Annotated in this window: 101 protein-coding genes, 1 other RNA gene and 1 pseudogene (2 of these 103 only partly in view); 46 read left to right on the forward strand and 57 right to left on the reverse strand. The window is 62.6% G+C overall.

The annotated features are described in order from the left end of the window. The 3 genes from AC1RGE_RS31150 to AC1RGE_RS31160 form a co-directional block, all read left to right on the forward strand. Positions 1–261, forward strand: partial view of a zinc-binding metallopeptidase family protein gene (locus tag AC1RGE_RS31150; protein ID WP_011060214.1) — the 3' end only. Its footprint begins 906 nt before the window's first position; only the last 261 of its 1167 coding nucleotides appear in the window; the start codon falls outside the window, past its left edge; it ends in the stop codon at positions 259–261. Positions 262–486: 225 nt separating this feature from the next. After that, positions 487–583: signal recognition particle sRNA small type (ffs, locus tag AC1RGE_RS31155), an RNA gene on the forward strand. A gap of 192 nt (positions 584–775) precedes the next feature. Further along, the gene (locus tag AC1RGE_RS31160) at positions 776–1279 is read left to right on the forward strand and encodes a GrpB family protein (protein WP_401026743.1); all 504 of its coding nucleotides are present in this window, start codon (positions 776–778) and stop codon (positions 1277–1279) included. Positions 1280–1333: 54 nt separating this feature from the next. On the opposite strand, the gene AC1RGE_RS31165 is transcribed toward AC1RGE_RS31160, so the two are convergent. Next, positions 1334–2200, reverse strand: a complete 867-nt coding sequence (locus AC1RGE_RS31165) for a LysR family transcriptional regulator (RefSeq protein ID WP_011060216.1) — start codon at positions 2198–2200, stop codon at positions 1334–1336. Positions 2201–2305: 105 nt separating this feature from the next. On the opposite strand from AC1RGE_RS31165, the gene AC1RGE_RS31170 reads away from it, so the two are divergent. After that, a complete protein-coding gene (locus AC1RGE_RS31170; protein ID WP_183000930.1) occupies positions 2306–3229 on the forward strand; it encodes a DMT family transporter in 924 nt (307 codons plus the stop codon). 55 nt (positions 3230–3284) lie between these two features. Here AC1RGE_RS31170 and AC1RGE_RS31175 read toward each other — a convergent pair whose 3' ends face one another. The 3 genes from AC1RGE_RS31175 to AC1RGE_RS31185 all read right to left on the reverse strand — a co-directional run bounded on the left by AC1RGE_RS31175 (position 3285) and on the right by AC1RGE_RS31185 (position 5142). After that, complete coding sequence (locus AC1RGE_RS31175) at positions 3285–4178, reverse strand: DUF2167 domain-containing protein (protein WP_065363450.1); 894 nt, start codon at positions 4176–4178, stop codon at positions 3285–3287. A gap of 131 nt (positions 4179–4309) precedes the next feature. Beyond that, entirely contained in the window at positions 4310–4681 is a 372-nt protein-coding gene (locus AC1RGE_RS31180) for a VOC family protein (protein WP_011060219.1), read from the reverse strand. 146 nt (positions 4682–4827) lie between these two features. Beyond that, the gene (locus AC1RGE_RS31185) at positions 4828–5142 is read right to left on the reverse strand and encodes a helix-turn-helix domain-containing protein (RefSeq protein ID WP_011060220.1); all 315 of its coding nucleotides are present in this window, start codon (positions 5140–5142) and stop codon (positions 4828–4830) included. Between the two features lie 444 nt (positions 5143–5586). On the opposite strand from AC1RGE_RS31185, the pseudogene AC1RGE_RS31190 reads away from it, so the two are divergent. From AC1RGE_RS31190 to AC1RGE_RS31200, 3 genes and pseudogenes are all read left to right on the forward strand, one after another. After that, positions 5587–5868 (forward strand): annotated as a pseudogene (locus AC1RGE_RS31190) (PAS domain-containing protein); the annotation flags it as partial. Positions 5869–6042: 174 nt separating this feature from the next. Next, the gene (locus AC1RGE_RS31195; protein WP_456301878.1) at positions 6043–7152 is read left to right on the forward strand and encodes a methyl-accepting chemotaxis protein; all 1110 of its coding nucleotides are present in this window, start codon (positions 6043–6045) and stop codon (positions 7150–7152) included. A gap of 18 nt (positions 7153–7170) precedes the next feature. Then, entirely contained in the window at positions 7171–8889 is a 1719-nt protein-coding gene (locus tag AC1RGE_RS31200) for a putative bifunctional diguanylate cyclase/phosphodiesterase (protein WP_011060222.1), read from the forward strand. Here AC1RGE_RS31200 and AC1RGE_RS31205 read toward each other — a convergent pair. Continuing rightward, positions 8862–9632, reverse strand: a complete 771-nt coding sequence (locus AC1RGE_RS31205) for a substrate-binding periplasmic protein (protein WP_019093852.1) — start codon at positions 9630–9632, stop codon at positions 8862–8864. The genes AC1RGE_RS31200 and AC1RGE_RS31205 overlap by 28 nt on opposite strands. Positions 9633–9771: 139 nt before the next feature. Here AC1RGE_RS31205 and dnaX point away from each other — a divergent pair, with 139 nt between their 5' ends. The 5 genes from dnaX (at position 9772) to AC1RGE_RS31230 (ending at position 15421) form a co-directional block, all read left to right on the forward strand. Further along, entirely contained in the window at positions 9772–11850 is a 2079-nt protein-coding gene (dnaX, locus tag AC1RGE_RS31210; RefSeq protein ID WP_492585669.1) for a DNA polymerase III subunit gamma/tau, read from the forward strand. Between the two features lie 66 nt (positions 11851–11916). Next, a complete protein-coding gene (locus AC1RGE_RS31215) occupies positions 11917–12255 on the forward strand; it encodes a YbaB/EbfC family nucleoid-associated protein (protein ID WP_015634779.1) in 339 nt (112 codons plus the stop codon). Between the two features lie 210 nt (positions 12256–12465). Then, a complete protein-coding gene (gene curA, locus AC1RGE_RS31220; RefSeq protein ID WP_011060226.1) occupies positions 12466–13509 on the forward strand; it encodes an NADPH-dependent curcumin/dihydrocurcumin reductase in 1044 nt (347 codons plus the stop codon). A gap of 58 nt (positions 13510–13567) precedes the next feature. Next, positions 13568–14170: a recombination mediator RecR gene (gene recR, locus AC1RGE_RS31225; RefSeq protein ID WP_011060227.1), complete on the forward strand. Its 603-nt coding sequence runs from the start codon at positions 13568–13570 to the stop codon at positions 14168–14170. 102 nt (positions 14171–14272) lie between these two features. Then, positions 14273–15421: an acyl-CoA dehydrogenase family protein gene (locus AC1RGE_RS31230; protein WP_011060228.1), complete on the forward strand. Its 1149-nt coding sequence runs from the start codon at positions 14273–14275 to the stop codon at positions 15419–15421. A gap of 7 nt (positions 15422–15428) precedes the next feature. On the opposite strand, the gene AC1RGE_RS31235 is transcribed toward AC1RGE_RS31230, so the two are convergent. After that, positions 15429–15977: an adenine phosphoribosyltransferase gene (locus AC1RGE_RS31235; protein WP_492585671.1), complete on the reverse strand. Its 549-nt coding sequence runs from the start codon at positions 15975–15977 to the stop codon at positions 15429–15431. An 81-nt stretch (positions 15978–16058) separates the two neighbouring features. Continuing rightward, positions 16059–16793, reverse strand: a complete 735-nt coding sequence (fnrA, locus tag AC1RGE_RS31240; RefSeq protein ID WP_011060230.1) for a Crp/Fnr family transcriptional regulator FnrA — start codon at positions 16791–16793, stop codon at positions 16059–16061. Positions 16794–16946: 153 nt separating this feature from the next. Between fnrA and AC1RGE_RS31245 the strand changes: the two genes are divergently transcribed. Beyond that, the gene (locus tag AC1RGE_RS31245; RefSeq protein WP_041774119.1) at positions 16947–17426 is read left to right on the forward strand and encodes a hypothetical protein; all 480 of its coding nucleotides are present in this window, start codon (positions 16947–16949) and stop codon (positions 17424–17426) included. Here the strand turns inward: AC1RGE_RS31245 and hemN are convergent. The 14 genes from hemN to ccoN (AC1RGE_RS31315) all read right to left on the reverse strand — a co-directional run bounded on the left by hemN (position 17423) and on the right by ccoN (AC1RGE_RS31315) (position 31718). Then, entirely contained in the window at positions 17423–18805 is a 1383-nt protein-coding gene (gene hemN / locus AC1RGE_RS31250; protein ID WP_011060232.1) for an oxygen-independent coproporphyrinogen III oxidase, read from the reverse strand. The two genes, AC1RGE_RS31245 and hemN, sit on opposite strands and share 4 nt — an antisense overlap. Positions 18806–18953: 148 nt before the next feature. Continuing rightward, entirely contained in the window at positions 18954–19637 is a 684-nt protein-coding gene (locus AC1RGE_RS31255; protein ID WP_011060233.1) for a sulfite exporter TauE/SafE family protein, read from the reverse strand. Next, on the reverse strand, positions 19630–19860 hold the full coding sequence (gene ccoS, locus AC1RGE_RS31260) for a cbb3-type cytochrome oxidase assembly protein CcoS (protein WP_041116903.1): 231 nt from the start codon (positions 19858–19860) through the stop codon (positions 19630–19632). Before ccoS ends, AC1RGE_RS31255 begins: the two co-directional genes overlap by 8 nt. Before the next feature lie 21 nt (positions 19861–19881). After that, positions 19882–22332 (reverse strand): heavy metal translocating P-type ATPase, encoded by a 2451-nt coding sequence (locus tag AC1RGE_RS31265; RefSeq protein WP_125062708.1) that lies wholly within the window; start codon positions 22330–22332, stop codon positions 19882–19884. Between the two features lie 99 nt (positions 22333–22431). Continuing rightward, positions 22432–22968, reverse strand: a complete 537-nt coding sequence (locus AC1RGE_RS31270) for a FixH family protein (RefSeq protein WP_011060236.1) — start codon at positions 22966–22968, stop codon at positions 22432–22434. A gap of 11 nt (positions 22969–22979) precedes the next feature. Then, on the reverse strand, positions 22980–24395 hold the full coding sequence (gene ccoG / locus AC1RGE_RS31275; RefSeq protein ID WP_019093855.1) for a cytochrome c oxidase accessory protein CcoG: 1416 nt from the start codon (positions 24393–24395) through the stop codon (positions 22980–22982). A 393-nt stretch (positions 24396–24788) separates the two neighbouring features. Continuing rightward, positions 24789–25766 carry a cytochrome-c oxidase, cbb3-type subunit III gene (gene ccoP, locus AC1RGE_RS31280; protein ID WP_011060238.1) on the reverse strand — a complete coding sequence of 326 codons (978 nt, stop codon included), beginning with the start codon at positions 25764–25766 and terminating at the stop codon, positions 24789–24791. Continuing rightward, a complete protein-coding gene (locus AC1RGE_RS31285) occupies positions 25763–25948 on the reverse strand; it encodes a CcoQ/FixQ family Cbb3-type cytochrome c oxidase assembly chaperone (RefSeq protein WP_011060239.1) in 186 nt (61 codons plus the stop codon). The genes ccoP (AC1RGE_RS31280) and AC1RGE_RS31285 overlap by 4 nt, the downstream gene beginning before the upstream one ends. Positions 25949–25953: 5 nt before the next feature. Continuing rightward, positions 25954–26562 (reverse strand): cytochrome-c oxidase, cbb3-type subunit II, encoded by a 609-nt coding sequence (gene ccoO, locus AC1RGE_RS31290; RefSeq protein WP_011060240.1) that lies wholly within the window; start codon positions 26560–26562, stop codon positions 25954–25956. Next, positions 26562–28004, reverse strand: a complete 1443-nt coding sequence (gene ccoN, locus AC1RGE_RS31295) for a cytochrome-c oxidase, cbb3-type subunit I (RefSeq protein ID WP_011060241.1) — start codon at positions 28002–28004, stop codon at positions 26562–26564. Before ccoN (AC1RGE_RS31295) ends, ccoO (AC1RGE_RS31290) begins: the two co-directional genes overlap by 1 nt. Before the next feature lie 498 nt (positions 28005–28502). Continuing rightward, positions 28503–29444: a cytochrome-c oxidase, cbb3-type subunit III gene (gene ccoP / locus AC1RGE_RS31300; RefSeq protein WP_011060242.1), complete on the reverse strand. Its 942-nt coding sequence runs from the start codon at positions 29442–29444 to the stop codon at positions 28503–28505. Further along, positions 29441–29671, reverse strand: a complete 231-nt coding sequence (locus AC1RGE_RS31305; RefSeq protein ID WP_492585673.1) for a cbb3-type cytochrome oxidase subunit 3 — start codon at positions 29669–29671, stop codon at positions 29441–29443. The genes ccoP (AC1RGE_RS31300) and AC1RGE_RS31305 overlap by 4 nt, the downstream gene beginning before the upstream one ends. A gap of 3 nt (positions 29672–29674) precedes the next feature. After that, positions 29675–30283 carry a cytochrome-c oxidase, cbb3-type subunit II gene (gene ccoO / locus AC1RGE_RS31310; RefSeq protein WP_011060244.1) on the reverse strand — a complete coding sequence of 203 codons (609 nt, stop codon included), beginning with the start codon at positions 30281–30283 and terminating at the stop codon, positions 29675–29677. A 10-nt stretch (positions 30284–30293) separates the two neighbouring features. Continuing rightward, positions 30294–31718, reverse strand: coding sequence for a cytochrome-c oxidase, cbb3-type subunit I (gene ccoN, locus AC1RGE_RS31315; RefSeq protein WP_011060245.1), 1425 nt, complete (start codon positions 31716–31718; stop codon positions 30294–30296). 99 nt (positions 31719–31817) lie between these two features. On the opposite strand from ccoN (AC1RGE_RS31315), the gene AC1RGE_RS31320 reads away from it, so the two are divergent. Continuing rightward, positions 31818–32513 carry an alpha/beta family hydrolase gene (locus tag AC1RGE_RS31320; RefSeq protein ID WP_492585675.1) on the forward strand — a complete coding sequence of 232 codons (696 nt, stop codon included), beginning with the start codon at positions 31818–31820 and terminating at the stop codon, positions 32511–32513. A 167-nt stretch (positions 32514–32680) separates the two neighbouring features. Here AC1RGE_RS31320 and AC1RGE_RS31325 read toward each other — a convergent pair whose 3' ends face one another. From AC1RGE_RS31325 to acnA, 3 genes are all read right to left on the reverse strand, one after another. Further along, on the reverse strand, positions 32681–34246 hold the full coding sequence (locus tag AC1RGE_RS31325; protein WP_053150094.1) for a methyl-accepting chemotaxis protein: 1566 nt from the start codon (positions 34244–34246) through the stop codon (positions 32681–32683). A gap of 217 nt (positions 34247–34463) precedes the next feature. Next, positions 34464–35255: a CPBP family intramembrane glutamic endopeptidase gene (locus AC1RGE_RS31330; RefSeq protein ID WP_019094612.1), complete on the reverse strand. Its 792-nt coding sequence runs from the start codon at positions 35253–35255 to the stop codon at positions 34464–34466. A 176-nt stretch (positions 35256–35431) separates the two neighbouring features. Continuing rightward, the gene (acnA, locus tag AC1RGE_RS31335) at positions 35432–38173 is read right to left on the reverse strand and encodes an aconitate hydratase AcnA (RefSeq protein WP_011060249.1); all 2742 of its coding nucleotides are present in this window, start codon (positions 38171–38173) and stop codon (positions 35432–35434) included. A gap of 208 nt (positions 38174–38381) precedes the next feature. Here acnA and rlmM point away from each other — a divergent pair, with 208 nt between their 5' ends. Both rlmM and tusA read left to right on the forward strand, forming a co-directional pair. Next, entirely contained in the window at positions 38382–39455 is a 1074-nt protein-coding gene (gene rlmM / locus AC1RGE_RS31340) for a 23S rRNA (cytidine(2498)-2'-O)-methyltransferase RlmM (protein ID WP_015634804.1), read from the forward strand. Between the two features lie 191 nt (positions 39456–39646). After that, entirely contained in the window at positions 39647–39898 is a 252-nt protein-coding gene (tusA, locus tag AC1RGE_RS31345; RefSeq protein WP_011060251.1) for a sulfurtransferase TusA, read from the forward strand. Here tusA and AC1RGE_RS31350 read toward each other — a convergent pair. Then, entirely contained in the window at positions 39895–41304 is a 1410-nt protein-coding gene (locus AC1RGE_RS31350; protein WP_492585677.1) for an MATE family efflux transporter, read from the reverse strand. The genes tusA and AC1RGE_RS31350 overlap by 4 nt on opposite strands. A gap of 190 nt (positions 41305–41494) precedes the next feature. On the opposite strand from AC1RGE_RS31350, the gene pdxB reads away from it, so the two are divergent. Then, on the forward strand, positions 41495–42637 hold the full coding sequence (pdxB, locus tag AC1RGE_RS31355) for a 4-phosphoerythronate dehydrogenase PdxB (protein ID WP_492585679.1): 1143 nt from the start codon (positions 41495–41497) through the stop codon (positions 42635–42637). 57 nt (positions 42638–42694) lie between these two features. Here pdxB and AC1RGE_RS31360 read toward each other — a convergent pair whose 3' ends face one another. After that, positions 42695–42874 (reverse strand): PA1571 family protein, encoded by a 180-nt coding sequence (locus AC1RGE_RS31360; protein ID WP_011060254.1) that lies wholly within the window; start codon positions 42872–42874, stop codon positions 42695–42697. A gap of 259 nt (positions 42875–43133) precedes the next feature. Between AC1RGE_RS31360 and AC1RGE_RS31365 the strand changes: the two genes are divergently transcribed. Then, a complete protein-coding gene (locus tag AC1RGE_RS31365; RefSeq protein WP_162470467.1) occupies positions 43134–44897 on the forward strand; it encodes an ABC transporter transmembrane domain-containing protein in 1764 nt (587 codons plus the stop codon). Between the two features lie 203 nt (positions 44898–45100). Here AC1RGE_RS31365 and AC1RGE_RS31370 read toward each other — a convergent pair whose 3' ends face one another. Beyond that, the gene (locus AC1RGE_RS31370) at positions 45101–47029 is read right to left on the reverse strand and encodes a transglycosylase SLT domain-containing protein (RefSeq protein ID WP_011060256.1); all 1929 of its coding nucleotides are present in this window, start codon (positions 47027–47029) and stop codon (positions 45101–45103) included. 213 nt (positions 47030–47242) lie between these two features. Between AC1RGE_RS31370 and AC1RGE_RS31375 the strand changes: the two genes are divergently transcribed. Continuing rightward, complete coding sequence (locus AC1RGE_RS31375) at positions 47243–49162, forward strand: ATP-binding cassette domain-containing protein (RefSeq protein ID WP_492585681.1); 1920 nt, start codon at positions 47243–47245, stop codon at positions 49160–49162. Positions 49163–49257: 95 nt separating this feature from the next. Here AC1RGE_RS31375 and AC1RGE_RS31380 read toward each other — a convergent pair whose 3' ends face one another. Then, the gene (locus AC1RGE_RS31380) at positions 49258–49695 is read right to left on the reverse strand and encodes a universal stress protein (RefSeq protein WP_011060258.1); all 438 of its coding nucleotides are present in this window, start codon (positions 49693–49695) and stop codon (positions 49258–49260) included. A 100-nt stretch (positions 49696–49795) separates the two neighbouring features. On the opposite strand from AC1RGE_RS31380, the gene AC1RGE_RS31385 reads away from it, so the two are divergent. From AC1RGE_RS31385 to AC1RGE_RS31430, 10 genes are all read left to right on the forward strand, one after another. Then, positions 49796–50233 (forward strand): hypothetical protein, encoded by a 438-nt coding sequence (locus AC1RGE_RS31385; RefSeq protein WP_015634809.1) that lies wholly within the window; start codon positions 49796–49798, stop codon positions 50231–50233. A 555-nt stretch (positions 50234–50788) separates the two neighbouring features. Then, complete coding sequence (gene fadB / locus AC1RGE_RS31390) at positions 50789–52936, forward strand: fatty acid oxidation complex subunit alpha FadB (RefSeq protein WP_492585683.1); 2148 nt, start codon at positions 50789–50791, stop codon at positions 52934–52936. Positions 52937–52964: 28 nt separating this feature from the next. After that, a complete protein-coding gene (fadA, locus tag AC1RGE_RS31395; protein ID WP_011060261.1) occupies positions 52965–54140 on the forward strand; it encodes an acetyl-CoA C-acyltransferase FadA in 1176 nt (391 codons plus the stop codon). A gap of 98 nt (positions 54141–54238) precedes the next feature. Beyond that, positions 54239–54475 carry a DUF1653 domain-containing protein gene (locus tag AC1RGE_RS31400; RefSeq protein ID WP_019093731.1) on the forward strand — a complete coding sequence of 79 codons (237 nt, stop codon included), beginning with the start codon at positions 54239–54241 and terminating at the stop codon, positions 54473–54475. 114 nt (positions 54476–54589) lie between these two features. After that, entirely contained in the window at positions 54590–57202 is a 2613-nt protein-coding gene (topA, locus tag AC1RGE_RS31405) for a type I DNA topoisomerase (protein WP_011060262.1), read from the forward strand. Between the two features lie 164 nt (positions 57203–57366). After that, on the forward strand, positions 57367–57891 hold the full coding sequence (locus AC1RGE_RS31410; protein WP_011060263.1) for a DUF6586 family protein: 525 nt from the start codon (positions 57367–57369) through the stop codon (positions 57889–57891). 50 nt (positions 57892–57941) lie between these two features. Next, positions 57942–58976, forward strand: a complete 1035-nt coding sequence (locus AC1RGE_RS31415; RefSeq protein WP_011060264.1) for a hypothetical protein — start codon at positions 57942–57944, stop codon at positions 58974–58976. Continuing rightward, positions 58976–59992 (forward strand): hypothetical protein, encoded by a 1017-nt coding sequence (locus tag AC1RGE_RS31420; RefSeq protein WP_041774121.1) that lies wholly within the window; start codon positions 58976–58978, stop codon positions 59990–59992. Before AC1RGE_RS31415 ends, AC1RGE_RS31420 begins: the two co-directional genes overlap by 1 nt. A 3-nt stretch (positions 59993–59995) precedes the next feature. Beyond that, the gene (locus tag AC1RGE_RS31425) at positions 59996–60553 is read left to right on the forward strand and encodes a LemA family protein (RefSeq protein ID WP_015634814.1); all 558 of its coding nucleotides are present in this window, start codon (positions 59996–59998) and stop codon (positions 60551–60553) included. Positions 60554–60711: 158 nt separating this feature from the next. Beyond that, on the forward strand, positions 60712–60945 hold the full coding sequence (locus AC1RGE_RS31430) for a hypothetical protein (protein WP_011060267.1): 234 nt from the start codon (positions 60712–60714) through the stop codon (positions 60943–60945). A 106-nt stretch (positions 60946–61051) separates the two neighbouring features. Here AC1RGE_RS31430 and sulA read toward each other — a convergent pair whose 3' ends face one another. Continuing rightward, positions 61052–61525, reverse strand: a complete 474-nt coding sequence (sulA, locus tag AC1RGE_RS31435; protein WP_011060268.1) for an SOS-induced cell division inhibitor SulA — start codon at positions 61523–61525, stop codon at positions 61052–61054. Between the two features lie 10 nt (positions 61526–61535). Further along, positions 61536–62141, reverse strand: coding sequence for a transcriptional repressor LexA (lexA, locus tag AC1RGE_RS31440; RefSeq protein WP_011060269.1), 606 nt, complete (start codon positions 62139–62141; stop codon positions 61536–61538). A 251-nt stretch (positions 62142–62392) separates the two neighbouring features. Here lexA and AC1RGE_RS31445 point away from each other — a divergent pair, with 251 nt between their 5' ends. Both AC1RGE_RS31445 and nagZ read left to right on the forward strand, forming a co-directional pair. After that, positions 62393–63100 (forward strand): TetR/AcrR family transcriptional regulator, encoded by a 708-nt coding sequence (locus tag AC1RGE_RS31445; protein ID WP_011060270.1) that lies wholly within the window; start codon positions 62393–62395, stop codon positions 63098–63100. A 181-nt stretch (positions 63101–63281) separates the two neighbouring features. Next, on the forward strand, positions 63282–64280 hold the full coding sequence (gene nagZ / locus AC1RGE_RS31450) for a beta-N-acetylhexosaminidase (protein WP_171053488.1): 999 nt from the start codon (positions 63282–63284) through the stop codon (positions 64278–64280). A gap of 54 nt (positions 64281–64334) precedes the next feature. Here the strand turns inward: nagZ and AC1RGE_RS31455 are convergent, their stop codons facing one another. The 3 genes from AC1RGE_RS31455 to mfd are packed head-to-tail and all read right to left on the reverse strand — an operon-like array spanning position 64335 to position 71063. Continuing rightward, positions 64335–67025, reverse strand: a complete 2691-nt coding sequence (locus tag AC1RGE_RS31455; RefSeq protein ID WP_011060272.1) for a DEAD/DEAH box helicase — start codon at positions 67023–67025, stop codon at positions 64335–64337. 11 nt (positions 67026–67036) lie between these two features. Beyond that, complete coding sequence (locus AC1RGE_RS31460; RefSeq protein WP_011060273.1) at positions 67037–67603, reverse strand: CsiV family protein; 567 nt, start codon at positions 67601–67603, stop codon at positions 67037–67039. A 10-nt stretch (positions 67604–67613) separates the two neighbouring features. Beyond that, complete coding sequence (mfd, locus tag AC1RGE_RS31465; protein WP_011060274.1) at positions 67614–71063, reverse strand: transcription-repair coupling factor; 3450 nt, start codon at positions 71061–71063, stop codon at positions 67614–67616. Between the two features lie 353 nt (positions 71064–71416). Between mfd and AC1RGE_RS31470 the strand changes: the two genes are divergently transcribed. Further along, positions 71417–72880, forward strand: coding sequence for a glyceraldehyde-3-phosphate dehydrogenase (locus AC1RGE_RS31470; RefSeq protein WP_011060275.1), 1464 nt, complete (start codon positions 71417–71419; stop codon positions 72878–72880). A 116-nt stretch (positions 72881–72996) separates the two neighbouring features. Here the strand turns inward: AC1RGE_RS31470 and AC1RGE_RS31475 are convergent, their stop codons facing one another. Then, positions 72997–74295 (reverse strand): MFS transporter, encoded by a 1299-nt coding sequence (locus AC1RGE_RS31475; protein ID WP_011060276.1) that lies wholly within the window; start codon positions 74293–74295, stop codon positions 72997–72999. A 328-nt stretch (positions 74296–74623) separates the two neighbouring features. Here AC1RGE_RS31475 and AC1RGE_RS31480 point away from each other — a divergent pair, with 328 nt between their 5' ends. Together AC1RGE_RS31480 and sthA are read left to right on the forward strand one after the other, a co-directional pair. Beyond that, the gene (locus AC1RGE_RS31480; protein ID WP_011060277.1) at positions 74624–75598 is read left to right on the forward strand and encodes an FAD:protein FMN transferase; all 975 of its coding nucleotides are present in this window, start codon (positions 74624–74626) and stop codon (positions 75596–75598) included. Positions 75599–75799: 201 nt separating this feature from the next. Next, positions 75800–77194 carry a Si-specific NAD(P)(+) transhydrogenase gene (gene sthA, locus AC1RGE_RS31485; protein ID WP_011060278.1) on the forward strand — a complete coding sequence of 465 codons (1395 nt, stop codon included), beginning with the start codon at positions 75800–75802 and terminating at the stop codon, positions 77192–77194. 42 nt (positions 77195–77236) lie between these two features. Here sthA and AC1RGE_RS31490 read toward each other — a convergent pair whose 3' ends face one another. Both AC1RGE_RS31490 and AC1RGE_RS31495 read right to left on the reverse strand, forming a co-directional pair. Beyond that, entirely contained in the window at positions 77237–77959 is a 723-nt protein-coding gene (locus AC1RGE_RS31490; RefSeq protein ID WP_015634820.1) for a glycerophosphodiester phosphodiesterase, read from the reverse strand. A 50-nt stretch (positions 77960–78009) separates the two neighbouring features. Beyond that, complete coding sequence (locus tag AC1RGE_RS31495) at positions 78010–78597, reverse strand: PilZ domain-containing protein (protein WP_011060280.1); 588 nt, start codon at positions 78595–78597, stop codon at positions 78010–78012. Between the two features lie 94 nt (positions 78598–78691). Here AC1RGE_RS31495 and AC1RGE_RS31500 point away from each other — a divergent pair, with 94 nt between their 5' ends. The 3 genes from AC1RGE_RS31500 to AC1RGE_RS31510 all read left to right on the forward strand — a co-directional run bounded on the left by AC1RGE_RS31500 (position 78692) and on the right by AC1RGE_RS31510 (position 81949). Next, positions 78692–79942: a lipoprotein-releasing ABC transporter permease subunit gene (locus tag AC1RGE_RS31500; protein WP_047336178.1), complete on the forward strand. Its 1251-nt coding sequence runs from the start codon at positions 78692–78694 to the stop codon at positions 79940–79942. Between the two features lie 7 nt (positions 79943–79949). Next, entirely contained in the window at positions 79950–80633 is a 684-nt protein-coding gene (lolD, locus tag AC1RGE_RS31505) for a lipoprotein-releasing ABC transporter ATP-binding protein LolD (protein WP_015634822.1), read from the forward strand. Between the two features lie 71 nt (positions 80634–80704). Next, positions 80705–81949 carry a lipoprotein-releasing ABC transporter permease subunit gene (locus AC1RGE_RS31510; protein WP_492585685.1) on the forward strand — a complete coding sequence of 415 codons (1245 nt, stop codon included), beginning with the start codon at positions 80705–80707 and terminating at the stop codon, positions 81947–81949. Positions 81950–82018: 69 nt separating this feature from the next. Here AC1RGE_RS31510 and AC1RGE_RS31515 read toward each other — a convergent pair whose 3' ends face one another. Continuing rightward, on the reverse strand, positions 82019–83380 hold the full coding sequence (locus tag AC1RGE_RS31515) for a heavy metal sensor histidine kinase (RefSeq protein WP_174395721.1): 1362 nt from the start codon (positions 83378–83380) through the stop codon (positions 82019–82021). Then, positions 83380–84060: a heavy metal response regulator transcription factor gene (locus AC1RGE_RS31520; protein ID WP_015634824.1), complete on the reverse strand. Its 681-nt coding sequence runs from the start codon at positions 84058–84060 to the stop codon at positions 83380–83382. Before AC1RGE_RS31520 ends, AC1RGE_RS31515 begins: the two co-directional genes overlap by 1 nt. Before the next feature lie 157 nt (positions 84061–84217). Here AC1RGE_RS31520 and copI point away from each other — a divergent pair, with 157 nt between their 5' ends. Both copI and queF read left to right on the forward strand, forming a co-directional pair. Beyond that, complete coding sequence (gene copI / locus AC1RGE_RS31525; protein ID WP_019093682.1) at positions 84218–84769, forward strand: copper-resistant cuproprotein CopI; 552 nt, start codon at positions 84218–84220, stop codon at positions 84767–84769. Positions 84770–84837: 68 nt separating this feature from the next. Continuing rightward, positions 84838–85668: an NADPH-dependent 7-cyano-7-deazaguanine reductase QueF gene (queF, locus tag AC1RGE_RS31530; RefSeq protein WP_011060287.1), complete on the forward strand. Its 831-nt coding sequence runs from the start codon at positions 84838–84840 to the stop codon at positions 85666–85668. A gap of 61 nt (positions 85669–85729) precedes the next feature. Here the strand turns inward: queF and AC1RGE_RS31535 are convergent, their stop codons facing one another. Then, positions 85730–85993, reverse strand: coding sequence for a DUF4404 family protein (locus tag AC1RGE_RS31535; RefSeq protein WP_011060288.1), 264 nt, complete (start codon positions 85991–85993; stop codon positions 85730–85732). Between the two features lie 122 nt (positions 85994–86115). Continuing rightward, complete coding sequence (pcrP, locus tag AC1RGE_RS31540; RefSeq protein WP_019093683.1) at positions 86116–86736, reverse strand: HAD superfamily inactivated hydrolase PcrP; 621 nt, start codon at positions 86734–86736, stop codon at positions 86116–86118. A 204-nt stretch (positions 86737–86940) separates the two neighbouring features. On the opposite strand from pcrP, the gene AC1RGE_RS31545 reads away from it, so the two are divergent. Further along, the gene (locus tag AC1RGE_RS31545; RefSeq protein WP_011060290.1) at positions 86941–87627 is read left to right on the forward strand and encodes an MlaA family lipoprotein; all 687 of its coding nucleotides are present in this window, start codon (positions 86941–86943) and stop codon (positions 87625–87627) included. Positions 87628–87692: 65 nt separating this feature from the next. Here the strand turns inward: AC1RGE_RS31545 and AC1RGE_RS31550 are convergent, their stop codons facing one another. Next, on the reverse strand, positions 87693–87992 hold the full coding sequence (locus AC1RGE_RS31550) for a PilZ domain-containing protein (protein ID WP_011060291.1): 300 nt from the start codon (positions 87990–87992) through the stop codon (positions 87693–87695). Between the two features lie 276 nt (positions 87993–88268). Here AC1RGE_RS31550 and rssB point away from each other — a divergent pair, with 276 nt between their 5' ends. Together rssB and rssC are read left to right on the forward strand one after the other, a co-directional pair. Then, complete coding sequence (gene rssB / locus AC1RGE_RS31555) at positions 88269–89453, forward strand: two-component system response regulator RssB (RefSeq protein ID WP_492585699.1); 1185 nt, start codon at positions 88269–88271, stop codon at positions 89451–89453. Then, positions 89450–89932, forward strand: a complete 483-nt coding sequence (gene rssC, locus AC1RGE_RS31560) for an anti-sigma factor antagonist RssC (RefSeq protein WP_003218919.1) — start codon at positions 89450–89452, stop codon at positions 89930–89932. Before rssB ends, rssC begins: the two co-directional genes overlap by 4 nt. Positions 89933–90005: 73 nt before the next feature. On the opposite strand, the gene tal is transcribed toward rssC, so the two are convergent. The 12 genes from tal to AC1RGE_RS31620 form a co-directional block, all read right to left on the reverse strand. After that, positions 90006–90932, reverse strand: coding sequence for a transaldolase (gene tal, locus AC1RGE_RS31565; RefSeq protein ID WP_011060293.1), 927 nt, complete (start codon positions 90930–90932; stop codon positions 90006–90008). A gap of 177 nt (positions 90933–91109) precedes the next feature. Beyond that, on the reverse strand, positions 91110–92111 hold the full coding sequence (dusA, locus tag AC1RGE_RS31570) for a tRNA dihydrouridine(20/20a) synthase DusA (RefSeq protein WP_047285009.1): 1002 nt from the start codon (positions 92109–92111) through the stop codon (positions 91110–91112). A gap of 118 nt (positions 92112–92229) precedes the next feature. Continuing rightward, entirely contained in the window at positions 92230–93129 is a 900-nt protein-coding gene (locus tag AC1RGE_RS31575) for a glycosyltransferase family 2 protein (protein ID WP_492585687.1), read from the reverse strand. Then, a complete protein-coding gene (locus AC1RGE_RS31580) occupies positions 93113–94216 on the reverse strand; it encodes a glycosyltransferase family protein (protein WP_194237328.1) in 1104 nt (367 codons plus the stop codon). Before AC1RGE_RS31580 ends, AC1RGE_RS31575 begins: the two co-directional genes overlap by 17 nt. Continuing rightward, positions 94213–96285 carry a glycosyltransferase gene (locus AC1RGE_RS31585; RefSeq protein WP_492585689.1) on the reverse strand — a complete coding sequence of 691 codons (2073 nt, stop codon included), beginning with the start codon at positions 96283–96285 and terminating at the stop codon, positions 94213–94215. The genes AC1RGE_RS31580 and AC1RGE_RS31585 overlap by 4 nt, the downstream gene beginning before the upstream one ends. Before the next feature lie 25 nt (positions 96286–96310). After that, positions 96311–97258 carry a class I SAM-dependent methyltransferase gene (locus tag AC1RGE_RS31590; protein ID WP_492585691.1) on the reverse strand — a complete coding sequence of 316 codons (948 nt, stop codon included), beginning with the start codon at positions 97256–97258 and terminating at the stop codon, positions 96311–96313. A 104-nt stretch (positions 97259–97362) separates the two neighbouring features. Next, positions 97363–99552, reverse strand: a complete 2190-nt coding sequence (locus tag AC1RGE_RS31595) for a glycosyltransferase (protein ID WP_492585693.1) — start codon at positions 99550–99552, stop codon at positions 97363–97365. Then, the gene (locus AC1RGE_RS31600; protein ID WP_053150206.1) at positions 99545–100237 is read right to left on the reverse strand and encodes a 2OG-Fe(II) oxygenase family protein; all 693 of its coding nucleotides are present in this window, start codon (positions 100235–100237) and stop codon (positions 99545–99547) included. Before AC1RGE_RS31600 ends, AC1RGE_RS31595 begins: the two co-directional genes overlap by 8 nt. 5 nt (positions 100238–100242) lie before the next feature. Beyond that, positions 100243–101619, reverse strand: coding sequence for a polysaccharide pyruvyl transferase family protein (locus tag AC1RGE_RS31605; RefSeq protein ID WP_492585695.1), 1377 nt, complete (start codon positions 101617–101619; stop codon positions 100243–100245). Continuing rightward, positions 101616–102890, reverse strand: a complete 1275-nt coding sequence (locus AC1RGE_RS31610; RefSeq protein ID WP_011060350.1) for an ABC transporter ATP-binding protein — start codon at positions 102888–102890, stop codon at positions 101616–101618. The genes AC1RGE_RS31605 and AC1RGE_RS31610 overlap by 4 nt, the downstream gene beginning before the upstream one ends. Next, positions 102880–103695, reverse strand: coding sequence for an ABC transporter permease (locus AC1RGE_RS31615; protein ID WP_019094064.1), 816 nt, complete (start codon positions 103693–103695; stop codon positions 102880–102882). The genes AC1RGE_RS31610 and AC1RGE_RS31615 overlap by 11 nt, the downstream gene beginning before the upstream one ends. Before the next feature lie 282 nt (positions 103696–103977). Beyond that, positions 103978–104628 carry an FMN-dependent NADH-azoreductase gene (locus AC1RGE_RS31620; RefSeq protein WP_258611681.1) on the reverse strand — a complete coding sequence of 217 codons (651 nt, stop codon included), beginning with the start codon at positions 104626–104628 and terminating at the stop codon, positions 103978–103980. Positions 104629–104725: 97 nt separating this feature from the next. On the opposite strand from AC1RGE_RS31620, the gene AC1RGE_RS31625 reads away from it, so the two are divergent. After that, positions 104726–105586 (forward strand): LysR family transcriptional regulator, encoded by an 861-nt coding sequence (locus AC1RGE_RS31625; protein ID WP_015634881.1) that lies wholly within the window; start codon positions 104726–104728, stop codon positions 105584–105586. Positions 105587–105771: 185 nt separating this feature from the next. Beyond that, positions 105772–107343: a sensor domain-containing diguanylate cyclase gene (locus tag AC1RGE_RS31630; RefSeq protein WP_011060354.1), complete on the forward strand. Its 1572-nt coding sequence runs from the start codon at positions 105772–105774 to the stop codon at positions 107341–107343. A gap of 3 nt (positions 107344–107346) precedes the next feature. Here the strand turns inward: AC1RGE_RS31630 and AC1RGE_RS31635 are convergent, their stop codons facing one another. Beyond that, positions 107347–107868, reverse strand: a complete 522-nt coding sequence (locus AC1RGE_RS31635) for a GNAT family N-acetyltransferase (RefSeq protein ID WP_011060355.1) — start codon at positions 107866–107868, stop codon at positions 107347–107349. A 35-nt stretch (positions 107869–107903) separates the two neighbouring features. Then, positions 107904–108479 (reverse strand): GNAT family N-acetyltransferase, encoded by a 576-nt coding sequence (locus tag AC1RGE_RS31640; protein WP_011060356.1) that lies wholly within the window; start codon positions 108477–108479, stop codon positions 107904–107906. Positions 108480–108681: 202 nt separating this feature from the next. On the opposite strand from AC1RGE_RS31640, the gene AC1RGE_RS31645 reads away from it, so the two are divergent. Next, on the forward strand, positions 108682–109506 hold the full coding sequence (locus AC1RGE_RS31645; protein WP_258611683.1) for an arylamine N-acetyltransferase family protein: 825 nt from the start codon (positions 108682–108684) through the stop codon (positions 109504–109506). Between the two features lie 468 nt (positions 109507–109974). Next, on the forward strand, positions 109975–111516 hold the full coding sequence (locus AC1RGE_RS31650) for a nucleobase:cation symporter-2 family protein (RefSeq protein ID WP_011060358.1): 1542 nt from the start codon (positions 109975–109977) through the stop codon (positions 111514–111516). Positions 111517–111579: 63 nt separating this feature from the next. On the opposite strand, the gene AC1RGE_RS31655 is transcribed toward AC1RGE_RS31650, so the two are convergent. Both AC1RGE_RS31655 and AC1RGE_RS31660 read right to left on the reverse strand, forming a co-directional pair. After that, positions 111580–112167: an SH3 domain-containing protein gene (locus AC1RGE_RS31655; protein WP_041752088.1), complete on the reverse strand. Its 588-nt coding sequence runs from the start codon at positions 112165–112167 to the stop codon at positions 111580–111582. Positions 112168–112260: 93 nt separating this feature from the next. Continuing rightward, positions 112261–112664, reverse strand: partial view of an MFS transporter gene (locus AC1RGE_RS31660; RefSeq protein WP_077934993.1) — the 3' end only. 754 nt of this gene lie beyond the right edge of the window; the window shows 404 of its 1158 coding nt (coding positions 755–1158); its start codon lies beyond the right edge, outside the window; it ends in the stop codon at positions 112261–112263.

Consider the following 112664-nt stretch of genomic DNA (forward strand, 5'->3'; position numbering starts at 1 on the left):
CGGGACGTCGACCTCGACTACCAGCCGTTTCCCTTGAGCAGCCTCTATGATCCGCAGCATCCAGGCGGGCCGGCGTTCCTGGCTTTCGTCAACGCCTGGATCGAACTGGCGGGCATGCTCAACGAACTGTCCCGCAGCATGGGCCAACCGGATTTCTACCCCTTCATCCTGCCGCCCGCGGTGATTGCCAAATTGCATTTCATCCACCTGGTGATCCAGCAGGAAGGCGGCCGCGCCGACGAAGTCCTGTCCCTGGACTGATCCTCACCGTCCTGTAGGAGCGAGCTTGCTCGCGAAGGCCCCTGCGCGATTTCCCTGATGCACCGCGATGCCTGTTTCGCCAGCAAGTTCGCCCCCACGGCAGGTGGGCCACGGCCAAGTGCTTGAAGCCCATCGAATTTTAATCTGCAGCCAGCGGTTGTAAGTTCGACTCAGATAGGTACAATGGCGCGGCTCGCCGTCAGGCGAGCGTCGTTATGGTGACCCCATCGGTCCCCCCGCAACGATTACCCGTGAACCTGGTCAGAGCCGGAAGGCAGCAGCCACAGCGGGAACATTGTGTGCCGGGGTGTGGCTGGTGGGGTTGCCTCCATAACGCTCCTCGTTGGTCCTCAACGAGATGAATCAAAATTCCTGCCAACCTTCGAGCTCGTGCAGCATTTCTGTTGACGTGCCGTTGTCGTGCGCCTTGTTTGTGGTTCGCCAATCCCTGTGTCCTGTTGGCCCGGGCGGCGGGCTCCTGGAATATCCAACGCTTTTGCATCAAGGAGTGGTCATGGCGCTAACCAGTAAGATCTCCCTCTATGACGATCGTTGGCCTGCGGCATTTGCAGGGGAGAAGGCGCGCATAGCCAAAGGCTTCGGTTGCGAGCTGATGGATATTCATCACGTGGGGAGCACTGCTGTTCCAGGATTGGCGGCCAAGCCGGAAATCGATCTGCTGGTGGTGGTCGCGGAGCAGGTGGATGAAGCCGCGCGCAATGCCTTCATGGCGACCCTGGGGTATGTCCGGGGTAGCAATCTGTCCCCCGGGCATCATTTTTACCGCCGCGATGTAGAGGGGGTGCGCACCCACAAGGTGCATGTCTGTGTCGCCGGTCATGAGCAGGTGGGGCGCATGCTGCGCTTTCGCGATTTGTTGCGTCAGGACAGCGGCATCCGCCAACAGTATCAGGATCTGAAGTTTCGGCTTGAGGCCAGCAATCGCGAGGGCATTGGCGAGTACCTTGCGCAGAAGGCCCCCTTTATCGACGCCCTGATGGGGGCTCGGTCTTCGTGACTGCCTCGTTGTGCCCAAATGCTCGGTGTTGCCTGCAAGGTTGCTGCGGGGCTGTCAGGCCCCCAGCTGCTCCCGCAGCAACTGGGCAAAGGCGTCCCTGGCGCCATGGTGTTGTACATCCTTGTGCCAGACAAAACGGTTATCCACCGGTAGCAGGTCGTCGAAGCGCTGCACGCTCAGGTTGGCCGATTGCGAATAGCGCTCCAGCACCCCTTCCGGTATCAGCGAGACCCCGGCCCCCACGCTGACGCAGCCGATGATGGTGCCCCAGCTGGCATAGCCGGTGATGGGCAGGTTCAGACCGTGCCTGCCCAGCCAGTTTTCCAGGGCGCGGCGATAGGGGCAGCCCGGCGGCCACATGAACAGGTTGTGGTGCTGCAAGTCGCTGGCGCTGCGGATAGGGGCGCTGTTTCCGCTGGAGATCAGCACCAGCGGTTCGTGGTAGAGCACGGTCTGTTGCAGTTTGGCCGGCAGGCTGTCGATGGCCACCAGGGCGCCGTCGATGCGTTGGTGCAGCAGCTCTTCAAAGAGTTGCGACCAGGTTCCGGTCACCAGCTCCACGCTCACCTTCGGATAGCGCTTGTGGTATTGCGCCAGCAGGGGAGGCAGGCGCCCACCGGCGCATGACTCGATCGAGCCCAGGCGCAACAGGCCGCTGGGTTCGGCCTGGTTGTCCACCGCACGTTTGGCTTCATCCACCAGGGCCAGGATGCGTTCACTGTAGCCGAGGAAGATTTCCCCGGCGGGGCTGATCCGCAGGCCGCGTCCGACCCGGGTAAACAGCTCGGTGCCCAGCTCGCCTTCCAGCTGCTTGAGGCGGTTGGTGATATTGGACGGCACGCAATGCAGTTGCTCGGCCGCTCGGGCAATGCTGCCGGTGCGGGCCACGGCCTTCACCATTTTCAGTTGGGTCAGTTCCATTGCTCATTTCCAGTGAGGAATAACCTCAGTATCGGTTAATTGTGGTGAGTTGTGCAGGGCGGGACACTGCAGGTCCTCTTCTTGCCTCTGGATATCTGTGTCGTGATGCTCTCGCCCCTGTTCAAGCTGGTGCTGGCCACCGCTGCGGTGATTCTGTGTTGGGCCTATTCGCCGGTGGGTATCCATATCGGCCTGGAGGGCTACAGCCCCGGGCACCTGGCCTTGCTGCGGTTCCTGATTGCCTCGCTGTTCATGGCGGCAATGGCGCTGGTGCTGAAGATCTCCCTGCCGCGCTGGCGCGACCTGCCCTGGTTGCTGGTACTGGGTTTCTTCGCCATCGCTTTTCATCACGTCAGCCTCAACTACGGCCAGCAAGGGCTGAGCGCCGGAGCATCCAGCGTGCTGGCGCAGTCCGCGCCGATCTTCAGCACGCTGATCGCGTTTTTCTGGCTCAGGGAGCCGGTCAGTGGCTGGCGCTGGCTTTGTGTGGTGATCGGGCTGTTGGGGGCGGTGCTGGTGGTGGCCGGTGACAAGGGCCTGGGGGCGATCGAGCCGCGAGGGCTGCTGGTGCTTCTGGCGGCGTTTTCCTGGGGGCTGTACTTCGTCTTGCAGCGGCGCTTTTCCGGGCGCTATGGGGTGTTGACCACTGTCTGCTACATGGTCTGGGGCGGTACGCTACTGCTCTTGGTGTATGCCCCCGGGCTGACGCAGGCGGTGGCCCAGGCATCACTACGGGTGAACCTGGCGGTGCTGTTGCTGGGGCTGTTTCCCAGTGCACTGGCTTACCTGGCCTGGGCCTATGTGCTGGCTCGGGTCGAGGTCAGCCGCGCGTCGATCGCCATGTACCTGATTCCGCCGGTGGCGATGCTGCTGGCCGCGACGGTGCTGGGCGAAACTCTGCAGTCCAGCGTGGTGCTGGGTGCGGCAGTGGTGCTGGGTAGCGTGATGGCGATGCAATTGGACGGGCGTTGGCGTCGGCGCTTGTCGGCGACACCTGCCAATGAGGTGCCTGCCGGGCAAGGCCGCTAGTACCGGCCTTGCAAGTGACAGCGCCGCGCAATGGCGGGGCGCTGCCGGGCGGGATTCAGCTCTTTTTCTTGAACAGGCGGCCGATGAAGGCGGCAAGGCCCAATACCCCCAGGACGATGAATTTCTTGCCGGCCAGGAGCAGTACGCCGAGCTTGGCGAAGAGCCCGGCCTTGCTGGCGAGGCCGCCGGCCACCAGGGCGGCGAGGCCGTAGGAAGCCAGTTTGTCGGTGCTTGGGTTGTAGTCGGCGTAGCGGTTGCCGTCGGTGAAGTTGGTAAAGGCCAGCACCTTGGGAATCTCGCGCTTGATGGTGTCCAGGTCGTCCATTGAAGCCACGGCATTGAGTTCCAGCACGCCTTCGCGGCCCAGCACGCGGATGCTGTAGTTCAGGGTGTGGCTCTGGGCGCCTTCGGCCTTGAGTTCACGGGCCCAGTACATCTTGTGCGACTGTGCGTCATAGCTTGGCTGCTCGGCCCAGCCCAACAGGTGAATGGCGCCGTAGCCCTGTTCCTGGCGCTGCTTGTTGTCTTCCTCGTCCGCTTCCTGCATCTGCTTGAGCAGGTCCTGGTAGTCGATCTTTGCGGCGTCGTCGTCGGAGATGTGCCCATCGTTCTTGTAGCTGATGATCACACCCCAGCCTTCGGCGGACAGCGGGCTGACGGCGCTGGGCACGATCATGCCCAGGGTGGTGAAGCCAGGTGGATTGCCCCAGCCCTCGGTGAGCAGCTTCTCGGTGTCCTTGGGGTTGAGGTAGTAGAACTCCTTGCTCAGATCGAGGCTGGCGATATCCCCGGGCAGCTTGACGTTGCCGTGGCGTGGGGAGAGCGAGGCGAGAAACTGTTCGGCTGTCTGGGGTTCGGCGTCCTTGCTCTCGGGCGCGGTGGCGGCGCTGGCAAGAAAGGGCATGGCGCAGAGGGCGGCCATGGCCATGAGGAGGCGCAGGTACTTCATCGTATTCCCTTACATTTTGTGACAAGTTGGCGGGGAGGATAACGATGAGTGCCGGGCGGCTCAATGTGGCGGCCGGTTTTATTTTGCTGCAGGGTCGGGCGCCGATACGGCGCCGTTTCAGGGCTGGCGACTCAGTCGATGGTCAGGTACAGCACCCGCAGGCGGTGGCCGTCCGGGTCGAGGGCCACCAGGGTGTAGCCGAAATCCATCTGGGTCGGCGGCTGGGCGATGGTCATGCCCAGGGCTTGCCAGTGCCGATGCAGTTCATCCACCGCTTCGCGGCTGTCCACGGCCCAGCCCAGTTCGCCGCCACCGCCGGCGGCCTGAGCGCTCGGCTGGACAGTGTGTCGGGACCAGAGGCCAAGCTTGATCCCCGAGTCGAGGATGAACAAGGCGAAAGTCGGGCCGGATTCCACCGGCGGTTTATCCAGCAAGCGGCTATAGAACTCTGCGCTGAGGGCAGGGCTGTCCACGTAGAGCAGGAAATAGGTGTTGGTGATCATGGCGACTCCAGAGGCCTTTGGATGGTGCATTGGGCGCAAGCTTAGGGGGCTGGCCTGTCAGTTCCTGTCAGGAGTCGTCGATTGAAAAAGAGGCCGGCTTATCGGTGTCGATAAACCTGCCTCTTGGAGTTGATTTGTTGCGGGGCTCAAGGCTTGGACAAGGCCTGGTCTACCGCTGCTATCAGCTTTCCCAGATCCTTCGGGGTGGCTTTGTGAATGACACCGAACAAATAAGCCCGCTGTTCCTCTTCGTCGCCCAGATCGGCGAAGAAGGCTTTCAGCTTCACTCCCAGTACTTCGGCTAATAGAAATAGAGCTTCAACGCTGGGGGTGTAGGTGCCGGTTTCGAAGCGGCTGATGGTTTTTGGGTCAAAACCGGTTTTTTCACCTAGTTCAGCCTGAGTAAGCCCCGCTACCTTTCGATAGCGCTTGATGGCTGCACCCAAACTTGAAATTTGCATCGCTCAATTCCCATTTAGAATCAAGAACTTAACGATAAATATTGGCATTAGACAACACCATGGTTCATCACCTTGCTTTGCAAAATGTGATGTATTTCGTAGAATCGGCGCTTCGGACAGGTATTTGGTGATCTAGTTTCAGAAGGCTGGTTTATGAAACAAGAAATCATTGCATTTCCCTTGTTCACCTAAACCAAGGACTTGGCAGAGGCTCGAACGTCTCGTAAATCCCGCCAACGCTCCGTCCGCCGTCCCCACCTGACGCCTCATCTGATCCTAGTTGATCTCCGTCGAATCGATGGTCAACTGCCGCGCAAACCGCTGTACGGCTGCAATCAGGGCGAACCTTCCGATTGAGCCGTACCGCCAGGAAAGTACATCGCGAATCAGCCTCTTGCCGGGTGCCGGTAACTGTTGATCGCAGGCTGTCTATGGAGTTCTAAAGTGCGTCTCAATTTGCCGGTCACCTCTGTCGAGCAGACCTTTCCCGACCAGCAGCGGCTCATATCCGCCACCGACATCAACAGTCACATCACGTACTGCAACGCCGAGTTCGCAGCGATGAGCGGTTTCAGCCAGGCCGAACTGATCGGCAGCACCCATAACCTGGTTCGCCACCCGGACATGCCGGCGGCGGTGTTCGAGTCGATGTGGGGTTACCTGAAGGCTGGCCAGAGCTGGATGGGTGTGGTGAAGAACCGTTGCAAGAACGGCAATTTCTATTGGGTCAGCGCCTATGTCACGCCGATCCTGGAGGACGGAAAACTGGTGGGCTACGAGTCGGTGCGGGTCAAGCCAAGCCGAGAGCAGGTCAGCCGCGCCGAAACCTTGTATGCGCGCCTGCGGGCCGACAAGGCGCCGGTTTGCGCCTGGCGCCGCATCGAGGCCGCAACCCGGCCCTTGCTGCTGCCGGTGTCGGTGGCGGTAGGCTGCCTGGCCGCCTTCCACTGGCTGCCGACGCTGGCCGCCCAGGGCTGTACGGTCGCGGGTTTCGTGGCTGTCGGGCTGCTGGCCCAGCGCCGCCTGGGGCAGCAGCTCAAGCAGATTGTCAGTAGCACACCGAATACCTTTGCCGATCCGATCTGCGCCCTGGCCTACAGCGAAGCACTGGGGCCGGCGGCGCAGTTGCAGATGATCCTGATCAGTGAGGAGGCGCGCCTAAAGACCGCCCTGACCCGCCTCAGCGATCTGGCCCGGCAGATGGCTACCGCAGCGGCCGATTCCAGCCAATTGTCCAGCCGCACCGAGTCGGCGCTGCTGGAGCAGCGGGCGGAAACCGACATGACCGCGGCCGCCATGACCCAGATGGCTGCTTCAATCACCGAGGTCGCTGAACACGTCCAGCACACCGCCAGCGAAGCCCACACCGCCAACCTGCTGGCCCGGCAGGGCAGTGAGGTGGCCGGCACCTCGCGGGATGCCATCCAGTTGCTGGCGCGCACCGTGACACAGATCAACCAGGCCGTGGGCGACCTGGCCGGGCAGACCCAGGAGATCATGGTGGCGGCGAGCATGATCCAGGCGATTGCCGACCAGACCAACCTGCTGGCCCTGAATGCGGCCATCGAGGCAGCCCGAGCTGGTGAGCAGGGCCGTGGTTTTGCCGTGGTCGCCGATGAGGTGCGGGCCCTGGCCGGCAAGACCCGCGAGTCGACCCAGCAGATCCAGGGCATCATCCAGAGCCTGCGCGCCGGGGCCGACGAAGCCGTGCAGATCGCCAGCCTGGGCATCGAGGAGGCGGAGCAGGGCGTGCAGCAGGTGGTCCAGGCCCAGCAGGCGCTGCAAGGCATCGGCGCGGCAGTGGAGCGCATTACCGATATGAGCCAGCAAATGGCCGCGGCATCCCAGGAGCAGTCCCATGTAGCCGAATCGGTCTCCGAACAGATCAACAGTGTCGCCGTCACTGTGCAGCGCACTGCCGAGAATGCCAGCGCCGGAGTGGTTCGCGGCGCCGAGCTGGAAAACATCTCTTCCGGGCTGCGTGCCCTGGTCGAGCGGTTCAACCGCTAGCGACAGTGAGTTCGACTCATGGATGAGAAATACCGCAGGGCCGTCGATGCCGCCGCCATCTTCTCCGAGACGGACCTGGGCGGCAGCATCACTTATGTCAACGATCTGTTCTGCCAGGTCTCGGGCTACAGCCGTGAAGAACTGATCGGCGCCAACCACCGCATGCTCAGTTCCGGGCTGCATCCGCCGGAGTTCTTTGCCGAGTTGTGGCAGACCATTACCCAGGGCCGGGTGTGGAAGGGCGAGATCTGCAACCGCGCCAAGGACGGCAGCCTGTACTGGGTCGACAGCACCATGGTGCCGCTGGTGGATCAGCGCTCCGGGCAGGTGGTGCGTTATGTGTCGATCCGCTTCGATGTCAGCGAAAAGCGTCAGCTGTTGCATTCGTTGCAATGGCGGGTCGGCCACGACGTGCTGACCGGGCTGCCCAACCGGGCCTTTCTCTCGGACCTGCTGCACCAGGCTCTGGATTTCTCCCGGGCGCAGGATATTCCCCTGGCGGTCTGCATGCTCGACCTGGATGGCTTCAAGGCGGTCAATGACGGCTATGGCCACGCCTGTGGCGACCTGCTGCTGGTGGAGGTGGCTGCGCGGCTGCGCTCGATCATCCGCGGCGAGGACGTGGTGGCTCGCCTGGCCGGCGACGAGTTCGTGCTGATTTTGCGTTACGTGCGCGACATGCTGGAGCTGCGCGCGGCGTTGCAAAGGGTATTGGCGACCATTTCCCAGCCGTACTCGATCCAGGGCAAGGACATCAATGTCTTCGCCAGCATCGGCGTGACCCTGTACCCCACCGACAACCACGACGCCGACACCTTGTTGCGCCACGCCGACCAGGCCATGTACGTGGCCAAGCAGAGTGGACGCAACCGCTTCCACCTGTTCGATGTGCTGCGCGACCGTGAAGTGATGGTCACCTACCAGACTGTCGAGCAGGTGCGCCAGGCCTTGCTCGCAGGCGAGTTGCGCCTGTACTTCCAGCCCAAGGTGAACATGCGTACCGGTGAGGTGGTGGGCTTCGAGGCGATGCTGCGCTGGCAGCACCCGCAGCGCGGCATGCTGGGGGCCCAGGAGTTTCTGCAGCAGGTGGAGGAGACCGACCTGATCGTCGAGATCGGCGAATGGGTCATGGACCAGGTGATGACCCGCCTGCAAGGCTGGCAGCAGGCGGGGCTGGGCTGGCCGGTGAGCCTGAACGTGGCGGCCCGGCATTTCCAGCGCCCGGACTTCGTCGAGCGGCTCAAGGACATGCTCGATCGCTATCCGGATGTGTTGCCGGCGTTGCTGGACCTGGAAATCGTCGAGTCGGTGGCCATCGACAATATCCAGCGGGTCAGCGATTGCCTCGATGCCTGCCAGGGATTTGGCGTGCAGTTCTCCCTGGGGGACTTCGGCACTGGCCATTCGTCCCTCAGCTACCTCAAGCGCCTGCGCACCCAGACCATCAAGATCGACCGGCTGTTCGTGCGCGACATGCTGCACGACGCGGACGATCAGGCGCTGATCCAGGCGTTGGTGGGGCTGGCCCAGGCCTTTGGCCGGCGCGTGGTGGCCGAGGGGCTGGAAAGCCTGGCGCATGGCGAGCGCTTGATGGCCCTTGGCTGCGACGTCGCCCAGGGGGATTTCATTGCGCCGCCAATGCCCGCCGAGGCGGTGCTGGATTGGGTGCGTAGCTTTGAGCCACCGCGGGCATGGCGAAGCGACGAGCTTCAGGGCGAGGCGATGTCGGGAGGCTGAGCGTCGTCCTGAGGGCCGACGTAACGTTGGATGATGGCGTCGATCTCGCCGGACATCTTCATTCGCAACAGGGTGCGCAGGATGCGCTGGGCCGGCACTCTCGGATCGTTGCGTACATAGCAGCCGACGGCCTGCTCCTGCAGCACCGCGACGCTGTACAGCGGGTTGCCGGTGGCCTGGGTCTTGTTGAACCAGTCCAGGGTCCACTGGCTGGCGATGGCGTAGCGGTAACGCCCGACCACCAGTTTCTGCAGCACCTGCTCCTCGTTGCGGGCGTCGTCGCGTATCAGCTGGTTGGTGTCGAACAGCGGCTGCAAGGGGGTGTAGGTATAGCTGAGGACGGTGCCGATATGCTGGCGCGACAGTTGCTGCAGGTTGACCACCGAGGGCTCCGGATGGGTGCTCACCAGCAGGTTGCGCTGGATGAACAGCGGCACGCTCCACAGGTAATCCCCAGAGAGGTTCGGCAGCCAGGCCTGGGCAGCGTAGCAGCGCACGTCGACTTCGCCCTGGGCCATGGCGTTCTGCACCCGGGCCCGGGCCAGGACATGAAACTGCGCCGGGGTACCCAGGTGCCGGGCCAGGCTGTTCATGGTGTCGAAAAGGATGCCATCGGTGGGCTGGTCGCCTTCGACCTCGATGGCCGGCATGGTCCAACTGTCGGCGATGGCAAAGCGCAGGGGCGGCTCTGCGGCTTCCAGGCTGGCGCTGAAGAGAAACAGGGCGCACCAGGTCAAACGCATACAGTCTCCAGGGTGTCGGCGGGCGAGCAATCCTTTGCAAAATGCAAGCTTAGACAGATTAGACGAGCGCGCCGGATGCAATTTCGCCCTTGCTCCGCTAGCATTACCGGCTTCCGCTTTCCAGTTGCGACGGTTTTCGATGAGTTATCAGGTTCTTGCACGTAAATGGCGTCCGCGCTCGTTCCGCGAAATGGTCGGCCAGACCCATGTGCTCAAGGCTCTGATCAATGCCTTGGACAGCCAGCGGCTGCACCACGCCTACCTGTTTACCGGCACTCGCGGGGTGGGCAAGACCACCATCGCGCGAATCATTGCCAAATGCCTGAACTGTGAAACAGGTATCACTTCCACGCCCTGTGGCACCTGTTCGGTGTGCTGCGAGATCGATGAGGGGCGCTTTGTCGACCTGATCGAGATCGACGCCGCGAGCCGGACCAAGGTCGAGGATACCCGTGAATTGCTGGATAACGTGCAATACGCACCGAGCCGCGGGCGCTTCAAGGTCTACCTGATCGACGAAGTGCACATGCTCTCCAGCCACTCGTTCAACGCCCTGCTCAAGACCCTCGAAGAGCCGCCGCCCTACGTCAAGTTCATCCTGGCGACCACTGATCCGCAGAAGCTGCCGGCGACCATCCTCTCGCGCTGCCTGCAGTTCTCCCTGAAGAACATGACCCCGGAACGGGTGGTGGAGCACTTGAGCCACGTCCTGGGCGTGGAGAACGTGCCGTTCGAGGATGACGCCCTGTGGCTGCTGGGCCGCGCCGCCGATGGCTCGATGCGCGATGCCATGAGCCTCACCGACCAGGCGATTGCCTTCGGTGAAGGCAAGGTTATGGCGGCCGATGTGCGGGCCATGCTCGGCACCCTCGATCACGGCCAGGTCTATGACGTGCTGCATGCGCTGATCAACGGCGACGCCAAGGCGTTGCTCGAGGCGGTGCGGCATTTGGCGGAGCAGGGGCCGGACTGGAACGGCGTGCTTTCGGAAATTCTCAACGTGCTGCACCGGGTGGCGATTGCCCAGGCATTGCCGGAAGGGGTCGACAACGGGCACGGCGATCGTGACCGGGTGCTGGCCTTGGCCCAGGCCCTGCCTGCCGAAGACGTGCAGTTCTATTACCAGATGGGCCTGATCGGTCGACGCGACCTGCCGTTGGCGCCGGACCCCCGCGGCGGCTTTGAAATGGTCCTGCTGCGAATGCTGGCCTTCCGCCCAGCCGATACCGCGGATGCACCGAGACAGCCGCTAAAGCCAGTGGGGATCAGCCAGGCCACAGTTGATTCCGCCCAAGCCGTGGCGGCGCCGGCACCTGCCGTGCCTGTAGCGACCGTTGCCCCGGCTCCGGTTGTGAGTGCTCCAGTGGCGCCAGCACCTGTTGCCGCGCCCGAACCTGTCGCGCCCCCTGTGGCCGAAGCGGTCGCTGTCGAACCCGAGCCGGTGGTTGCCGAAGCGGTGGTCGACCTGCCCTGGAACGATCCGGTGGAGCCACAGATCGAACAGCAGCCAGCGGTCGAGCCGATGCTGGAGGTGGCCGCCGAGCAGCCTGAGCTGACGCCGATGCCGACCCCGACGCCGGACAGCGTGGTGCCGGACGCGCCGGAGTGGGTCAGCGCCCCGGTGCCGGAACCCACGGTGGCGGAAGTCGACGCCGCCACCCCGGGTATCGACCTGGACGACGAGCCGCCGCTGGACGAGGACTATATCGAGCCGGACATGGATTCGGCCTACAGCTACCTGGACGAACTGGCCAGTGAGCACGCAGCCGATCCGGCGCCGGAACCCGAGCCCGAACCTGCTGCCAAGCCGGCCACTGGCCTGGCCCTGGAATGGCTGCAGCTGTTCCCGAAACTGCCGATCTCGGGCATGACCGGCAGCATCGCCGCCAACTGCACCCTGATGTCCGTGGACGGCGACCATTGGCTGCTGCACCTGGACCCGGCCCACAGCGCACTGTTCAACGCCACCCAGCAGCGTCGCCTCAACGACGCCCTGAACCAGTACCACGGGCGTACCCTGACCCTGGCGATCGAGCTGATCAAGCCAGAGCAGGAAACCCCGGCCCAGGCTGCATCACGGCGCCGTGCCGATCGTCAGCGCGAGGCCGAGGAGTCGATCCATGGTGATCCGTTCATCCAGCGGATGGTCCAGGAGTTCGGTGCAGTGGTGCGCCACGATACTATTGAACCTGTCGAGGCCCTGGCGGCTCAGGGTTGATCATTCAAAGGGCGCCGGGCCAGGGGCCGGGCGCCGTTTCCATCCCCGTACTTTGAGGTAATTCCCATGATGAAAGGTGGCATGGCCGGCCTGATGAAGCAGGCACAGCAGATGCAGGAAAAAATGGCCAAGATGCAGGAAGAACTGGCCAACGCCGAAGTCACCGGCAAGGCTGGCGGCGACATGGTCACCGTAGTCATGACCGGCCGTCATGACATCAAGCGCGTGAGCATCGACCCGAGCCTGCTGGAAGGTGTCAGCGAAGATGACCGTGAAGTGCTCGAAGACCTGTTTGCCGCTGCGGTGAACGACGCCGTGCGCAAGATCGAGTCCAACAGCCAGGAAAAGATGTCCGGCATGACCGCCGGCATGCAACTGCCTCCAGGCATGAAATTGCCGTTCTGATTCGCGCAAGCGCATCGGATGGACTACATAAAGCCAGGCCTTGAGCCTGGCTTTTTTTTGCCCTGGCGATCAGCACTGCGCTGTGGGTAGCAGCCGGCTGGCCGGCGAAGGCCACAGCAGATCCATCTGCAGAAACATCGAACGTGATGCTATTCACAGGGTCTGCAACCTATACCCTTTCATTCAACCTTCCCTAAAGGAGTGTCCATGATGCCGCAAACATTGACCCTCAATCAGCGTGTGGTGCTGGTCTCCCGGCCCGAGGGCGCGCCGGTCCCGGAGAATTTCCGCCTGGAACGGGTGGCCTTGCCGGAACTGGCTGATGGCCAGGTGCTGTTGAAGACCCTCTACCTGTCACTGGACCCCTACATGCGCGGGCGCATGAGCGATGCCCCGTCCTATGCGGCGCCGGTGGAAATAGACGAGGTCATGACCGGCGGTGCAGTGAGCCGGGTCGAGCGTTCGCTCAACCCCAAGTTCCAGGAGGGCGACCTGGTGGTGGGCGCCACTGGTTGGCAGAGCCACTGCATTTGCGATGGCCGCAACCTGATCCCGGTGCCCTCGGGCCTGCCCAGCCCTTCCATGGCCCTGGGTGTGCTCGGCATGCCCGGAATGACCGCCTACATGGGGCTGATGGACATCGGCCAGCCCAAGGCCGGAGAAACCCTGGTGGTGGGTGCTGCCTCCGGCGCCGTGGGGTCGGTGGTGGGGCAGGTGGCGAAGCTCAAGGGGCTGCGGGTGGTGGGCGTGGCCGGTGGCGCCGACAAATGCCGCTATGTGGTCGAGGAGCTGGGTTTTGATGCCTGCATCGATCACAAGAGCCCCGACTTTGCCGACGAACTGGCCCAGGCCTGCTTCAAGGGCGTGGACATCTATTTTGAAAACGTCGGTGGCAAGGTCTTCGACGGGGTACTGCCCCTGCTCAACCCCAGGGCGCGTATTCCCCTGTGCGGGCTGATCGCCCAGTACAACGCCCAGGCGCTGCCGCCGGGGCCGGATCGCCTGCCACTGCTGCAGCGCACCTTGCTCACCAAGCGGGTACGCATCCAGGGCTTTATTGTCTTCGACGACTATGGCGACCGCCATCCGGAGTTCATCAAGGCCATGGCGCCCTGGGTGCGCGAAGGCAAGGTCAAGTTCAAGGAGGACGTGGTCGAGGGACTGGAGCAGGCACCAGAAGCCTTCATTGGCCTGCTGGAGGGGCGCAACTTCGGCAAGCTGGTGGTCAAGGTCGCCCCGGACGCGAGCATTTGACGCTACCCCGAGGCGCGGGTATAAACCGCGTCTCGTTGTTTTTGTCGGACCTTTGCCCATGAGCTTCAGCCCCCTGATTCGCCAACTGATCGATGCCCTGCGCACCTTGCCGGGCGTGGGTCAGAAAACCGCCCAGCGCATGGCCCTGCAACTGCTCGAGCGTGATCGCAGTGGTGGCTTGCGCCTGGCGCAGGCCTTGAGCCAGGCCATGGAAGGCGTGGGGCATTGCCGCCAGTGCCGGACCCTGACCGAAGACGAGCTGTGCCCGCAGTGTGCCGATCCGCGTCGCGACGACACCCTGCTGTGCGTGGTGGAAGGGCCGATGGATGTGTACGCGGTGGAGCAGACCGGCTATCGCGGGCGCTACTTCGTGCTCAAAGGCCACCTGTCGCCTCTGGATGGCCTGGGCCCGGAGGCCATCGGCATTCCGCAGTTGCTGGCGCGTATCGAGGAGCAGGGCAGCTTCAGCGAAGTGATCCTGGCCACCAACCCGACTGTGGAAGGCGAAGCCACTGCGCACTACATCGCCCAACTGCTGACCAACAAGGGCCTGATCACCTCGCGCATCGCTCACGGCGTGCCTCTGGGCGGCGAGCTGGAACTGGTGGATGGCGGCACCCTGGCTCACTCCTTTGCCGGGCGCAAACCCATAGCGTTGTAAGACTGCGGAAGCCGGCTGACTGGCGAAGGATGCGCCACGCATTCTCTTGAAAACCAAGCAAGCGCTTGGTAAGTTCCTTCGACCCTTCAGAGGAGCTTGCCGATGTCTGCCTGCCAGGAATACTTCGACCCCAGCCACCAGTTGGTCCGCGACAGCGTGCGACGTTTCGTCGAGCGTGAAATCCTTCCCCAGATCGACGAGTGGGAGGAGGCGGGCAGTTTCCCCCGTGAGCTGTACCTCAAGGCCGGGGCCGCCGGGCTTCTGGGCATCGGTTACCCCGAGGCCCTGGGCGGCAGCCATGAGGGTGATCTGTTCGCCAAGATCGCCGCCAGCGAGGAGTTGATGCGCAGTGGCTCCGGCGGCCTGGTGGCGGGCCTCGGCTCCCTGGATATCGGCCTGCCGCCCATCGTCAAATGGGCTCGCCCCGAATTGCGTGAGCGGGTCGCACCGCTGGTGTTGTCGGGGGAGAAGATCAGCGCCCTGGCGGTCACCGAGCCCGGCGGCGGCTCGGACGTGGCCAACCTGCAGACCCGCGCCGTGCGCGATGGCGATCATTACCGGCTCAGTGGCAGCAAGACCTTCATCACCAGTGGCGTGCGCGCCGACTTCTACACCGTTGCGGTGCGCACCGGCGAACCTGGCTACGGCGGCATCAGCCTGTTGCTGGTCGAAAAGGGCACGCCGGGCTTCACTGTGGGTCGGCAGTTGAAAAAGATGGGCTGGTGGGCCTCGGATACCGCCGAGCTGTTCTTCGACGATTGCCGGGTGCCGGTGGGCAACCTGATCGGTGCCGAGAACATGGGCTTTGCCTGCATCATGGGCAACTTCCAGAGCGAACGCCTGGCCCTGGCCCTGATGGCCAACATGACCTCACAGATGGCCCTGGAGGAAAGCCTGAAGTGGGCGCGCGAGCGGGAGGCGTTCGGCAAGCCCATCGCCAAGTTCCAGGTGCTCAAGCACCGTCTGGCGGAGATGGCCACGGCCCTGGAGGTTTCCCGGGAGTTCACCTATCGCCAGGCGGCGAAGATGGCCGCCGGCAAGAGTGTGATCAAGGAAATTTCCATGGCCAAGAACTTCGCCACCGATACCGCCGACCGTATTACCCACGATGCGGTGCAGATCCTCGGTGGCATGGGCTACATGCGCGAAAGCCTGGTGGAGCGCCTGTATCGCGACAACCGCATTCTGTCGATCGGCGGCGGCACTCGCGAGGTGATGAACGAAATCATCAGCAAGCAGATGGGGCTGTAGGTGCAGGCTAGCGTTCGGTCAGGGAAAACTGGGTCAGGCAGAAGGTCGGGATCCCCATGTCCTGCAGCTTCTGCGAGCCGCCCAGTTCCGGCAGGTCGATGATCGCCGCGGCTTCATAGACCTTCGCCCCCATGCGCCGTACCAGATTGGCGGCTGCGATCAGGGTACCACCGGTGGCGATCAGGTCATCGATCAACAGCACCGAGTCGCCTTCACACAAGCTGTCGGCGTGGACTTCAATGAAGGCTTCGCCGTACTCGGTCCGGTAGCCCTCGGCCAGGATGTCGGCCGGCAGCTTGCCCTGTTTGCGGAACAGGATCAGCGGCTTGTTCAACTGGTAGGAGATGATCGAGCCGATCAGAAAACCCCGTGCGTCCATGGCGCCGATGTGGCTGAAGTCTTCTTCGACATAACGCTGGGCGAAGCTGTCCGCCACCAGGCGCAGGGCCCGGGGAGACTGGAACAGGGGGGTGATGTCGCGGAAGATCACGCCCTGTTTCGGGAAGTCGATGACGGGGCGGATCAGGGATTTGATGTCGAAGGAATCGAAGGCCATCTTCAGGTGTCCTGGCGGGCAAATAGGCCGCGCCAGTATACCCGCGACCGAGCCGCCTGGCTCAGCCGCACAGGCTGTGGATCAGCCCTCCACCGAGCCGCCGGCGAGGGCGCAGAGCTGGATCGGATCGAGGATGTGCACTTCCTTGCCTTCGGCGGCAATCAGTTCGTTCTGCTGGAAACGGGTGAACACCCGGGACACGGTTTCCACGGCCAGGCCCAGGTAGTTGCCGATTTCGTTGCGCGACATGCTCAGGCGGAACTGGTTGGCCGAGAAGCCCCGGGCGCGGAAGCGCGCGGACAGGTTGACCAGGAACGTGGCGATACGCTCGTCAGCGGTCTTTTTCGACAGCAGCAGCATCATTTGCTGGTCATCGCGGATTTCCCGGCTCATGACCCGCATCAGCTGGCGACGCAGCTGTGGCAGTTGCAGTGCCAGCTCATCGAGGCGCTCGAAGGGGATTTCACACACCGAGGTGGTTTCCAGCGCCTGGGCCGAGACGGGATGGCTTTCGGTGTCCATGCCTGACAGGCCTACCAGCTCGCTGGGGAGATGGAAGCCGGTGATCTGTTCTTCGCCGCTGTCGCTCAGGCTGAAGGTTTTCAGGGCGCCCGAACGCACGGCGTACACCGAGTCGAAGCCGTCACCCTGACGGAACAGGAATTCGCCTTTTTTCAATGGGCGGCCACGTTTGACGATTTCGTCCAGCGCGTCCATGTCTTCCAAATTCAGCGAAAGTGGCAGGCAGAGGGGTGCCAGGCTGCAATCCTTGCAATGGGCCTGGTTGTGAGCGCGCAGTTTAACTGGCTCGGACATTCTAGAATCCTTGTGGGAAAACACACATAAGCCGTAAGGGTAACTCACGGGAGGAGGTTCCGGCCAGTCCGTGCCGTATTGACTGTTAGTCGTAAAGCTATCCTTTTATGGGTCGATAACCTGTTAACGAAAGTAACTTGGAAGGCTGAAATTATGTCGTCCGTTGGCGCTATTACTAATGGCAGCAATAACTTGCAGTCACTTCAAGAGCCCTCGACAAGTCAGGTTGACGAGCAACTAAGAGTTTCTCCATTAGTTGCAGAGCCAGTGATCGGGGAGGGCGTCAAAGTGTCGCTGTCTGGCGCCGGCCTGAACAAATCCGCCGCCGCCAAAGGGCGTGACAGTGATATCGAGGAAAGCGGCCTGCCGGAAAACATTCAGCAGATCCTCAAGATGATCAGAAAATTGCAACAACAGATTGCCGAGACCCTCGTCCAGCTCCAGGCGGTCATGGCCGACAAGCACCTGAGCCCAGAAGAAACCAAGGTCCGGATCGGCAGCCTGCAATCTGCCCTGGCAATACTCAACGGCGGTTTGCTGACCGCCAATGCCTCCCTGGCCAAGGCAATGAAAGAAGCGGGCTTGAGCCCTGAGCAGGTGATGAAGGCTGCATCCTTGATCATGAAATCCTAGATCACCCGGGAAAACCGCTGGCGGTTCTGCTGGCCCAGGTATGCATCGAACACCATGCACACCGAGCGCACCAGTAGGCGACCGGCTGGCAGCACGATGATTGCTTCGCTGCCAAGTTCAATCAGGCCGTCGTCGGCCATCTCTTCCAGTTCCGGCCAGAGTTCATTGAAGTAGCCGCGAAAGTCGATATTGAAAGCCTGTTCGATCTCTTCGAACTTAAGACTAAAGTTGCAGATCAGTTGCTGAATAACTTCCCGGCGCAGACGGTCATCGGCGTTGCATACCAAGCCGCGACTGGTGGCCAGTTGTGCGCCAGCCAAGGCATTTTGATAGTGCGTCAGGTCGCTGCTGTTCTGGCAGTAGAGATCGCCGATCTGGCTGATGGCTGAAACACCGAGCCCAATAAGGTCGCAATGACCATGAGTGGTGTAGCCCTGGAAGTTGCGTTGCAGGGTGGACTCTTCCTGGGCAATGGCCAGTTCATCATCGGGCAGGGCGAAATGATCCATGCCGATGTAGCGATAGCCGGCAGCCGTCAGCTGTTCGATGGTGCGTTGCAGCATCTGCAGCTTTTCCGCCGGGGCAGGCAGTTCGCTGCCGTTGATCCGCCGCTGGGGCATGAAACGCTCCGGCAGGTGGGCGTAGTTGAACACCGAGAGCCGGTCCGGTTGCAGGCTGATGACTTCTTCCACGGTGCGGGCGAAGTTTTCCGGGGTCTGCTTGGGCAGGCCGTAGATCAGGTCGATGTTGATGGAACGGAACTGCAGGGTGCGGGCCGCTTCGATCACCGCCCGGGTTTCGTCCAGGCTTTGCAGGCGATTGACCGCGCGTTGCACTGCCGGGTCCAGGTCCTGCAGGCCGATGCTGACCCGATTGAAACCCAGCTCCCGCAACAGGCCCATGGTCGACCAGTCGGCTTCCCGGGGATCGATCTCGATGCCGTAGTCGCCGGAGTCGTCGTCCAGCAGGTTGAAGTGCTTGCGCAGCAGGGCCATCAGTTGGCGCAGTTCATCGTGGTTGAGAAAGGTCGGGGTGCCGCCGCCGAAATGCAGTTGTTCCACCCGCTGGTTGGGGGCCAGGTGGCAGGCGATCAGTTGCATCTCCTGTTCCAGGCGCTGCAGGTAGGGCAGGGCGCGGCTGCGATCCTTGGTGATGACCTTGTTGCAGGCGCAGTAGTAGCAGATGTTGGCGCAGAACGGGATGTGCACGTACAGCGACAGCGGGCGCTGCGCCTTGCGGCTGTCGCGCAGGGCGTGCAGCAGGTCGAAGGCGCCGACCTGGCTGTTGAACTGCACTGCGGTCGGGTATGAGGTGTAGCGCGGTCCCGCCAGGTCGTAGCGGCGGATCAGATCTGTGTCCCAACGAATGGCGTCGAGCATGCGGGAATTCCCCCGGATAGGCTGGCAGTGTTCGCGAGTCTAGGAGGTTCAGGCCAGGGCCATCTTGACTTGTATCAAGGGTGTTCGGGAGCCGCCGGAGCAGTGCCGACGAGGCGTGCAGGCCCGGTTGCCGGCCGCCTCCCCGGGGTCAGTGGCCCATCAGCCAGTGCTGGTGAGGGCCGGGCAGGGTCCAGATGCCGAAGAGAATGACCAGCACGCCGCCAGCCATGCGTACGCTGCGCCGACGCAGCAAGGCGGTGATCCGTTCGGCTGCCAGCCCGGTGGCCAGCAGCACGGGCCAGGTGCCCAGGCCGAAGGCCAGCATCAACAGCGCGCTGTCCAGGGCGCTGCCCTGGCTCGCCGACCACAGCAGGGTGCTGTACACCAGGCCGCACGGCAGCCAGCCCCACAGCGCCCCCAGGAGCAATGCACGGGGCAGGCTGGAAACCGGCAACAGGCGGCTGGCTAGCGGCTGGATATGCCGCCACAAGCCCTTGCCAAGGCCTTCGATGCGGGTCAGGCCACTCCACCAGCCGGCCAGGTACAGGCCCATGGCAATCAACAGCAACCCGGCCAGCACTCGCATGAACAGCGCCAGCGGACTGTTGGCCACAGCCCAGCCCGCCAGGCCCAGCAGCAGGCCGGCCAGGGCGTAGCTGAGGATGCGGCCCAGGTTGTAGGCCAGCAGCAGGCGCAGGCGTCGGCTGCGCTGTTCCGGGGGGATGGCCAGCGTCAGGGCGCCCATCAGGCCGCCGCACATGCCCAGGCAGTGGCCGCCACCCAGCAGGCCGAGGATCAGCGCAGAGACCAGCAGAGGGGCCAGTTCAAGCATGGGGCGGTTCCGATTTTCTACCGGGGTCGGCTTCGCTGCTCGGTTGGCCCTTGGCCTCATCCACCGCGGCGGTGTGGCTTGGGTCCTGGTCGTCGAACAGGATGCTGTGGGCCGGGCCGTCGAGATCGTCGTACTGGCCGCTGTCCACCGCCCAGAAGAAGATGTAGATGGCGATGGCCACGATCAGCAGGGCGGCCGGGATCATCACGTAAAGAGCTGGCATCTGGACTCCAGGCCCGGCGGCTCAGGCCGGCAACGGGCGGGTTTCGGGGGCGTCGGCGCTGTCGGCCGGCCGCGGCATGCGGGTCAGGCGCAGGGCGTTGAGCACCACGGTCAGGGAACTGATGGACATGCCGACCGCCGCCCACACCGGAGTGATCCAGCCGAGGGCGGCGAACGGCAGCATCAGGCCATTGTACAGCCCGGCCCAGAGCAGGTTCTCGATGATCACTCGGCGCGTGCGGCGGGCCAGGCTGAAGGCCTGCACCAGGGCGTCCAGGCGATTGGACAGAAGTACCGCATCGGCGCTGGTCTTGGCCAGGTCAGTGGCCGAGCCCATGGCGACGCTGATATCGGCGGCGGCCAGCACCGGCACATCGTTGACCCCATCGCCGAGCATCAGCACTTTGCGGCCCTGCTGGTGCAGCTGTTGCAGCACTTGCAGCTTGTCATCGGGGCGCAGGCCGCCCCGGGCTTCGTCGATCTGCAGTTCGGCAGCGACACTGGCGACCATCGGCGAACTGTCCCCGGACAGCAGCAGGGTGCGCCAGCCACGGGCCTTGCAGGCCGCCAGCAGGGCCGGAGCATCACTGCGCAGGCGGTCGTCCAGCACCAGCCAGGCGAGAGCCCCCTGGCTGTCACCGAGCAATAGCCATTGGCCGGCCTCATCGGGCATGGGCGGAACGGTACAGCCACTGAGCTGGCAAACGTAGGCTGGTTGCCCGATGCGCAGACGCTGATCGCCCACCAGGCCTTCCAGGCCCAGGCCGGGGCTGCTGGTAACTTCCTCGGCGGCCACTGGGGCACGGCCGAAAGCCCGGGCGATCGGGTGCTCGGAACGGTTTTCCAGGGCTGCGGCCAGGCTCAGGCAGTCATCGCTGGACAGGGCCCCCAATGGCCGGATGGAACGCAGCGCCAGCCGCCCTTCGGTGAGGGTGCCGGTCTTGTCGAAAATCACTGTGTCGATCTGGTTCAGGCCTTCCAGTACATGGCCGCGGGTCAGCAGCAGGCCGAGCTTGTGCAAGGTGCCGGTGGCGGCGGTGAGCGCTGTGGGCGTGGCCAGGGACAGCGCACAAGGGCAGGTCGCCACCAACATGGCCAGGACGATCCAGAACGCCCGTGAGGCGTCTAATTGCCACCACAGCAGCCCGATGGCGGCCGCGGCGATCAGCGAGAACAGCAGGAACCACTGGGCTGCACGATCGGCAACCTCCGCCAGCCGCGGTTTCTCTGCCTGGGCCCGGTCCAGCAGGCGCACGATGGCCGATAGCCGGGTGTCCTGGCCCAGGGCCTGGACCTGCACTGTCAACGCACCTTCGACGTTCAAGGTACCTGCGGTCACCCTATCGCCCAGGCCACGGGGCTGCGGCAGGTATTCACCGGTGAGCAGGGATTCGTCGATGCTCGATTGGCCGTCGAGGATCTTGCCGTCTGCCGGCAGTACTGCGCCGGGATGCACCAGCACCCGGTCGCCCAGGCGCAATTCGCTGAGCAGGATGCGTTCACTCTGGCCGTCTTCATCCAGGCGCAGGCAGGAAGCTGGCAGCAGATTGACCAGTTGCGCGGTAGCCGCCGCGGTGCGCTCCCGGGCCCGGCGTTCCAGGTAGCGGCCGGCGAGCAGGAACAGGGCGAACATGCCGACGGCATCGAAATACAACTCGCCAATGCCGCTGATGGAGGTCCAGATGCCGGCCAGGTAGGCCCCTCCGATGGCCAGGGACACCGAGACGTCCATGGTCAGGTGGCGGGTGCGCAAATCGCGCATGGCGCCCTTGAAGAACGGTGCGCAGCTGTAGAAGACGATGGGCGTGGTGAGAAACAGCGCGACCCAGCGCAGGATCGTATGCAGCTCGGGGCTCAGGTCGATGTTGAATTCCGGCCAGGTGGCCATGGTCGCCATCATGGCCTGGAACCACAGCAGGCCGGCGACGCCCAGCTGGCGCAAGGCCAGGCGGTTTTCGCTGGCCAGTTGCTCGGAGGCGCGATCCGGCTGATACGGGTGGGCGGCGTAGCCGATGTGGCGCAGCTCGCTGAGCACCTGGCTCAAGGGCAGTTGGCTGTCGGCCCAGCGCACGTGCAGGCGGTGGTTGGACAGGTTGAGCCGGGCTTCAGCCACCGCTGGCAGGCTGCGCAGGTGTTTTTCGATCAGCCAGCCGCAGGCGGCACAACTGATGCCCTCCATGAGCAGCGTGGTTTCCGCCAGCTCGCCTTCGTGCCGGACAAAGGGCTGCTGCACGTCGGCGCGGTCGTACAGCGCCAGTTCGTCCACCAGTTGCACGGGCAGAGCTTCAGGGTTGGCCGAGGCCTCGCTGCGATGGCTGTAGTAGTGCTCCAGACCGCCAGCGACTATGGCTTCGGCCACTGCCTGGCAGCCCGGGCAGCAGAACTCCCGGGGTTGGCCAAGCACGACGGCGGTGAACCGGCTACCGGCAGGAACCGGCAGGGCACAGTGGTAGCAAGGCAGTGGCGTGGTCATCGGCGGTCTTTGTTATGTGGGAAAAACTCATCGCCGGCGCACCGGTCCCGCTGCAAGGGCAGGGGAGGCGACGGGCCGGCGATGTACGGCAGGTACTGCTCAGTTCAGGTCTTCGGCACCTTGCAGGGGCTCGTCGCCCAGCAGCAGGTCCTTGTCATGGCTGACCTGTTCTTCTTCGAACATGCGCCAGGTCTTGTCGCCCTCGACCCCCAGCAGTTCGACGAAGCGCCGCCCTTCGACCTGGTCGGTCAACTGGCCGATGTAGCGCCCGTGTTCGGTTTCGCTGCGGGCCAGGGTGATCTTGCGGTCCTTTTCCGGCTGGGTCGGCGAGATCAGGTTCAGCTCCAGGGTCTTGGGCTGGCTGTCACCGCTCAGGCGCAGTTCGACTTCGCCGGTCAGCTCATCGAGGTGCACGTTGGCGCGCATCTTCAGGGTCTGGGCCAGCAGCTCGCGGTCCAGGGAGCGGTTGATGCCCTTGCCGGCCTCGTAGTAGTTGTCGTTGACCAGGTTGTCCGGGTTGTTCACGGCAATGGTCACCATGGACAGGGTCAGGGTCACGGAACAGGCGAGGATGCCGATGATGATCCAGGGCCAGAGGTGCTTGTACCAGGGGCTTGCGGCGGTGGCTGCGGGCATGATCACTTCTCTTAACGAATTTGTGGGCCGATGAACCGGCTCTTGGCTTCAACATGGACGCTGTCATCGTCGGCATCCTTGAGGATGAATTTCACCTCGTTGGTGGTCGATGGCAGCTGTTCGGGAGCAATCGACAGCTCCACCGGCATGCTGACGATATCGCCGGCCACCACGTGGATTTCGCGCTTGCCTTGCAGCTTCAGGTCCGGCAGGCCGGAGGCGTCCAGCACATAGGTGTGATCGCGCTGGTCCTTGTTCATGATCTTCAGGCTGTAGACGTTTTCGATCCGGCCTTCGGCGTTTTCGCGGTACAGCACCCGGTCCTTGCTGACATCGAAGCCCACCAGCGAACGCATGAAAAATGCCGCAACCAGCAGGCTGATCATGGCCAGCAGCACCAGGGCATAGCCGATCAGGCGCGGGCGCAGTTTATGGGTTTTCTGCCCCGAGAGGTTGTGTTCGGTGGTGTAGCTGATGAGCCCGCGGGGGTACTCCATCTTGTCCATGATGCTGTCGCAGGCGTCGATGCAGGCTGCGCAGCCGATGCATTCGATCTGCAGGCCGTCACGGATGTCGATGCCGGTGGGGCAGACCTGGACACACATGGTGCAGTCGATGCAGTCGCCCAGGCCCTGGGCCTTGTAGTCGGCGCCTTTCTTGCGCGGGCCACGGGCTTCGCCACGGCGTGGGTCGTAGGAAACGATCAGGGTGTCCTTGTCGAACATCACGCTCTGGAAGCGTGCATAGGGGCACATGTAGATGCACACCTGTTCCCGCAGCCAGCCGGCGTTGCCGTAGGTGGCCAGGGTGAAGAAGCCGACCCAGAAGTAGGACCAGCCATCGGCCTGGCCGGTGAAGAAGTCGATGACCAGTTCGCGGATCGGCGAGAAGTAGCCGACGAAGGTCATGCCGGTGACGAAGCCGATCAGCAGCCAGAGGCTGTGCTTGCTGAATTTGCGCAGGAACTTGTTGGCGCTCATGGGCGCCTTGTCCAGCTTGATGCGCTGGTTGCGATCGCCTTCGGTGACCTTTTCGCACCACATGAAGATCCAGGTCCAGACACTCTGCGGGCAGGTGTAGCCGCACCAGATGCGGCCGGCATAGACGGTGATGAAGAACAGGCCGAAAGCGGCGATGATCAGCAGGCCCGAGAGCAGGATGAAGTCCTGGGGCCAGAACGTGGCGCCAAAGATGAAGAATTTGCGCTCCGGCAGGTTCCACCAGACAGCCTGGTGGCCGCCCCAGTTGAGCCACACGGTACCGAAGTACAGAAGGAACAATCCGGCGCCGCCAAGCATGCGCAGATTGCGGAACAGGCCGGTGAAGGCGCGGGTGTAGATTTTTTCCCTGGAGGCGTAGAGATCGACGCTGTTGGTCGCGTTTTTGGCAGGCGGGGTAACGTCTTGTACGGGAATCTGGTTGCTCATCATTGCATCCCACGGCAGTGGAAAAATGCCTCGGTCGATGCGTGCCGACCGCGGTCAAAAGGGGTGTTGCAGTGGCGCAATGATACGCCTGTAGCTCTAGCGCAAGGGTGCGACCTTTGGTCGCGTTGGGAGAAATCAACTGATGGTGTAATGACTTGAATCAATTGACTTGTGGATTATGGACCCTTTTGCACGTCGCGCCGTTCAATTCTTCCAGGGAGTGAGCAGGCGTACGCCGCAGGTCTCGAAGTCCGCCATATTGTTGAATCCTGGCTACCGGGTTGCCGGAAAGGGTGATCCGCCGTCGAGCGTCAGCCGATGCCAGGCGCAAACAAAACGGCCCCGCCAATGTTGATTGGCGGGGCCGTCGGGTGTTGCTTTCAGGCGTCGGTCTTACTCGGCGTCGGCCTGCTTGTCACCGTGGGACAGGCTGTAGACATAAGCCGCCAGCAGGTGAACCTTGTCGTTGCCTTGCAGTTGTTCCTGCGCTGGCATCACGCCTTGACGGCCGTAACGAATGGTCTGCTGCAGTTGGGCGAAGCTCGAACCGTAGATGAAGGCTGCCGGGTGAGTCAGGTTAGGCGCGCCCATGGCTGGGGTGCCTTTGCCTTCCGGGCCGTGGCATACCGCACAGTTGGCGGCGAACAGCTTCTGGCCGTTGACCGGGTCGGCCTTCAGGCCTTCCGGCAACTTGCGGCCGTCGAGGTTGGTCAGGACATAGGCGGCAACGTCACTGACGCCTTGTTCCTTGATCACGTCCAGCCAGGCCGGCATCACTGCGTGGCGACCGCCCATGATGGTGGTCTTGATGGTTTCCGGCTCGCCGCCCCAGCGCCAGTCGGCGTCGGTCAGGTTGGGAAAGCCATAGGCGCCCTTGGCGTCGGAACCATGGCAGACCGAGCAGTTGGATGCGAACAGACGGCCACCCATTTTCAGGGCTTGCGGGTCCTTGGCCACTTCCTCGATAGGCATGGCCGCGTACTTGGCGAAGATCGGACCGAACTTGGCGTCCGACTTGGCCATTTCCTTTTCCCACTCGTGGACGCCGGTCCAGCCGGACTGGCCGTTGGCGAACGGGGTCTGCTTCTCGTTATCGAGGTAGTTGTAGCCCGGCAGAACGCCTTTCCAGTTGCCCAGGCCCGGGTACAGCACCAGGTAGCCCAGGGCGAAGACGATGGTGCCGACGAACAGCATGAACCACCATTTCGGCAGGGGGTTGTCGTACTCCTCGATCCCGTCGAAGGAGTGGCCGACCGTCTCGTCGGTCTGCTCGGCGCGCTGGCCCTTGCGGGTCGACAGCAGCAGCCAGGTCAGGGCGAAGATGGTACCCAGACTGAGGACTGTGACGTACAGACTCCAGAACGTAGTCATTCTTTGTTACTCCTAGAAGCTTGCTCGACGTGCTTGATGGCGTCGGGATCATCCGCGAACGGCAGCAAGGTTGCGTCTTCAAACTCGGACTTGCGCTTGGGGCTGAACACCCAGAGCGCCAAACCGATGAAGGCCACCATCACAACAAGGGTGCCCAGGCCACGAATCATCCCGATATCCATCTAGATCACCGTTTGCTTTTGATGATGGTGCCCAGGCCTTGCAGATAGGCCACCAGCGCGTCCATTTCGGTTTTGCCCTTCACGGCATCCTTGGCACCGGCGATGTCTTCGTCGGTGTAAGGGACGCCGAGCGTGCGCAAGACTTCCATTTTCTTCGCGGTGTCTTTGCCGTCGAGCTTGTTTTCTACGAGGAACGGATAAGCCGGCATCTTCGACTCGGGCACCACGTTGCGCGGGTTGTACAAGTGCGCACGCTGCCAGTCATCGGAGTAACGACCGCCCACTCGGGCCAGGTCCGGGCCGGTACGCTTGGAACCCCACAGGAACGGGTGGTCCCAGACGCTCTCACCAGCCACCGAGTAGTGACCATAGCGTTCGGTTTCAGCGCGGAACGGACGGATCATCTGCGAGTGGCAGCCGACACAGCCGTTGGCGATGTAGACGTCGCGGCCTTCCAGTTCCAGCGCGGTACGCGGCTTCATGCCTTCCACCGGCTTGTTGGTGACGTCCTGGAAGAACAGCGGGACGATCTGGGTCAGGCCGCCGATGCTGACGGCGATGACCATGAAGAAGGCCAGCAGGCCAATATTCTTCTCGACTACTTCGTGCTTCATCAGTGAGCTCCAACTACAGCGATCTGAGCAGCGGCTTCAGCTTCAGCCGGGTTCGAGGCGCGAACGGTACGGAACACGTTATACGCCATGATCAGCATGCCGGTGGCGAAGAACGCACCGCCCAGAGCACGGACGATAAAGCCCGGGTGGCTGGCTTGCAGCGCTTCGACGAAGGAGTAGGTGAGGGTGCCGTCATCGTTGATTGCACGCCACATCAGGCCCTGGGTGATGCCGTTGACCCACATCGAGGCGATGTAGAGCACGGTACCGATGGTAGCCAGCCAGAAGTGGGTGTTGATCAGGCCGATGCTGTGCATCTGCTGACGACCGAAGACTTTCGGAATCAGGTGGTACAGGGCGCCGATGGAGATCATCGCTACCCAGCCCAGAGCGCCGGCGTGTACGTGGCCGATGGTCCAGTCGGTGTAGTGCGAGAGCGAGTTGACGGTCTTGATCGCCATCATCGGACCTTCGAAGGTCGACATGCCGTAGAACGCCAGGGATACCACCAAAAAGCGCAGGATCGGGTCGGTGCGCAGCTTATGCCAGGCGCCCGAGAGGGTCATCATGCCGTTGATCATGCCGCCCCAGCTTGGCGCCAGCAGGATGATCGACATGGCCATGCCCAGGGACTGGGCCCAGTCCGGCAGCGCGGTGTAGTGCAGGTGGTGCGGACCGGCCCAGATGTACAGGGTGATCAGCGCCCAGAAGTGCACGATGGACAGGCGATAGGAATAGATCGGACGCTCGGCCTGCTTGGGTACGAAGTAGTACATCATCCCCAGGAAGCCGGTGGTCAGGAAGAAGCCCACGGCGTTGTGGCCGTACCACCACTGGATCATCGCATCAGTCGCACCGGCGTAGGCCGAGTAGGACTTGAAGAAGCTGACCGGCAGGGAAGCGTGGTTGACGATGTGCAGCATCGCGGTCACCACGATGAAGGCACCGTAGAACCAGTTGCCCACATAGATGTGCTTGGTCTTGCGCTTGGTGATGGTGCCGAAGAATACCAGGCCGTAGGTGACCCAGACGATCGCCAGCAGGATAGCCAGGGGCCATTCCAGTTCGGCGTATTCCTTGGTGGTGGTGTAACCCAGTGGCAGGGTCACGATCGCGCCGACGATCACCGCTTGCCAACCCCAGAAGGTGAAGGCCGCGAGGCTGTCGGAAATCAGTCGCGTCTGGCAGGTTCGCTGCACGACATAGTAAGAGGTGGCAAACAATGCACATCCACCGAAGGCGAAGATCACCAGGTTGGTGTGCAGCGGGCGCAGGCGTCCAAACGTCGTCCACGGCAGACCGAAGTTCAACTCCGGCCATACCAGTTGTGAGGCGATGAAGACACCGAGCCCCATGCCAAGGATCCCCCAGACCACCGTCATGATGGCGAACTGGCGGACTACCTTATAGTTATAAGCAGTCGGACTGATTGCTGTGCTCATTCTAAGGTTCCACGGTTTGGGTGTTTTATTAGGGATAAAAATCGGTCGCAAGTATGGAGAAAGCAGGGGGTCATTGCAACGCGCTATGACCTGGGTCAATGCGTTCCATGCCTGATTCTGCGGCCTTTCCCTATGCCGAGTAGGGACAAAAAATTGCCCTCGGACAAGCTGTCGCCATGGACAGGAAACGGGGGGTGTCAGGTCGGTTGTAACCGGGTGTGTGGAAGCTGATGGATCAGCTGACAGGCGGTAAGAGAGTCGACAGCCGGTATAAACCAGCCTTTGCGGCCTGTCATCGAGCAGAAGCTTCGAACGTCACGGATACCGTTGGCCTGTGACCAGCCCGTGCCAGTCCCCATCGGGGCAAGCTTAGACCTGAATCAGATGAGTGCAAACGCGCTTCGGGAGAGGGTGCGACACTTGGTCGCAAAGGAGCGGGAAGTTGAACCACGAGCGGCAAGCTGCAAGTCGGGAACCCGCAGCTTGCCGTGACTCGTCTTACTGGGTGTTTTCAGCCTGTGGCTTGTTGCCGTGGGAGAGGCTGTAAACGTAGGCGGCCAGTAGTTGTACCTTGTCATTGCCGAGCAGTTCGCTCTGCGCTGGCATGTGGCCCTGGCGACCATGGCGGATGGTCTGTTGCAGTTGGGCCAGGCTGGTGCCGTAGATGAAGCCGGCGGGCTGGGTCAGGTCGGGCGCGCCCATGATCTGGGTGCCTTTGCCGTCAGCGCCGTGGCAGGCTACGCAGGTGGTGCTGAACGCTTGCTGTCCGGCTACCAGGTCGGCATCGCTGTCGGCTGGCAGGGGCAGGCCGGCCAGGTCGTGGCGAACGTAAGCTGCCACGTTCTTCACGCCTGCTTCCTTGAGCACTTCGCCCCAGGCTGGCATGGCCGCCATGCGGCCGCCCATGATGGTGGCCTTGATGGTGTCGGCGCTGCCGCCCCACCGCCAGTTGTCGTCCGCCAGGTTCGGGAAGCCGAAGGCTCCCTTGGCGTCGGAACCGTGACAGACCGAGCAGTTGGAGGCGAACAGGCGTCCGCCCATTTTCAGCGCTTGCGGGTCCTTGGCCACTTCTTCCACCGGCATGGCCGCGAATTTGGCGAAGATCGGACCAAACTTCACGTCCGCCTTGGCCATCTCCTTTTCCCATTCCTTGGTCTGGGTCCAGCCGTCTTCATAGCCCGGCAGAATGCCTTTCCAGTTACCCAGACCCGGGTAGAGGATCAGGTAGCCAACGGAAAACACCAGGGTCCCGGCGAACAGCAGGAACCACCATTGCGGCAAGGGGTTGTCGTACTCCTCGATGCCATCGAAGGCGTGGCCCATGGTCTGGTCGACACTGCCCTTGGTCTCGCCCTTGCGGGTGCCGACCAGCAGCCAGGTCAGGCCGATCAGGCTGCCAATGGTCAGTACGCAGATCCACGTACTCCAGAAGGTGGTCATGGCCGAATGCTCCTTGTTGCAGGCTCTTGAGGTTGAGCGTCATCAGTTGTGTTAGCGGCCGGTGCCGTGCCCGGCATCGGGTCGTCGGCGAAGGGCAGCAGGCGGGCCTGGGCAAACTCGGGATTGCGCTTTGAGTTGAACACCCAGATCGACAGGCCGATGAAGGCGATCATCACTACCAGGGTCCCGAGGCCGCGGATCATGCCGCTATCGAGTTCAAAACCCATGGCTCACCTCTTGCTCTTGATCGAAGTGCCAAGCACTTGCAGGTAGGAGACCAGGGCGTCCATTTCGGTCTTGCCCTTGAGCGTGGCGGTGGCGCCGGCGATGTCTTCGTCGGTGTACGGCACGCCCAGGGTGCGCATGACCTTGAGCTTGGTTTCGGTGTGGCTGCTGTCCACCGGTGCGGTCACCAGCCATGGGTAGGCCGGCATCTTCGACTCGGGCACCACGTTGCGCGGGTTGTACAAGTGCGCACGGTGCCAGTCATCGGAGTAGCGACCGCCCACCCGGGCCAGGTCCGGACCGGTACGCTTGGAACCCCACAGGAACGGGTGGTCCCAGACGCTTTCACCGGCCACCGAGTAGTGACCATAACGCTCGGTCTCGGCGCGGAACGGACGGATCATCTGCGAGTGGCACTGTACGCAGCCTTCGCGGATGTAGATGTCGCGGCCTTCCAGCTGCAGGGCGGTGTAGGGCTTCATGCCTTCCACCGGCTTGTTGGTGACGTCCTGGAAGAACAGCGGGACGATCTGGGTCAGACCGCCGATGCTCACCGCGAAGACCATCAGCAGCATCAGCAGGCCGACGTTTTTCTCAATCGTTTCGTGTTTCATGGCGGACTCCTCAGGCCATCTGCGCAGCGGCGTTGACTTCGGCTGGCACTGCGGCACGCACGGTGCGCCAGGTGTTGTAAGCCATCAGGAACATGCCGCTGAGGAAGATCGCACCGCCCACCAGTCGCACGATGAAGCCTGGGTGGCTGGCCACCAGGGTTTCGACGAAGGAGTAGGTGAGAGTGCCGTCCTCGTTGACCGCACGCCACATCAGGCCCTGGGCGATACCGTTGACCCACATCGAAGCGATGTAGAGCACGGTGCCGATGGTAGCCAGCCAGAAGTGGGTGTTGATCAGGCCGGTGCTGTACATCTGCTCGCGGCCGAAGACTTTCGGGATCAGGTGGTACAGCGCGCCGATGGAGATCATCGCTACCCAGCCCAGGGCGCCGGCGTGTACGTGGCCGATGGTCCAGTCGGTGTAGTGGGAGAGGGCGTTGACGGTCTTGATCGCCATCATCGGACCTTCGAAGGTCGACATGCCGTAGAACGCCAGGGATACCACCAGGAACCGCAGGATCGGGTCGCTGCGCAGCTTATGCCAGGCGCCCGAGAGGGTCATCATGCCGTTGATCATGCCGCCCCAGCTTGGCGCCAGCAGAACCAGCGACATCACCATGCCTAGGGATTGAGCCCAGTCCGGCAGCGCGGTGTAGTGCAGGTGGTGCGGACCGGCCCAGATGTACAGGGTGATCAGTGCCCAGAAGTGCACGATCGACAGGCGATAGGAGTACACCGGGCGCTCGGCCTGCTTGGGTACGAAGTAGTACATCATCCCCAGGAAGCCCGCGGTCAGGAAGAAGCCCACGGCGTTGTGGCCGTACCACCATTGCACCATCGCATCGGTCGCACCGGCATACACCGAGTAGGACTTGGTGAAGCTGACCGGCAGTTCCAGGTTGTTGACGATGTGCAGGATGGCCACGGTGATGATGAACGCGCCGAAGAACCAGTTACCCACATAGATGTGCTTGGTCTTGCGCTGCATCAGGGTGCCGAAGAACACGATGGCGTAGGCCACCCAGACAATGGTGATCAGGATATCGATCGGCCATTCCAGTTCGGCGTATTCCTTGGAGCTGGTGTAGCCCAGTGGCAGGCTGATGGCCGCCAGGAGGATCACCAGTTGCCAGCCCCAGAAGCAGAACGCGGCGATTTTCGGCGCGAACAGCGTGGTCTGGCAGGTGCGTTGCACCGAGTAGAACGAGCTGGCAAACAGCGCACAGCCGCCGAAGGCGAAGATCACCGCGTTGGTGTGCAATGGCCGCAGACGGCCGAAGCTGGTCCACGGTAAGTCGAAGTTGAGTTCGGGCCAGACCAACTGGGCAGCGAGAAAAACCCCGAGCCCCATGCCGACGATGCCCCACACCACCGTCATAATGGCGAATTGGCGGACCACCTTGTAGTTGTAGGCGGTACTGATAGAAGTGTTCATGGTTCCCCATCCACGGTTCAGTTGAAGTGAAAGCGACTGCGCACGGCAAGGCGCGCTCACTTCGTCTGGAGTTATAGGCAGACTAAAAGCGAGGCAAGCATGAGCAATGAGCACAAGGCCAGTATTGACGGGGGTCAATGGGCGCAGTGTGTGCGGGAGCGGGGCTGGTTGTGGGATGTCGCGCAGGGCGTCGAGGTGCAGTCGGCGCCGACCCTGATCCTCGCCCATGGCGCCGGCGCGCCCATGGACAGTGGGTTCATGAACGATATTGCTGTACGCCTTGCGGGGCATGGGGTGAACGTCTTGCGCTTCGAGTTTCCCTACATGGCCCAGCGGCGCCTGGACGGCGGCAAACGCCCGCCCAACCCGGCGCCCAGGTTGCTGGAATGCTGGCGCGAGGTGCATGCCCTGGTGCGACCTTATGTCACTGGGGTGTTGGCGTTGGGCGGCAAGTCCATGGGCGGGCGCATGGCCAGTTTGCTGGCCGATGAACTGCAGGCCGATGCATTGGTGTGCCTGGGCTATCCGTTCTATGCCGCCGGCAAACCGGAAAAACCGCGGGTGGCGCATCTGGCCGATCTATCAGTGCCGAGCCTGATCGTGCAGGGCGAGCGTGACGCCCTGGGCAATCGCCAGGCGGTCGAGGCCTATACATTGGCACCCGGTATCGAGTTGTACTGGCTGGCGGCCGCTGATCACGATCTCAAGCCCCTGAAGGCCTCGGGTTTCAGCCATGAGCAGCATCTGGAATCTGCGGCGCTCAAGGTTGCTGCCTTCCTGAAAGCGTTGAGCTGATCCTGCAGGAGCGAGCTTGCTCGCGAAGCGTTCACCCGGCCTTCGAATTTGGAGCGCGGTGAAGATTTATCGCGAGCAAGCTCGCTCCTACGGTTGTCGGTTGGATTTGCGGGCATAAAAAAACCGGAAGCCTTGGCTTCCGGTTTTTTGTTGCCGGCCCTAGGGGCTTAGCGGTTGAAGCGCTCCACCAGCGAGTACTGGGTGTGTGCGGTGCGGGTCAGCGCTTCGCTGAGCTCGGCCGAATGCTGGGCCTGCTCCGAAGTCTGGTCCGCCAGTTGCGCGATGGTGCTGATGTTGCGGCTGATCTCTTCGGCCACCGAGCTTTGCTCTTCGGTGGCGGCAGCGATCTGGGTGGTCATGTCGGTGATGTTGGCCACCGCTTCGCTGATGCCCACCAGTGCCTGGTCGGCTTCCAGCACCCGGGCCACGCCTTCTTCGGCCTGACGATGACCGGCGTCCATGGTCTGCACGGCGGTGGCGGCTGTCTGCTGCAGCTTGGCGATCAGGGTATGGATCTGCCCGGTGGACTCACTGGTGCGCTGTGCCAACTGACGCACCTCGTCGGCCACCACGGCAAAGCCGCGGCCCATTTCACCGGCACGGGCGGCTTCGATGGCCGCGTTCAGGGCCAGCAGGTTGGTCTGGTCGGCAATGCCCTTGATCACGTCGACAACGCCGCCGATTTCGTCACTGTCCTTGGCCAGTTGGGTTACTGTCAGCCCGGTTTCGCCCACTACCACCGACAGGCGCTGGATGGCTTCGCGGGTTTCGCCGGCGATATCGCGGCCACGGCCGGTCAGGCGATTGGCTTCCTGGGTTGCGTCGGCGGTGCGTTGCACGTGGCTGGCCACTTCCTGGGTGGTGGCGGCCATCTGGTTGACCGCGGTGGCCACCTGTTCGGTCTCGACCCGTTGGCGCTCCAGGCCGCTGGAGCTGTTGTGGGCCAGGGTGTCGGACTGGCGGGCCTGCTCGTTGAGGTGCTCGGCCGTGTCCTGCAGGCGGGTCAGGCAGGTCTTCAGGCGCGCTTCCTGGCTCAGGATCGACATCTCCAGGCGGGCTTGGGCGCCGCGGCTGTCGGTGTACATCTGAGCGATCAGCGGGTCGGAGGTGGTCTGCTCGGCCAGGCGCAACAGGCGCTTGAGGCCGCGCTGCTGCCAGCTCAGGCCCAGCAGGCCCAGGGGCACCGAGAGCGCGGCGGCCAGGGCGAAGCCCCAGTGGGAGTTGAGCCAGGCACCGATCATGAAGCTCAGCTGGCTGACCAGGATGAACGGCAGCCAGTCCTGCAGCACAGGCAGCCACTTGTCACGCTTGGGAATGGCCGACTTGCCAGTGTTGATGCGCTGGTAGAGGGCTTCGGCGCGGCGCACCTGTTCGGCGGTGGGCTTGACCCGGACCGACTCGTAACCTACCACCTGGCTGCCTTCGAAAACCGGTGTCACATAGGCGTTGACCCAGTAGTGATCGCCGGTCTTGCAGCGGTTCTTGACGATGCCCATCCATGGCAAGCCTTGTTTCAAGGTGCCCCACATGTGCGCGAACACCGCCGCCGGCACATCAGGGTGACGTACCAGGTTGTGCGGTGCGCGAACCAGTTCTTCACGGGAGAACCCACTGATCTCGACAAAGGCGTCGTTGCAGTAGGTGATCACGCCTTTGGCGTCGGTGGTGGAAATCAACCGTTGTTGAGCCGGGAAGGTACGTTCGCGCTGAGTGACAGGCTGGTTATTACGCATGGTTTTTCAATCCGCAAGGCTTTGATAGGTTGTCGGCCGCTTCAACCGATTATTGAAATTATTTTTCAATAATCGGCTCTGGGTCTCATTGGCAGAATGTGTCGCTTGCAAAAAGCGCCGGCAGGTTTCAGCCGGCGTTGGCGAGGGGCTAATCATTGACCTTCTTCCTTGGCAGTCAATAGTCCTGAAGTACTGGTTTGGTAAAACAGCTGGCGGGTTATCCGGCCAGCATCGGGTAGGTGAACAGGCCGAAATGCAACAGGTTGAGACCGAAGTGAGTGGCTATCGCCGCCCCCAGGCCGCCAAAACGATAGGCCAGACCGTAGCCGACGCCGGCGATGCCTGCCAGTAGGGTCCATTGCCACCCCGCGCCCAGGTGCACCAGGCCGAACAGCAGCGCCGCGCACAGCAGCGCCAGGTTCTCGCCGTAGGGCAGGGCCTTGAAGCGCCGGCTCAGGCCACCCTGGATATAGCCGCGGAACAGCGCCTCTTCCACCAGGGTCACCAGCAGCAGGTTGTTCAGCACCCAGAGCCAGGCCTGCTCCGGCCATTTCGGCGCCCAATTGATCATGCCCAGCAGCAGTGCGCCGCCCAGTGCGGCTACCGCACACAGAGCCAGGGCCACGGCGGTGGCATACAGCGACAGGCGCAGTGAGCGCCGCCCGACTATCCACGGGCATACCAGCAGCAGCCAGAAGCCGATCAGCGGCTTGTCCTGATTCAGGTACAGGGAGAAGGGCACGGCATCGTCGGTGAAGCGTTGCGGGTCGATGGCCCGGCCATTGTAGAACCCGGGCAGCCAGTGCATGGCCAGGGCCAGGGCGAGCACCACGAACAGGCCGTGGCCCAGGTACTGGCCGACGCGGCTGCGTTGCTGGCGCACGGCAAAGCCGGCAGCCAACAGCAGCAAGATCGACAGGGCGGCCAGCAGGCCCAGTTGCCCGTAGCTCAGGGCCAGTGCGTAGCCAATGGAAAGAAGTGCCAGGTACATCCATGGCAGAGCGGTCATGGGGAATCCTTGTTGCGTAAGAATGGGTATTGCAGAGACGTAGTACTGCGCCGGATCTGTAGTCGCCATTGCGACCGGTGAGTCAGATTTGGCGGGCGCGCAGTATAACCACCTCGTCCTGGCACGGCAGCCCAATGCAAAACACCGCCCGAAGGCGGTGTTTTTTTCAGGCAGCGTCAGGAGGCAATCAGTTGCCGCAGAACGTAGTGCAGGATCCCGCCGGACTTGAAGTATTCCACTTCATTCAAGGTATCGATGCGGCACAGCACCTCGATCTTCTCCTGGCTGCCATCCTCACGGGTGATCACCAGGGTCAGGTTCATCCGCGGCGTCAGTTCCGTACCGCTGAGGCCGAGAATGTCCAGGGTTTCCTTGCCGGTCAGCTTCAGGCTCTTGCGGTTCTGGTCCAGCTTGAACTGCAAGGGCAGGACGCCCATGCCCACCAGGTTGGAGCGGTGGATACGTTCGAAGCTTTCGGCGATCACCGCCTTGACCCCCAGCAGGTTGGTGCCTTTGGCCGCCCAGTCGCGGCTCGAACCGGTGCCGTATTCCTGGCCGGCGATCACCACCAGCGGCGTGCCGTCGGCCTGGTAGCGCATGGCTGCGTCATAGATCGCCAACTTCTCGCCGGTGGGAATGTACAAGGTGTTGCCACCTTCCTCGCCGCCGAGCATTTCGTTGCGAATGCGGATGTTGGCGAAGGTACCGCGCATCATCACTTCGTGGTTGCCGCGCCGTGAGCCGTAGGAGTTGAAGTCCCGCGGTTCCACGCCCTTGTCCCGCAGGTAGCGGCCAGCCGGGCTGTCGGCCTTGATGTTGCCGGCCGGGGAGATGTGGTCGGTGGTCACCGAGTCCCCCAGCAGGGCCAGTACCCGGGCGCCGCTGACATCGGTGATCTGCGGCAGCGGGCCGGCGATGTCATCGAAGAACGGCGGGTGCTGGATATAGGTGGAGTCGTCCTGCCACACATAGGTGGCGGCCTGCGGCACTTCGATGGCTTGCCACTGTGCATCCCCGGCGAACACTTCGGCGTACTCCTTGTGGAACATCCGAGTGTTGACCTGGGCCACGGCGTCGGCGATCTCCTTGCTGCTGGGCCAGATGTCCCGCAGGTACACCGGCTGGCCGTCCTTGCCCTGGCCCAGAGGCTCGCTGCTGATGTCGATGCGCACCGTGCCCGCCAGGGCATAGGCCACGACCAGGGGGGGCGAGGCCAGCCAGTTGGTTTTCACCAGTGGATGCACCCGGCCCTCGAAGTTGCGGTTGCCCGACAGCACCGAGGCCACGCTGAGGTCGGCCTGCTGGATGGCTTTCTCGATCGGCTCCTGCAGCGGGCCGGAGTTGCCGATGCAGGTGGTGCAGCCGTATCCCACCAGATCGAAGCCCAGTTGGTCCAGGTAGGGCGTCAGGCCGGCAGCCTTGTAGTAGTCGGTCACCACCTTGGAACCTGGGGCCAGCGAGCTCTTGACCCAGGGTTTGCGTTGCAGGCCTTTTTCCACGGCCTTCTTCGCCACCAGGCCGGCGGCCATCATGACGCTGGGGTTGGAGGTGTTGGTGCAGGAGGTGATGGCCGCGATCACCACGGCACCGTTTTTCAGGCGATAGGTCTGGCCGTCGTACTGGTAGTCGGCTTCGCCCACCAGGTCCGCGTTGCCCACCGCCACACCACCGCCACCTTCGCTTTCCAGGCGGCCTTCTTCCTTGCTGGTGGGTTTGAACTGCAGGTCGAGGAAGTCAGTGAAAGCCTGGGCAACGTTGGGCAGTGCAACCCGGTCCTGCGGCCGTTTGGGGCCAGCGAGGCTGGCCTCCACGGTGCCCATGTCCAGCGCCAGGCTGTCGGTGAATACCGGCTCCTTGCCCGGCAGGCGCCACAAGCCCTGGGCCTTGCTGTAGGCCTCCACCAGTTTCACCAACTCGTCGGGGCGCCCGGACAGGCGCAGGTAGTCCAGGGTGATGTCATCCACCGGGAAGAAGCCGCAGGTGGCGCCGTACTCCGGCGCCATGTTGGCGATGGTGGCACGGTCCGCCAGGGGCAGGTCGGCCAGGCCGTCACCGTAGAACTCGACGAATTTGCCGACCACACCTTTCTTGCGCAGCATCTGGGTCACCGTCAGCACCAGGTCGGTGGCGGTGATACCTTCCTTGAGCTTGCCGGTGAGCTTGAAGCCGATGACTTCGGGAATCAGCATCGACACCGGCTGGCCGAGCATCGCCGCCTCGGCTTCGATCCCGCCCACGCCCCAGCCCAGTACGCCAAGGCCATTGATCATGGTGGTGTGGGAGTCGGTGCCCACCAGGGTATCGGGGAAGGCGTAGGTGCGGCCGTCCTCGTCCTTGGTCCAGACCGTGCGCCCCAGGTATTCCAGGTTGACCTGGTGGCAGATGCCGGTGCCCGGCGGTACCACGCTGAAGTTGTCGAAGGCGCTCTGGCCCCAGCGCAGGAAGGCATAGCGCTCGCCGTTGCGTTGCATCTCGATATCGACGTTCTGCTCGAAGGCGCTGCTGCTGGCGAACTTGTCCACCATCACCGAGTGGTCGATCACCAGGTCCACCGGTGACAGCGGGTTGATCCGCTGCGGATCGCCACCGGCCTTGGCCATGGCGGCGCGCATCGCGGCCAGGTCGACCACCGCCGGCACCCCGGTGAAGTCCTGCATCAGCACCCGTGCGGGGCGGTACTGGATCTCGCGGTCGGAGCGGCGCTCCTTGAGCCAGGCCGCGATGGCCTTGAGGTCGGCGCCGGTGACGGTCTTGTCGTCCTCCCAGCGCAACAGGTTTTCCAGCAGGACTTTCAGCGACATGGGCAGGGTGTCGATATCACCCAGGCTCCTGGCGGCGTCCGGCAGGCTGAAATAGTGATAAGTCTTGTCGTCGACTTTTAGGGTCTTAAGGGTTTTCAGGCTATCGAGGGATGGCATTGAATGACTCCTTGTGGCCCGCACGGCTACGGGCCTGTGATACGGACAGAGAGTTAACCTAGCTCTGTTTGGGGCTTATAGCTAATCACTGGACTGCTGGGCTCAGTCCAAGGTTCCGAACTCGGTTATCATGCGCCGGTTTTCGTGACAGGCTTTGCTACAGGGCAGGTTTGCGCATCGATTCATCGCCATTTGCCCAGGAGATTCAATGAACACCCTGTTTATCCATTGCCGGCCCGGCTTCGAGGGCGAAGTCTGCTCCGAGATCGCCGACCACGCGGCCCGGCTGAATGTCGCCGGTTATGCCAAGGCCAAGCCCAGCACCGCCTGCGCCGAGTTCATCTGCACCGAGGACGACGGGGCCCAGCGTCTGATGCAGGGCCTGCGCTTCCCGGAGCTGATCTTTCCCCGGCAGTGGGCCCGGGGCGGCTTCATCGACCTGCCGGAAACCGACCGCATCAGCGTGATCCTTGCCTACCTGGCCAACTTCCCGCAGTGCGGCAGCCTGTGGCTGGAAGTGGTGGACACCAACGATGGCAAGGAGCTGTCCAACTTCTGCAAGAAGTTCGAAGCCCCCCTGCGCAAGGCCCTGACCGCGGCCGGCAAGCTGGTGGACGACGCGACCAAGCCACGCTTGTTGCTGACCTTCAAGAGCGGTCGGGAAGTCTTCGTCGGCCTGGCTGATGCCGGCAACTCGGCCATGTGGCCCATGGGCATTCCACGGCTGAAATTCCCCCGGGAAGCGCCGAGCCGCTCGACCCTGAAGCTGGAAGAGGCCTGGCACCATTTCATTCCTCGGGACCAGTGGGACGAGCGTCTGCATGGCGACATGACCGGCGTCGACCTGGGGGCTGCCCCGGGCGGCTGGACCTGGCAACTGGTCAACCGCGGCATGCTGGTGACCGCCGTGGACAACGGCCCCATGGCTGAAAGCCTGATGGACACTGGCCTGGTGCAGCACCTGATGGCGGACGGCTTTACCTACAAGCCCAGGCAGCCGGTGGACTGGATGGTCTGCGACATCGTCGAGAAACCGGCGCGCAACGCCGCGCTGCTGGAGACCTGGATCGGCGAGGGGCACTGCCGCGAGGCGGTGGTCAACCTCAAGCTGCCGATGAAGCAGCGCTATGCCGAAGTGAAGCGCTTGCTGGAGCGCATCGAAGAAGGCTTCAAGGCCCGGGGCATTCGCGTGGCCATTGGCTGCAAGCAGCTGTACCACGACCGCGAGGAAGTCACCTGCCACCTGCGGCGCCTGGATCTGAAAAAGCCCAAATCGGCGTAGTGCCCGCAACACCGCCCGCTTCCTGGTCGGAGCCGGCTTGCCGGCGAAAAAGGCCCCGCACTTGTGCAAGGCGTGAGGATGCCTTCGCTGGCAGCCAGCTCCTACGGCAGGACCGGGGCCGTGGAACGACAGCAACAGATGAACCGATGGCGGTATTGCGCGACAATGCCGGCCAGTTTCAGGAGTGATTCATGAGCCAGATTATCGATACGCCGGTTGACGGCACCCTCGACGCCACCGGCCTCAACTGCCCGGAGCCGGTGATGATGCTGCACCAGCACATCCGCGACCTGCCGCCGGGCGGGCTGTTGAAGGTGATTGCCACCGATCCCTCCACCCGCCGCGACATTCCCAAGTTCTGCGTGTTTCTCGACCATGAACTGGTAGCGCAGCAGGAAGAGGCAGGTACCTACCTCTACTGGATCCGCAAGAAGCTCGATTAACCCGCCGAGCGGCTGATGCGGATCTGCTTGCGCGCGCTGCGGGTCAGGCGGATCGACAGCATCAGCGCCGCGCAGCTCAAGCCCACGATCAGGCCTTCCCACAGGCCACTCGGGCCCCGCGCCGGGCCGAACCAGTCGGTCAGGCCCAGGGCGTAGCCCACCGGCAAGCCAATCCCCCAGTAGGCGAACAGGGTCAGGATCATGGTCACCCGAGTGTCCTGGTAGCCGCGCAATGCGCCTGCCGCCGTGACCTGGATGCCATCGGAAAACTGGAACAGCGCCGCATACACAATCAGCATCGAAGCGACCTGAATCACCATCGGGTCGGTGGTGTAGATGGTGGCGATGGGCTCACGCAGGAAGAACATCAGGCTCGCCGAAAGGCAGGCGTAGGCCAGTGACGTGGCCATGCCGACGCCGGCGCTGAAGCGCGCATTGCGGGGTTGCTGGCGGCCCAGGGCCTGGCCGACCCGCACGGTCACCGCCATGGCCAGGGAGTAGGGAATCATGAACATCAGGGCGCTGACGTTGAGGGCGATCTGGTGCCCGGCCACCACCGTGGCCCCCAGGCTGCCGATCAGCAGGGCGATCACCGCGAAAATGCTCGATTCGGCGAACACTGCAATGCCGATGGGCAGGCCGATGCTCAGCAAGCGCCCGATCATCGCCCCTTGCGGCCAGTCGAAGCGGCTGAACAACTGGATCTTGCGGTAGGCCGGTGCCCAGAAAATCCAGCCGGCCATGCCCAGCATCATGGCCCACATCACGATGGCCGTGGCCCAGCCGCAACCGACGCCGCCCATGGCCGGTACACCGAAATGGCCATAGATGAAGATGTAGTTGATGGGGATGTTCAGGGCCAGGCCTCCCAGGCCGATGACCATGCTCGGCACCGTGCGGCCCAGGCCATCGCTGAGGCAGCGCAGCACGTAGTACAGCGCTACCGCCGGCAAGCCACTGGCGATGCCGTGCAGGTAGCCCATGCAGGGCTTGATCAGTTCCGGATCGACATTCATCAGGTGCAGCACCGGCTCGGCACTGATCAGTATCAGCAGGGCCGAGATCCCGGCCACCACGGCGAGCCACAGTGCCTGGCGCACCAGCGGGCCGATCTCGTGCAGGTTGCCGGCGCCGAAGCGCTGCGCCACCTTGGGCGTGGTGGCCAGCAGGGTGCCGGTCATCAGCAGGAACACCGGAATCCAGACCGAGTTGCCCAGGGCGACGGCTGCCAGATCCCGCGGGCCGACCCGGCCGGCCATCACGGCATCGACAAAGCCCATGGCGGTGGTGGCCACCTGGGCAATCATGATGGGCAGGGCCAGTACCAGCAGGTCATGCAGTTCACGGCCGACCCGGGCAGGGCGGCTGGTGGCGGTGGCGGCAGGGGAGTCAGTCACGGAATTCACGGGGCGTAGCGTCCATAGGTGGTGTTGCGCAGGACGCGACAGTCTACGCGTTGACATCTCAGTCAGGAAAACATCCCGTGTTGTGGATTTGTAAGCGCCGGGAGTGGTGAAAATGCCGGTTCGCGCGCATGCCGCGCTAGCCCGGCCTGGCATCTGCGCCTACACTGCGGCTCCGCCAGAGGAGCCTGCCATGTTGATTGTTGCCGACGAAAATATCCCCCTGATCGAAGAGTTCTTTGCCGGTTTCGGCGAGATCCGGCGTTTCCCCGGGCGCGCCATCGACCGGGCGACCGTGGAGCAGGCAGATGTGTTGCTGGTGCGCTCGGTGACCCAGGTCGACCGCCAGTTGCTGGAAGGCAGCCCGGTGCGGTTTGTCGGCACCTGCACCATCGGCACCGATCACCTGGACCTGGAGCATTTCCAGCAGGCCGGGATCACCTGGTCCAGCGCCCCGGGCTGCAACGCCCGGGGCGTGGTGGACTATGTGCTGGGTAGCCTGCTGACCCTGGCCGAGATCGAAGGCGTGGACCTGGCGCAGCGTTGCTATGGCGTGGTCGGTGCCGGTGAAGTGGGCGGGCGCCTGATCGAGGTGCTGCGTGGCCTGGGCTGGAATGTGCTGGTCTGCGATCCGCAGCGGCAGGCGGCGGAAGGCGGCGACTATGTCAGCCTGGAGCAGTTGCTCGAGCGTTGCGATGTCATCAGCTTGCACACACCCCTGACCAAGAGCGGGCAAGACTCCACCTGGCACCTGCTGGATCGCCAGCGGCTGAACCGGCTCAGGCACGGCACCTGGCTGATCAACGCGGCCCGTGGCCCGGTGGTGGATAACCGGGCCCTGGCTGAGGTGCTGCGCCAGCGCGAGGACTTGCAGGCGGTGCTGGATGTCTGGGAGGAGGAGCCGACGGTGGATGCTTCCCTGGCGGACCTCTGCGTGCTGGCGACGCCGCATATCGCCGGTTACAGCCTGGACGGCAAGCAACGGGGCACGGCGCAGATCTACCAGGCCTACTGCCGTTTCCTCGGGCAGGCCGAGCAGGTCAGCCTGTCGGCCTTGCTGCCGGCGCCCTGGGTGCCTCAGGTCAGCCTGAATGCCAATGCGAACCCGGCCTGGGCCCTGGCGATGATCTGTCGTGCCGTGTATGACCCGCGTCGTGACGATGCGGATTTTCGCCGTAGCCTGTCGGATGATGTAGCTCAGCAGCGCAGCGCCTTCGATGGTCTGCGCAAGCATTATCCGGAGCGCCGCGAGATCGACGGCCTGGAAGTGCGCATCCAGGGCGAGTCCGCGGCCTTGAGCCGGACCGTCCGTGCCTTGGGTGCCAGGGAAGCCTGAAACCGCGCATAAAAAACCCGGCCGCAAGGCCGGGTCAAGAGGACGTGAGGCTGTGTGTCAATCTTGCCGAGCAGGCTTGACCAGTCGCTTTTCCAGTTCGCGGCAGGCGTTCTGGATCATGTCTTCAGTAATAGGTACTTCGCGACCCTGGGCGTCGATGATGGCACACCCCAGAGACTGGTTCGGCTGGGTACGGATCACTTGAATCTTGTCATTGCTGCTGTGTTGCAAGGACATGGCCTGTCTCCTCATCAGGTTGTGTGCTTACTCTAGAATGGCCGGGTGACCAAGCTGTTACAGACCGCCGCGAGGGCTGGCCCGGCGACTTCACTCCAACAGAAATGCCCGGGGAGTGCCAGCCACGGATTAGACCGATAATCTCTAGGCTCTAGTGTCAGCGGTCATAATCAACCTGACTCATTGTGATTTACCAAAGTTCCTGCGAATTCATCTCGTTGCCGTTGCTGCAACGAACGGCTCGCCGGTGCGTCAATGGATGAACAGCATGCTTTCTTCTCGTCACCGCCGGGCGCTGCATCTGGCCAGCCGCTTTGTCGCTCCCTACCGTTGGCAGGCGCTGGGCGCCTTGCTGGCACTGATAGTTACCGCCGGCATTACCCTGTCCATGGGGCAGGGCATTCGCCTGTTGGTGGACCAGGGCTTCATGACTCAATCGCCCCATCTGTTGAACCAGTCCATCGGCTTGTTCCTGCTGCTGGTACTGGCGCTGGCGGTGGGTACCTTCGTGCGCTTTTACCTGGTGTCGTGGATTGGCGAGCGTTGCGTGGCGGATATCCGGCGCCAGGTGTTCAATCACCTGATCTACCTGCATCCCGGGTTCTACGAAAACAACCGCAGCTCGGAAATCCAGTCGCGCTTGACCGCGGATACCACCTTGCTGCAATCGGTGATCGGGTCTTCGCTGTCGCTGTTTTTGCGCAATGCGCTGATGGTGCTGGGGGGGATCGTGCTGCTGTTTGTCACCAACCCCAAGCTCACCAGCATTGTGGTCATCGCCTTGCCGCTGGTGCTGGCGCCAATCCTGATCTTCGGTCGGCGGGTGCGCAGCCTGTCGCGCCTGAGCCAGGACCGGATTGCCGATGTCGGCAGCTATGTCTCGGAAACCCTCGGCCAGATCAAGACGGTCCAGGCCTACAACCACCAACCTCAGGATGAACGGCGGTTTGCCGTGACCGTGGAGCAGGCGTTCGACACGGCGCGCAAGCGGATTGTCCAGCGTGCCTGGCTGATCACCCTGGTGATCGTCCTGGTGCTGGGGGCGGTGGGGGTGATGCTCTGGGTCGGTGGCATGGACGTGATTGCCGGGCGCATCTCCGGCGGCGAGCTGGCGGCATTCGTCTTCTACAGCCTGATTGTCGGCAGTGCCTTCGGCACCCTGAGCGAAGTGATCGGCGAGTTGCAGCGCGCGGCCGGCGCGGCGGAGCGGATTGCCGAATTGCTGCGGGCGGACAATATCATCCAGCCGCCCGCCGACGGGCTGGTAAGCCTGCCGGCGCGGGTGCGGGGTGATCTGGAGCTGGACGGGCTGCGGTTTTCCTATCCGTCGCGGCCCGACCGCTTCGCGATCGATGGTTTGAGCCTGAGCATCCGGGCCGGAGAGACTCTGGCCTTGGTGGGGCCTTCCGGGGCTGGTAAATCCACCCTTTATGATCTGTTGCTGCGCTTCTACGACCCGCAGCAGGGAAGGATCCTGCTGGATGGCGTGGCCCTGACCCAGCTCGACCCGCTGGACCTGCGTCGCTGCTTCGCCCTGGTTTCGCAAAGCCCGGCGCTGTTCTACGGCAGCATCGAGGAGAACATTCGCTACGGCAATCCCGAGGCGACCCTGGCCCAGGTCCAGGAAGCGGCGAAGATCGCCTATGCCCATGAGTTCATCGAACAGATGCCCGAGGGTTATCAGACCCACCTGGGGGATGCCGGGCTTGGCCTTTCGGGCGGCCAGCGCCAGCGCCTGGCGATAGCTAGGGCCTTGCTGGTGGACGCGCCGATCCTGCTACTGGACGAAGCCACCAGCGCCCTGGACGCGCAAAGCGAGCACCTGATCCAGCAGGCCTTGCCCAGCCTGATGAAGAACCGCACCACCCTGGTGATCGCCCATCGCCTGGCCACGGTGAAGAATGCCGACCGGATCGCGGTCATGGACCAGGGCAGGCTGGTCGCGGTGGGTACCCATCAGCAACTGATTGCCAGCAACCCCTTGTATGCGCGCCTGGCGGCCCTGCAATTCAGCGATGGCTGAGCCCACGCACCCCTGAGCTCTGTAGTCGCTGCCGCGCCTGCGAGGCTGCGCACGAGCACGTAGTCCTCGCCAACGTAGCGAGCGCTTTACGGCCACTTCGCGCCCGGTCGCAGGCTCGGCAGCGGCTACAGGTATTGGGGGGTGTTAGGGGAGATACAAAAATGCCCGCATTGCTGCGGGCATTTTTTGTTGTGGGGCGGTGCTTACTGATCGTCGAAGTAGCGTTCGTGCCAGTCCACCAGGGGTTGCGGCGAATTGAGCTTCTGGCCGTAGATCACCGAGTAGGACAGTACGTTCTGCACGTACTGGCGGGTTTCGTCGAAAGGAATGCTTTCCACCCAGACATCGAAACTCAGGTGGTCGGCCCCCTTGAGCCACTGGCGCACCCGCCCGGGGCCGGCGTTGTAGGCGGCGGAAGCCAGTACCCGGTTGCCGTTGAACTGGCTGTGGACCTGGCTCAGGTAGGCGGCACCCAACTGGATGTTCTTGTCCGGGTCCAGCACTTGCTGGGGCGAGGCCAGGGGAATGCTGAACTTGCGCGCGGTTTCCTTGGCGGTGCCGGGCATCAGTTGCATCAGGCCGCTGGCGCCGACGCCGGAACGGGCGTCGTCCATGAAGGCGCTTTCCTGGCGGGTAATGGCGAACACCCAGCTGGAATGCAGGCCGCGAACCTTGGCTTCGCGCACCAGGGTGTCGCGGTGGGCCATGGGGAAGCGGATGTCCAGGTCATCCCAGTACTGGGCCTGGCTGATGGTGCGAATGGCCGGGAAGTACCATTTCAGGTCGTAGGCCAGCTTGGCCTGGGCAACCATTTCGTCGCGGTTGAAATGCCGGCTGACGTGGTACCACTCGCGGCGGCCGTCGACGATCTGCCCGCGGGCATGCAGCTCCAGGGCGCGGCGTACACCCGGGGTGTTGCGTACCTTGTTGATCACGGCCTGGCTGAGCATCAGCGGCTGGTTGTTGAGCTGGTAGGGCGCCTTGGCGTGATCGGCGGCAAGGAAACCGTAGAAATCCCGCTCCCGGGCCAGGCCCTTGAACAATACCTGGGCCTGAGGGTTCTTCGGTTCGGCCAGTTCCAGGCTACGGGCCTGCCAGTAGCGCCAGCGGTTGGTGGTGGCCAGGTCCTGGGGCAGCTTGCGGGTCAGCTGGTAGGCGTCTTCCCAGCGCGCCAGGCGCAGCAGCAGGCGCAGGCGCCATTCGGAGACGGTGTTGTCCCGCAGCTCGGGATCGTACTTGGTCATCACGTCCAGGGCGCGGCTGTCGAAGCGCCGTGCCAGGGTCAGGCCGATCTCGCGGGCGATGGCCACTTTTTCGTCACGGGAAAAGTGCATGCTGCTGGCATAGCCATCCAGCAGGGCCATGGCCTTGTCCGGATCCTGGCGCGCCAGGCGGCGCAGGCCGAGGCCAACCACGTCGGACATGGCTTCATCGGCAGGCTGGAAGCGCGAGGGCTGGCTCAGCAGTTCGGGTTTTTGCGCCACGTCCACCAGCAGGCGGCCCTGGGGCGCCAGGGTGGTCATGCTCTTTACCAGGCTGTTGGCCAGGGGGTAGTTGCGGGCCTCGGCGGCCAGTTTGGCTCGCTGCCAGCGCTTCTGTTCGGTCAACTGGCCTTCGGCGGCCCACTGGGCGAACAACGCGTCGCAGGCAGCAGGTTGGGATTTGCCGGTCAGCCAGAGCTTCTCGGTGGCGGCGTAGCCTTCGGCCTTGAGGTTGTGCCCCAGCTGGTACTGGCCATTGAGGCAGTCCAGTTCGGTGAAGTTGAGTTTCGGATCGTAGTACTTGGTGAAGGTCGCCCAGTCGCCGCGTTCGGCCAGCCAGCGCAACCAGCGCAGTTTCATCCAGTTGGCCTGGGGCAGGTCGCCATGTTCGGCGAGGAACTTCTCGATCTCGGGGTTGCTGGCGGATTTCAGCCGGGCGGTGAGCTCGTCGTAGGCCAGGTAGGGCTCCAGCGGATAGTCGCGTAGCGCATCGGCATAACGGAAATAGGGGCCGGAATCGCCTTTGGCCAGGGCGCGCTTGGCTTCATCGTAATACTGGCGCTGTAGAGTCAGGTCTGCCGCCTGGGCGCAGTGGACGGCTGTGGTGGAAAGAAGCAGGCAAGATAAAACACTGAAAAGGCGACTGCGCATGAGACATCCGGGCAGAGAAATCATGACAAGTGCCGACAGGGCCAACACTGATTGCTCACTAGCTTAGCCTTTTGCCAGCAACCGGTGAAAGCTTTGCCGGCCTGCTGGCATCAGTTGGCAACAAATGTGCCGCGAGCGCCCTCGTGGGCGAAATACCCGGCCTTCTGCGGGCTCAACTCAGGTAGAATGCGCGCCCGGTTTTTGGAGAAGAACATGACCCTGCTCAAATTCAGCGATGTGTCCCTTGCTTTCGGCGCCATGCCGTTGTTGGACAAGGTGTCCTGGCAGATCGCCCGTGGTGAGCGGGTGTGCATCATCGGCCGTAACGGTACTGGCAAATCCAGCATGATGAAGCTGGTCAAGGGCGATCAGAAGCCCGACGACGGCTCCGTATGGCGCGCACCCGGTCTGAAGATCGGCGAATTGCCTCAGGAATTGCCGGTGGCCGACGAGCGGACCGTGTTCGACGTGGTCGCCCAGGGCCTGGACGGTGTCGGCGAGTTGCTGGCTCAGTACCACCACCTGAGCCAGAACATCGTCACCGACGCCGATCTGGAAAAACTGATGCACGTCCAGCACGACCTCGAAGCCCGTGACGGCTGGCGCCTGCAACAATTGGTGGACAGCACCCTGAGCCGCCTGCAACTGCCGGCCGACAAGACCCTCGCCGAGTTGTCCGGCGGCTGGCGTCGTCGCGTGCTGCTGGCCCAGGCCCTGGTGTCCGAGCCGGACCTGCTGCTGCTCGACGAGCCCACCAACCACCTGGACATTGGTGCCATCGCCTGGCTGGAAGAGGCGCTGAAGGATTTCCAGGGGGCGGTCCTCTTTATTACCCACGACCGTTCCTTCCTGCAGAACCTGGCCACCCGAATCCTCGAGCTGGACCGCGGCGGACTGATCGACTGGAACGGCGACTACGCCAGCTTCCTGGTGCACAAGGAAGCCATGCTGGCGGCGGAAGAAACCGCCAACGCGCTGTTCGACAAGCGCCTGGCCCAGGAGGAAGTCTGGATTCGCCAGGGCATCAAGGCCCGGCGCACCCGCAACGAAGGCCGCGTGCGCGCCCTCAAGGCGCTGCGTGTCGAGCGCAGCGAACGTCGCGAGCGTACCGGCAAGGCCAATATCCAGCTGGAAACCGCAGACAAGTCCGGCAAGCAGGTGATGGTGCTGGAGAACGTCAGCTTCGCTCACCCGGACGGTCCGTTCCTGGTCAAGGACTTCTCCATGGTCCTGCAGCGCGGCGATCGCATCGGCCTCTTGGGCGCCAACGGTACCGGCAAGACCACGCTGCTCAAGCTGATGCTCGGTGGCCTGGTGCCCAGCAGCGGTAAGGTGGAAGAGGGGACGCGTATCGACGTGGCCTACTTCGACCAGTTGCGCCATCAGCTGGATCTGGAAAAGACCGTGATCGACAACGTCGCCGAAGGTCGCGACTTCATCGAGATCGATGGCCAGAGCCGCCACGTGCTGAGCTACCTCGGCGACTTCCTGTTCAGCCCGCAGCGTGCTCGCACGCCGGTCAAGGCGTTGTCTGGCGGCGAACGTGCGCGGTTGCTGCTGGCCAAGCTGTTCAGTAAACCGGCCAACCTGCTGGTGCTCGATGAACCGACCAACGACCTGGATGTAGAAACCCTCGAACTGCTGGAAGAGGTGCTGCTGACCTTCCAGGGCACTGTGCTGATGGTCAGCCACGACCGGGCATTCCTCGACAACGTTGTGACCAGCACCCTGGTCTTCGAAGGCGAAGGCAAGGTGCGCGAGTACGTCGGCGGCTACCAGGACTGGTTGCGCCAGGGCGGTTCGCCGCGGTTGCTGGGGGTGACCGAGAACAAGTCCGGCAAGGCCGAGCTGAATTCTGCAGTGGTGGCATCGGTACAGGCGGCTCCGGCTCCTGTCCAGGAAGCGCCGGCGGCGAAAAAGAAGCTCAGCTACAAATTGCAGCGCGAGCTTGAGGCTTTGCCGGGGCAGATCGATGCCATGGAGCAGCAGATCGCCGGGGTCGAGGCGGAAATGGCCGACGCTGGTTTCTATCAGCGCCCGGCGGCGGAAACTGCAGCGGTAATTGCCCGCCTTGAGCAGTTGAATGCCGAACTGGAGCAGATGGTCGAGCGCTGGGCCGAACTGGATGCCTGAGTGACCGGTTGCTGATAAAAAAGCCCGACTGCAGAGTCGGGCTTTTTTTCAGTGCGCTTGCCAGCTTTTGGGAGCCGGCAACCCTCGGGGCGGGTTCAGCGTTTGACCAGGTGCACGGCCAGCACGTCGCAAGGCGCGCCGTGCAGGACGTCATTGGCGGTGGAGCCCAGTAGCAGGGCCAGGCCATGTCGGCCGTGGCTGCCGACCACGATCAGGTCGCATTCCTGTTCCTTGGCCAGGTGATGGATTTCCTGGCGCGGCTGGCCGTAGGTCAGGTGACTGTATTCCTTGGTCAGCTCCGGGTACTTGTTGATCAGCCGATCGAGACGCTCCCGGGCCTGGTCGAACTGTTGCTGCTGCAATTGCGAAAGATCCATGGGGACGTCGCCCCCGAAGGCCATGGCCATGGGTTCGACAATGTGCACCAGGGACAGCTTGGCTCCATTGCTCACCGACAGCTCGCGAGCACGGTGGATAACAGGATCGCACTCTTCGGTTAGATCTACGGCGACCAGAATATGGTGGTAGGGCATGAGGTGCTCCTCCTGAGGGTTGCAATAGCTTCAAGTATGGCTGGTTTCAAGCGGGTTGGTTTGACCCAGGTCCCGCTCATCAAAAATCGAGAGTACAGATATGACGGTCTGGATAGTGGTGTCAATCCTTGCGGTAGTTCTCAGTCCGCTGGCGTGGTTGCGACCTTCTCGTCGCCAGAGCGGGTTGATCGCCTTGCGCATGGAGGCGCGACGCATGGGCCTGGCCATGCAACTGGCCCCTCAGGAGTGGCCGCACTGGCTGGGCCAGGAGCCGCCCAACCCTTGCCCGCAGTATCACCGGCCACGGCGCAGCGGGCAGCCTGTGTGTTGGAGTTATTGGCAGATCGCGCCGGGCAACTGGGTCAACCAGTGGCGCGAGCCCTGTGTCGATGAGCCACTGCTCAAGCACTTCCAGGCCTTGCCGGCAGGGGTGTTCAAGGTCGAGGCGGACAAGCAGATGATCGCCCTGTACTGGAACGAGCGTGGCGAGGTCAGTGTTTTGCAGGATATTGCCTCGGTGCTCAAGGCGTTGGCCTGAGTCATCCAGGGGAGGGTGCGCGCGGCAATCGCGGGCAGCCGGCAATAAAAAGCCCGATATCAGCATCGGGCGGGGATGGCCAGGCAGGCCGGTAATCTCGTGGCTGCCACCCGGGGTGGCCTCTTGCAGAATGGGGCGGTGCCCCTGTCGCACAAACTGTGCGGCTTCTTCAGATATTTTCCCAGCGTAGTCGCTCTTTCTCCCATTCAGTGGGAGATTTAGGGCGCATTTTCTAAATATAGATCCTATGAATGGTTATGAATGCAGGGGCGTGTTGATCGTCCAGGGAGCAGTGGAGTGACCGCAAAGTCGCGTTTCAAACAGCATTTTGGACGATTGACAATTGCTGGATTTTCCCTGAATGTGGCGTACCCAAATCAAACGGGCGTATGAAATGAGCGTTTGCATCGCAGGCGGCTCTATACAGAATCCCGACTATCGCGTTGGCGGGTGTGCCTGGCGGATTGGCGTTAGCATCGACGGTGACGTTAGTGCCATGCCAGAAGTCAGCGTCCGACGTGTACTGTTCAGCTTCCATATCGTGGAGATCAGTTGATGATTTACGAAGGTAAAGCCATCACGGTTAAGGCTCTTGAAAGTGGCATCGTCGAATTGAATTTCGACCTCAAGGGTGAGTCCGTCAACAAGTTCAACCGTCTAACCCTGAACGAATTGCGTCAGGCTGTTGACACCATCAAGGCAGATGCTTCGATCAAGGGCGTGATCGTCAGCAGCGGCAAGGACGTGTTCATCGTCGGCGCCGACATCACCGAGTTTGTCGACAACTTCAAGCTGCCGGATGCCGAGCTGGTGGCAGGCAACCTCGAAGCCAACAAGATCTTCAGCGATTTCGAAGACCTCAACGTGCCAACCGTTGCCGCGATCAACGGCATCGCCCTGGGCGGCGGCCTGGAAATGTGCCTGGCGGCGGACTACCGCGTCATGGCTGCCAGTGCCAAGATCGGCCTGCCGGAAGTCAAGCTGGGCATCTACCCGGGCTTCGGCGGTACCGTGCGCCTGCCGCGTCTGATCGGTGCCGACAACGCCATCGAGTGGATTGCCGCCGGCAAGGAAAACCGTGCTGAAGACGCGCTGAAAGTTGGTGCCGTCGACGCCGTGGTTGCTCCCGACAAACTCAAGGACGCCGCTCTGGCCCTGGTCAAGCGCGCCATTTCCGGCGAGTTCGACTACAAGGCCAAGCGCCAGCCTAAGCTGGAAAAGCTCAAGCTCAACGCCATTGAGCAGATGATGGCTTTCGAAACCGCCAAAGGTTTCGTGGCCGGCCAGGCTGGCCCGAACTACCCGGCACCGGTCGAAGCGATCAAGACCATTCAGAAAGCCGCCAACTTTGGCCGCGACAAAGCCTTGGAAGTAGAGGCCGCCGGCTTCGTCAAACTGGCCAAGACCTCTGCTGCGCAAAGCCTGATCGGCCTGTTCCTGAACGATCAGGAACTGAAGAAAAAGGCCAAGGCCTACGACGAAATCGCCAAGGACGTGAAGCTGGCCGCCGTACTCGGCGCCGGTATCATGGGTGGCGGCATCGCCTACCAGTCGGCCTCCAAAGGCACGCCGATCCTGATGAAGGACATCAACGAACACGGCATCGAGCAGGGTCTGGCGGAAGCCGCGAAACTGCTGGTGGGCCGCGTTGACAAAGGCCGCATGACCGCCGCGAAGATGGCTGAAGTGCTCAACGGCATTCGTCCGACCCTGTCCTACGGTGACTTCGGCAACGTCGATCTGGTGGTTGAAGCCGTGGTCGAGAACCCAAAGGTCAAGCAGATCGTGCTGGCTGAAGTGGAAGGCCAGGTCAAGGAGGACACCATCCTGGCGTCCAACACCTCGACCATTTCCATCAGCCTGCTGGCCAAGGCCCTCAAGCGTCCGGAAAACTTCGTCGGCATGCACTTCTTCAACCCGGTGCACATGATGCCGCTGGTGGAAGTGATCCGTGGCGAGAAGTCCAGCGAGCTGGCGGTAGCGACCACCGTTGCCTACGCCAAGAAAATGGGCAAGAACCCGATCGTGGTCAACGACTGCCCGGGCTTTTTGGTCAACCGCGTGCTGTTCCCGTACTTCGGCGGTTTCGCCAAGCTGGTCAGCGCCGGTGTGGACTTCGTGCGCATCGACAAGATCATGGAGAAATTCGGCTGGCCAATGGGCCCGGCGTACCTGATGGACGTGGTCGGCATCGACACCGGCCACCACGGTCGTGACGTCATGGCCGAAGGCTTCCCGGATCGCATGAAGGACGATCGCCGCTCGGCCGTGGACGTGCTCTACGAAGCCAAGCGCCTGGGCCAGAAGAACGGCAAGGGCTTCTACGCCTACGAAACCGACAAGAAGGGCAAGCAGAAGAAGGTGGCCGATCCGTCGGTGCTGGAAGTGCTCAAGCCGATTGTCTACGAGCAGCGTGAAGTCACCGACGAAGACATCATCAACTGGATGATGATCCCGTTGTGCCTGGAAACCGTTCGTTGCCTGGAAGACGGCATCGTTGAAACCGCTGCCGAAGCTGACATGGGCCTGGTCTACGGCATTGGTTTCCCTCCATTCCGTGGCGGTGCGCTGCGCTACATCGATTCCATCGGTGTTGCCGAGTTCGTTGCCCTGGCCGACCAGTACGCCGATCTGGGCGCGCTGTACCACCCGACCGCGAAGCTGCGTGAAATGGCCAAGAACGGCCAGAGCTTCTTCGGTTAAGCGCCCACACTAGAGCGAGAGTGAACATATGAGCTTGAATCCTAGAGACGTCGTGATTGTCGACTTCGGTCGTACTCCGATGGGCCGCTCCAAGGGCGGCATGCACCGCAACACCCGCGCCGAAGACATGTCGGCGCACCTGATCAGCAAACTGCTGGAACGCAACGCCAAGGTCGACCCGGCGGAAGTCGAGGACGTGATCTGGGGCTGCGTCAACCAGACCCTGGAGCAGGGCTGGAACATCGCACGCATGGCGTCGCTGATGACCCAGATCCCGCACACCTCGGCCGGCCAGACCGTCAGCCGCCTGTGTGGCTCGTCCATGAGTGCTTTGCACACTGCCGCGCAAGCGATCATGACCGGCAACGGTGACGTGTTCGTGGTCGGCGGCGTCGAGCACATGGGCCACGTGAGCATGATGCACGGTGTCGATCCGAACCCGCACATGTCCCTGTACGCAGCCAAAGCCTCCGGCATGATGGGCCTGACCGCCGAGATGCTGGGCAAGATGCACGGCATCACCCGTGAGCAGCAGGACGCCTTTGGCGTGCGCTCCCACCAGCTCGCCCACAAGGCGACTGTGGAAGGCAAGTTCAAGGATGAAATCATCCCGATGCAGGGTTACGACGAGAACGGTTTCCTGAAACTGTTCGACTACGACGAAACCATCCGTCCCGAGACCACCCTGGAGAGCCTGGCGGCCCTGAAGCCGGCGTTCAACCCTAAAGGTGGTACCGTGACTGCCGGTACTTCGTCGCAGATCACCGACGGTGCCTCGTGCATGATCGTGATGTCGGCCCAGCGTGCCCAGGACCTGGGTATCCAGCCGATGGCGGTGATTCGTTCGATGGCCGTTGCAGGTGTGGATCCGGCCATCATGGGCTATGGTCCAGTACCGGCCACGCAGAAAGCCCTGAAGCGCGCGGGCCTGGGCATCAACGATATCGACTTCTTCGAGCTCAACGAAGCTTTCGCTGCACAGGCCCTGCCAGTGCTGAAAGATCTGAAAGTGCTCGACAAGATGAACGAGAAGGTTAACCTGCACGGCGGCGCGATCGCCCTGGGTCACCCGTTCGGTTGCTCCGGCGCACGTATCTCCGGGACCCTGCTCAACGTCATGAAGCAGAATGGCGGCACCTTCGGGGTGTCCACCATGTGCATCGGCCTTGGCCAGGGTATCTCGACCGTCTTCGAACGCGTTTAAGCGTTGGGTTGATGGAAGCCGGGGCCCAGTGCCCCGGTTTTTGTTTTTCTGAAGATTTGTTTGTCTTTATTTTGAAAAAATTGCACGAGGGCCAGAGCATGCAGTTACAACCCGGGCTCTATCAGCATTACAAGGGGCCGCAGTACCGCGTTTTCAGCGTGGCGCGGCACTCGGAAACGGAAGAAGAAGTGGTGTTCTACCAAGCCCTGTATGGGGATTACGGCTTTTGGGTGCGGCCCTTGAGCATGTTCCTGGAGTCGGTCGAAGTTGACGGCGAGCAGGTCCCGCGCTTTGCTTTGGTGCAGGCCGAACCCAGTCTTTTTTCACCGGCATGAGTACAGGTCGCGCAGTACCCTGCGCTTGACCTCACCCTGTTGCCACTATATATAGCGGTGCCGCGTCAGGCGCCAACCGCCTTTCACTTCTCGAATTCAGGAATTTTCTGATCCATGGGCAAATCGCTGGTCATTGTGGAATCCCCGGCTAAGGCCAAGACCATCAACAAGTACTTGGGTAACCAATACGTGGTGAAGTCGAGTATCGGCCATATCCGAGACCTGCCCACCAGCGGTTCGGCAAGTGCCGCCAAGGAGCCAGCCGCCAAGCGTGGCAAGGCCGCTGCGGGCGAAGCCCCGGCTCTGTCGCCGAAGGAAAAGGCTCGCAAGCAGCTGGTGTCGCGCATGGGCGTCGATCCCGAGCACGGCTGGAAAGCCAAGTACGAAATCCTCCCTGGCAAGGAAAAGGTCATCGAAGAGTTGCGCCGCCTTGCCAAGGATGCCGACACCATCTATCTCGCAACGGACTTGGACCGCGAAGGGGAAGCCATTGCCTGGCACCTGCGGGAAGCCATCGGCGGTGATGACAGCCGCTACAAGCGCGTGGTGTTCAACGAAATCACCAAGAAGGCGATCCAGGAAGCCTTCTCCCAGCCGGGCGAGCTGGACATTGATCGAGTCAATGCCCAGCAGGCGCGACGCTTCCTCGACCGCGTGGTGGGCTACATGGTTTCGCCGCTGCTGTGGGCGAAGATTGCCCGGGGCCTGTCTGCCGGTCGCGTGCAGTCGGTAGCCGTGAAGCTGGTGGTGGAGCGCGAGCGTGAGATTCGTGCCTTCATCCCGGAAGAATACTGGGAAGTACACGCTGACCTGGGCACTGCCAAGGGCTCGAATGTGCGTTTTGAAGTGGCCCGTGAAAACGGCGAAGCCTTCAAACCGCTCAACGAAGCACAGGCCATGGCCGCCCTGGAGAAGCTCAAGGCCTCGGCCTACAGCGTCGCCAAGCGTGAAGACAAGCCCACCAGCAGCAAGCCATCGGCGCCGTTCATCACCTCCACCCTGCAGCAGGCTGCGAGCAATCGCCTGGGCTTCGGGGTGAAGAAGACCATGATGATGGCCCAGCGTCTGTATGAAGCCGGCTACATCACCTATATGCGTACCGACTCCACCAACCTCTCGGCCGATGCCGTGGCGATGGCGCGTACCTATATCGAAGACGAGTTCGGCAACAAGTACCTGCCGGCTTCGCCCAATGTCTACAGCAGCAAGGAAGGGGCCCAGGAGGCGCACGAGGCGATTCGTCCGTCCGATGTGAACACCCACCCAAGCAAGCTGTCGGGCATGGAACGTGACGCTGAGCGCCTCTACGAGCTGATCTGGCGCCAGTTCGTCGCCTGCCAGATGCTGCCGGCGCAATACCTGTCCACCACCGTCAGCGTCGCCGCTGGCGACTTCGAGCTGCGTGCCAAGGGCCGCATCCTCAAGTTCGACGGTTACACCCGGGTCATGCCGCAGATGGCCAAGCCGGGCGATGACGATGTGCTGCCGGAAATGGCCCAGGGCGAAGTGCTGAAGCTGATCAAGCTCGATCCGAGCCAGCACTTCACCAAGCCCCCGGCGCGTTACTCCGAAGCCAGCCTGGTGAAGGAAATGGAAAAGCGCGGCATTGGTCGTCCTTCGACCTATGCGGCAATCATTTCGACCATCCAGGATCGCGGCTATGTGACCCTGCACAACCGTCGTTTCTATTCGGAAAAGATGGGCGACATCGTCACTGAGCGCCTTTCCGAGAGCTTCTCCAACCTTATGGACTACGGCTTCACCGCCGGCATGGAAGAGAACCTCGATGACGTGGCCCAGGGCGAGCGCGACTGGAAGAACGTCCTCGACGAATTCTACGGCGACTTCAAGAAGAAGCTCGAAGTGGCCGAGGGCGCCGAAAGCGGCATGCGCGCCAACCAGCCGGTAATGACCGATATCCCATGCCAGACCTGCGGCCGGCCGATGCAGATCCGTACCGCCTCCACTGGCGTGTTCCTCGGCTGCTCGGGCTACAGCCTGCCACCCAAGGAGCGTTGCAAGGCCACCGTCAACCTGGTGCCGGGCGACGAGATCGCCGCGGATGACGAAGGCGAGTCCGAATCCCTGGTGCTGCGCGGCAAGCATCGTTGCCCGATCTGCAGTACGGCGATGGATGCCTACCTGCTGGACGAAAAGCGCAAGCTGCACATCTGCGGTAACAACCCGGATTGCGCCGGCTACGAGATCGAAGAGGGCAGCTACCGGATCAAGGGGTATGAAGGCCCGAGCCTGGAGTGTGATAAGTGCGGCAGCGAGATGCAGCTCAAGACCGGCCGTTTCGGCAAGTTCTTCGGTTGCACCAACCCGACCTGCAAGAACACTCGCAAGCTGCTGAAAAGCGGTGACGCGGCGCCGCCGAAGATGGACCCGGTGAAGATGCCCGAGCTCAAGTGCGAGAAGGTCAACGACACCTACATCCTGCGCGATGGCGCTTCGGGCCTGTTCCTGGCGGCCAGTCAGTTCCCGAAAAACCGCGAGACCCGTGCGCCGTTGGTGCTGGAACTGATCCCGCACAAGGATGAGATCGATCCCAAGTACCACTTCCTCTGCGAAGCTCCGCAGAAGGACCCGGACGGCCGCCCTGCGGTGGTGCGCTACAGCCGCAAGACCAAGGAGCAGTACGTGCAGACCGAAGTCGACGGCAAGCCGACCGGCTGGCGTGCCTTCTACGACGGCGGTAAATGGAAGGTCGAAGACAAGCGCTAAGTGCTTGGCCTGCCGAGGGCTAGCTTCTCGGTGTAGCGACCAACAGGGCCGCATGACTCCTTCAAGGGGGCATGCGGCCTTTCTTTTGCTTGCGGCAAGCTGGAGTGATCCCTGAAACTGTGCCGTCTGCATCTGGTTCTCTTTTCGCAGTGGAGGCTGCCCATATGGCCCACGAGCTCTATACCCGTACCAATCAGAAAATCTACTTTGCCGGTCTGTCGCTCGAAGCCCTGGCACGCGCTGAGGAAGGGCGGGCCATGAATGCCCAGGCGCAGGTCCAGGCGGGGCGCGAGTCGGTGCTGTTCCACCTGTACGGGGCCTTGCTGGGGCTGTGCCATGAAATTGCCGGGTTCTATCGGCTGCCGCAGGCCAATGCGGCCCGGGTCGAGCAGATCCTCAATCGCGAAGTGCTGCAGAGCATTGCCATTCCCGAGCTGGCAGAGCTGGTGGAATTGGCACACAGCCCGCAAACCTGGCTGGCGCAACTGCTGTCTGCTTACAGCGAGCTGTTTCGTCCGCCACAGGCGCCGCACAAGCCCAAGGGCGACGTAACCCAGCCACTGATTGTTGCGGTCAATCTGGATGAAGAGGAGCCCGAGCAGGCACTGAGTCGGGAAGAGCTGGAAAGCTGGCGGCAGAACCTCAAGGCCCTGGCCATTCGTTTCAGGGATGGCCTTAACGAGTGTTGATCCTGAGCGCTGCTTGATGGGTGGCGTGACTATTTGATCAAGGAAGATTCATGCTGTTCTTCTTGCGTGACCAGGCGCTGCTTCGCCTGCTGAACGATTGCCGGGTGCGAGTGGTTCGTGCCCAGTCCAATACTGACTTGTTGGAAGTGCTCGACAGGCTGGAGATATTCCCCGGCGGTCTGGAATTCGACCATGTGCAGGCAATAACGCTTCTGGTCCTGGCGTTTGCCTCCCTGGCTGTCGCGCTGCTGATGGACGGCATGGGCGGGATGTTCTGGGTGTTTCTGGCTCTGTGTTTCTTTAGCTATTACGTCAGCAAAGGGGCCTCTGGCTCCTTGACTGATCTGGCGGCAAGCATCGTGCGCAAGTGCGTAATGTTTCATCATGGCTTGAGCGAGTCCGACAGCAGTGCCGACTGGCGCCTGAAAAGGCTGAACAACGAGTTCAGCGATTACCAGCGGGGTAATGAGCGACGTCATATCCAGGACTCGCTCCTGGGTGTCTACCAGGGGGCTCGCCAGTCCTTGGCGTTCGAGTATCACCATCTGCAGTACGTCAATTCCAGGCAAGAGCGTGGTGCCGGCGGCAGCTATCGCACTGTCTACGACACGTACAACCGCTACAGCCTGGTGCTGGATTTCCCGTGGGTGACAGAGATTACGGTTCGCTCCAGTCCCCTGGAAGTGTCATTGGCGGGGCAGCCGTTCAAGACCGGTCGCGACGATTTCGACCAGGTCTTTGTACTGCGCGGTAATGATCAGGCCTGTTGCGAACACTTCGCCAGGCCAGCAATCCTGGACCTCCTGATGGAGCTTTCACGCCATCTTTACCGGGTCAATCTGGAATTTTCCAGTCAAGGGCGGCTCTGTCTGAGCTTTGATAATGCGGACATCATTGCCCATGCCGATCCGGGCTCGCTGAGTGACCTGGCGGTCTTTCGCGAGCGGATCAAGGCGGGTATCGAGTTGCCGAAGCTGTATTCACTGCTGGAGCTGGTGCATCGGTTGGCGCAGTTGCATGACAGCCATGCTCTTGCTGCTGTTCCAGATGTTCCTGAGGCTGGCAACTTGATCAAGGAAATGTAATGCAGTTTCTCAAGCACGATGCCGAGTTGGTGAAGTTGTTGGCCACTAGCAATGCAGAGGTGGCTCGAGCCAGGAGCAACGAGGATCTATTGAGGGTCATCGCCAGGCTCCAGTCCTTCAGGGGAGGGTTGGAGTTCGATCATGCCCAGTCCTGGCTGCTGTTGATGCTGGCTATTGTGTCGGCGATCCCGGCCATGGCGGGTGTGGAGCTGATGTGGTTTGCGACGGCCTGCCTGGGTTTTGCCACCTTGTATACCTGGATGGGTCGTAAAGCCGTGTTAGACGAGTTGCCGCAGAAAATAGCCCGTAAGTGTTCATTCCTCAGTAACGGCCTTTGGGACCCGGGCGGAACCGCCGATGAGCGTTTCACGCAACTGAGCAGTGAGTTCGACGACTATGATCGCGGTAATGACAGCCGCCGTATCGAGGCTTCAGCCAGGGGGACCTACCAGGGCCCGCGGCATCAGTTGTCCTTTGTCTTCCACCATCTGCGTTACGTGAACTCCCACTACAAACGCAAATCCGATGGCGAGAGCGAGCGGGTCTATGAGAGTTTCGATCGCTTCAGCCTGGTGGTGGACTTTCCTTGGGTCAGAGGGGTGATGGTGCGCAGTGATCTGCCAAATACCAAGAGCAAGAAGCGCAAAGTCTTTGAGACCACTTCCGATGACTTCAACAGAAGCTTCAGTTTCTCCGGTGATAGTGAGCTGGCTTGCGCGAAGTTCGCAACGCCCACCACCCTGGCTTTCTTGCTGGAACTTCGTCGGCGGCTGAAAAAGGTGAATCTGGAATTCTCCAGCGAGGGCCATTTATGTCTGAGCTTCGATGATGCCGAGGTCATGGCCTACAAGGATCCGGGCACGTTTGACGATCTGCCGAGCTTCTACGCCAATATCGAGCAGGGCCTGCCGTTGCCTAACCTGTTTCCGGTGCTGGCCCTGGTGCATGAGTTGGCGGAGCTGCACGACAACAATTTCGATCTTCCGCTGAAGGTCACTGATGAAATGGAGCAGTAGAGTATGGAGTTGTTGCTGGTCATCGCGATTGCCTTGGGCGTTCTTGCCTATGTGCACTACAACAAGATTGTCGGTGCGCATAACCGTGCCCAGCGGGCCTGGTCGGATGTGCTGACCTACCAGCGCCAGAGGATCAAGGTGCTGGACATGCTGGAGCCGCAAGTGGCTGGCTTCCAGGCCTACGAAAGCCAGTTGCTGGAAAAGATCGTTGGGCTGCGTAGTGCCATTGGTAGCTTGCCATCCGCAGCCGACGGTGATGCGCTCAAGTCGGTAGACCAGGGCACCAAGGCTTTGCTGGGCGGCTTGAATCTTGCGTTTGAGGCCTACCCCGACCTCAAGTCCGTCGAGTTGTTGAGTAACCTGATGCGCGAGGTTGCCGAGCAGGAAGGCAATATCGGTGGGGCGATTACCCTGTTCAACCTGAATGTGGAGCACTTCAACAACTCCATTCAGATGTTTCCCGGCTCCCTGGTCAATCGGTTAGCCCTGAAGAAGTCGCTGATCACGCCGTTTTCCGACAGCCAGGCCTCGGCAGGTTTTGAATACAAGCCGAATTTCTGAAGGGGGCTGGCGCGGGCTTGGGGGCGGTGTGGCTAGGTGTTGATTGCAAGGATCGGGAAGTAATTCCTGGTGAGGGGTAACGACCCCCTTGCAAGATCCTGAGCGGGGCGGGGGTGATGACTGATATAATCCCGCCCTTTCGTGGAGACCAGACCTTTATGCCAACGTCCTTTCTAGAAATTGTCGAGTTGCCAGACGGCCGTATCGAGCTGCGCAGAGCTGAGGACGAGGGTTCTCTGGTTACTTTGGATTTCTCCGAGGATGCCAAAGCCTTTCTGCAAGGTCAGCACGTGGAAGTGGCCAAGGCCATGTTGAGCGTCGGCGTACAGATGGCCGGTCGACTGGTTGAAGGTGAAATTGACAAGGAAGATGGCCCGCGGGTTCTGCACTAAGCCCGTCTATCGGGTTTCTCCGGTCATCCGTCGCATTTGTTCCGGCTTCTCAATCCTGGAGAAGCCTTGTGTCATTCAAGCGTAAATCCCACGCTTTCCCGGTGTTTCATCCCAGGCGAATATTCAGGCTCTGCGCATCGCCAGTACGTGCGGCGCTGATCAGCTGTTGCCGGGCGCTGGCGCTCAACGGGTTCAACCAGCTGACTACGGTATGACTGCGACCCAGGCGCAGGGCCTCGCAGGCGAGCTGTTGCGGGCTCTGATTACCCCGGGGGTGCAGCAGCAGGATCCCCTCGCGATTCAGGCCGGCGTCCCGTAGCCAGCTTTGGGTCAGGCTGGAGGGCGGGGCGATCAGTGTCAGCCAGCGCGCGTCCTGGTCCTGGCTGAGCTCCCGAAGGATCGGTGCCAATAGGTTCAGGCAGTTCCCGGCGGCGCCGCGTAACGACAGCTCGCTGAAGGCTTCTGGATCTTTGTTCCAGGGCGATTCGACCACTTCCTTGAGGGCGGGCGCCAATGGCTGGGCCAGGAACGCCTCGAACAGTGGCAGTTGTGCTTGCTGTGGTGTGTGGGGGAACTGCATGGAGCCTCCTTTAGCGGCGAATGACGCCGACACTCAAGCCTTCGATCACCAGATCCTGATCTTTCAGGTTGACTTCGATGGGGGCGAATTCAGGGTTCTCGGCAATCAGCCAGACCTTGCTGCCTTCGCGCTTGAAGCGCTTGACCGTGACCTCATCACCGATGCGCGCCACCACGACCTGGCCATTGCGGGCCTCGCGAGTGGTGTGTACCGCCAACAGGTCGCCGTCGAAGATGCCGATGTCCTTCATGCTCATGCCATGGACGCGAAGCAGGTAGTCGGCGCGAGGGTGGAAGAAGGTCGGGTTGATATTGCAGGACTCTTCGATGTGCTGCTGGGCCAGGATCGGTGCACCGGCGGCGACACGGCCAATGATCGGCAGGGTATCGTCGGCCTTGGCTTCGAAGCCGGGAATGCGGATTCCGCGGGAGGCACCCGGGGTCATCTCGATGGCGCCTTTGCGGGCCAGGGCCTTGAGGTGTTCCTCAGCGGCGTTGGGCGATTTGAATCCCAGTTCCTGGGCAATTTCCGCACGGGTGGGCGGGTAGCCGTTGTCTTCGAGGCAGCGTTTGATAAAAGCCAGAATCTCAGCTTGGCGTGGCGTCAGTTTTAGCATGTCGATCGCTCTGTCTTTTTATACAGTGACTGGGATTATATACAGTGAACGTCGCTTGGCAATCCTCCTTTTGCCTGTGGCGGCCGAGCGGTTGTCATCCGGGGGCCGCAATCCTGCGCCGAAGGCTGGCTACAGTGGCCGGCAGGTGTGATTAAATAGCGCGCCGGACGGCTTGCGCAGAGGCCGGCAGGCTTGACATTGCAAAGCCTGAAACGTATGTTTCAAACAAGTGTTTGTCAGGCGGAGTAGCCATGGCCCAGTCGGAAACCGTTGAACGCATTCTCGATGCTGCCGAGCAGTTGTTCGCGGAAAAAGGTTTTGCCGAAACCTCATTGCGGCTGATCACCAGCAAGGCCGGGGTCAACCTGGCAGCGGTCAACTATCATTTCGGGTCCAAGAAGGCCTTGATCCAGGCGGTATTCTCGCGTTTCCTCGGCCCGTTCTGCATCAGTCTCGATCGTGAGCTTGAGCGCCGTCAGTCCAGGCCGGAGAACAAGCCGAGCCTGGAAGAGCTGCTGGAAATCCTCGTCGAGCAGGCCCTGGTAGTGCAGCCGCGCAGCGGTAACGACCTGTCGATCTTCATGCGTCTGCTGGGGCTGGCGTTCAGCCAGAGCCAGGGGCACTTGCGGCGTTATCTGGAGGACATGTACGGCAAGGTGTTCCGCCGCTACATGCTGCTGGTCAACGAAGCGGCGCCGCGTATTCCGCCCATCGAGCTGTTCTGGCGCGTGCACTTCATGCTCGGCGCTGCCGCGTTCAGCATGTCCGGGATCAAGGCGCTGCGGGCTATCGCCGAAACCGATTTCGGGGTCAATACCTCCATCGAGCAGGTGATGCGCCTGATGGTGCCGTTCCTCGCCGCCGGCATGCGTGCCGAAACCGGCGTCACCGACGAAGCCATGGCCAGCGCCCAGCTCAAGCCGCGCAGCAAATCGGCCCCGGCAGCCGCCAAGGCCTGACCCACGGGTGGGCGCGACAGCTTACATCCGCTAAGCTAGCCGCCCATGCCGATTCTCGTTCTATATCCCGTGCCTTCCCTGCGCCGATGCTGCTCGGCCCGGCTGCATCCATGCGGATGCGGCTCGATCAGCGTTGCCTGGAAGCCATCGTAGTGCTTAAGGAATTTCTATGACTGCTGGCCTGCAAGGCTCTTTGATGGTGGACGTCGCCGGTACCTGGCTGACGGCCGAAGATCGCCAACTCCTGCGCCAGCCGCAGGTCGGTGGGTTGATCATCTTTGCCCGCAATATCGAACATCCGCGCCAGGTACGGGAGCTGTGCGCGGCGATTCGCGCGATTCGCCCGGACCTGTTGTTGGCCGTGGACCAGGAGGGCGGCCGGGTGCAGCGTCTGCGCCAGGGCTTTGTGCGCCTGCCGGCCATGCGTGCCCTGGCCGACAATCCGAATGCCGAGTACCTGGCCGAGCAGTGTGGCTGGGTCATGGCCACCGAGGTCCTGGCGGTGGGGCTGGACCTGAGCTTCGCCCCGGTACTGGACCTCGATCACCAGCGCAGCGCGGTGGTGGGCAGCCGGGCTTTCGAGGGCGACCCCGAGCAGGCGGCGTTGCTCGCCGGTGCGTTTATCCGCGGTATGAACAGCGCCGGCATGGCCGCTACCGGCAAGCACTTTCCCGGGCACGGCTGGGCCGAGGCCGACTCTCATGTGGCGATCCCCAATGACGAGCGCAGTCTGGATGAAATCCGTGCCAAGGACCTACTGCCCTTTGCTCGTCTGAGCAAGCGGTTGGCGGCAGTGATGCCTGCGCACGTCATCTATCCGCAAGTCGACCCTCAACCGGCCGGCTTCTCGCGCTACTGGTTGCAGGACATCCTGCGTGGCGAGCTGCAATTTGACGGGGTGATCTTCAGCGATGACCTGTCCATGGCCGGCGCCCATGTCGTCGGGGACGCGGCAAGCCGGATCGAAGCGGCGCTGACCGCCGGTTGCGACATGGGGCTGGTATGCAATGACCGTGCTGCCGCCGAGCTGGCCCTGAGTGCCGTGCAGCGCCTCAAGGTGCAGCCTTCGCCACGCATCGCGCGGATGCGTGGCCAGGCCTTCGCCAATATCGAGTACAAGCAGGATCCGCGTTGGTTGGCGGCGCTGGGTGCCCTCAAGGATGCCCAGTTGATCGACTGACGACTTCGCAAGGGGGCTCCGGGCAATTCTGGATGCCCCCGCACGTGGCCGGTCTCAGCGGCCGCCCTTGTTGTCCGGCAGTGGGGCGAACAAGGCTTCGATGTCGTCGCTCTGCAGCTTCCAGTCACCGGCCTTGCGCCCATCAAGCACGCCTGCCGCCAGGTCCGATTTTTCCTGCTGCAGGTGCTGGATCTTTTCTTCCACCGTACCTCGGGCAATCAGCTTGTAGACGAACACGGGCTTTTCCTGGCCGATGCGATAGGCGCGGTCGGTAGCCTGGCTCTCGGTGGCCGGGTTCCACCACGGGTCGTAGTGAATCACCGTATCGGCTTCGGTCAGGTTGAGGCCGACACCGCCGGCCTTGAGGCTGATCAGGAAAATCTGCAGCTTGCCGCTCTGGAAGTCCCGTACCGGAGTGCGCCGGTCCCGGGTCTGGCCGGTGAGCAAGGCGTAGGCGATGTTGCGCCGTTTCAGCTCGGCCTCGATCAGGCTCAGCATCGAAGTGAACTGCGAGAACAGCAGAATCCGCCGGCCCTCTTCGAACAGTTCTTCAAGCATTTCCATCAGGCTGTCGAGCTTGCCTGAGGAGCTGCCCCGTGTGGGTGGCGAGTCGTTGACCAGGCGCAGGTCGCAACACACCTGGCGCAGTTTGAGCAGGGCTTCAAGAATGATGATCTGGCTGCGCGCCACACCTTTGCGGGTGATTTCGTCGCGCACTTTCTTGTCCATGGCCAGGCGCATGGTTTCGTAGACATCACGCTGCGCCTCGTTGAGCTCGACCCAGTGGATGATCTCGGTCTTGGGCGGCAGTTCGGTGGCCACTTGCTCCTTGGTACGGCGCAGCAGGAAGGGCTTGATCCGGCCGTTGAGGTGCTGCAGGCGCACCTCGCTGGCGTGCTTTTCAATCGGTACCCGGTAGTCACGGTTGAAGCTCTTGGCATCGCCGAGCCAGCCCGGCAAGAGGAAGTGGAACAGCGACCAGAGCTCCCCCAGATGGTTTTCCAACGGCGTGCCGGACAGGCACAGGCGCTGCCGGGCATTGAGTTCCCGAGCGGCCTGGGCGGCCTTGCTCGACGGATTCTTGATGTACTGCGCCTCATCGAGGATCAGCACATGCAGGGGCTGGGCCGCCAGCAGTTCGATGTCCTTGGGCAGCAGCGCATAGGTGGTCAGCAGCAAGTCATGGTCGCCCAGCTGGGCGAAGTGTTTCTTGCGCCCGGCGCCATACAGCGCCAGTACCTTGAGCTGCGGGGTGAAGTGCGCGGCCTCGTCCAGCCAGTTGGGAATCAGGCTGGTGGGCATTACCACCATGCAGGGGCGGTCCAGGCGCCCGGCGTTCTTCTCGCTGAGTATGTGCGCCAGGGTTTGCAGGGTCTTGCCCAGGCCCATGTCGTCGGCCAGGATGCCGCCCACTTCCAGCTGGCGCAGTGACTGCATCCAGCTCAGGCCTTCGAGCTGATAGGGGCGCAGGGTGGCATTCAGGCCCTGGGGCGCCGGTGCCGAGTAGTCGCGGATGTCCCGCAGGCGCTGGGCGAAGGTGCGAATGTGTTCGCCGCCTTCCCATAGCAGTGGCAGGTCCTGCAACGGGTTGAGGCGGGTGGCGTCGGCGCTGCTCAAGCGCAGGGTGGTATCGCCGGGTTCTTGCAGATAGAACTCGCCCAGGGTTGCCAGTACCGGCTTCAGGCGGCCATAGGGCAGTGCCACTTGCAGCGGGCCATGCAGGGAGTTGGGCCGATTGGGAATGTTCACCAGGATCAGCTCGTCGTCGCGGCGCTTGGCCAGGCGCTCCGGATTGAGGATCTCGGTGTGCGAGCGCATCAGGTTGAGCAAAATCGGCAGCAGGCTCAAGCGCTCGCCGTTGACGATGATCCCCAGTTCCAGGTCGAACCAGTCGCGGCCCGGGGCCTCGTCGACACTGGCGTACCAGTCGTCCACCGCCGTCAGGTCGAAGCCGAAGCCCTCGTCGATCTGCAGCTCCCAGCCCTGGCTGCGCAGCTTGGGCAGTTCGTTGAGGGTGAAGGTCAGCCAGGCGCTGTCGTTGACCATCTCGAACAGCTCGCCGGCGCTTTCCGGCAGTGCCTTGCTCTGCCGGGTGGCGATCTTGAAGCCCAGGCCTCGCAATTGCTCGCGCCAGCCCTGTTCCAGCTCGGGCTGGCGCTTGATGCGCAGGCTCTGGTGTTCCTGGCGGATGATCACATCGGTGTTCTTCTGCCCGCTGGCGTATTCGCCCCTGTAGTTGAACGACAGTGCGGCGCGGTGCTGGATGTAGCGCTGCATCTTGCCGTTGCGCGGTTCGAAGGCGCTGAACTCGATGCTTGCCAGCCACAGCCGCGGCACCGGGTGCACATCCTCCAGCAGTACCTGGGGCGGGGCAGCGGGGCGACGGCTGTCGAGGACTGCGGAGAGCTTTTCCAGCAGTTCTGCGTCCTGGGCTGCCGCCGGGTAGGCCAGGGTTTCCTCCACTTGTAGCAGCACCGCAGCGATGTGCTTGCAGTTGCTGCGTACTGGGCAGGTGCAGTGGGCGTCGATCAGCAGCAGGTTGCCCTTGCTCGATTCGCGCAGGGTGATGGTCTGCCGGTACATAGTGCCACCGGAGCCTTCGCAACTGGCGGTGATAGCGCTGTCTCCGGCCGTGGCGATGCGCACGCGTTTTTCCAGGGCGTAGCGCCGGCCACGCTCCAAGGCTTGTTCCTTGAAGCGGTTGACCCAGGAGGGGGCCAGGGGTTTGGTCAGGGGCGGGGTCATAGGGACTTCGATCAGTCCGGAATTTCAGTTGGAGCGGGGCGCGGTGCCGGTGCGGTCAGCGAGGTGATCTTGATCAGCAGCGCCAGGTGGCCGTTGTCCAGGTAGTTGAGCTGGCCATTCTTGGTATGGCTCTGCTGTTTCAGGCGCTCGCTGCTGGTGACCAGGCCGTTGCTGTCGATCTGGTTGACCCAGAAGTCCGCGTCCACATCGGTGAAGCGCCCTAGCTTAAGGCTCAGGGTGCCTTCGATGGGGAACTGGCCGAACTGTTCCGGGCCATCGCTGAGGGCAACCTTTACCGGGGTTTCCCCCAGGGTCTGTTGCCAGGCCTTGTGCAACAGCACGCTGTAGCTGCCGCTGGCGCCGAGCTTTTCCACGATGCTGCCCAGGGCTGGGGTACGCAGGCTGTCCGGGCTCAGCCGTTGAGCGCCGGCGGCCCAGTCTTCGGGGGCTGCACGGCTGACGATCAGCGGCTCGGCGTTCTGCCGTACGAGGATCATTTCCACCTGGTACAGGTCATCGGCAAAGGCCGTTGGCGCGACCAGGGCCACGAGCAGGGTCAGGGAGCGGAACAGGCGCATGGGGCGTCCTTCAAGCAGATTTCGGGGTGAGGCGCTCAAACAGTGCCTCCAATGTATTAAAGCGCTCTTCCGGGCGCTCCATCGGCACCATGAACTTGAACAGGGTTGCGCCTTCGAATTTGTAGCGTTTGGGCTGGCCCTGGATCAGTTTGATCAAGGCCAGTGGGTCCACTGGTGTATCTGCGGCGAACTCGATGCGGCCGCCTTGTGGGCCGCCGTCGACCTTCTTGATCCCCAGTTGCTCGGCCTGGAGTTTGAGCAGGGTCAGGCGGATCAGGTTCTTGGTCGGCTCCGGCAGCAGGCCGAAGCGGTCGATCATCTCCACTTGCAGGTCCTTCAGGCCGTCCTCGTCGGTGGCGGAAGCGATGCGCTTGTAGAGGATCAGGCGCGCGTGCACGTCCGGCAGGTAGTCCTCGGGAATCAGTGCCGGCAAGCGCAGGTTGATTTCCGGGCCGCCACCCAGTGGCTGGTCGAGGTTCGGTTGTTCGCCCTTGCGGATGGCCTTCACCGCGCGCTCGAGCATTTCCATGTAGAGGGTGAAGCCCACGGCCTGGATCTGCCCGCTCTGGCCGTCGCCCAGCAGTTCGCCAGCGCCACGGATCTCCAGGTCGTTGGTGGCCAGGACGAAGCCGGCTCCCAGGTCCTGGGTGTTGGCGATGGCCTCCAGGCGTTTTTCCGCGTCCGGGGTGATCTGCTGGCGCGGTGGCGTCAAGAGGTATGCGTAGGCCTGGTGGTGGCTGCGCCCGACCCGACCGCGCAACTGGTGCAACTGGGCCAGGCCGAACTTGTCGGCGCGCTCGATGATGATGGTGTTGGCGCTGGGCACGTCGATGCCGGTCTCGATGATGGTCGAGGCGATCAGCACGTTGAAGCGCTTGTGATAGAAGTCGCTCATCACTTGTTCGAGTTCGCGTTCGCGCATCTGCCCGTGGCCGATGCCGATCCGCGCCTCGGGTACCAGTTCGGCCAGGTCGGCGGCGCATTTCTCGATGGTCTTCACGTCGTTGTGCAGGTAGTACACCTGGCCGCCACGCAGCAGTTCTCGCAACAGGGCCTCTTTGACCGTGCTCTTGTTCTGCTCCATGACAAAGGTGCGCACCGACAGGCGTCGCGCCGGCGGGGTAGCGATGATCGACAGATCGCGCATGCCCGAGACGGCCATGTTCAGGGTCCGCGGGATCGGCGTGGCGGTCAGGGTCAGGATGTCGACTTCGCTGCGCAGTGCCTTGAGCTGCTCTTTCTGGCGGACACCGAAACGGTGTTCTTCGTCGATGATCACCAGCCCCAGGTTCTTGATCTTCACATCGTCCTGCAACAGCTTGTGGGTGCCGATGACGATGTCGATCTTGCCTTCGGCGAGGTCGGCTACCGCAGCATTCACTTCCTTGGTGGACTTGAAGCGGCTCATCACTTCCACGGTCACCGGCCAGTCGGCGAAGCGGTCGCGGAAGCTGTTGTAGTGCTGCTGGGCGAGCAGGGTGGTGGGCACCAGGATCGCCACTTGCTTGCCGCCGTGGACCGCGATGAAGGCCGCGCGCATGGCCACTTCGGTCTTGCCGAAGCCCACGTCGCCGCATACCAGGCGGTCCATGGGCTTGCCCGACAGCATGTCCTCGCGCACCGCTTCGATGGTGCTCTGCTGGTCCGGGGTTTCCTCGAAGGGGAAGCCGGCACTGAAGGTGGCGTAGTCGGCCTTCGGGTCAGCAAAGGCATAGCCTTCGCGGGCGGCGCGGCGGGCATAGATGTCCAGCAGTTCGGCAGCCACATCGCGCACCTGTTCGGCGGCCTTGCGCTTGGCCTTCTGCCAGGCTTCCGAGCCCAGGCGATGCAGGGGCGCGAGGGCGTCGTCGCTGCCGGTGTAGCGGGCGATCAGGTGCAGGTTGGCCACGGGCACATAAAGCTTGGCCCCCTCGGCGTATTCCAGGGTCAGGAACTCGGCGGCCTGGTTGTCGATTTCCAGGGTCGCCAGGCCCAGGTAGCGACCGACACCATGGTCGATATGCACCACCGGCGCACCTTCACGCAGCTCGGTGAGGTTCTTGATCACCGCGTCGTTGTTGGCATCGGCGCGCTTTTCCCGGCGCCGACGCTGCATTACTCGCTGGCCGAACAATGGGCTTTCGGCCACCAGGGCCAGGGCCGGATCGTCCAGCACCAGGCCTTCGTCCAACGGGGCGATGGTGATTGCCAGGCGTTCCTTGCTGGCGACGAAGTCCGGCCAGCTGTCGACGGTCTTGGGCCGCAGCTTGAGGCGCTCCAGCAGCTCCAGCAGCACTTCCCGGCGGCCGGCGGATTCGGCGGTGAACAGCACTCGCCCGGGGAACTCGTCGAGAAAGCCCGAAAGTGCTGCCAGCGGCTGGTTGGCCTTGGCTTCGATGGCCAGGTTCGGCAGCTCGTGGGCCGGGAAGCGTTCGCGGCCGACACCGGTTTCGATGTCCTGCTGGCTGGCCACCACTCGCGGCCAGTTCTTCAGCCGGGCGAAGCAGTCTTCCACTGGCAGGAACAGTTCGGCCGGGGGCAGGAGCGGGCGCGAAGGGTCGACGCGGCGCTCTTCATAGCGGTTGCGTACATCGTTCCAGAAGTTTTCCGCGGCCTGTTCGATGCCCGGCAGGGAAAACACCTGGGTGTCCTGGGGCAGGTAGTCGAACAGGGTCGAGGTCTCTTCGAAGAACAGCGGCAGGTAGTACTCGATACCGGCCGGGGTAATCCCGCTGCTCAGGTCCTGGAAGATCGGGCAGCGGCGGAAGTCCACATCGAAGCGTTCGCGAAAGCGCGCCTTGAAGCGGGTCACCGCTTCTTTCTGCAGCGGGAACTCCTTGGCCGGCAGCAGGCGCACCGAGTCGACCTTGTCGATGGAGCGCTGGTTCTCCGGATCGAAGGTGCGCAGGGTCTCGATTTCGTCGTCGAACAGGTCGATGCGATAGGGCAGCTTGCTGCCCATGGGAAACAGATCGATCAGTGCGCCGCGCACGGTGAATTCGCCGTGTTCGTAGACGGTGTCCACGTAGCGGTAACCACTGGCTTCCAGGCGGGTGCGCATCTGTTCCACATCGAGCTTCTGGCCGACGTCCAGCACCAGGCTGCTGCCCAGCAGGAACTGGGTGGGCGCCAGGCGGTGCAGGGCAGTGGTGATCGGCACCACCAGCACGCCATGCTCCAGCTCCGGCAGCCGATAGAGGCTGGCGATGCGCTGGGAAATGATGTCCTGGTGCGGCGAGAACAGGTCGTAGGGCAGGGTTTCCCAGTCAGGAAAATGCAGCACCGGCAGATCCGGGGCGAAGAAGCTCAGCTCCTGTTCCAGCCGGTCAGCGCTTTGGCTGTCGGCAGTCAGCAGGAGGGTGAAGCGCTTGGCAGCGCTGGCGGCTTCGGCGATGGCCAGGCTCAGGGCGGCACCGGGCAAGTTGCCCCAATGCTGTTTGCCGGCGGCGGCAGGGAGTAGCGGTAGACGCAGGACGGGCACGGACGGTCAAGCTCCAAGCGTTGCGACAAAGTCGGTAATTGTAACGGCCCCGGGCAGCCACTGTCAGTGGCTGATGCGTCTAATACGCTGGTTGGGGCAAATGTAGTGGCTATGACAACAAAATGCGCTTCTTGACCTGAAATGTAGTGCCGATTGTGGCTGGTGTTACGGAGGGTTACAGACAGGCTGGTGTGATGTCCAAAAAATTGACGCTGCTGGAAGCCGCGGTTTTACTGGTCTCCAGCACAGTGGTGTTTTTTTGCAAGGGCTTTTTGTTACGTTCCGCACGACAGGCGCGCATTGCTACGACAGGAACTGGGCGGCATAATGTAGCCCCTTTTTTCTGCCCCTACATGTGGAAGGTTCCCGTGACTCAGAAGCCCGACCAGTGTCTTGGTGAATGGATCGACCGTGAAGCACTCGCAGAAGCGATGATTCCGCTTATCGGTCAGCTCTACCGCAATAACAACGTGGTGAGCTCGATCTATGGCCGCAGCCTGATCAACCAGTCTGTCATCGCGATTCTCAAAGCTCACCGCTTTGCTCGCCACCGTTCCTCCGACGATAGCGAACTCTCCGTCCACGAAACATTCCCTCTGCTTAAAGCCATGAGCGAGCTCAAGCTCGGCGCGGCATCGGTAGACCTGGGCAAGTTGGCGTTCAAATTCCGTAACGAAGGCAATGGCCGCAGCGCCGAGCAGTTCGTTCGCGAAGAAATGGCTGATGTGGTTGGCCAGCAAAATGCTTCGGCCCGCAAAGGCACTGACGTAGTCCTGTACGGCTTCGGTCGTATCGGCCGTCTGCTGGCGCGCATCCTGATCGAGAAAACCGGTGGTGGCGACGGCCTGCGTCTGCGCGCCATCGTGGTGCGCAAGGGCGCCGAAAACGACCTGACCAAACGCGCCAGCCTGCTGCGTCGCGACTCGGTGCACGGTTCGTTCAACGGCACCATCACCATCGACGAAGAAAACAACACCATCACCGCCAACGGTAACCTGATCCAGGTCATCTACGCGAAGAACCCGACCGAGGTGGACTACACCCAGTACGGCATCAAGGACGCTCTGCTGGTGGACAACACCGGTGTATGGCGTGACGCCGACGGTCTGGGCCAGCACCTGGCCTGCCCGGGTATCGATCGCGTTGTTCTGACCGCGCCAGGCAAAGGCAAGCTGAAGAACATCGTTCACGGTATCAACCACAACGAAATCACCGCTGACGACAAGATCGTGTCCGCCGCTTCCTGCACCACCAACGCCATCGTGCCGGTGCTGAAGGCTGTGAATGACAAGTTCGGCATCATCAACGGTCACGTCGAAACCGTTCACTCGTACACCAACGACCAGAACCTGATCGACAACTTCCACAAGGGCGATCGCCGTGGCCGTAGCGCCGCGCTGAACATGGTGATCACCGAGACCGGTGCTGCTACTGCTGCTGCCAAGGCCCTGCCTGAGCTGGCCGGCAAGCTGACCGGTAACGCGATCCGCGTTCCGACGCCAAACGTGTCGATGGCCATTCTCAACCTGAACCTCGAGAAAGCCGCCACCCGTGAAGAGATGAACGAGTACCTGCGCTACATGGCGCTGCACTCCGACCTGCACAAGCAGATCGACTTCGTCAACTCGCAGGAAGTGGTGTCCACCGACTTCGTGGGCTCGCGTCACGCCGGTGTGGTCGACGCTGAAGCGACCATCGTTCAGGACAACCGCGTTGTTCTGTACGTCTGGTACGACAACGAGTTCGGTTACAGCTGCCAGGTAGTGCGCGTGATGGAAGACATGGCCGGGGTCAACCCGCCAGCGTTCCCACGCTAAGCGACTGCTGAAATGAAAACGCCCCGACTTGTCGGGGCGTTTTTGTTTGTGGCTTGCGCCGGCAAGCCAGGTCGGCGCAACCCCGTAGGAGCTGGCTTGCCAGCGAAGCGTTTGTCTCAGGCGCCGCGCGCTGTTGCCGCTTGCGCGGTACGCAGTTCGTGGCGATTGCCGCGGAACAGGACCAGGGTTGCGATCAGCCCCAGCACCGCCGCGCCACTGAGCCAGATGCCCGGAGCCGCCTGATTGCCCAGGACGTGGATCAGGTAGGTGCAGGCTGCCGGGGTAAAGCCGCCGAAGGTCGCGGTGGCCAGGCTGTAGGCCAGGGAGAAACCCGTGGTGCGCACTTCCACCGGCATGATTTCAGTCAGGGCCACCACCATCGCGCCGTTATACGAGCCATAGAGGAAAGACAGCCACAGCTCGACGATCAGCAGGTGGCTGAAGCTGGGGTTGGCCACCAGCCAGGACAGTGCCGGATAAGCCGTGAAGATGGCCAGGATGGTCGCCCCCAGCAGCAGCGGCTTGCGGCCGATCTTGTCCGACAGTGACCCCATGACCGGCAGCCAGAAGAAGTTCGACAGACCGATGCACACGGTTACCAGCAGGGCGTCGAAGTCCGACAGGTGCAGTTCGGCCTTGCCGAAGGTCGGGGTGTAGGCGGTGATCAGGTAGAAGGACACGGTGGTCATCACCACCAGAGCCATGCCGGCGATGACGATGCCGAAGTTCTGGCCGATGGAACGGACGATTTCCTGCAGCGAAGGGCGATGCTTGCGGGCCTGGAATTCCGGGGTTTCTTCCAGGGAGCGACGGATCATGAAGATCGCCGGAACAATCATGCAGCCCACCAGGAACGGCACGCGCCAGCCCCAGTCACCCATTTGCTCGGGGCTCAGCCAGTGGTTCAGGCCTACGCCCAGCAGGCCTGCGAAGACCACTGCGGCCTGTTGGCTGGCCGACTGCCAGCTGACGAAGAAGCCCTTGCGGCCCGGCGTGGAGATTTCGGCCAGGTACACCGACACCCCGCCCAGCTCGACGCCGGCGGAAAAGCCCTGCAGCAGGCGACCCAGCAGCACCAGCAAGGGCGCGGCGACGCCAAGGGTGGCGTAGCCCGGCACGCAGGCAATCAGCACGGTGCCCGCGGCCATCAGTGCCAGGGTAATGATCAGGCCTTGGCGACGGCCGTGACGGTCAATGTAGGCACCGAGGAAAATCGCTCCCAGGGGGCGCATCAGGAAGCCCGCGCCAAAGGTCGCCAGGGACAGCATCAACGAGGCGAAGGCGCTGTCCGCAGGAAAGAAGGTCTTGGCAATCGCCGTGGCGTAGAAGCCGTAGACCATGAAGTCGAACATCTCGAGAAAGTTGCCGCTGACAACGCGAAAGATCGCCTTGCCTTTGCCCGTGGTCGTGGACATTTTTTTCACTCACTTTGGCTGTCTTGTTAGCAATCCCTGGTCGTTATGCGTCCCTTACTGCAAAGTCGGGGCTCGAGGCTGCACGCTGAACAGTTTTGTAACGATATGTGTATGAAAGCCATCCGGCAACAAAAACTCTTGGGGTGGTAGGGTGGCTCTAGATCAAGGTTCTGCCCGTAGCCAAGGCGGTGGGACGCCGGGCAGGCGGCCTCCGTCTGTCGCATAATGGCCATTTGCACTGTCAGCTGGCCCAGCAGGGCGGTTGATCGGGAGGAACACCTTGTCGGGTAAGCAACGATCGCGATGGAGCGCTTTGTACGCCGCGCTGGTGCTGTTGGCCGGTTGTGGCGGCGAGCGCCTGGAAAGCCTCTCCGGGCCGACCATGGGCAGCACCTGGTCGGTGCAGTATGTGCGCCACGCCCAGGGGCCGGCGCCGTCGCTGGTACAGGCTGAGGTCGAGGGGATTCTGGCCGAGGTCGACGGGCAGATGTCCACCTATCGCAGCGATTCGGACATCGAGCGTTTCAACGCCTTGCCCGCTGATAGCTGCCAGCCGATGCCGGAGCCGGTGTTGCAGTTGGTGCGAGTGGGTGAGCAGTTGTCCCGGGACAGCGACGGCGCCTTCGACCTGACGGTGGAACCGCTGCTGGATCTCTGGGGTTTTGGCCCTCAGGGGCGAGAGGAAAAGGTTCCCGGCGCGTCAGCCCTGGCTGAGGTGCGGCAGCGGGTAGGGCACGCTCACCTGCGTATCGAAGGGCAGGAGCTGTGCAAGGATGCGCCGGTGGAGGTGGATTTCAACAGCATCGCCGCAGGCTATGCGGTGGACCGCATCGCTGCCCGGCTCACGCAACTGGGGATTGACAGCTTCCTTGCCGAAGCCACCGGTGAGCTCAAGGCCGTGGGTCGCAAGCCCGACGGCTCACCATGGCGGATAGCCTTGGAGGAGCCGCGTGATGACCAGCAGGTAGCCCAGCGGGTGATCGCCCTGGATGGTTTTGGCGTTTCCACTTCCGGCGACTACCGTAATTACTTCGAGCAGGACGGCCAGCGTTACTCCCATACCTTCGATGCCCGGCTCGGCCAACCCATCGCCCACCCGTTGGCCTCGGTAACGGTGATTCATCCTTCGGCGTTGATGGCCGATGGCCTGTCGACGCTGTTGCTGATACTCGGCCCGGAGGCGGGCTGGGACTACGCGGAAAAACACGGCATCGCCGGATTTTTTGTGATGCGCAGCGCTACAGGTTTCGTCACACGCAGCAACCCGGCTTTCGATGCGCTGCTGGCCGGGCAAAAACAATAACCTGGTGCGCTGTTGCGCAGCCTGTAGTGCAGGCAAAAGTAGCCTACGACGCGACCAAGGGTTAATGTGCGCGGCGTTGACGCTTCTATAGACTGTGCCCGGGTTCGTAACCGAGCCAAATTGATCCTTCATGCCGCTGGCCGCGGCATGATTTAGCCGGAGACGCCAGAAGGGTGTCTCGGCCTGTTCTGAGGAGTACGCATGGCTGTCTACAACTACGACGTAGTGGTGCTGGGCTCAGGCCCCGCTGGAGAAGGTGCGGCGATGAACGCCGCGAAAGCAGGACGCAAAGTGGCGATGGTCGATAGCCGTCGCCAGGTCGGCGGCAACTGCACCCACCTGGGTACCATCCCGTCCAAGGCCCTGCGTCACTCGGTCCGGCAGATCATGCAGTTCAACACCAACCCGATGTTCCGGGCCATTGGCGAGCCGCGCTGGTTCTCCTTCCCGGACGTGCTCAAGAGCGCCGAGAAGGTCATCTCCAAGCAAGTGGCCTCGCGTACTGGCTACTACGCCCGCAACCGGGTCGATGTGTTCTTCGGCACTGGCAGCTTCGCCGACGAGCAGACCGTGGAAGTGGTCTGCGCCAACGGCGTGGTGGAAAAGCTGGTAGCCAAGCACATCATCATCGCCACCGGTTCGCGCCCCTATCGCCCCGCGGATATCGATTTCAGCCACCCGCGTATCTACGATAGCGACACCATCCTCAGCCTCGGCCATACCCCGCGCAAACTCATCGTCTACGGCGCCGGGGTCATCGGTTGCGAGTACGCCTCGATCTTCAGTGGCCTGGGGGTTCTGGTGGAACTGGTGGACAACCGCGGCCAGTTGCTGAGCTTCCTGGATTCGGAAATCTCCCAGGCCCTGAGCTACCACTTCAGCAACAACAACATCACCGTGCGCCACAACGAGGAATACGACCGCGTTGAAGGTGTGGACAACGGCGTGATCCTGCACCTCAAGTCCGGCAAGAAGATCAAGGCCGACGCCTTGCTCTGGTGCAACGGCCGTACCGGCAATACCGACAAGCTGGGCATGGAGAACATCGGGGTCAAGGTCAACAGCCGCGGCCAGATCGAAGTCGACGAGAACTACCGCACCTGCGTGCCGAACATCTACGGGGCTGGTGACGTGATCGGCTGGCCGAGCCTGGCCAGTGCCGCCCACGACCAGGGTCGTTCCGCGGCCGGCAGCATTGTCGACAACGGCAGCTGGCGCTTCGTCAACGACGTGCCGACCGGGATCTACACCATTCCCGAGATCAGCTCCATCGGCAAGAACGAGCAGGAACTGACCCAGGCCAAGGTGCCTTACGAGGTGGGCAAGGCGTTCTTCAAGGGCATGGCCCGTGCGCAGATCGCCGGCGAGCCTCAAGGCATGCTGAAGATCCTGTTCCACCGGGAAACCCTGGAAGTCCTCGGCGTCCATTGCTTCGGCTACCAGGCTTCGGAGATCGTGCACATCGGCCAGGCGATCATGAGCCAGCCGGGCGAGCTCAACACCCTGAAGTACTTCGTCAACACCACCTTCAACTACCCGACCATGGCCGAAGCCTATCGGGTAGCGGCATACGATGGCCTCAACCGGCTTTTTTGAGCGGCTCCGGCCGGTGGCCTGAGCCGGCCGGGGAGACCGATTTCAGCGATTCTCGAGGGTGGCGCTGGCCAAACCGGGAAAGTCTGTAATCAGGCTATCTACGCCGAAGTCGGCGAGCCTGCGCATCAGCGCAGGCTCGTTGACCGTCCATACCGACACATGCAAGCCCTGGCGCTGCGCCCGTTGCAGACGCTCTGGGGTGCACAGCGTCCAGTTCAACGCCAGAATCTCGCAGCCATAGCTCTGGGCGACCTTCAATGGGTCGAGCCAGGCGTATTCGGCGACCAGTCCGCGGGACAGGTCCGGGGTCAGCTCCACGGCGGCCTTCAATACTTCCCGAGAACTTGAGGTCACGGTGACCTTGTCCAGCAGGCCGAAACGCTGGGCCATTTCGCGAATCGCCAGCACCGTGGTGGCGGCGCGGGTGCGCGAGGCGCTCTTGACCTCCAACTGCCAGTGCTCGAAGTCGCATTTCTCGAACAGCTCTTCCAGGCGCGGAATGGGGCAGGGGTTGACCCAGCCCGGGCCGCCCTTGCGCGCGTCGTAGGTCACCAGCTCGGCGGCGGAATGCTCCACCACTTTGCCGCGCCGGTCTGTGGTGCGCTTGAGGGTCGGGTCGTGGATCACCATCAACTCGCCGTCCATGGACAGGTGCAAGTCGAGCTCGCAACGGCGCACGCCGTGCTTGAGACACTCCTGAAAGCTGGTCAGGGTATTTTCCGGTGCTTCGCCTTTAGCGCCGCGATGGCCATAGATCAGGGTCACAATTGCTCCTTCACGGATGTTGTTCCTTAAGAGAGGGTCGGGCGTACTGCTCAGCCGGCGGCGGGGTCGCTCTGCTCCCGGGCCTGGCGGCGTTGCTGGGCCTGTTTCTGCAGGATATAGCGCGCCAGCAGCTGGCGTTGGGCATCGGTCAATGCTTCGAACTCGGTGCCGATCTCGAAGGTGCCAAAGCTCTGGGGCTCGCAGTGGGTGACCTTGGCCCGCAGCAGCAGGCCCAGGGCCTGCGGCATCAGCAACAGCTTCACCGCCAGATGGCTGCCGGTTGGGTAGCACTGGTGATGGCTGAATTCGATGCCGCCCTCGGACAGAATGACCCGCTGCGGCTCGCCGAACTTGCCGAACACCGTTTGCGCCACCACCTGGCTGAGCAGGTCGATGCGTTTGTTCATGGCCTTGAGGTAGCTGGCCAGGGTGCGATCGCGCTCGCTGACCTGGCGCAGCAGATGCTGGGATTCGAATTCGCTCAGGTGCAGTTCACTGAGCAGATTGAACAGTGGGGACTCATCCTGCAACACTTCCTTGCTCGCCGCGTCGAGGGCGGACAAGGGGCTAATTTCCAGTGCGATCGTGTCCTCGATACGGTAGTATTCGCGGCGATCTTCTTCATCTAATGTCGACATGGCGAACCCATGGTAGAGGCAGTGGTCTGAGTGTAAAGCTGCTTACCAGGCCCCGCCACAAGGACGTCTTCTTTTCCTCTGCACAAGCCCCGACATGTTCAGACCTCTGTTTGCTTTTATCGGCACGCGTTACACCCGTGCAAAGCGTCGCAATCATTTTGTGTCATTCATTTCCCTGACTTCGATGATCGGACTCGCCCTTGGCGTGATCGTGATGATCGTGGTGCTGTCGGTGATGAACGGCTTCGATCATGAGATGCGCACCCGCGTGCTGGGCATGGTGCCCCACGCCACCATCGAATCCGGCGAACCCATCAGCGACTGGCAAAGCCTGGCCGACAAGGTCAGGCAGAACCCCAAAGTGCTGGCGGTGGCACCGTTCACCCAGATGCAGGGCCTGTTGACCAACAACGGCCAGGTGCAGAAGGTGCTGCTCAATGCCATCGACCCTGAGCAGGAGCGGCAGGTGTCGATCATCGACCACTTCATGCAGCAGGGGCAGTTGGACGCGCTGGCGCCCGGTAGCTTCGGCATTGTCATTGGTGACAAGGCGGCAACCAAGCTGGGTGTCGGCCTGGGAGACAAGCTGACCTTCGTCGCCCCGGAAGTCACGGTGACCCCGGCCGGGATGTTCCCACGGATGAAGCGTTTTACCGTGGTGGGCATCTTCCATGTCGGCGCCGGCGAGATCGACGGCTACCTGGGCCTGACCAACCTCCAGGACCTGGGTCGCCTGCACCGCTGGAAGGCGGATCAGGTACAAGGCCTGCGGCTGAAGTTCGACGACCTGTTCCAGGCCCCGCGCACCGCCTGGGAAATCGCCCAGCAGCTGGGTGAGAACCACTATTACGCCCGCGACTGGACCCGTACCCACGGCAACCTGTACCAGGCCATCCGCATGGAAAAAGCCATGATCGGCCTGTTGCTGCTGCTGATCGTCGCGGTGGCCGCGTTCAACATCATCTCGACCCTGGTGATGGTGGTGAACGACAAGAAGGGCGATATAGCCATCCTCCGCACCCTGGGGGCGACGCCGGGAACCATCATGGCGATCTTCATGGTCCAGGGCACGGTGATCGGCGTGGTCGGCACCTTGATCGGTGCTGTGCTGGGGATGCTGGCGGCGCTGAACGTGAGTGCCGCGATTTCTGCCCTTGAAGGCCTGATCGGCCACAAATTCCTGAATGCCGACGTGTATTTCATCGACTACCTGCCGTCGCAACTGATGGCCGAGGATGTGTTGATGGTCTGCGGCGCGGCATTGGTCCTGAGTTTCCTCGCCACCCTGTATCCAGCCTGGCGTGCGGCGCGCACCCAGCCTGCGGAGGCGCTACGTTATGAGTGAGTTGGGCATGAGTGAAAAAGCAATCCTGAGCTGCCGCGACCTGGGCAAGTCCTATGAGGAAGGCCCGGAATCGGTGGTGGTCCTGTCTGGCCTGCAACTGGAGCTGCACCCGGGGGAGCGAGTGGCCATCGTCGGCACTTCCGGCTCGGGCAAGAGTACCTTGCTCAACCTGCTGGGCGGCCTGGATACGCCATCCAAGGGCAGCGTCTGGCTGGCGGGCGAGGAGCTTTCGGCGCTGGGCGAGAAGGCCCGCGGCCAGTTGCGCAACCGCGCCCTGGGCTTCGTCTACCAGTTCCACCACCTGCTGCCGGAGTTCACCGCGCTGGAGAACGTCTGCATGCCGCTGCTGATTGGCCGCACGCCGATCCCGGAAGCCCGTCAGCGTGCCACCGCGCTGCTGGAGCGGGTCGGGCTAGGCCATCGGCTGGAGCACAAACCGGCCGAGCTGTCCGGTGGCGAGCGCCAGCGGGTGGCCATTGCCCGGGCGCTGGTGAACAAGCCGGGGCTGGTGATGCTCGATGAGCCCACCGGCAACCTCGACTCGCACACGGCCCAGGGAATTCAGGACCTGATGCTGGAGCTCAGTACCTCGATGCGCACCGCCTTCCTGGTGGTGACCCACGACATGAACCTGGCTCGACAGATGGACCGCGTACTGCACCTGCAAGAAGGTCACCTGGTCGCCATCTGATGCGCCCGCACACGGCGTCGGCGGCTGGGCTGTCGATGCCGGGTCATTAATCTTTCCAGGGTGCCTTGCCCATGTTCAGACCTTTATCGATCTTTATCGGCACGCGCTACACCCGCGCCAAGCGGCGCAATCGTTTTGTCTCGTTCATTTCCATGACCTCGATGATCGGCCTCGCCCTGGGCGTGTTGGCGATGATCGTGGTGCTGTCGGTGATGAACGGCTTCCAGCGGGAAATGAGCTCGCGCATCCTCGGCATGGTGCCCCACGCCACTATCGTTGGAGTCAAGCCCATCGATGACTGGCAGCCGGTGGTCGCGGCGGCCCTGAAGAATCCGGAAGTCACCGCCGCGGTGCCCTTTACCGAGATGGAGGGCATGCTCTCCTACAAGGGGGCGATGCAGCCGATCCAGATCAGCGGCATCGATCCGGCCCAGGAAGGCAAGGTGTCCATCGTTGCCCAGCATATTGTCCAGGGCAGCCTGCAAGACCTGAAACCTGGCGAGTTCGGCGTGGTGATCGGCGAGATCACGGCCCGGCGCTTTCGCCTGAACGTCGGCGACAAGCTGACCCTGATCGTGCCTGAAGTGAGCACTGCACCGGGGGGGATCACCCCGCGCATGCAACGCCTCAACGTGGTTGGGGTATTCAAGGTGGGGGCCGAGCTGGATGGCTCCATGGGCCTGATTCATGTGGCCGATGCTGCAGAAATGCAGCACTGGCAGCCGAACCAGGTGCAGAGCGTGCGCCTGGCGGTCAAGGACCTGTATGCCGCGCCAAAGGTCTCGGCGGATATCGCCAAGGGCCTGGGGGCGGACTTCCGCGCCGATGACTGGACTCACACCCAGGGCAGCCTGTTCAGCGCGATGAAGATGGAAAAGACCATGATCGGCCTGTTGTTGCTGATGATCGTGGCGGTGGCGGCATTCAACATCATCGCCACCTTGATCATGGTGGTGAATGACAAGGGGGCTGACATCGCGATCCTGCGCACCATCGGCGCCACACCACGGCAGATCATGGCGATCTTCATGGTCCAGGGGACGGTGATCGGTATCGTCGGCACCCTGATCGGTGGGGTGCTGGGGGTAATCGCGGCACTGAACGTGAGTGAGCTGGTGGGCTGGCTGGAAAGAATCAGCGGCCAGCAGATCTTCAGCTCCGATGTGTATTTCGTCAGTAACCTGCCTTCTGAACTGCAGGGCGGCGACGTGGTGCTGATCTGTGGTGCCGGCTTCGTTCTGAGCTTCCTGGCGACCGTGTATCCGGCCTGGCGCGCGTCCAAGGTCGAGCCGGCCCACGCTTTGCGTTACTCCTGAGACCCGCCTTCGCCGGCCGCCGGCTCCTGTCCGATTGGTGCAGGAGCCGGCTGGCCGGCGAACAGTCCCTCAATCCTGCCTTGGCAACTCGATCACGAAACGGGTCCAGCCCGCCGCCGATTCGCATCGGATCTGCCCGCCGTGGGCACGAATGATCGACTGAGTGATCGCCAGCCCCAACCCCGCATGTTCACTGCTGCCTTCGCGCCGTGCCGGGTCGGCCCGGTAGAAACGGTCGAACAGGCGTGGCAGTACATCCTGGGCGATCCCTTCGCCGGTATTCTCGATGCTCAGGCTCAGGTGCTCGGCACTTTCGTTGATGCGCACCTTGACCGCGCCCCCGGCCGGAGTGAAGCGCAGGGCATTGTCCAGCAGGTTGGACAACGCCCGGCGCAGCATGCTGCGGTCCCCGGCAAAGCCGGCCTGGCCTTCACGGGTCAGTTCGATCTGTGCGTCTTCGGCCAGGGGGCCATAGAACTCCAGCAGCATGTCGGTTTCCTGGGCCAGCTCCAGCGCTTCGCGCCTGGGTGTAAGCAAGCCGTGGTCGGCCTTGGCCAGGTACAGCATGTCGTTGACCAGTTGCGCCATCCATTGCAGCTCCTCCAGGTTGCTGTGCAGGGCTTCGCGATAGTCCTCCAGCGGCCGGGGGCGGGTCAGGGTGACCTGGGTGTGGGTCAGCAGGTTCGACAAAGGGGTGCGCAGTTCGTGGGCGATGTCGGCGGAAAATGCCGAGAGGCGCTGAAACGACTCTTCAAGACGGCCCAGCATGGCGTTGAAGCTGCTGGCCAGTTCCGCCAGCTCGGCGGGCATCTGTTCCTGGGGCAGGCGCTGGGTCAGGGAACTGGCGGAGACCCCGGCGGCCACCGCGCCCATGCGCCGCAACGGGCGCAGGCCACTGCGGGCGGCCCAGGCGCCGAGCAGGGCAGTGGCCAGGGCCGAGAGGCCCACGGTGAGCCAGATCAGGTGTTGCATGCGCTGCAGAAAGTGCTGGTGATGGGTGATGTCGAGGATCAGGGTCAATTGCGGCGAGGCCGCCTGGCCGGGATTCAGCGCTGCTGTGTAGAGACGGTAGGCGGTGCCGGCCTGCTCCAGGCTGCGCAGGCCGGCACCGCCAGGCAGAGAGGCGGGCAGGCCGGGGGCGCTGTCGAACCAGAGCTGGCCATTGGCGTCGCCGACTCGTAGCTGCAGGTCCGGCTGGTGGCTCAGTTCGTCCTGCAGCCTGGCCTGGCGCGGGGGGAAGTCACCGGCCTCGTTGACATCCTGCAAGGCGCTGCGCAGGGCCAGCAGCTTGCCGTCCAGCAGTTGCTGATCCAGTTCGATGAAATGGGCTTCGCTGGCGCGGCTGAACAACACCCCCGCCAACAATGAGACCACTGCGGTGCAGGCGGCGAACAGCAGCGCCAGGCGCCCGCTCAGGGACAGGCGGCGCATCAGGCCTGGCGCTCTTCGAGCACGTAGCCCATGCCGCGTACGGTATGGATCAGTTTGTTCGGGAAATCGTCGTCGATCTTCAGGCGCAGGCGGCGGATGGCTACTTCGATGACGTTGGTATCGCTGTCGAAATTCATGTCCCAGACCTGGGAGGCAATCAGCGACTTGGGCAGGACTTCGCCCTGGCGCCGCAGGAGCATTTCCAGCAGGGCGAATTCCTTGGCGGTCAGGTCGATGCGCTGGCTGCCGCGTTCTACCCGGCGGCGGATCAGGTCCAGGCGCAGGTCTGCCAGTTGCAGGCTGGTTTCCTGGGCCACGGCGCTGCCCCGGCGCAGCAGGCTGCGGACCCGGGCCAGCAGTTCGGAGAAGGCAAAAGGCTTGACCAGGTAGTCGTCGGCCCCCAGTTCCAGGCCGTGCACCCGGTCTTGCACGGCATCCCGGGCGGTGAGGAACAGTACCGGCACTTCCAGCCCGGCGCTGCGCACCGCCTGGAGGATCTGCCAGCCGTCGCGACCCGGCAGCATCACGTCGAGAATCAGCAGAGCGTAGTCGCCGGTCAGGGCCAAGTGCTGGCCGGTGCTGCCGTCGGCCACCAGTTCGGCGTTGAAGCCGGCCTCGCTCAGGCCCTGGCGCAGGTAGTGGCCGGTTTTGGGTTGGTCTTCGACGATCAGCAGTTTCATGGTGGGACTCGTGGCGGTTGGAACCCGGGCTTTATACCGTGCAGCAGGCCAGGGCAGTGCAAGCTGACAAAGTTGTAATCTGCATGTCAGCTGGCTGGCAGCGGCAGGGCTCTAGAGTGTGCCACAGGCTGAATCCCGATCTTGTTGGAGTCTGATGATGAGTATGCAAAACCTGTTGTGGCGAAGCCGGTCGATCCTGGGGGGCTGCCTGATGCTGTTGAGCGCACCGCTCTGGGCCTCGCCGGCCGGCTCTTACGATTTTGGCCAGCCGGCGCCTGCGGCCAAGGCCACTCGCAGTGTCGAGGTGGTGATGGGGGACATGTCGTTCAATCCCAAGGCCCTGGAGATCAAGGCCGGCGAGACGGTGCGATTCGTGCTGATCAACAAGGGGCAGTTGCTGCACGAGTTCAATCTGGGCAACGCGGCCATGCATGCCGAGCACCAGCAGGAAATGCTCAAGATGCAGCAGAGCGGCATGCTCACCCCGACCGGCATGAAGGCGATGGATCATGGAGCCATGGGCCACGGCTCAATGGCAGGCATGGACCATGGCATGCAGCATGACGATCCCAACAGCGTGCTGGTGGAGCCGGGCAAGCAGGCCGAACTGACCTGGACCTTCAGCAAGAGCGGCAACCTGGAGTTCGCCTGCAACATTCCAGGGCACTACCAGGCCGGGATGGTGGGCAAGCTGACGGTCACCCCATAGGCATCCGGGGCTCAAAGGCGGGAGCAAAGGCTGATAGAATCCGCTGATTCTTCAGTCAGGTTTCCGCCATGCATCCCGCAGCCGAACATTCGCCGCTGGGCAAGTCCAGTGAATACGTCTCCACTTACACCCCGTCCTTGCTGTTCCCGATTCCCCGGGCGGCAAAATGGGCCGAGCTGGGCTTGAGTGCCGATACCCTTCCTTATAAGGGCGTGGACTACTGGAACTGCTTCGAGTTGTCCTGGCTGCTGCCGTCGGGTAAGCCGGTAGTGGCTATCGGTGAGTTCAGCATTCCCGCCGATTCGCCGAACATCATCGAATCCAAGTCGTTCAAGCTGTACCTCAATTCGCTGAACCAGACGCCGTTCGATGATCGGGCGACCCTTGAGGCCACCTTGCGCACTGATCTGTCGGCTGCTGCCGGCAAGCCGGTAGGCGTGCGGATCCGCAGCCTGCAGGAGGTCGAGGCCGAAGGCGTGGTGGCGCTGCCTGGGGTGTGTATCGATGATCTGGATATCAGTGTCGACAGCTATGAGCACCCGCGCCCCGAACTGCTGCGCTGCGATGCTTCGCGCGTGGTGGAGGAGAGCGTGCACAGTCATCTGCTCAAGTCCAACTGCCCGGTAACCAGCCAGCCGGACTGGGGCAGCGTGGTGGTGCAATACCGGGGCGCGGCTCTGGATCACGCCAGCCTGCTGGCCTATCTGGTGAGCTTCCGCCAGCACTCGGACTTTCACGAACAGTGCGTGGAGCGGATCTTTCTCGACCTGCAACGCTTGCTCAAGCCGGAGAGACTCACCGTGTATGCGCGTTATGTGCGCCGCGGTGGGTTGGATATCAACCCTTACCGCAGTACCGAAACCGCGGATTTCGCCAATCACCGGTTGGTACGCCAGTAAAAGCAAAGCCCCGCTCCGAGAGCGGGGCTTTTGCTTTGTGGGGTTGGCTACCGGGGGTTGCTCAGATGCCGATGTTGCCCAGGGTCTGGACGATATTGCGCAGGGTTCCGGCAATCGCCGGGTGTTCCAGTTCGAAGCGTTCCACGGCCAGATTGACGCCGTCGGCGAGGCTGGCGTCCTGGGTGCCGGTCTCCAGTTTGAGTTGCAGTTCGATCTGCTGCATCAGTTCTTGCAGATTGTTGCGCTCGGCTTCGGAAAGCGGTGGGTTCTGTTCCAATTGCTCGCGCAGGGTGTCGAGTTGTTCTTGCAGTTCGCGGGCAGGCATGGCGTTCTCCCTTTATTGATAGGCACAGGGATGGACCGCGCTGTCGAGTCAAAGGTCCATGCCCACGGCTTAGAGTAATCCACTCCCAGGCGCTGTGCATGATCCTGATCAACAGGCTTATGTCAGGGTTTTTCACCCTTGAGCCGGCGCAGTTCGATGTCCGCCAGGCAGGTGTTCAACTCCCCCAGATGGTCGATGACCGAATGCACCCCCAGGCCGAAGAGCTGCACCGTGGCCTTGCCACGCTTGAATTCCCGTTCTTGCTGGCTCAGGGCCTGCCATTCGCTGGGGGTCATGCCGCACAGGGAGCCGCAAGAGGCCAGGCCGATGGTCCAGAGGCCGGCATTGAGGCCCGACTGCAGCAGTTGGGGTTCGCCGCTGACTAGGACACAGCCGTCGATGCCTTTAACGTTGAGCGCCATCAGCGCCTGCCAGCAGGCATCGGGTGCAGGCCAGGGGGCGGGGGAGTGAGGTGCCGGCGTGATCCAGTCCGGCAGGACGGCAGCCAATTGGCGGCTACTGGCGGGGAGCAGTTGCTCCAGCCAGGCGCAGGGGATGCCTTGCTGATGCAGGCGCCGCAGCGTTTCCAGTGCGCCAGGTGTGGCTTGGGCTTGCTCCGGATCAGGTTTGTCCGTGGCTTGCTGGCGCATCCGCGCGCCGAAATCCACCAGGCAGCCACTGAGGCCGAAGAGTACGGCAGTCAATGGGCGGGCGGGTTGCACTGAGGCGTCGGCGTGGGGCATGTCAGCGTCCTTGAAATACCCTTGGAGGCTAGCGGCAGAACATGACATGCAGGTGACAGTACGGTGAATGGCAGCAAGGTTGGCTGAACCCTGACTGAAGACGGTTTGCGGTGATGCTGCCTAAACCGGCATATCCGCTTTATACTCCTGAACTTATCCTCAGGGCATAGCCCCACGAGAGAACAATCGAAGGAGTTTCCTGCTATGCGCTGGAGCCGTTATCTAGTTCCACTATGTATGAGTGCCGGTGTGACGCTGGCTCCCCTGGTTGCCCAGGCGGCCGAAGATGATCCATGGGAAAGCATCAACCGTCCCATCTTCACCTTCAACGATACGCTGGATACTTATGCCCTGAAGCCTCTGGCACAGGGCTATCAGGCCGTCACTCCGCAGTTTCTGGAAGATGGCATCCACAACATGTTTCGCAACATCGGTGATGTCGGCAACCTCGCCAATGACATCCTCCAGGCCAAACCTGGTGCTGCCGGTGTCGACACTGCGCGACTGTTGATGAACACCACCCTGGGCCTGGCGGGCTTCTTTGATGTCGGTACCAAGATGGGCCTGCAGCGCAATGACGAAGACTTCGGCCAGACCCTCGGTCATTGGGGCGTGGGCAGCGGTCCCTACGTGATGCTGCCGTTGCTGGGGCCAAGCACCCTGCGTGATGCGCCGGCCAAGTATGTCGACAGCTACACCGAACCCTACCGCTACATGAATGACATCCCCGCGCGCAACATCACCATGGGTGTGGATGTCGTCGATACCCGTGCCAGCCTGCTCTCGGCGGACAAGCTGATTCGCGGTGACAAATACACCTTCATTCGCAATGCCTACCTGCAAAATCGCGAATTCAAGATCAAGGACGGCAAGGTCGAAGACGACTTCTAAGCTCGACTGTCCTGCACAAACTGAAAAGGCGGCCTGATGGCCGCCTTTTTCATGGGTTGGAATCTTTACTTCATTTTAAGGATTGTAAGTCCAAGTTTCTGGCCGCCACCTTCTTGTGGGTTGACCCATACCACTTCTGTCTCTGCTTCCAGCCCCCTGAGGGCTGCGTGCTCTGAGTCGATACGTACACTCAACTGATCGCCGACCTGGAACGAACGTGGTGCCTGTACCTGCATGCCGCTGCTGGAAAGATCGATGCAGACCGCTTCGATCACCTGCCCCTGATGGATCAGCGTGACCTCTGCATCCACCCGCATGCGGATGTAATCGCGCTTTTCGCTGTAGTCACGCTGGTTTTGGTTCATGGGTTCCATCCTGCGATTGAGTTGCGGTTTTAGCGGTTTTTATAACTCCCGGTGATTTGCGGTGTAAAGACGTCAGGCGACCATCGGCATGAGCTTGAAACGCCCCGCGGATGGGAGTACCGTCTGCGCCTTAGAAGGGCACCTCTGATGGTCGGGCGTGCAGGGCTCAAGGTCCTGGCCTGGCTTGCAGAGTGGCTAGAAAGCGAATCCAGTAGCGTGCCTCAGGCCCCAGGCCAGAGCACCTACGCCAACCTAATTCTGGCGCCGTTTGCCCACATGCAAAAAACCAGTGCCACGCTGCTGATAATCGATGACGACGAAGTAGTGCGCGCGAGCCTCGCGGCCTATTTGGAAGACAGTGGCTTCAGCGTACTGCAGGCCGCTAACGGCCAGCAGGGTCTTCAGGTATTCGAGCGCGACAACCCCGATCTGGTGATCTGCGATCTGCGCATGCCGCAGATGGGCGGTCTCGAGCTTATCCGTCAAGTGACCGAACTGTCCCCGCAAACCCCGGTGATCGTGGTTTCGGGTGCGGGCGTCATGAACGATGCGGTTGAAGCCCTGCGCCTGGGCGCGGCGGACTACCTGATCAAGCCGCTGGAAGATCTGGCTGTGCTCGAGCACTCGGTGCGCCGCGCCCTGGATCGTGCTCGCCTGTTGCTGGAAAACCAGCGTTACAGAGAGAAGCTTGAAGCCGCCAACCGCGAGCTCGAAGCCAGCCTCAATCTGCTCCAGGAAGACCAGAACGCCGGTCGACAGGTGCAGATGAACATGCTGCCGACCAGCCCCTGGTCGATTGACGAATTCAACTTTGCCCACCAGATCATCCCGTCGTTGTACCTGTCGGGTGATTTTGTCGACTATTTCCGTGTCGACGAGCGCCGGGTGGCCTTCTACCTGGCGGATGTTTCCGGTCATGGTGCGTCGTCGGCCTTTGTCACCGTGCTGTTGAAGTTCATGACCACCCGTTTGCTGTTCGAGTCCAAGCGCAATGGCACCTTGCCGGAGTTCAAGCCTTCGGAAGTGCTAGGCCATATCAACCGTGGCCTGATCAGTTGTAAGCTGGGCAAACACGTCACGATGGTCGGTGGAGTCATCGACGAGGAGACTGGCTTGTTGACCTATAGCATTGGCGGGCACTTGCCGTTGCCGGTGTTGTACACCCCCGACACTGTGCGTTATCTGGAAGGGCGTGGTTTGCCGGTGGGCCTGTTCAACGAGGCCACCTACGAAGACCACATTCTGGAGCTGCCGCCGGTGTTCAGCCTGACGCTGATGTCCGATGGCATCCTGGACCTTTTGCCCGAGCCTACACTCAAAGAGAAAGAAGCAGCCTTGCCCGAACGGGTGAGGGCAGCGGGCGGCAGCCTGGATGGCTTGCGGCAAGTTTTTGGATTGGCCACGCTAGGGGAGATGCCGGATGATATCGCCCTGTTAGTGTTGAGCAGGAACCTTCAATGAGTACCGGTAGAATCCAGTTCGCCGAGCAGGATGGCACCTTCGTCCTGAAGTTCGTCGGTGAAGTGCGCCTGACCCTGTGTTCGGCGTTGGATGCGACTATTGAGCGGATTTTCACCGCGCTGAATTTTTCGGCGATCGTGATCGATCTGACAGAAACCCGCAGCATCGACAGCACCACCCTGGGCCTGCTGGCCAAGCTCTCGATCCTGTCGCGGCAGAAAGTCGGTCTGTTGCCCACCGTCGTCACCACCCACGAAGACATTACCAGGCTGTTGCAGTCCATGGGCTTCGATCAAGTGTTCAACATCGTCGATCGCCCGATTCCCTGCCCGGAATGCCTGACCGACCTGCCGTCCCAGGACCAGTCGGAAGAAGTGGTACGGGTCAAGGTCCTGGAGGCGCACAAGATCCTCATGGGCCTTAATGACTCCAACCGTGAAGCCTTTCACGATCTGGTGAATGCCCTGGAGCGTCACTGATCGACTGAAACGCGAGCGCACAAAAAAGGGCGAACCTGTGAGGGTTCGCCCTTTTTGCGTTGACGCGAAGCGATCAGAGCTTGGCAGCCAGCAGGGCTTCGAGCTTTTCCTGGTCGCGGGCGAACTGGCGGATGCCTTCAGCCAGCTTTTCGGTGGCCATGGCGTCTTCGTTGGAAGCCCAGCGGAACTGTGCTTCGTTCAGGCTCTGGCGAGCTTCACCGGTCTTGCCCGGGCTCAGCTTGCGTTCCAGCTTGCCGGTGTCGGCGGCCAGCTTCTCAATCAGATCCGGGCTGATGGTCAGGCGATCGCAGCCGGCCAGTTGCTCGATCTGGTTGAGGTTGCGGAAGCTTGCCCCCATGACCACGGTCTTGTAGTCATTGGCCTTGTAGTAGTTGTAGATGCGGGTAACCGACTGCACGCCCGGATCGTCAGCGCCCTGATAGTCGTTGCCGGTAGCCTTCTTGTACCAGTCGTAGATCCGCCCTACGAATGGCGAAATCAGAAATACCCCGGCTTCGGCGCAGGCCACGGCCTGGGCGAAGGAAAACAGCAGGGTGAGGTTGGTCTGGATGCCTTCGCGCTCCAGCTTTTCGGCGGCGCGTATGCCTTCCCATGTAGAGGCGATCTTGATCAGCACCCGATCACGGCCGATGCCGGCCTTGTCATACAGCTCGATCAGCCGATGGGCGCGCTTGAGCATGGCTTCGGTATCGAACGACAGGCGGGCATCCACCTCAGTGGAAATACGGCCCGGAATGACCTTGAGAATCTCCTGGCCGACAGCCACGCCGAAACGGTCGCTGGCCAGGCCGACATCGCCTTTGCAGTCGTTGACGCAGGCATTCAGCAGATCGGCATAACCCGGGATGGCCGCAGCCTTGAGCAGCAGCGAAGGGTTGGTGGTGGCATCCACCGGCTTGACCCGGGCGATGGCGTCGAAGTCACCGGTATCGGCCACTACGGTGGTGATTTTCTTCAGTTGTTCCAGCTTGGAAGTCATGAGCGTGCTCTGTCCTATGGGTCTGACGACATTACCCGAGCGCTGTCAGGTGCTCAAGGGCGCGGAATGCTAACTACGGCCCCAAAGTCCGTGACCTGAAAACAGTCGTTTGAATGCTGGGGCACTGTCCAGTAGATACGATGCCAAAAGCCCGGCCAGGTTCAACCCGGCCGACGCTTAACGTCCTTCCAGCAACTGCCCGGCCTGATCCAGCAGGGCCAGCGGATCCTGGGTCTTGTGGATATCCACCGACAACAGCTGGCGGAACTTGCGAGCACCGGGGAAGCCCGTGCCCAGCCCTAGGACATGGCGCGTGATGTGGTGCATGGCGCCACCGGCAGCCAGGTGCTCGGCAATATAGGGGCGCAACCGGGCCAGCGCCTCGGCCCGGGAAATCACCGGCTCAGTGCTGCCAAACAGCTGTTGGTCTACCTCGGCCAGCAGATAGGGGTTGTGATAGGCCTCACGGCCCAGCATCACCCCATCGAAAGTCTGCAGATGTTCATGACAGGCCTCGAGGGTCTTGATCCCACCGTTGAGGATGATTTCCAGCTGTGGGAAATCCGCCTTCAATTGCGCCGCCACGTCGTAGCGCAGCGGGGGAATGTCCCGGTTCTCCTTGGGCGAGAGGCCTTCGAGAATGGCGATTCGTGCGTGCACGGTAAAGCTGCTGCACCCGGCTTCCATGACCTGGCCGACGAAATCGCATAGCTCGGCATAACTATCGCGACCGTTGATACCGATCCGATGCTTGACCGTCACGGGAATCGACACCGCATCGCGCATGGCTTTCACGCAATCGGCCACCAGCGCCGGATGGCCCATCAGGCAGGCACCGATCATGTTGTTCTGCACCCGGTCGCTGGGGCAACCGACGTTGAGGTTGACCTCATCGTAGCCATGCTCCTGGGCCATGCGCGCGCACGCCGCGAGATCCGCCGGCGTGCTGCCCCCCAGTTGCAACGCCAGAGGGTGCTCGGACGGGTGGTAGCGCAAGAAGCGCTCGTGATCACCATTGAGCAGCGCACCCGTGGTGACCATTTCGGTGTAGAGCAAGGTGTGCTTGGACAGTAGGCGCAGGAAGAATCGGCAGTGACGGTCCGTCCAATCCATCATCGGCGCCACACTGAAGCGCCGGGAAGGTTCTGAGCGGGAAGGGCTTGAAGCGGTAAAGGGCATGGGATGTTTGTCGCTTTGCGGGGCAACCGCCTGTGGTCATGGCGGTTGTCGGGGTGACCAATTGGCGCAGTTTATCAGGAAGTGCCACGCCGACGCTGTGCTCTGAGCCATTGCCGGTCTAGCGAGGCTGTCCGAGCATCCGTCCCACCTGCGCCAGCCAGTGGTAGCCCACCACGAAACTGAATCGTAGCCAGACACCCGCGCAGATGCTCCAGGAGAGGACCCGGGGATAGTCCTCACGAAAAAACTTGCCATAGAAGCGGATCATGCCCCGGTGCTTGTGCCATTCGACGAACACCGGGCGGGTGCGGCTGCAGGCGCCCCAGGCGTGAAAGATCCTGGCCTGGGGTACGAAGCAGACTTTCCAGCCTTCCTGGCGAAAGCGCATGCACAGGTCCAGGTCCTCGCAGTGCAGGAAGTAGCCTTCGTCCCAGCCGCCGACGCTGTCCAGGGCTTCGCGTTTGACCAGCATGCAGGCGCCGGAAATGGCTTCTACCTGCGTCGTACGGCTGGGCAGGGGCTCGCGGTGCAGAAGAAAGTCGGAAAACAGTCGCGGCGAGAGCCAGGCCAGGCCCGACAGGTTAAGGGCGCGTACTACTGCTCGCCGTGGGGTGGGGAAGACCCGACGTCCACCGGGCTGTTCGCTGCCGTCGAAGTTGCACAACAGGCCACCTGCCATGCCCAGATCGTGGGTGTGGCGCAGGGCGTCGATCATTCCTTGCAAGGCGCCCGGTTGCAATACGGTGTCGGGGTTGAGGAACAGGATGTGTGGCTGCTCGCAGTGACTGGCGCCTAGGTTGCAGGCCGCGGCGAAGCCGGTGTTGCTTGGGTTGCGCAGGATGAGCAGGCGTTCATCGGCAGCGAACCGGGTGGCAACCTGCTCCAGGCTGCCGTCATGGGAGGCATTGTCCACCAGCACCAGCCGGTTGATGTCCTGGGCCAGCACCGAGATCACGCAGTCCTCCAGCAGAGGGCCGGCGTTGTAGTTGACCACCACCACATCACAGGAACGCGGCATGGGCCCCCTCGAAGCGTTTTGCCCAGGAGTTGGCTTCGCGGAACTTCAGGGTCTCGGCCAGGGGCTCGGTAAACGTCAGCGCCTGGTGGATGACTCGGGAAATGTCGTCGAGGCTGTCGCTTAGAAACACTCCCGGAAGGTGGCGCCTGGTGCCCATTTCGCCGAATGCGGTGCTGACCACTGGCAAGCCCAGGGCCCGGTACTCGTAGTATTTGATCGGGTCGACGTAGCGGGTGATGTCGTTGCACTTGAACGGGATCAGGCCGACATCGAACTCGGCCATGGCTTGCAGCGCGGCCTCGTGGGACAGCGCCGGCAAGCACCGGATATTGTCCGGCAGTGCCCTGGGCGAAGGTCCGTGCTGGGGGCCGATCAGGCGTACCTCGGCCCCGGGAAAGGCCACGGCCAGGGCAAGCACGAATTCCCAGTCGAACCACTTGGCGAGGGTGCCGATGTAGCCGAACACCGGGCGTGTTCCATGTGCTGCGCGCCGGGACAGGGGCAGGGCGGGCAGGCGTTCGCTGGCGCAACCATTGAGCAGCAGCCGGGTATCGACCTGTTGCCGTTGCCAGTAGCGCTGCAAAGTCGTGCAAGAGGCCAGGGCGGTGACCACAGCCCGGGCGGTCTGGTGCTGGCGCCGGTGCATGGCACGGCGCGACCAGCCGCGATAGAACGCCGGTACGTTGTCCATGACGTCATAGAAACTGCCGGCGAAGATCGGTTCCTGCAGCAGTTGCAGGGCCAGCCTCGAGGGTTTGCCGATGCCGAGCTGGGTCGGTGCCTGGGCAAAATGGCGGATCTGTTGCTTGAGCTCCTGCCAAAACAGGCGATTGACCCAGCCCGAGCCGGGCAGGGGCTCTATGGGCAGGGCCCGGGGCCTGGCCAGGGTCAGCCAGTCCGGCACGGGGACGGTCGGGCCCTGGTATGGCGGGCGGGTTAGCAAGTCGGCCAGTACCGGCAAGCGCGTGGGATAGGGTTCGACCCACAGCACGGGGGCCTGGGTGGCCGCATGGAACTGGCGCACCAGTTCATGGGGGCGTTGCGCGAAGCTGTGCCAACTGACCGGTGACAGATAGACCAGCCTCATGATGGCTCCCTGGCGGTGTGGGGAGTCCAGGGTCGGCCCCATTTCGCCTCGTACAGGGCCTTGTTGCGCTCAAACAGTTGTTGGCGCTGGCTGCCGGGCATCTGGCTGAACGAGGCAGAAAGATGGTGATGAATGAACACGTCTTCGGCAAAGGCGCAGGACAGCCCTGCTTGCTCGACCCGGCGGCAATAGTCGTCGTCTTCGAAAAAGCCCAGGCCGAAGGCTTCATCCAGGGGCCCGACGCGCTCATAGGTCGACCTGGGCATCATGACCGCGAAGAAACCGAGGGTGGCGCAGGGCACCACCCGGCCGGCATGGCGCCAGGTGTATTGGCGGGCGCGGCCAGGCATCTCCTCGAGGCTGCGGTAGCTGATCTCGATCTTCGCTTCGTTGCCGATGTTGTTGGTTACCGGCCCGATCAGGCCGAGCCCCGGGTTGCGTTGCAGGTGGCGGCGCAGGGTCTGCGCCCAGCCAGTGGTGACCTCGGTGTCGTTGTTGAGCAAGACCAGGAACTCGCCCCGAGCCCGGGCCAGGCCCTGATTGTTGGCCGCGGAGAAACCCAGGTTGCCGGGGTTGAGGATGAGCGAGTGAGCGCTGTCGCTGGCCCACTGCCGAAGGAACTCGATGCTGCCGTCGGTGGAGGCATTGTCGACGACAATGATTTCCAGATTGCGGCCCAGAGCATCGGCGGCCAGGCTGGCCAGGCAGGCACGGGTGAATGCCAGGTTGTTGTAGGTCACTACTATCACGCTGATCAGGGGCTCGGTTTGCTCGCCTTCAACCAGGGCCTTCAACTGTTCTACCCGGTGCTCCCAAGTCTGTTGTGCGGCGAATTCCTGGCGCTGGCGGGAAGTGCTGTCGCAGGCAGGTTCCTGCAACGCCTGGGCGATGGCTTCGATAAAGGAGGGGGTATCCCTGGCAATGGATACCTGCTGGCCGAACTCCTGCAGCTCGGGCAGATCCACCGCCACCACCGGCTTGCCGGCACTCAGGTATTCGTAGACCTTGACCGGGTTGGTGGCCAGGGTCAGTGCCTCGATGCGAAACGGCAGGATGCAGACATCGAAGGCCTGCAGGTAGGCGGACAGCTGTGCGTAGGGGATTTCACCGGTCAGCCTGACGTTGGCATGGCGCTGCAGGCGCGCACCAACCCGCCCGGTATCTGCGCCTATCAGCAGGATCGTGCAGTGCCTGAAGGCTTCGGCGATGGCGGCCAGCAGATCCACATCGAACCACTGGGCGAGCGCCCCGTAGTAGCCGATCACGGGACGGCCTTGCGGGTCTTGATAACACTGGGCCGGGGGCTTGGAAAAATAGGTGAAGTCGGCGGCATTGCGCAATACGGAGCGTTGCCCGGTGCTTGCAGGCGGGCAGTGCCGACTCCAGTGGCGTTCCAGCCACGCCGAGGCAAACAGCATGATATCGGCCTCGCGCAGCAGCTCATGCTCCAGTTGCAGGAGGTCCGGGGCGTTGTTGCCGAAACCCTGATGGTCGTCCATGCAGTCATAGACCAGGCGGCTGGCCGGCAGCGCCCCGGCCACGGGGGCCCAGAACGGGTGCTGGACCAGGGAGATCACCTGGCTCGAATGGGCCCAGCTCAGTAACTCGCCGATGCTGCGACGCAACTGCTTGACCACGGCCTCTTGCGGGGCAGCGTGGTAGAGGAGCGGGGCTGTGCGTGCAAACAGCCGCACTTCGAACAGCCGCCCTCGGTCATCCAGCGGGCGCAAGGTAAAACCGTCGCGAGCGTCGTCCTCCAGGCTGGCCGAGACATAGAAAACCCGGCGTCCGCTGGTGCTCAAGCCGCGGGCCAGGTGCTGGGGACGCTGCTGGCGGAAATCCCAGTCGATGGCACCCCAGACCACGTAATCCGGCCATTGCGGGTCGGCCGCCGGTAGCACGCTACAAGCGGGTACGAAACTCTTGGCGGCCCGCTGATGCCGACGCAGGGCCCGCCAGCCAGGTCCCAGCACGCCGTGATACAGGCGCCGGATCAAGGCTTTCAGCAGGTAAGGCAGCGGCAGGCGGTGATAGACGCGGCGCCAGCGCTGGAACGGGGCGGTGCTCATTGCCGCGCCCCGGATACAGAGCGAGTCAAGGCACGGACTCCGACTGTTTCGGGGTCGCGGCAACGATCACGAAATCGCTGTTCAGGGTGCCCGACTCGATCAGCCCGTCTTCGATGTCGAACAGCATCCGCAGCACCCGCATCGCCTGGGGATCATCGGCCTTGAAATTGCCGGCGATGCCATGCAGCAGAAATTGCAGCAGGGTGCCGCCGCAGGTGTTGAGGGCCTGGATCTGGAAGTGCTGTTCCACCACCTTGAGGATGTCCTGGGAGCGCACCGCCTCGGACGGATCAACCTTCACCACCTCTTGTGGATCAGGAAGCGGTACGTTGTTCTGCACCTGACCGTAGGAACCCTGGACGAAAGAGCGGCGCATGGCCGGGGGAATCAGGGCGAAGGCATGGCTGATGGCTGCGCACTGGGCCTGGTCAAAGGCAAAGTGATTGGCGCCGACATACTCGTTGAAGAATAGCCAGCCGTCCGCCTTCAAGGCCTGGCGGACATTGGCGCAGACCTTTTCCAATTGGCGAATGTGATGCAGTGAACCGTTGAACCAGACGGCGTCGTAATGAGCGCTGGGCAGTTGCACCCGCTCGACGTCGGTGAGGCTGTAGTGCAGGGCCCGGGTCCCCAGGGCCGACGCTTCTGCCCGGGCGGTGTCCAGCGCCGCCGGGGCGATATCCACGGCGTCGCAGTCCTGGAAGGCCTGGAGTTTGTAGAGCTCGCGTTCCAGGTTACCGGTGCCGCAGCCGATGCTCAGCATACGCGGCACCGGTAACCGGCCCGCCAGAAAGGTGTTCAGGCAATAGGGTACCCAGTGAGCATGACCGCTGCCGGCCGTGGCCTTTTGCTGATGGCGTTGTTGCACCGCAGGCACCGCCAGCCAGTAGACATCCGCAGAAAACGCATCCGAGCCGGCCTGGTTCTGTGACCAGTGCTCGGCGGTCTGCGCCTTACGCTGCTCCTCGCTCATGTCGTCCGGAGGAACAGGGGCTGCGACTGCCCGACCACTGAGCTGTTGAATTATTTTTTTCAGCACGTTCGGCATCTTCCTTGTGGGTGTATCGGGCTGCCGATTCAGTCGGTGAGCTTCATTTCCGTGGCGTCGGCGTTCGCTCTGCGGCGTACTTGGCGATGGGGTTGCCAGGGCCCCCACTTGCTTTCGAAGTAGGCCTGGTTCTTGTCCCATAACCGCTGGTATTCGCCGCTGGCGATAAGGGCCTTGAACGAGGCCTGGCCGTAGTGGTGGATGTAGCTGTCCTCGGCGCATACGGTGCGCAAGCCGGCGGCCTGGACTCGCCGGCTGTAGTCGTCGTCTTCGAACATGCCGATGCCAAAGGCTTCATCCAGCCAGCCCACCTGATCCAGCACTTCGCGGCGCATCGCTACGCAAAACATGGCCAGCATCGGGATGTCGAAGCAGCGCCCGCGGTACTGGCTGGCGCGCCGGTCGGCGAAGTTCTCCATGTCGTCGAGGTCCTGGTAGTCGATGCTGACCCGGGCCTCGTTGCCCACCGCATTGGTGGTCGGCCCCACCAACCCCACCTCCGGGTCGTCGAGGTGGCGCAGCAGGGGCGCGAGCCAGCCCTTGGGCACCACGGTGTCGTTGTTGAGCAGGACCAGGTAGTGGCCCTGCGCAAGGCGCAGGCCCTGGTTGTTGGCGGCGGCGAAACCCAGGTTCTGTTCGTTGAGCACGATGCTCACATTGGGTTCGCTGCGGGCCAGGTAGCGCAGGTAGTTGCGTGTGGAATCCCGCGAGGCGTTGTCGACGATGATCAGTTGCAGGTTCGGGTAGGCGCAATTGCGCAGCAGGCTGTCGATGCAGCCGCGGGTCAGCGGCACATTGTTGTAGGTGACGATGATTACCGAGACCTTCGGAAACAGTTCGACCAGCGCATCGCGCGTGTCTTCGAAGCGTTTCCGCCAATCGTTTTCCCTGGCCAGTGCCAGCCGTTGGTCCCAGCGCTGCAGATCGGTTTCCCCGAGGGCTCTTTCGATCTGCGTGACAAAGGCAGACGGCCCGTCGGCGAAATACAGGTAAGGCTCGTAGATCTGCATCTCCAGCAGCGGCACTGCGACCACGGGTTTGCCGGCGCTGATGAACTCGTAGAACTTCACCGGATCCACCGCGTGGGTCACGTTGTAGAGGCGAAAAGGAATGATGCAGACATCGAAGTGGTACAGGTATTGCGGCATCTGCGAGTAAGGCTTGCGGCCCAGCAGGTGCACATTGGGCAAGCGGTCGAGGCCGGCCAGGTCACGGACGAACACATCGCCAATGAGCACCAGATTCCACTCTGGTCGTTGCCGGGCGATGGCCGCCACCAGCTCAAAATCGACCCATTCGGCCAGGGCACCATAGAAGCCGATGATCGGGCCTTGAAGCTCCTCCAGCAGAGTATTGGGTGTACAGCATCGGGCAAAGAAGTCGAAGTCCACCCCGTTTCTAACCAACTGGCAGCGACGGCTGGTACTGGCCCATTTGTCGTACAGCACGGAGGCGGTGACGGTTACCAGATCAGCCTGTTCCACCAGTACCTGTTCCTGGTCCAGCAAGGGCTGACCGATGTTCGGGAAGTCCTGCCATTCGTCCATGCAGTCGTATTGCACGGGCCAGCCGTATGCCTTGCGCAGGTGCAGGGCCAGGCGCGTCCAATAGGGCAGGTGAACCACCGACACCGCCGTCTTGATCCGGTAGTCGCTCACCAGGGCCTGCAACGCCTCTGCATTGGCGCGCAGGTTGCCTTCGGTGATGCAGGTGGCGTAATAGTCCTGCCGTGCATGCCCGCGCAGGGTGACTTCGAAGACCCCGGGAGCGACTGGGTGCGCCGTATAGGGCCGCTCTGCCGCGGGTAGCGGCGAAAGGATAATGTAGAACACCCGATAACCCTGGATAGCGAACTGCGTCATCAGTTGCTGTGGTCGCTGGAACCTGGCGGACCAGTCGATATTGGCAAAGCACAGCAGGTCAAAATGCTGAGCAGCAGAGCCGGGTGCTGAGTCCTCCACGATATCTGGCTCCAAGGGGATGGAAGCTGGCAGAGGCTGGACGAGAGAGGGCAGGTGAGTCGGGTACTCGCTCTCGTCGTTGATCACCCCGTGCCGCAGCAGCTGCATCAGCATGCGCAGGGGGCGGGTCAGGCGCCAGGAACGCGAGCGCCGCATATGTTCGATATGCGCCAGGGCGGCATCGCGCTGAAGGATGGCCTGTGCGTGCTCGAGCCGCAGCAGGGTCGACTCCTGGTCCTGCGAGTGGGACTTAGTCATGAGCGGGCTCATAGTTGTGCAGTGGGCTCTGGTCGCCACTTGGCCACATTGAGCTGAGGGAGCCGGGCCGATAGAAGGTCACGGTCATGCTGCGCCGTGAAGTCCGGCAATTGGCTACCACCTGCGTCACCGCATGCCAGGAGTTCTCGGCGCGTACCAGTACTGCCGATGTGCCCACCAGGGGCGGGATCACCGCGACCACATCCGTGGGGTCGGCAGAGCCCAGGATATTCAGGCAGCCACCGTCCTCGATGTTCCAGGAATCGTTGAAGTACAGGATATGGGTCACCAGCTTGTCGCCCAGGTCCGGGTGCGGGCCGAGGCAGGCCTGCGGCCCGTAGTGGAAGACATTGACCTCCATGGGAGCGTTTCTGAGGTCCATGTCGGTGAGCGTCGACAGCGCCAGGCGATAGTCCGGTGCGGTCAACTCGCTGGCCAGCCTGCGCCAGGCCGGGCTCAGGTGCTGCTCGTGGATAATGCGCCCGGTGCCCATTTCCACCAGTTGCCGCGCCTGGTACTCGTAGTCCTTTTCTCCGCCATAGCCGGACACCGTCTTGAAGGAGTCACGGGGATAGGTCGCTACCAGGGCCGCGGCGTCCGCGGGCGAATACAGTTCGGTGATCCGCCCCCAGCGAAAGGGCTGAGTGTGCAAGGGGGCTCTGGTCAGCATTGGCAGATTCAGCATCGTATTCATCTTCCCAATAAATGTTGCAGGCGGCGCCGCAGGGAGCGTAACGGCGCGGTGAGGCGGTAAGAGTTGGAGCGATGGATTCGACCCAGCTCGGCATCGACCCGACTGGTGAGTTCCGTTTGGTGGCGGCGTAGTAGCGTCAACTGCTGTACCTGGATTTTCAGCGCATCCAGTTCGGCCTGTTTGTTCAGGATTGCCTCGCGACAGTCCGGGTGGGGGGCCTCCAGCAGGCCGGGCAGGGCCTGCCAGAAGCGGTTCAGCGCCTGGCTGGTGGAGCGCGGGCCCTGGGCGATCAGTTCGGCTACCCGGTCCCAATGGCGCTGCACTTGTTCTTGCGCGGCGATCACCTCGGGGCAGGGCCCCGTTTCGCTCAGGTGTTGCAGGAACCACTGGGGATCGATGGGCTGTTCGGCGGGCAGGGGGCGGATCCCGCGGTATGCGCGCAAGGCGGTGTACTTGCCCTGGTTCAGGTTGGCCGAACAGAAGGCCGGTACGCCGAAGGCCAGGGCGGTGATCGCCAGGTGATAGCTGTGGCCGATGACGCCCTGGGCCTGGGCCAGGATCTCCGCCAGTAGCAGTGGCTCTGGCCAGGCCGGCAGGCGCACGGCCCGTGGCAGGTCGGCCCCGAGAATCGACTCATGGTCCCCGAGCACCGGGCCGATGGGCAACAGCAGCAGCTGCCACTGGCTGAACAGCGCGTTGTGGGTTTTCCATAGCTGGAGAAAGCTCTCCAGGCCGGCAATCGCATGCACCACCAGATAGGGCCCGGTCAGGCCGGCCTGGGCACAGAGTTGGCGATAGGCCGCCGAGGGTTGCTGCCGGTCGATCAGGCTGGGCAGGCCAAAGGCGGTATCCGGCAGTACCTCGACCTGGGCCTGCTCGCTCAGCGCGGACAGGGTGTTTGCAGACAGGGCATCGCGCACCCGGACGTGGGGGCTTTGCTCCAGGGTCAGCCTGACCAGCGGGGCCGCCCAGGATGGAATCGGGTTGCAGTGCATGCCGGGGGCGTTCCAGACCAGCGGCACATTGTGTTGCAGGGCCATCAGCGCAGGCGACAGCCAGTACCCGGTGGGGTGGTGGATCTGCGGGTCGGGCGGGTAGTAGTCGGCAGCGATGACCTTGTCGAAGCGAATGATGAAGCCGCCGCCGATCAGCACTGCGTCCAGGCTATCGATGAGCTGGGGCAGTTCACTGACCGAGGTGACGGGGTAGGGCCATTGCGGCGTGCTGCGCGAGTGATAGGAGAACGCGTGCAGGCGCACCTTGCCCAGGCGCGCCTGCAATGCTGCTTCGGCAATGAGGGGGAACAGCAGGTCGCCGTAGTTGGCTACATCGAAGGTACCGAAGATCGCGACTTGCCATTGCTTGTCGCTCATGAACGCTCCTCGACTGCCAGGAGCTGCTGCGATGGGCGGGTGACAGGTTCGATGTGCAAGTCGACGATTCCCAGGAAGTGCTTGTTGCCCGGCAAGGTGTCGAACGCCAGGAGGGCCACCTGTTTTTCAATCAGGTGGGAGGTTTCTTCCGTTTCGCCATTCATCAGCTTGAGCGTGATGTGGTAGCGCCCGGCCGCCAGGTTGGCGGCGAATCGCAGGCACACCGAGGCGCTGCGCCAGCCTTGCCGGGACTCGCCGCATTGCAGGGCGACGTTGACCCCGCTGACCACCAGCAGCCGGGCTTCCTGGATGGTCAGGCTGATGTTGGGGCGGGCAATGGCGTCGCTGACCTGGGCATCGATGGCGATTTCGATCATGTCGCCGTGGGCAAAGCTTGAGTACAGCGCCCCGGTATTGCTGAACACGGCTGAGGTGATCCGCCCTTCAGGGGTGCCGAAGGCCATGCCGTGCTTCGGGTTGAGCGGTGTCTTGGCGCTGACCTGGACGGCGCCCGCGCTGGCCCAGCGGCGCTGTTCGTCACGCATGTCCAGCAGGTACAGCTCGGCCATCGCCTCCGGTGCACCGCTGGCGCGGATTTCGCCGTCGCGCAGGTAGAGGGCACGGTTGCAGAAACGCTTGACCATGCTCATGTCATGGGACACGAACAGCAGGGTCGTGCCTTGTCGGGTCAGGCGCTCCAGGCGTTCCAGGCACTTGAACTGGAAGGAAGCATCGCCGACGGCCAGGGCTTCGTCGACGATCAGGATATCCGGCTCCACGCACACCGAAACGGCAAAGGCCAGGCGCACCAGCATGCCGCTGGAATAGGTCCTGGTGGGCTGGTCGATGAATTCGCCGATGTTGGCGAAGGCGGTGATTTCGTCGAAACGCGCCTCGATCTCCGCGCGTTTGAGGCCCAATACCGCACCGTTGAGGTAGACGTTCTCGCGGCCGCTGAACTCTGGATTGAACCCCGAGCCCAGCTCCAGCAGGGCGGCGATCCGCCCATGGCTGGTCACGCTGCCCGTGGAGGCGGTGCTGGTGCGGCAGATCAGTTGCAGCAGGGTCGACTTGCCGCTGCCGTTGCGGCCGATGATGCCCAGGGTTTCGCCCTTGCGCACTTCCAGCGCAACGTCCTTCAAGGCCCAGAACTCGCGATAGCGCTGCTTGCCGCGGGGCAGCAGCAGTTGCAGCAGGCGGTCGCGGGGCTGGTCGTAGATCGGGTAGCACTTGCCCAGGCCCTGGGCCTTGATCGCCAGTTCAGAGCACATCGGCGAACCCCGGGCGGGTTTTTTCGAACCACGCCCATCCCAGGAAGGCCACGCCGAGCGCGACGCTCAGCTCTATCAGCCACAGGCCGAGATCGGGCACCACGCCCCAGATCAGCACGTCGCGGGAGGACTCGATCACCAGGGTCAAGGGGTTCAGGTAGAGCCAGTGCCGGTAGGCCTCGGGCAGGGCGCTCAGCGGATAGAACACCGCCGACATCAGCAGCAGGGCCGACATCAGTACACCGATGACCTGGCTAACATCCCGCAGGTAGACCCCCAGGGAGGCGAGGACCCAGGACAGCCCGAGGGTGAACAGCACCAGGGGCAGCAGCACCAGGGGAAACAACAGAGCGGTGGGCGGCGGCAGGCCGAAGGCCAGGAGGTGGAACAGCAGCCAGACGGCAAAGCTCACCAGCGTGTGGAACAGCACCGCCCCGAGCATCACGCAGGGCAGCATGTCCAGGGGGAACACCACCTTCTTCACATAGTTGACGTGGCTCAGGATCAGCCCGGGGGCTCGGGTGAGGCATTCGGAGAACAGGTTGAAGACCATCATCCCGGTGAACACCAGCAGGGCGAACTGGGTGTTCGAGTCGTTGTCGGTTCCCCAACGCACCTTGAACACCACGCTGAACACGAAGGTGTACACCAGCAACATGAGCAAGGGGTTGAGAAAGGACCAGAGCAGGCCGGCGATCGAGCCGCGGTAGCGGCCTATCACTTCGCGTTCGATCAGTGCCCGCAGCAGTTCGCGATGACGCCAGGGCCTGAAGGTGAAACGCTGCAGCGTGGTACTTCCGGTCAACTCCCGCTCCTTGGGGCCAGCTTCCAGCACCACCCCATGCTCGACAAGGGCATGGGTGAACGGGTGGTGATTCGAAGCGAAGGATTTTGTGAATTGTTTATAGACCCGAAATGCAGGAAGTGAAGGTGTCGTTACAGCTTTTTTTGATGAGCGGCGGGCGCAGCCGGATAAGTGGCAAGACACCCGCGAGGGTAATGCTCACTGCGGATGCCTGGGCTCGGCGGTAAAGAGCAGGGTGGGCCAGGCGGGCAGGCTCCTGCGCGGCGCCGGCCCGGGTATGGTTCAGTACTGGCGGGCCGCCAGTTGCTGCGCCAGGGCCTGTGCCTGCTCGGCGGCCGCCTGTCGCGAGGCCTGGTCGATGTCCGGGCCGAGGATGGTCTTTTCCACGATCAGCGAGTGCTGGTTGGCAATCCCGATGAAATTCAGCCAGGCCTCTATATAGGGCTTCTGGAAATCGAATGCCGGTGCTGGTGTGCTGGAGCGGGAAGAAAAGTCCAGGCCCCGGGCGTAGGCCGCCACCGCCGTCTTGTTGCGCAGCAGGCCTTGCAGGCCGTTCTCGGGGTCGAAGCTGAAGAGGATGCCCTGGTGGGAAACCAGGTCGATGAAGTGCTTGAGCTTGTAGGGAATGCTGAAATTCCACAGGGGGATGGAAAGCACCAGCAGGTCGGCCTGGTGCAGCGGCTCTGCCAGCGCCTGGAGCCGCGCCCAGGCCCGCTGTTCGGCATTGCCCAGGGGCTGGCCGGCCAGTTGTGCATATTTGGCGTCCATGGCTGTCTGATCGAGTTCCGGCAAATCGAGGCTCCACAGGTCCAGGGTGGTGACCTCGGTGTCCGGCCGTTGCTGTCTGTAGCTCTGGATGAAGCTGTGGGCGATTTCCAGGGAGGCGGAGCGGCGCAGGCGGGGCGAGCATTGAATGTGCAGGAGCCGGGTCATGGATGAATCTCTTGGGGTTGGGATGACCGTCATTGCAACATAGCTTGTTTTTAAATATAAATTGTCGATTCAAGCCTTATTGATTTCATTATGAAATATGTTCGATGCCCTGCTATTGCGCACCTTTGTTGCTGTTGTCGATGAACAAGGGTTCAGCCGTGCGGCCCTCAAGCTACACCTGACCCAGTCCGCGGTCAGCGGCCACCTGCGGCGCCTGGAACAGCAGGTCGGCAAGCCGCTGCTCCAGCGCACCACCCGCTCGCAGCAGCTGACCGCCGATGGCGAACGGTTGATGGCCTATGCCCGGGCGATCCTGGCGTTGAATCGCGACGCCTGGACCGAACTGACCCGGGTGCCGTTCCACGGGCGCGTGGGGGTGGGCCTGTCCGAGGATTTTGCCGACCCCCGGCTGCTGCGTGCGCTGCAGGATTTTGCCGGGCGCTACCCAGGTATCCGGCTCGATGTGCAGGTTGGCATTCCCGGTACGCTGCTGGATCTGCTGGCCCAGGGCAATTTGCAATTGGTGGTGGGCTCGCTGTGTGAAACTGCCGAGCCTGGCCGCCTGCTCTGGTCCGAACCGCTGGTCTGGGCCGGGCTGGTGCAACCTGCCGGGCTCTTGCCCGACCCCTTGCCCCTGGCGCTGTTTCCCGAGCCTTGCCCCTACCGGGCCGCGGCCCTGGGCCGGCTGGCCCAGGCCGGCATTGCCCAGCGCACGGTTATGCTTTGCAGCAGCAATTGGGCCCTGCGCGCCGCCGTGCTGTCCGGGTTCGCCATAGCACCCATGGCGGCCAGCCAGTTGGGGGCAGGGCTGTGTGCCCTGGGGGAGGAATACGGTTTGCCACCGTTGCCGGATGCGCAGTACCGTCTGTTCACCGCGCCCGAAGCGGACCAGACTGTGCTGGCGGCGCTGTCCGAGGTGTTTGTCGAATATTGCTCGAGCCGTCGATCGGCGCTTTAAGCATTGCTCGTGGTGGCCGATAACCCCAGGGTGGAGCCGGGTCGTTCAAGGTTGCTGCCTGATCTCCCGGCCCGGGTCAGCGGCCAGAAAACCTATACTGTGCAGGGCGCTGGCCGTTCAGCCAGTCTCGAAAACAACCAGGGACCCGCCCTGTAGCCCAGGCCACTCCCGTCAGGACGACCCTTTTGCCTGTTCCCATCTACGATCCTCATCATCCCCCTGGTGGAACCCTGAAGCGCTTGCCGCTGCTCAAGGCCGCGGTGGCCTTCATCGCAACCGTGTTTCTGTGCCTGTGCGGGCTGTTGTACCTGCAACTGGAACAATCCTGGCGTCACGACCTGATGCAGGCGGAAGTCAATTCCACCAACCTGACCCGGGCCATCGCCCAGCAGGCCGAAGACACGTTCATGGAAGCCGACCTGGTGCTGATGAGCCTGTCCGAGTGGATCCAGGCCCTGGGCGATGGCCCTGAACAGCAGCCCCGCTTGCAGGGCATATTCGCCCGGCGGGTGCAGGCCCTGACCCAGCTCAGCGGGGTATTTCTCTATGACCGGGACGGTCAGTGGGTGGTCAGTTCCTTTGGTGATTCGCCCCATGGCAACGATGTGGCAGACCGCGACTACTTTCGTTTCCATCAGCAGAATGCTTCGTTGCTGGCTCACATCAGCCCGGCCATCCGCAGCCGGGCCAATGGCGAATGGATCATTCCCATCTCGCGGCGGCTCAACGATAGCCAGGGGAATTTCCAGGGGGTGCTGATGGCAGGCATCAAGCTGGCGTATTTCGATCAGTTCTTCACCAGTTTCAATATCGACGAGCAGGGTGCCATGTTCCTTGCCCTGTCCGACGGCACGCTGATTGCGCGGCGGCCGTTCGAAGAGCGGCAGATCGGTGCTTCCCTGGCCCGCGGCGAGATCTTCAGCAAGTACTTGCCCGAGGCCACCACCGGCAACGCCATGATCACCTCGATTGTTGATGGGGTGACGCGCCTGTACGGCTATCGGCAGTTGCAGGCCTATCCCCTGGTGGTGGCCGCGGCCAACTCCAAGGACTCGGTGCTCAAGGGCTGGTATGCCTCGGCCTACCAGTCCACGGCCATCGTCGCCCTGGTGCTGCTGGGGGTCGGCCTGTTCGGCTGGGTCTTCGTGCAGCAGGTGCGCAACAACGAGCGGATCGAGGCAGATCTGCGCGAGGCCCAGGAGGCCCTGGAGGTGATCGCCACCCATGACAGCCTCACCGGCCTGGCCAACCGCCGCTTGTTCGAGCGCGCCCTGACCGTGGAGTTTGGCCGTGGTGCGCGGCAACGCAGCCCGTTGAGCCTGGTCATGGTCGATATCGACTATTTCAAGCGCTACAACGATACCTACGGGCATGTGGCGGGCGATCACTGCCTGACCGAGGTGGCCCAGGCGCTCAAGGGCTGCTGCCAGCGCAAGGCTGACCTGGCCGTGCGCTATGGTGGCGAAGAGTTTGCGGTGTTGCTGCCCGACACCGACATTCATGGCGCGCTGGCCATGGCCGAGCAGATTCGCCGCAGTGTCATGCAGCGCAACATCGCCCATTCCGGCTCACCGGTGGGCTGCGTGACGGTCAGCCTGGGCTGCTACGCCTTCGTGCCGACGGGCCGCGACAGCATCGAGATGTTTATCGAAAGGGCCGACGCGGCCCTGTATCAAGCCAAGGCCACGGGCCGCAATCGGGCCATGGCGCTGGCGGCGGACCATGTGGGGGAGCCGTTGCAGCGCTCCGATCGCTGACGGCTACCAGCGCTTGCAGAACACCTGGTTGGCGTAGGCGTTGCCGCCAAACTCGTAGGCGGTGCTACCGGCGCAGACGTAGCCCTGGGCCTGATAGAAGGCCTGCGCCCTGTGGTTCTGTGCCCAGACGGCGAGCCACAGGCAGGGCCTGTCGCTGGCTTGCAGCCGTTCTTCCACCTGTTGCAGCAGCGCCTGGCCAACGCCTTGCCGATGGGCATGGCGCTGCACGTACAGGCGCACCAACTCCATCCCATCGGCCAGGCCGGCAAGCGGCGGCCGGGTGTTGCCGGCGATTTCCGCGAAGCCCAGCAGGTGCCCGTTACGCTCGGCCAGCAACAGGCTTCTGTGGGGATCCTCAAGGCGCTGGCGGAACTGTTCCGGGGCGTAGACGCTCAGGGCTTCCTCGGCCAGGTCGCTGCGCATGCCGTCGGTGGCATAGGTGTCGAGAAAGACCTGGGTGGCCAGGCCACTGATGCACAGCGCGTCCTCGCGCTGGGCTGGGCGTAGGGTGAAATCGACGGGCATGGCTACATCCTTGTGGGGCTTGTAAGGGTGAGGCCTCAGGCTTGGCTGAGGCGTTGTTGCAGACGCTGGCGCACGGCGGGCCACTCGTCGTCGATGATGCTGAAGCGCACGGAATTGCGCTTGCGTCCGTCGGGCATGATGCGCTCGTGCCGCACTATGCCTTCCTGTCGGGCGCCGAGGCGCAGGATCGCCGCGCGGGATGTGTGATTGATCTCGTCGGTCGTGAACTGCACCCGCACGCAGTTCATGTCGTCAAAGGCATGGCACAGCATCAGGTACTTGGCCTCGCTGTTGACGAAGCTGCGCTGCCAGCGGCTGGCGATCCAGGTGCTGCCGATCTCCAGCTTGCGGTTGTGCCGGTCGATCTTCCAGAAACGCGTGCAGCCGATGACTTCGCCCGTGCTCCTGAGCACGGTAGCGAACGGCAGTACGCTACCGGCATCACGGCCCTCGAGCGCCACGTCGAGGTAGCGTTCGACGGTGTCGGGGGAGGGCACTACGGTGAAAGGCAGGTTCCACAGCTCACCGTCCCGGGCGGCGTTGACCAGGGCGTCGGCATCACTGCGTTGCAACGGGCGCAGGATGATTCGCGGGCCTTCCAGTGAGTGCATGGCGCAGAGTTCTCCAGCGGGAGCGACGGGGCACTTATTACAGAGTTGCCCTCGGCGCTTGGCAAGAGCCAATCCGGGGCCAATGCGATAAAAAATATCAGCCGAATTGATTGTCCGGGCCTGCCGCTTCTGGCTTATACATAACGCCGACCTGCCGGGGCCTGTCGCGACCCTGGGCGACCCTCATTTCAAGGATTTGTGCATGAGCCAGCCGCACCTGATGAACTTCGACCTGTACCTGCAGCAACTGGGCTACCCACAGGCGCCAGCGCCGACCCTGGAAACCCTGCGGGAGCTGCAATGGCGCCATGTCTGTCGTTTTGCCTTCGAAAGCCTTTCGACCCTGTTGCGGGTTCCGGTACCCATCGACCTGGCCTCGGTGGAGCGCAAGATTCTCCACGAGGGGCGCGGCGGCTACTGCTATGAACTCAACCAGGCCTTCCTGGTGCTGTTGCAGCACCTGGGTTTCGATGCCCGGGGCATCACCGGGCGGGTGGTGATGGGGGCGCCGGAAGATGCGCTGACCGCTCGCAGCCACCGTCTGGCGCTGGTGCACCTGGAGGGCCAGCGCTACATCGTCGATGTCGGCTTTGGCGGCATGGTGCCCACCGCTCCCTTGCTGCTGGATACCGAGCAAGAACAGGCAACGCCCCACGAGCCGTACCGCATCACCTTGCGCGAAGGCAGCTACACCTTGCGCGCCAAGGTCATGGATGAATGGCGGGCGATGTACGTTTTTGACCTGCAACTGCAGGGCGATGTGGATTACGAGATGGGTAACTGGTACGTCTCGACCCACCCGGACTCTCCTTTCGTCGGCCAATTGAAGGTGGCGCTGATGGGGCCGGGAATACGCCGCACCTTGAACAATGGCAGCTACGCCCTGCATCGGATGGGGCAGCCCAGCGAGCGGCGGCAGATCACCGATGCAGGGGAACTGATGAGCCTGTTGCAGGACGAATTTGCCCTGCGCCTGCCGGCCCACCCCGAACTGCCGCGGGTTCTCGAGCAGTTGCTAGAGGCCTGATTTCACGACTTCCCCAACAGCGAGGCGGTGTCCGCGGTTCCGGTCGGTTGTCGACACGGCCGTCCAGGTGCAGTTGCCGCGTTTGCCGTCGCCGGCCCGGCCAACGGTAGGGCCGTGTTGCACCCAATGTGTACAAGATCCGGGTTCCGGCCAACGGATCGCACCCTACGAGCAGCAGATAAGCCGATCCGGCAACGGGATCGGCTTTTTTATCCTGTTTTTTCAACCAGTAGAGCAGCCCTCAAACCTTCGGTTGAAGAGCGGCGGATCGGCCCTGGGTTGGTTTCAACGAGGGCTCTGGGCCGCCTTTACAGGCCGGCACGGAGTCAATATCCGAGTGCCTTGCGCGCAATAGCCCGGGTTGATGGGTGGGGAAATTCAGAATGGAAAACTGTATACAATCCTATGGACAGTTGTCTTGGATGTTGCATACAGTGTGCCCATAACAAAAACAGGGAACCCCACACCATGAATACCCCCCAGGTTTCACAACAGCGGCCCGAAGACGAAAATTTGGGTGTTGGCGCCAACATGGCTTATGGCCTGCAACACGTGCTGACCATGTATGGCGGCATCGTTGCCGTGCCACTGATCGTCGGCCAGGCGGCTGGCCTGTCGCCTTCGGAGATCGGCTTGCTGATCGCCGCTTCGCTGTTCGCAGGAGGGCTGGCAACCTTGTTGCAGACCCTTGGCGTGCCGTTTTTCGGCTGCAAGCTGCCGTTGGTGCAAGGGGTGTCCTTCGCGGGCGTGTCGACCATGGTGGCGATTGTTACCAGCGGCGGCGAGGGCGGTTTCCAGTCGATTCTCGGTGCGGTGATCGTCGCCTCGCTGATCGGCCTGCTGATCACACCGGTATTCTCGCGGATCACCAAATTCTTTCCACCGCTGGTCACTGGCATCGTCATCACCACCATCGGCCTGACGCTGATGCCGGTGGCGGCGCGCTGGGCCATGGGTGGCAACAGCCGGGCCCCGGACTTCGGCAGCATGTCGAACATCGGCCTGGCGGCGGTGACCCTGGTGCTGGTGCTGCTGTTGAGCAAGATCGGCAGCGCGGCGATTTCCCGTCTGTCGATTCTCCTGGCCATGATCATCGGTACGGTGATCGCGCTGTTCCTGGGCATGGCGGACTTCTCCGGGGTCACCCAAGGGCCGATGTTCGGCCTGCCCACGCCATTTCACTTCGGCATGCCGACCTTTCATGTCGCGGCGATCCTGTCGATGTGCATCGTGGTCATGGTGACGCTGGTGGAAACCTCGGCGGACATCCTCGCCGTGGGTGAAATCATCCACACCAAGGTCGACTCCAAGCGCCTGGGCAACGGCCTGCGCGCCGACATGCTGTCGAGCATGATTGCGCCGATCTTCGGTTCCTTCACTCAGAGCGCCTTCGCCCAGAACGTCGGGCTGGTGGCGGTCACCGGCATCAAGAGCCGCTTCGTGGTGGCCACCGGCGGGCTGTTCCTGGTGATCCTCGGCCTGCTGCCGTTCATGGGGCGGGTGATTGCCGCGGTGCCGACTTCGGTGCTGGGCGGCGCCGGTATCGTGCTGTTCGGCACCGTGGCGGCCAGTGGCATCCGGACCCTGTCCCGGGTCGACTACCGCAACAACATGAACCTGATCATCGTTGCCACCTCCATCGGCTTCGGCATGATCCCGATTGCCGCGCCGAGCTTCTATGATCATTTCCCCAGCTGGTTCGCAACCATCTTCCACTCGGGCATCAGCTCCTCGGCGATCATGGCGATCCTCTTGAACCTGGCGTTCAACCACTTCACCGCGGGCAACTCCGACCAGCAGTCGGTGTTCGTCGCCGGCACCGAGCGCAGCCTGCGCTTCCAGGACGTTGCCGTACTGCGTGAGGGTGACTACTTCAGCGGCGGCAAGCTGCACGATGCCGAGGGCAATGAAGTGCCTCTGGTAGGAGAGGAGCCGGGCCACTCACCGAACCAGGCCGGCGATGGTTCGCAGCCGAGCCATGCGCGCGGCAGTGTCGAGGCCACTCACTGAAGTCGAGTACCGCGGCCATGAAAAAAACCGGCGCCCTCAGGGCGCCGTTTTTTTTGCAGTCGGTTATTCCAGGTTGTCCAGCGGCTTCAGGGCCTGTAGGGCGTCGGGGTTGTCCTGGTACTGCTGGCGCAAGCTGGCGAGCTGCTGATCATGGCCTGTGCAGACCTCATTCACGGCTTTCTCCAGGAAGACCCGGCGTTCCTCGTCGTAGGCCTCCTCGCCGGCAAAGTGCTCGCAGGCTTCGTGGCGCTGGATGAATGCAGCCACCTCATCGGGAAGCTCGGCGCCGCTTGCGCCATAGTGCTTGCCCAGCAACAGGCGTTTTTCCTCGACCCAGCCGGTGTAGTCCTCGCCGTCCTTGGCGATGTACATGACCTGGGCCCAGCCGTCTCCACTGGAGGCGTACACCGTCAGGCCATCACCGGGAATCACGTAGAGCTTCTTGTTCAGGCAGGTGGCATTCGGCCCGCTGTGAAAGTGCAGCCGCCCCTGGCCTATCACCTTGGCTTCGAGGGGCGGGCGATATTCGCCGGCTTCCAGGGAGACGTTGTCGCTGAGGGTGGCGCAGTCCACCGGGGCTTCGGCCAGGGCTGGCAGGGGCAACAGGGAAAGCAGGCCGTACAGGGGCAGGAGGCGCAGGAGTCGGTCCATCGCGAGGGGATCCATGAGGTGGGAGTGCGGATCGCGCGATGGTAATGACAAAGATGCGGCCTGTGAATGATCACGGGCCGCATCCGCGGTATTTCAGTCGGCAGCCTTGCTGAGTTGCCCCTGGCGTACCAGGGACAGGGCGAAGACCACTACCACTGCGGCGGCCGCCGCCAGGGTCAGGGGCAGCCCATAGCTGCCGCCGCTCATGGCCGCGCCGCTGAGCAAGGGGCCCAGCAGGCTGCCGATGCCCCAGAGCAGCCCGGCGCTGGCGTTGGCAGTCACCAGGTCGGCGCCGCTGAAGGACTGGCCGATCAGCACGATAGCCAGGGTATAGATGCCGCCGGCCACGGCGCCGAGGATGACCAGGCTCGGCCAGAGCAGGGTGGACGTTTGCATCAGCAGTGGCAGGGCAAGGCCGATCAGCAGGGCAATGATGCCGCAGCCCAGGTAGATCCCGGGGCGCCCGAGCTTGTCCGAAAGCCAGCCGAGGGGGAACT

Source organism: Pseudomonas sp. GW823-FHT02C05 (genome assembly GCF_058797595.1).

What these genes read in the sequence shown, in the direction of transcription:
- AC1RGE_RS31160 (WP_401026743.1), top strand. Translation starts at nt 776, where the DNA reads ATGGCGCTAACCAGTAAGATCTCCCTCTATGACGATCGTTGGCCTGCG.
- AC1RGE_RS31165 (WP_011060216.1), bottom strand. Translation starts at nt 2,200, where the DNA reads ATGGAACTGACCCAACTGAAAATGGTGAAGGCCGTGGCCCGCACCGGC.
- AC1RGE_RS31170 (WP_183000930.1), top strand. Translation starts at nt 2,306, where the DNA reads ATGCTCTCGCCCCTGTTCAAGCTGGTGCTGGCCACCGCTGCGGTGATT.
- AC1RGE_RS31175 (WP_065363450.1), bottom strand. Translation starts at nt 4,178, where the DNA reads ATGAAGTACCTGCGCCTCCTCATGGCCATGGCCGCCCTCTGCGCCATG.
- AC1RGE_RS31180 (WP_011060219.1), bottom strand. Translation starts at nt 4,681, where the DNA reads ATGATCACCAACACCTATTTCCTGCTCTACGTGGACAGCCCTGCCCTC.
- AC1RGE_RS31185 (WP_011060220.1), bottom strand. Translation starts at nt 5,142, where the DNA reads ATGCAAATTTCAAGTTTGGGTGCAGCCATCAAGCGCTATCGAAAGGTA.
- AC1RGE_RS31200 (WP_011060222.1), top strand. Translation starts at nt 7,171, where the DNA reads ATGGATGAGAAATACCGCAGGGCCGTCGATGCCGCCGCCATCTTCTCC.
- AC1RGE_RS31205 (WP_019093852.1), bottom strand. Translation starts at nt 9,632, where the DNA reads ATGCGTTTGACCTGGTGCGCCCTGTTTCTCTTCAGCGCCAGCCTGGAA.
- dnaX (WP_492585669.1), top strand. Translation starts at nt 9,772, where the DNA reads ATGAGTTATCAGGTTCTTGCACGTAAATGGCGTCCGCGCTCGTTCCGC.
- AC1RGE_RS31215 (WP_015634779.1), top strand. Translation starts at nt 11,917, where the DNA reads ATGATGAAAGGTGGCATGGCCGGCCTGATGAAGCAGGCACAGCAGATG.
- curA (WP_011060226.1), top strand. Translation starts at nt 12,466, where the DNA reads ATGCCGCAAACATTGACCCTCAATCAGCGTGTGGTGCTGGTCTCCCGG.
- recR (WP_011060227.1), top strand. Translation starts at nt 13,568, where the DNA reads ATGAGCTTCAGCCCCCTGATTCGCCAACTGATCGATGCCCTGCGCACC.
- AC1RGE_RS31230 (WP_011060228.1), top strand. Translation starts at nt 14,273, where the DNA reads ATGTCTGCCTGCCAGGAATACTTCGACCCCAGCCACCAGTTGGTCCGC.
- AC1RGE_RS31235 (WP_492585671.1), bottom strand. Translation starts at nt 15,977, where the DNA reads ATGGCCTTCGATTCCTTCGACATCAAATCCCTGATCCGCCCCGTCATC.
- fnrA (WP_011060230.1), bottom strand. Translation starts at nt 16,793, where the DNA reads ATGTCCGAGCCAGTTAAACTGCGCGCTCACAACCAGGCCCATTGCAAG.
- AC1RGE_RS31245 (WP_041774119.1), top strand. Translation starts at nt 16,947, where the DNA reads ATGTCGTCCGTTGGCGCTATTACTAATGGCAGCAATAACTTGCAGTCA.
- hemN (WP_011060232.1), bottom strand. Translation starts at nt 18,805, where the DNA reads ATGCTCGACGCCATTCGTTGGGACACAGATCTGATCCGCCGCTACGAC.
- AC1RGE_RS31255 (WP_011060233.1), bottom strand. Translation starts at nt 19,637, where the DNA reads ATGCTTGAACTGGCCCCTCTGCTGGTCTCTGCGCTGATCCTCGGCCTG.
- ccoS (WP_041116903.1), bottom strand. Translation starts at nt 19,860, where the DNA reads ATGCCAGCTCTTTACGTGATGATCCCGGCCGCCCTGCTGATCGTGGCC.
- AC1RGE_RS31265 (WP_125062708.1), bottom strand. Translation starts at nt 22,332, where the DNA reads ATGACCACGCCACTGCCTTGCTACCACTGTGCCCTGCCGGTTCCTGCC.
- AC1RGE_RS31270 (WP_011060236.1), bottom strand. Translation starts at nt 22,968, where the DNA reads ATGCCCGCAGCCACCGCCGCAAGCCCCTGGTACAAGCACCTCTGGCCC.
- ccoG (WP_019093855.1), bottom strand. Translation starts at nt 24,395, where the DNA reads ATGAGCAACCAGATTCCCGTACAAGACGTTACCCCGCCTGCCAAAAAC.
- ccoP (WP_011060238.1), bottom strand. Translation starts at nt 25,766, where the DNA reads ATGACTACGTTCTGGAGTCTGTACGTCACAGTCCTCAGTCTGGGTACC.
- AC1RGE_RS31285 (WP_011060239.1), bottom strand. Translation starts at nt 25,948, where the DNA reads ATGGATATCGGGATGATTCGTGGCCTGGGCACCCTTGTTGTGATGGTG.
- ccoO (WP_011060240.1), bottom strand. Translation starts at nt 26,562, where the DNA reads ATGAAGCACGAAGTAGTCGAGAAGAATATTGGCCTGCTGGCCTTCTTC.
- ccoN (WP_011060241.1), bottom strand. Translation starts at nt 28,004, where the DNA reads ATGAGCACAGCAATCAGTCCGACTGCTTATAACTATAAGGTAGTCCGC.
- ccoP (WP_011060242.1), bottom strand. Translation starts at nt 29,444, where the DNA reads ATGACCACCTTCTGGAGTACGTGGATCTGCGTACTGACCATTGGCAGC.
- AC1RGE_RS31305 (WP_492585673.1), bottom strand. Translation starts at nt 29,671, where the DNA reads ATGGGTTTTGAACTCGATAGCGGCATGATCCGCGGCCTCGGGACCCTG.
- ccoO (WP_011060244.1), bottom strand. Translation starts at nt 30,283, where the DNA reads ATGAAACACGAAACGATTGAGAAAAACGTCGGCCTGCTGATGCTGCTG.
- ccoN (WP_011060245.1), bottom strand. Translation starts at nt 31,718, where the DNA reads ATGAACACTTCTATCAGTACCGCCTACAACTACAAGGTGGTCCGCCAA.
- AC1RGE_RS31320 (WP_492585675.1), top strand. Translation starts at nt 31,818, where the DNA reads ATGAGCAATGAGCACAAGGCCAGTATTGACGGGGGTCAATGGGCGCAG.
- AC1RGE_RS31325 (WP_053150094.1), bottom strand. Translation starts at nt 34,246, where the DNA reads ATGCGTAATAACCAGCCTGTCACTCAGCGCGAACGTACCTTCCCGGCT.
- AC1RGE_RS31330 (WP_019094612.1), bottom strand. Translation starts at nt 35,255, where the DNA reads ATGACCGCTCTGCCATGGATGTACCTGGCACTTCTTTCCATTGGCTAC.
- acnA (WP_011060249.1), bottom strand. Translation starts at nt 38,173, where the DNA reads ATGCCATCCCTCGATAGCCTGAAAACCCTTAAGACCCTAAAAGTCGAC.
- rlmM (WP_015634804.1), top strand. Translation starts at nt 38,382, where the DNA reads ATGAACACCCTGTTTATCCATTGCCGGCCCGGCTTCGAGGGCGAAGTC.
- tusA (WP_011060251.1), top strand. Translation starts at nt 39,647, where the DNA reads ATGAGCCAGATTATCGATACGCCGGTTGACGGCACCCTCGACGCCACC.
- pdxB (WP_492585679.1), top strand. Translation starts at nt 41,495, where the DNA reads ATGTTGATTGTTGCCGACGAAAATATCCCCCTGATCGAAGAGTTCTTT.
- AC1RGE_RS31360 (WP_011060254.1), bottom strand. Translation starts at nt 42,874, where the DNA reads ATGTCCTTGCAACACAGCAGCAATGACAAGATTCAAGTGATCCGTACC.
- AC1RGE_RS31365 (WP_162470467.1), top strand. Translation starts at nt 43,134, where the DNA reads ATGAACAGCATGCTTTCTTCTCGTCACCGCCGGGCGCTGCATCTGGCC.
- AC1RGE_RS31370 (WP_011060256.1), bottom strand. Translation starts at nt 47,029, where the DNA reads ATGCGCAGTCGCCTTTTCAGTGTTTTATCTTGCCTGCTTCTTTCCACC.
- AC1RGE_RS31375 (WP_492585681.1), top strand. Translation starts at nt 47,243, where the DNA reads ATGACCCTGCTCAAATTCAGCGATGTGTCCCTTGCTTTCGGCGCCATG.
- AC1RGE_RS31380 (WP_011060258.1), bottom strand. Translation starts at nt 49,695, where the DNA reads ATGCCCTACCACCATATTCTGGTCGCCGTAGATCTAACCGAAGAGTGC.
- AC1RGE_RS31385 (WP_015634809.1), top strand. Translation starts at nt 49,796, where the DNA reads ATGACGGTCTGGATAGTGGTGTCAATCCTTGCGGTAGTTCTCAGTCCG.
- fadB (WP_492585683.1), top strand. Translation starts at nt 50,789, where the DNA reads ATGATTTACGAAGGTAAAGCCATCACGGTTAAGGCTCTTGAAAGTGGC.
- fadA (WP_011060261.1), top strand. Translation starts at nt 52,965, where the DNA reads ATGAGCTTGAATCCTAGAGACGTCGTGATTGTCGACTTCGGTCGTACT.
- AC1RGE_RS31400 (WP_019093731.1), top strand. Translation starts at nt 54,239, where the DNA reads ATGCAGTTACAACCCGGGCTCTATCAGCATTACAAGGGGCCGCAGTAC.
- topA (WP_011060262.1), top strand. Translation starts at nt 54,590, where the DNA reads ATGGGCAAATCGCTGGTCATTGTGGAATCCCCGGCTAAGGCCAAGACC.
- AC1RGE_RS31410 (WP_011060263.1), top strand. Translation starts at nt 57,367, where the DNA reads ATGGCCCACGAGCTCTATACCCGTACCAATCAGAAAATCTACTTTGCC.
- AC1RGE_RS31415 (WP_011060264.1), top strand. Translation starts at nt 57,942, where the DNA reads ATGCTGTTCTTCTTGCGTGACCAGGCGCTGCTTCGCCTGCTGAACGAT.
- AC1RGE_RS31420 (WP_041774121.1), top strand. Translation starts at nt 58,976, where the DNA reads ATGCAGTTTCTCAAGCACGATGCCGAGTTGGTGAAGTTGTTGGCCACT.
- AC1RGE_RS31425 (WP_015634814.1), top strand. Translation starts at nt 59,996, where the DNA reads ATGGAGTTGTTGCTGGTCATCGCGATTGCCTTGGGCGTTCTTGCCTAT.
- AC1RGE_RS31430 (WP_011060267.1), top strand. Translation starts at nt 60,712, where the DNA reads ATGCCAACGTCCTTTCTAGAAATTGTCGAGTTGCCAGACGGCCGTATC.
- sulA (WP_011060268.1), bottom strand. Translation starts at nt 61,525, where the DNA reads ATGCAGTTCCCCCACACACCACAGCAAGCACAACTGCCACTGTTCGAG.
- lexA (WP_011060269.1), bottom strand. Translation starts at nt 62,141, where the DNA reads ATGCTAAAACTGACGCCACGCCAAGCTGAGATTCTGGCTTTTATCAAA.
- AC1RGE_RS31445 (WP_011060270.1), top strand. Translation starts at nt 62,393, where the DNA reads ATGGCCCAGTCGGAAACCGTTGAACGCATTCTCGATGCTGCCGAGCAG.
- AC1RGE_RS31455 (WP_011060272.1), bottom strand. Translation starts at nt 67,025, where the DNA reads ATGACCCCGCCCCTGACCAAACCCCTGGCCCCCTCCTGGGTCAACCGC.
- AC1RGE_RS31460 (WP_011060273.1), bottom strand. Translation starts at nt 67,603, where the DNA reads ATGCGCCTGTTCCGCTCCCTGACCCTGCTCGTGGCCCTGGTCGCGCCA.
- AC1RGE_RS31470 (WP_011060275.1), top strand. Translation starts at nt 71,417, where the DNA reads ATGTGGAAGGTTCCCGTGACTCAGAAGCCCGACCAGTGTCTTGGTGAA.
- AC1RGE_RS31475 (WP_011060276.1), bottom strand. Translation starts at nt 74,295, where the DNA reads ATGTCCACGACCACGGGCAAAGGCAAGGCGATCTTTCGCGTTGTCAGC.
- sthA (WP_011060278.1), top strand. Translation starts at nt 75,800, where the DNA reads ATGGCTGTCTACAACTACGACGTAGTGGTGCTGGGCTCAGGCCCCGCT.
- AC1RGE_RS31495 (WP_011060280.1), bottom strand. Translation starts at nt 78,597, where the DNA reads ATGTCGACATTAGATGAAGAAGATCGCCGCGAATACTACCGTATCGAG.
- AC1RGE_RS31500 (WP_047336178.1), top strand. Translation starts at nt 78,692, where the DNA reads ATGTTCAGACCTCTGTTTGCTTTTATCGGCACGCGTTACACCCGTGCA.
- lolD (WP_015634822.1), top strand. Translation starts at nt 79,950, where the DNA reads ATGAGTGAAAAAGCAATCCTGAGCTGCCGCGACCTGGGCAAGTCCTAT.
- AC1RGE_RS31510 (WP_492585685.1), top strand. Translation starts at nt 80,705, where the DNA reads ATGTTCAGACCTTTATCGATCTTTATCGGCACGCGCTACACCCGCGCC.
- AC1RGE_RS31515 (WP_174395721.1), bottom strand. Translation starts at nt 83,380, where the DNA reads ATGCGCCGCCTGTCCCTGAGCGGGCGCCTGGCGCTGCTGTTCGCCGCC.
- AC1RGE_RS31520 (WP_015634824.1), bottom strand. Translation starts at nt 84,060, where the DNA reads ATGAAACTGCTGATCGTCGAAGACCAACCCAAAACCGGCCACTACCTG.
- copI (WP_019093682.1), top strand. Translation starts at nt 84,218, where the DNA reads ATGAGTATGCAAAACCTGTTGTGGCGAAGCCGGTCGATCCTGGGGGGC.
- queF (WP_011060287.1), top strand. Translation starts at nt 84,838, where the DNA reads ATGCATCCCGCAGCCGAACATTCGCCGCTGGGCAAGTCCAGTGAATAC.
- AC1RGE_RS31535 (WP_011060288.1), bottom strand. Translation starts at nt 85,993, where the DNA reads ATGCCTGCCCGCGAACTGCAAGAACAACTCGACACCCTGCGCGAGCAA.
- pcrP (WP_019093683.1), bottom strand. Translation starts at nt 86,736, where the DNA reads ATGCCCCACGCCGACGCCTCAGTGCAACCCGCCCGCCCATTGACTGCC.
- AC1RGE_RS31545 (WP_011060290.1), top strand. Translation starts at nt 86,941, where the DNA reads ATGCGCTGGAGCCGTTATCTAGTTCCACTATGTATGAGTGCCGGTGTG.
- AC1RGE_RS31550 (WP_011060291.1), bottom strand. Translation starts at nt 87,992, where the DNA reads ATGAACCAAAACCAGCGTGACTACAGCGAAAAGCGCGATTACATCCGC.
- rssB (WP_492585699.1), top strand. Translation starts at nt 88,269, where the DNA reads ATGCAAAAAACCAGTGCCACGCTGCTGATAATCGATGACGACGAAGTA.
- rssC (WP_003218919.1), top strand. Translation starts at nt 89,450, where the DNA reads ATGAGTACCGGTAGAATCCAGTTCGCCGAGCAGGATGGCACCTTCGTC.
- tal (WP_011060293.1), bottom strand. Translation starts at nt 90,932, where the DNA reads ATGACTTCCAAGCTGGAACAACTGAAGAAAATCACCACCGTAGTGGCC.
- dusA (WP_047285009.1), bottom strand. Translation starts at nt 92,111, where the DNA reads ATGCCCTTTACCGCTTCAAGCCCTTCCCGCTCAGAACCTTCCCGGCGC.
- AC1RGE_RS31575 (WP_492585687.1), bottom strand. Translation starts at nt 93,129, where the DNA reads ATGCCGCGTTCCTGTGATGTGGTGGTGGTCAACTACAACGCCGGCCCT.
- AC1RGE_RS31580 (WP_194237328.1), bottom strand. Translation starts at nt 94,216, where the DNA reads ATGAGGCTGGTCTATCTGTCACCGGTCAGTTGGCACAGCTTCGCGCAA.
- AC1RGE_RS31585 (WP_492585689.1), bottom strand. Translation starts at nt 96,285, where the DNA reads ATGAGCACCGCCCCGTTCCAGCGCTGGCGCCGCGTCTATCACCGCCTG.
- AC1RGE_RS31590 (WP_492585691.1), bottom strand. Translation starts at nt 97,258, where the DNA reads ATGAGCGAGGAGCAGCGTAAGGCGCAGACCGCCGAGCACTGGTCACAG.
- AC1RGE_RS31595 (WP_492585693.1), bottom strand. Translation starts at nt 99,552, where the DNA reads ATGACTAAGTCCCACTCGCAGGACCAGGAGTCGACCCTGCTGCGGCTC.
- AC1RGE_RS31600 (WP_053150206.1), bottom strand. Translation starts at nt 100,237, where the DNA reads ATGCTGAATCTGCCAATGCTGACCAGAGCCCCCTTGCACACTCAGCCC.
- AC1RGE_RS31605 (WP_492585695.1), bottom strand. Translation starts at nt 101,619, where the DNA reads ATGAGCGACAAGCAATGGCAAGTCGCGATCTTCGGTACCTTCGATGTA.
- AC1RGE_RS31610 (WP_011060350.1), bottom strand. Translation starts at nt 102,890, where the DNA reads ATGTGCTCTGAACTGGCGATCAAGGCCCAGGGCCTGGGCAAGTGCTAC.
- AC1RGE_RS31620 (WP_258611681.1), bottom strand. Translation starts at nt 104,628, where the DNA reads ATGACCCGGCTCCTGCACATTCAATGCTCGCCCCGCCTGCGCCGCTCC.
- AC1RGE_RS31625 (WP_015634881.1), top strand. Translation starts at nt 104,726, where the DNA reads ATGTTCGATGCCCTGCTATTGCGCACCTTTGTTGCTGTTGTCGATGAA.
- AC1RGE_RS31635 (WP_011060355.1), bottom strand. Translation starts at nt 107,868, where the DNA reads ATGCCCGTCGATTTCACCCTACGCCCAGCCCAGCGCGAGGACGCGCTG.
- AC1RGE_RS31640 (WP_011060356.1), bottom strand. Translation starts at nt 108,479, where the DNA reads ATGCACTCACTGGAAGGCCCGCGAATCATCCTGCGCCCGTTGCAACGC.
- AC1RGE_RS31645 (WP_258611683.1), top strand. Translation starts at nt 108,682, where the DNA reads ATGAGCCAGCCGCACCTGATGAACTTCGACCTGTACCTGCAGCAACTG.
- AC1RGE_RS31650 (WP_011060358.1), top strand. Translation starts at nt 109,975, where the DNA reads ATGAATACCCCCCAGGTTTCACAACAGCGGCCCGAAGACGAAAATTTG.
- AC1RGE_RS31655 (WP_041752088.1), bottom strand. Translation starts at nt 112,167, where the DNA reads ATGGACCGACTCCTGCGCCTCCTGCCCCTGTACGGCCTGCTTTCCCTG.